A 115,343-nucleotide genomic window follows, 5' to 3' on the forward strand; every position below is an offset into this window, starting at 1 on the left:
TGGGTCATGTGTCGTCTCTTTTTGCATAGGATAAAGAAATGACACAGAATTCTGAACACTACCACTGTCACTGGAAGGTGATTCTGAGAGTAATAGCATATCTTTGAAAGTGGGTGAAGAATACTTTATCGAAGCTGATATCAATAAGGTTAAACGTGATGAGTTGATGACCTTTGTTGAGCTAAGTCAGGCGTTATCATTGAATCTATCGGTTGATGCATGGCGGATCGCTCAAACAGGATTTGATCATGATATTAATAAGAGTTACTTTGTTCGCTATACATCCTGTGAGTATCCACTGGCTGATGTCGCAAGAACGATTGCATGGTACGAAGACGAATATCTTTGTCGTTGGTGATGGTTTAGGTCTTTAGCCATGTAAGGGATATATCGATTCCTAATACTCCCTCCATTGGCTGGCTTGCATGGCTGATACCGGTGTTTGGCATGGGAGATGAACTAAGCGATGAGCAAGATTTTATAAATAAAGGTCGGATTTTCTGAAAGGTTTTTCTATTTAGTTGGTTTTCTATGATATTAACTCATATTAAAATAATAGCAGTAATATTTGCTCTGAGTGCCTCAGTACTCAGTGCTGCCAGTAATGATGTTGTGTATAACAAAGGTACTCAGTACTGGTTTGGCAATGGAGTTCAGCTTGATCGTTCTAAGGCTTGTGATTACTTCGAGCAGTCAGCGAAGTCGGGCAACCCGTTAGCACAGTTTAATCTGGGTAATTGCTATCGCATGGGGGAGGGACGTAAACAAAATTTAGACCTTGCCATCAAGTGGTATGGAAAAGCCGCGGAGCAAAATAATTCCGAGGCCATGACGTCTTTGGCGAGTATGTACTTACTGAATCGACCTCACCCTGTTGATGAAAAGCGAGTGTTCGATCTGCTCGCCAAGTCTGCAGAAAGTAATAATAAGTACGCCTATTTTATGCTGGGCTATGTCTATCACCATGGCATTTATGTCGATCAAGATGATGGCCAAGCAATTGAGTTTTATCAGCGGGCAGCCAATCTGGGGCAGGTGCTGGGCCAAGTGCTGCTGTCTGTTGCATACCAGCGAGGGCTTTACGGGCTAACAGTGGATGTAGATAAGTCTAACCACTGGCGTGAGCTGTTTGACTTCACAAGGGAGGTAAAGTCGGAGGCTTTAACTTATGAAGAGGCGGTTGAATTTCTTACGGACAATAGCTTTATCTGGTGAAAAGTTTTAGGATGATGAAGCCTTTTTGTACTTGGCAAGTGCTATTTCATGGCGCCTGTTAGGCTGCTAGGAAGGTTGAGTTTCTTGTCGGCTATCAGTCAAGTAAACAGAAGAGTGGATGTACTACTGTGGATGTAGAGTTTAGGCCAATCAATTTGGCAAAAAATTATGATTTTTGCTTTGCTGCTCGCAAAGATGCGTATTACTCTAGTTTCGAAACTTACGCTGGTTTCGATGATTTTGTTAATGGTTATCGCGAGCGTATTGAAGCAAGACAGGCGCAAACCGATTGGTTTTATATTCACGTTTGGCAAAACGATAAGCTTATCGGTCAGCTGGAATTTCGCTCGTTCTCAACTGAACCAGACACGGGCTATGTACACTTGTTCTACCTAGTCCCAGAAGTGCGTGGCTCTTGTGCCAGTCGTCGTTTACAGGCCTATGTCGAGGCTGAATTAATTCGCGCCGGCTGCCGGCGAGCAGTGTTGTCTGTTAGCCGCACCAATGTAAGAGCGTTAAGATTCTATCAGCGCCATGGCTGGGAATATTATCGCGCTAACCCTAAGCACGAACAAACCGATTTTTATCAGCTGCAGCTATGCCCAAGTGAGCCTCCAGAGGCTATTTAAATTCTGATAGCTAGAGGCTTGGCTTTTAGTGGTGTGAGTCGGATCTGCTCTTGGCTACGCCACAGATGGGGCTGGCTACGTCACAAGTGGTGCACACATTTGCGCAAACTGGCGTAATCCAGTAGCGTTGCCGCGAATCATAGATAGGATCTAAAACATGGCGAAAAAATCTTCTTCTGGTGGCTTGGTGTACTCCACTGAATTTGGTCGCGCCTGCCCTGGTTGTCAGCAGCCGGTAGATCAGTGTCGCTGTAGCACAGATGAAGCCCCACAGGGCGATGGCATTGTGCGCATCAGTCGTGAGAGCAAAGGTCGGGGTGGCAAAGTGATGACGCTGGTGAAGGGTGTGCCGCTCGCCGGTGCCGAGCTAAAGACGCTGGCCAAAGAGTTGAAAAAGAAGTGCGGTGTGGGCGGTGCGCTAAAAGACGGTGTGATCGAAATTCAAGGTGATCAACGTGACTTGCTGCTGGCCGAGCTGACGAAACGTGGCTTTACCGCCAAAAAAGCCGGGGGCTAAGCCCCGGCATTGCAGTGTTACTCTGGCTTTAAATGCTGTTCTAACTGAGTACGAATCTCTTGCGGTAGGGCTTTAGAGGCTTTTTGGTCATGGTCGAAGTGCACCATCACTGCATGGCCTCGTGCGCCTAAGGTATCGCCCTGCCAAGCTTCGTGATAAATCACAAAAGAAGTATTGCCTACTTTTTCTATCCAAGTGCGAATTTCAATTTCGCTGCCATAAAAAAGCTCGCCTACAAACTCGACATCGATTTTGGCAATGATTAAATGCCAATCTTTGGGATTTAAGTCCGGCGTAAAAAATCGAAAAATTGGCGTGCGTGCTTGCTCAAACCAAACGGGCAATACGGTGTTGTTGATATGCCCCAAAGCGTCTGTCTCAGCAAAACGCGGTTCAATTGTTAGGCTCCACATAGATTATCTCACCAGTTGAAAAGATCGCTATGATGGCACAAGGTGGCTAACAGGCAAGTGCCTTAGTGGCCAATAACAGCGTCAAGTCTGTCACCAGATTGCCACGCAACTGCCACCAGAGTGCCAAAAAAGCGCCCTAATCTGGCTTCAATGGGGCTGAGGAGTTGGCATATGGAGGCAGTGATAACCTTTATTGAGCGTGGCGGGGATCTCGTTTATCCAATAGGGCTAGTGATCTTTCTTATTTGGCTGCATGTGTTGTTGCGCTTGTTCTATTTGTACTGGACCTTTCCCCGCCAAGCCAATGCCGCCGTACGGGAATGGCAGCAAAGGTCAGACAAAGTTTCTTGGACGGCACAGCAAATTCATCGCGAAGTGAGCGCGCGCTTTCGCATGGGGCTGCAGCGGGATTTGCCGACCATCAAAATGCTGATCGTTATCTGTCCCTTATTAGGTCTGCTCGGTACTGTCACCGGTATGATAGAGGTCTTTGACGTTATGATGCAGCTTGGTGCGGGTAGCCCGAAAGCGATGGCGTCGGGTATTTCCAAAGCCATATTATCTACCGTGGCCGGCATGGTAGCCGCCATTACCGGATTAATGGCACAAACCATCTTGTTGCGTGTGGCGGTGCGCAAAGAGCGTGAGTTGCAACGATCACTGGCGTGGTAAACTGCCCACAGATGTATGGGGCAGAGTATATGCAAGACGTTACCGCAGCCGTTGCAGGCACTAATGACAATGATCAAACCTATATGCGTGCCGCATTGGCACAGGCACGCTTGGCGTTTGACGCTGGTGAAGTGCCGGTGGGCGCCGTGGTGGTGCAAGATGGCGCCATTATTGGTCGTGGCTATAACCAACCCATTACCACCATGGATCCAAGTGCTCATGCTGAAATGCAAGCCTTGCGCGATGCCGCCAGCAATATTGGCAATTATCGCCTGCCTGGTGCCACTCTCTATGTCACCGTCGAGCCCTGCACCATGTGCACCGGTCTTTTGGTTCACAGCCGCATAAACCGCTTGGTGTATGGCACTCGTGAGCCCAAAGCCGGTGCGGTAGAGAGTGCCCTGCAGTTGCTGCAACAGCCTTTTTACAATCATCAGATTGAGGTACAGGGTGGAGTGTTGGCCGATGAATGCTCAACCATCATGAGCGATTTTTTTCAACTACGGCGGGAAGCGAAGAAGCGATTAAAACAGCGCTAAGCGCTGCCGGCTGATTTTTAACTGGGCAATCCCGTGAGCATCGGGGTTTTTTCAAGCTCATCGTCCCATTGTGCTTTGTCTGCCATTGATATGTGGAATGATGGTTTGATTTCTATGTCGGTATCTAGGCTGCCTGCCGGAACGACGAGTAACTTGCCACTCATTTGCACGCTCGGGAGTGCGGAACCACAAGTGATGCAAAAGCTTCTTGAGTGCCGTGTTTCTGGCAGGGTAAAGATTTTTACTGCTTCCGCCCCCGTATGCCAGTTAAGTGTTGCTGACATGGAAAAAAGATTGGATGCATGTGCACTGCCAGTATCTTTGCGGCAGCGGCTGCAATGGCATAAATAAAAGCTTTCAAAATCGCCCGTGATTTCAAACACTACTTTCCCGCATAAGCAAGAACCAGAGTGCTTAGTCATAACCATTACCTTTTAATTGATGTGATCTGTAGGCCAGCCAATACTTAGTGGCCTTAGTTACAGACCTTAAGACGAACTAGCCTGCCACAAATGGCAGCGGCAGGCCATTTTCTATATTGCTCCGTTTTTACGCTGTCATTCGACCAACCAAGCGCCGTACCCATGGAGCGACAACGGCCACCGTTGGAAAAGCAATGGGCCAGGTAGTAATACAGCTTTTGAGCCACTGAGCGGCAAAGTTAGGTTGAAAGCCTTGTGACAGTATCAATACAAACGCCGATACAATACTGACCATAATGGCCGACAGCAAAGCACTGAATAAAATGGGGGCAAAGCGTGCAGGCATACGCATATTTTTCTCCTTACTATTGTTAGTTCAAATGAGCGAGCTGTTATCACAGGCCAGATAGCACCAGCCCAGAGAGGTATAACCCCAGCCCGAACACACTGTGGGTGATCAGGCTTTGCACTCGGGCAGAAGCCGGTTTTTTTGTTTTTGAGGCTGCAATGCCGGCGCCCATGCCCGGCTGCATCAAAAAAAACGGGGCGACAACGGTGGCAACGCCGACGGCGATTGCGGGCGCAATACTGGGTGCCAGCATCCATGAGCGGCCAGCTACCGCGACTAACAGGGCAGCGAAGGCAATGCCAATCAAATAGTGTGCGGCCCAGCCAATGACGTGCTCGCCATTGACGCGAGGCGCTGCGGCAATGGCTTCATGCTGGAACTGCCCATGAAGCATATGGCCGATCCAGCGGCCGACCATGCCGTAGTTTGCCGGGGCGATGCCGAGTAGCCGTTGGCGCAGTAGCCCCCAAATATCCATGATGAGCGTGGCGCCTATGCCAATTAACACGACGCTGAGTAGATCGTTCATAACCTTCTCCTTTGCTTGTTTTGGTGTGCAACAGCAGATAGCCTATTACTTCAAGTCGACTTTAAGTCAAGGAGGGTTGATGGATATTTCTGAAGTAGCCAAGCGCTCGGGTGTGCCGGCATCGACCTTGCGTTATTACGAGGAAAAAGGGCTGATTCACTCAGTCGGGCGGCAGGGAATGCGCCGAGTATTTGCTGCCGATATATTAGAACGACTGGCGTTGATCGCGCTGGGGCGTGCTGCCGGGCTTTCTCTGGATGAAATCGCCCCCATGTTGGGCGATAGCGACGGCCCAGACATTGATCGCACCTTGCTGGAAAATAAAGCCGATGAACTGGAGCGCTCCATTCAAAAACTCAAAAAAATGCGCGATGGCCTTAGGCATGCCGCTGTGTGCTCGGCGCCGAGTCATATGGATTGCCCGAAATTTAGGCGTTTGCTCGGCCTGGCTGCCAGCGGTGCCATTCATAGTGATGATGCGGCGGGGGTGGTGAAAAAACAGCGTCGAAACCTAAAAAAGAAGTCATCGAAAAAGTAGCCGAGAAGTATTTGGGGGCTGACTAGATAGGATTTTTACGCAAAGTCCCACGCCCTCCTTGAGGTTATCCCTCACGCCGGGCGGGCGAGCGATTGAAAGCGTTCATCTAGGCAGTTTCTCCCTTCCCGACAAGCCCTATGCCCTTCTTGAGGTTATCCCTCATGCCGGGCGGGCGAGCGCCTGAAAGCGTATATCGAGGCAGTTTCTGCCAGGCAAAAAGTGAGCGGAAGCATCCTCGACAAGCGCAGCTTACAAACTGTAAGCGAGGATTGCGAGTCGGACTCGCGCACGAGCGCTTTTTAACGCAGCAGAAACAACGTAGATAGCTTTCAGCCTGCTTTGCGCTGCGCAGGCCGTTTCTCCTTCGTTACCAACGCTGTGGTCGCCGCAACGCCAGCAGCCTGTAGCCCAGCAGGATGTTGGCTGGTGCTGCCGTCCGGGCAGCACCTTCGGGCACAGCCATTGCCCACTCAGGCGGCCTACTAAGGCGCGGAAAACCTGAGCGCAAGACCGCGCTTAGAGTAGGGAGTGGTGGTTCGTTTGTGTTCATAAGCGACAAATAATGACGTTCTTTTCCAACCGGCTTGTCTGTATCTCTGTAGGGTGATAGCTTCAATAAAAATAAACAAATCAGTAGCAGTCAGGCGTCCGATCTTAGATGCTAATGATTGTTTTGATATTACTAGCGTGCACTTTGCCAGAGAGGATGTGAGAGAAAAAAGCCAGTATTGAACCAAAAACTTGGCGTGAATTTATCGATTAATTCTATCCGGAAAAACAGGTATGTTCACTAATGATTCGCTAAAAAAAGTCACTGCGGAGATATTACATGCGCGAAACTCTTGAGAAAAAGATAGATCGATTCGTTGAGTTCAATAAAGATATGATCACTTCCGCAGTGTCCGGAAGCAATCTCGAAAGCCAAGGTGTCAATGCAAAGATCCTACTTTGCTCAATCATTGACTCGTTAGCAAAAAGCCGCTTTCCAGGTGAGGCTAATGGTGCTCGATTCCAGAAGACTGTTAAGACTTCCGCGAACTGGTCGAATTGTGATCGCATTAGTTTGCTCCATTTAAAGCGAGCAATTGAGGTTGAGCAAAAAGACGAGCAATTCGCGGACCTAAATGCCTGGGCGGAGGATGCCGTACGCCGTGATTTCCCAAATAGCGATAGTGCTCTTTCGGATCAAATTGATATCGAAAAAGATCCAATGCCTGAAGAGGTTTTGCTTCGGTGGCCACGCGATGATAAGGGTCGCCCGATCAAGCTAGGCTCAATATCGTTGGATAAGCTTACGCACAAAAGTCTGCTTTGGCAGTATAGGAACTCCCTCATGCATGAGTGCCGTATCCCGGGGAGAGCGGTGGAGTGGAGTGTGAAAGAAAGTATCCCATTCTATCAGAAGGTATCGCAGTTTGATGACTATTGCCCAGATGCGGGACTTACCTTCACTAGTAGATGGGAGTTGCTCTATCCGACCGGTTTCTTCCAAGTTGTTGCAGAGAATATCTTGGCGGATGTTGCGGATTATCATAGGTCAGCGCAAACAAGTCCGTTCGCCGCATACTCCGAGGGAAGTTTCTGGATTCCAAGGTTTAACGACGAATGCTAACAAAACGCTTCAGCCGATGCGCCTAAGTACACAGCTGAGTTTCACGCTAACTAGCTCAAACAACACACGCAATACAAACCCTGAGCAGTCTAATCTGCTTGCCAGGTTCTAGGTTTAGCGCCCAGGTTTTCCGCGCCTTAGCAGGCCGCCTGAGTTGGCAATGGCTGTGCCCGCAGGGGCTGCCCGGATGGCAGCACCAGCCAACATCCTGCCGGGATGCAGGCTGTTGGCGTTGCGGCGACCACAGCATTGGCAACTCAGGGTTCACGGCCTGCGCAGCGCAAAGCAGGGAGCTCGCCCGCCCGGCGTGAGGTAAGATCCCTCAAGGAGGGCATAGGGCTTGTCGGAAAAATGCAGGGGCGCATCAAAAAACGCTCGTGCGCGAGTCACACTTACAATTTGTAAGCTGCGCTTTTTTGTTACTTTTCGCCTGACAGAAACTGCCTCGATGTACGCTTTCAGTCGCTCGCCGGCCCGGCGTGAGGGATAACCTCAAGGAGGGCATAGGGCCTAAGCAAGTTCGAATGCAACCTGCGTGGATTAAAAGCACTTGTAGCTTGCTCAGGCTGTTAAGCCACGTGAGTCGCCACCTTTGCCATCACTCCCCACCGCCAGTAAAGTAAGCCCCCACACTTTGGGGAAATAACAATAATGACATCTCCTAGCATGACCACGCAGGCTTTAAAAACGCTATTGGCTTTCAGTTTGGTGCTCATCGCTGGCTGTGCGCCGGTGAAAGAGCAGTTGTTCGATTGGGGGTTGCAAGCGGAACGCTCGATGTCGGATTTAAATCTGCATTATGTGGAAGCCGGGCCGCATCGCTGGGCCTATTTGGATTCTGGCCACTCAAATGACTCGCGCCCCGTATTGCTGCTATTGCACGGTTTTGCCGTGGATAAAGACAATTGGCTGCGGTTTGCGCGGCATTTATCCGATTACCGCATTATTGCGCCGGATTTTCCTGGCCACGGCGATAGCAGTTATTTGCCGGAGTTGACCTATGGCTTTTCTCAGCAAAGCCAGTGGTTGTGGCAGTTTATGCAGCAGTTAGAGCTGTCCTCGGTAAATGTGTTGGGCAACTCCATGGGCGGTGGCGTGGCTTTATTGTTGGCACAGCAGCAGCCACAAGCGGTTAACAGTTTGATCTTGATGGATGCGGCGGGGGTGTTTCCACCGCAGCAAAGCGAGTTTCAGCAGCGCTTGGCAGCGACGGGCGATAATCCCTTGGTGGTGAACTCCAAACAAGACTTTAAAGAGTTGCAGGCGTTTGCGTTGGAGCAACCGCCGTTTTTGCCGTGGCCAGCCACGGATGTGCTAGCGCAGCGAGCGATGGCGCGCAGTGCTATTAATCGTAAGATTTTTGCCGACATCATGGCCGAGACGGAGCAGCTGCGAGTGAGTGAAGAAAACTTGCAATGGCTGGCGCAAATCACTGCACCCGTGCTGATTATTTGGGGTGAGCAAGACAGGGTATTGGATGTCAGCAGTGTCGAAATATTTCGCCAACATCTGAGCAACACCGAGAGTTATATTTTGCCCAACGTCGGGCATGCGCCAATGTTAGAAGTGCCGCAGTTAAGCGCGCAGTTGGTGCAGGCCTTTTTAGGCCAACACAACTGAAGCTTTTACAGTAGTGGTGGTACTTCTTTGGTCAGCAATGACAGCATTTGCTCGTCGGTGGTAACGGTTTGCGGCTGCTGGTCGTTCCATACCAGTACGTCATAGTAGCGGCGAATATTTTGCACATACTCCACGGGCTCGTGGCCGCGTGCATAGCCATGACGAGTGTGGCGGTAGTAACGCTTTTGCGTCAGCAAGGGTAAGGCTTCTTTAACGTCCATCCAGCTATTGGGGTTGCCACCCATTTCACGGGCTATTTTGCGCGCATCGCTTAAATGCCCATAGCCAACGTTGTATGCGGCCAGCGCCATCCAGGTGCGGTCTGGTTCGTTGACACCTTTTAAGCGCTTGCGTAATTGCGCCAAATAGCGGCTGCCGCCTTCAATGCTTTGCAATGGATCTAGGCGATTGCGCACACCCAGCTCTTTGGCGGTGGTGCGGGTGAGCATCATCAGGCCACGCACACCGGTAAAGCTACGCGCATTGGCGCGCCAGTGGCTTTCTTGGTAGCCGACGGCAGCCAACAAGCGCCAGTCAAACTCGTGTTTGTCAGCGGCTTTTTTAAAGTGCTCTTGATACTTGTGCAGCTTGCGATCGGCCTGATTCAAAAAGTGAATGGCACCTACGTAATCCAGAGATTCCAAGTGGCCATAATAGCGCTCTGCTAGCCAAGCTAAGCGCACTTGGGTTGGGTGCTGGGCAAAAAAATCATTGGCCGCTTTGTGGAGGCTATCATCGCGGCTATGTGGAAAAGCCCAGGCGATCGGTTGTGGCGACACCAGCTCAAATGCTACCGCCAAGTTGGGGAAGTAGGCTTGCAGCAGGTCAAACTCGTTAGAATCGACAATGGTGTAATCGACTTGGTCGGCTTCTACTAGGTGCAATAAATCAGTCACGCCAAGATCGTCGGTTTCGCGCCAGGTGAGGGCTGGCTCTTGCTCGCGCTGAATTTGGCGCAAGCGCTGCGCGTGGCTAGAACCGGCACTGACGACTAAGTTGCCTGCAGCCAAATCGGCGATGGAGCTCGGTTTGCCGCGGCCACGGCGATAGACCACCTGCTCGGTGACATACATATAAGGTTCGGCAAAACGCACCCAGCGCTGGCGCTCAGCGGTGATGGTCAGGCCGGCGGCGGCAAAGGCTGCTTGGTTACTATCCAGTAGGGTGAAAACCTCAGTGAGACTGTCTGCCACCACGACGCGCAGCTCGACGCCCAAGTTGTTGGCAAAAGCTTTGGCCAGCTCATATTCGTAGCCAACATCGCCACTGCGGTCTTGGTAATAGGTGGTGGGGCTGTTGCGAGTGACCATCACCAGCTCGCCGCGCGCCTGGATCGTTTCCAGCTGCGTTGGACGAATGCTGCCGGTCAGTGCCAGCAAGCACAGCATTGCCACCAATGTTTTAGCAGTTAGACCAAATAAGCCGCGTAGCATGAAAACCCTAATATTTTGCACTATTTTGGTGCACAACAGACAACGGGCGACCATTCTAGCGTGGCGTTTGCCTAAAAAACAATCATGACCGCTGTAAATCTGACCAGTGGTTGCTAGTAGGCTCTTAGCAGTGTGAGCTAAGTCATTGAATTAGAATGTTTTTTCCTGCAGCAAACTTTATGTTGCTGTGGCAGCAACAAAACCAGGCTCGACAGGTATGACTGATCCGTCATTACTGACAGTTAAGGCGGTTTTGGTCGGGTTGTGGTGCTGTTATTTATAAAAGGGTTAATCAGGATCGGTGCATCGATAAGCAAGGTTTCACCGGCGCCTGAATCCTGACCAAATGGTTAGCTCGAATCACTGATCAGCCCAGCAATGACGGTGCTTGCAGCTGTCTAGGCGGCTGCCAAGCGTCGGCAAAGCGGCTGGAGAAAACAGGGTCAATCCAGTATGATTCGCGTCTTTCCGAACCACCGCTCCCAACCCTCTGGAGTTCATACCATGCTGACACTGCGTGGCGCGCCGGCGCTTTCCGACTTTCGTCAAAACAAGATTCTGAGCAAGTTGCAGCAGGCCGATGCCGCTGTTACCTCGGTTTATGCTGAGTTTGTTCATTTTGCCGATCTCTCTGCTGCGCTGGCAGATAATGAGCTGCAGGTATTGGAGCGTATTTTGCGCTACGGCCCTAAAGCCGAGGTGCAGCAGGGGCAAGGTGAAGCCTTTTTGGTGGTGCCGCGCTTTGGCACCATTTCTCCTTGGTCGTCAAAAGCCACCGACATTGCTCATAACTGTGGCTTGGAAAAAGTCCTGCGTTTAGAGCGCGGTATCCTTTATTACGTAGAGGGTGTGACGCCTGGCAACCGCGACGCCATTGCCAGCGCCCTGCATGATCGCATGGTGGAAGTGGTGTTGGCCGAAGCCGGCGAAGCTGAAGCGCTGTTTTCCCACGCTGAGCCTGCGCCGCTGGAAAGCATCGACATTTTAGTGGGTGGCCGTGATGCCTTGGTGGCCGCCGATCAGCACTTGGGCCTGGCACTGGCCGATGATGAAATCGACTATTTAGTCGAGAGTTTTATCAAGCTCGATCGCAACCCCACCGATGTTGAGCTGATGATGTTTGCCCAAGCAAACTCAGAGCACTGTCGCCATAAAATCTTTAACGCCAGTTGGACCATCGATGGCGAACAGCAAGATAAATCGCTGTTCCAGATGATTAAAAACACCTACGAGTGCTACAGCGACAATATTTTATCGGCCTATAAAGATAATGCCTCTGTGATCAGCGGCCATAAAGCCGGGCGCTTTTTCCCTAATCCAGATAATAGAGGCTATGCGTATCACCAAGAAGATATGCATATTTTGATGAAGGTCGAAACCCACAACCACCCGACCGCCATTGCCCCACACTCGGGTGCCGCCACTGGCAGCGGTGGTGAAATTCGTGACGAAGGTGCCACCGGCCGTGGTTCTAAACCAAAAGCAGGTTTGACCGGCTTTACCGTCTCCGACCTTAAAATTCCAGGTTTTGAACAGCCGTGGGAAAGCCAGTACGGTAAACCCGAGCGCATCGCATCGGCCCTCGATATTATGCTGGAAGGCCCGATTGGTGGTGCTGCTTTTAATAACGAATTTGGCCGTCCGAATTTGAACGGCTATTTCCGCACCTTTGAACTGCAGCATGACGGCGAAGTTCGTGGTTATCACAAGCCGATTATGATTGCCGGTGGCTATGGCAATATTCGCGGCGAGCATGTGCAAAAAGGTGACATTCCCGTTGGTGCACGCCTAATTGCCCTTGGCGGCCCTGCCATGCAAATCGGCCTCGGTGGCGGTGCGGCATCCAGTATGTCGTCGGGTCAATCCAATGCCGATTTGGATTTTGCTTCGGTACAGCGCGAAAACCCAGAGATGGAGCGCCGCTGCCAGGAAGTGATCGACCGCTGCTGGCAGTTGGGCGATGACAACCCCATTGCCTTTATTCACGACGTCGGCGCCGGTGGTTTGTCCAATGCCTTTCCTGAGCTGGTCTCCGACGGCGGTCGCGGTGGTAACTTCGAGCTGCGCAATGTGCCTAACGACGAGCCGGGCATGAGCCCGCTGGCGATTTGGTGTAACGAATCCCAGGAACGCTATGTGATGGCCGTGGCCGAAGCCGATATGGAGCGCTTCGATGCCATTTGCGCGCGCGAGCGTTGCCCTTATGCGGTGGTGGGTATTGCTACGGAAGAAGAGCATTTAACCGTTAGCGACAGCCACTTCGGTAACAAGCCTGTTGATATGCCGTTGCAAGTATTGCTGGGCAAGCCACCACGTATGCACCGTGAGGCCACTTCACGTGAGGTCAAAGCGGAAGCCTTTGATAGCAGCAGTATTGATTTGGCCGAAGCCGCCAAGCGTGTATTAACCTTGCCGACCGTGGCGTCGAAAAGCTTCCTGATTACCATTGGCGACCGTTCTATTACCGGTACCGTGGCGCGCGATCAATTTGTTGGCCCTTGGCAGGTGCCGGTGGCCGATGTGGCGGTGACAACCTCCTCTTATGACACCTACGCCGGTGAAGCCATGGCCATGGGTGAACGTACTCCGGTGGCACTGCTGGATTCACCGGCATCGGGCCGTTTGGCGGTGGCTGAAGCCATTACCAACTTGGCGGCAGCGCCGATTGCGAAATTGGCGGACATTAAAATGTCGGCTAACTGGATGTGCGCCGCTGGCCACGACGGTGAAGACCAAAAATTGTACGACACGGTCAAGGCTGTGGGCATGGAGCTGTGCCCTGAATTGCAGGTGACCATTCCCGTGGGTAAAGACTCGATGTCGATGAAAACCCGTTGGCAGGAAGCTGGTGAAAAAGGTGAGATCGAAAAAGCGGTTACTGCGCCAATGTCGCTGATTATTACCGGTTTTGCGCCCGTCACCGATGCACGCAAAGTGTTAACGCCACAATTGCGCGCTGACCAGGGCGAAACTGACCTGTTGTTAATTGATTTGGGCCGTGGCCAAAATCGTTTGGGCGCTTCTTGTTTGGCTCAGGTATATGGCCAAGTGGGCAGTGTGCCGGCCGATTTAGACGACGCCGAAGATTTAAAAGCCTTTTTTGCCGTTATGCAGGGGCTCAACCTAGATGGCAAGCTGCTGGCCTATCACGATCGCTCCGACGGTGGTTTGTTTGCCACCCTAACGGAAATGGCCTTTGCCGGTCACTTAGGGTTGGACATTAAGATGGACCTGCTGGCCGACAGCGAAGACGAGCTGGCAGCGGCGCTATTTGCCGAAGAACTGGGCGGTGTGATTCAAGTACGCCGCGACGATCTAGAAGAAGTGTTAGCGCAATTTGAAGCGGCCGGTCTGGGCGATTGCACTCAGGTGATTGGTAGCATTAATGACGACGACCAAATTACCTTTAGCTTCCAGGACGAAGAATTCCTTAGTGAATCGCGCGTTAACTGGCAGCGTTTATGGTCGCAAACCAGCTATGAAATGCAGGCCCTGCGTGATAACGCTGATTGTGCCAAGCAAGAGTTTGATGCGCTGTTAGATGCCGATGATCCAGGTTTAACGGCGGAATTATCTTTCGATATTAACGAAGACCCGGTGAAAGAATTATTAGCCTCTAATTCTTCTTCGGAGGCGCCAAAAGTAGCGATTCTGCGTGAGCAGGGTGTGAACGGCCAAATCGAAATGGCCGCAGCTTTTGATCGTGCCGGCTTTACCGCCATCGACGTGCATATGAGTGATATTCTCTCAGGTAGCGTTACCTTAGATCAGTTCCGTGGCTTAGTGGCCTGTGGCGGCTTCTCTTACGGTGACGTATTAGGTGCGGGTGAAGGCTGGGCCAAGTCGATTCTGTTTAACGACCAGGCGCGTGAGCAATTTAAAGCCTTTTTTGAACGCGGCGATACCTTTGCTCTCGGGGTGTGCAACGGCTGTCAGATGCTGTCGAACTTGCATGAGCTGATTCCAGGTGCTGAGCACTGGCCGCATTTTGTGCGCAATATGAGCGAGCAATTTGAAGCCCGTGTGGCCATGGTGGAAGTGCAAGAATCCGACTCTGTCTTCCTGGCAGGCATGGCCGGTTCGCATATCCCGATTGCCGTTGCCCATGGCGAAGGTCGAGCTGAATTTGCTAACGAGTCAGATATTGACGAACTGGCAGGTCAAATCGCTCTGCGCTACGTCAATAATTATGGTGAAGTGACCGAGCAATACCCAGCCAACCCAAATGGCTCACCGCAGGGCATTACCGGCCTTACCGCTAACGATGGCCGCGTTACTATTATGATGCCGCACCCAGAGCGGGTATTCCGCACCATTCAAAATAGCTGGGCACCCGATCATTGGGGTGAAGACGGCGCCTGGATGCGTATGTTCCGTAACGCCCGAGTGTGGTGTGAGGAAAACTAAACATCAAGGTCCTCTGATCTAGCCTTAAGCCCGCTGCTCTAGTGATAGACAGCGGGTTTTTTATATACGTTGATATGAATCGGTTTCTAAAAAACGTAAAGACAGTTTTCTCTAAGTTACAATGAGAAAAGAGTTTTTGCTCGCTGTTGCCCTAGGGTGATAGGCTAGCGTCTTGATATTAAGTGCTTCTGTGATTCAAACTAGGTGACGAGTTCTTTACGAGCACCTCAAATAATCCTCATCGACGCTATAAGCCAGTTGATGAATTATTCAAATACTTGGCATAAGAAAAGGCTGCTATGACTGGCCATTATTTCGTCATATCTTGTCACTGATTATGAATGATGAAAGCAATTTTTTGGCACTTTATAAAACATAGCAAGCTAGACATTCCCCTCCATAAGCGTTTAACTCATAAGCATGTGATGTACGTTTTCACAAACATATGGCCCGGCCGGAAATAACCTTCCGACCTCATAACTGTCGATGATCGCCACAAGCGAACGTCACCGACTTTACAAGAAATGTCTGTAGCTCTGATCGGCTGATTGCTCGGATGGTAGGTCAGGTTACAGACGCATAATATAGTCAAGGACGCATAGGGTTTACCCATCCTGAGCGTTGAGGGTGTTAACTATGGGCAGCACTGCACACGATATCGTTATCGAAGCCGTTCCCGGCTCCAAATACACGGCCAAAGAGCCGGATGCCAACGGCCTGATCCACTACACAGCTGAAGAAGACGCGGTCTGGAAAGACCTGATTGAACGCCAGCAAATCGCCATTCAGGGCGTTGCTTGCCAGGAATTTGTCCATGGCATGGAGCTTCTTAAATTACCGCAAGAGCGTATTCCTCAGTTAACTGAGGTGTCAGAGCCACTTGCTTATGCCACGGGCTGGAGTGCAGCGGCGGTGCCTGCACTGATTCCCTTTATTACCTTCTGTCATTTGCTCGCCAATAAGCGCTTTCCCTGCGCGACCTTTATTCGTGCGCGCGAAGAGCTGGATTATCTAGAAGAGCCGGATATTTTTCACGAAGTGTTTGGTCATTGTGCCATGCTCACCAACCCCAGTTTCGCGGCGTTTACCGAGGCCTACGGTAAGCTTGGGCTGGAAGCCAATGACGCACAAAGAAAGTTCCTAGAACGACTGTACTGGTTTACCGTCGAGTTTGGGCTGTTAAAAACTCCAGAGGGCATGCGCGTTTATGGTGGCGGCATTTTGTCATCCATCGGCGAAACCCAGTACGCCTGCAGTGACACACCGGACTTGCGCCCCTTCAATGTTTTGGATGTGTTAAGAACGCCTTATCGCATCGATATTATGCAACCCATTTATTATGTGCTGGAAAGCATCGATGATTTGTTCAAAGTTGCGCACATGGACCTGTTCACAGAAATGAAAAAAGCCGAACAGCTGGGCATGTTTGAGCCGGAGTTTCCTCCTAAAGCCTGAACTGCCTTGGTAAGTTGAGTGTTTGAAAGCGTTTTCGAGAACCGCTACAAGCACTCTTCAGCCTTCAAACTGCTGAAATGCCTTGCCCACCAGGTCTGCAATAATGCCGCCGGCTTTGCCCAGCGGTGGCTCATTGCGATACACCAACATGGGGGTAAAGGACACCCGTGAACCGGCGTGATAATCAAGCTCGATCAGGCTGCCTTCGGCCAGCTCTTTTGACACTTGGAATACCGGCATCCAGCCAAATCCAAGACCCATTTCAATGGCGGTTTTCTTGGCTGAAAAGCTGTGCATATAAAACACACGGTCGCCACCAAATTGCATGGAATCCGATCGGGAAGGCGCGTGCTCACTGGTGTCGTTAATGGTCAACTCGACATGGTCGTGCAGCTGATCCAGCGCGATGTTCTGCACACCGGCCAGAGGGTGATGGCTGGCCGCGACCAGCACCAGGCTAACAGGCGTTAGTGGCAGCGCCGTGAGGGAAGGGTGCGGGGTATAGTCCTTGGCCAGCATGATGTCGGCGTTGTCTTTTTCAAAGCGCATCTGCACGCCGCCCAAAGCCTCCACCTTGACTTGAATGCGTGTCGGAATGTCACGGTCCGCCAAAGACTTAAGCGCGCCCATAATGGGCACCATGGGCAATGCGCCGTCGATCACCAGCTCCAGTCGCGGCTCCCAGCCTTCGGTATAGCGCTCGGCAAGATTCTCGATGCGTTCGGCCAGCTGCAGCATGCGTTGCGCCTCGGCCCAAAGTGCCTGCCCCTTGGGCGTAAGGGTGGCACGGTAGCGGCTGCGGTCAAAGATCTCGATGTTCAGTTGCTGTTCCAGCTTGCGGATCTGGTAGCTCACCGCTGACTGGGCTTTATGCAGCTTGCTGGCGGCTTTGGCGAAGCTGCCTTGCTGAATGATGGTGTCCAAGACCCTCAGCGCTTCCATATCCACTTTCATCGGCGTACCTGTCAATCTCCATGAGTATCGAACTATATCTAACGAATAGATAGAGATGATGCAAATATTATTCTTTTTTTAGTTCGTGAACGCCACACAATGAAGGCATCGATCAGTTTACGGACGAGGCTGTACGCATGCCGTTTTATGTCAAACAAGGTGATTTGCCTGCCAAGCACCACGTTACGTTTTATAAGGATGCCCACCACCCAGGTGTTCAGGCGGGACAGGAGGAGGAGTTATACCGCGAAGAGCTGGTATCGACTCATGGCTTTGCCAGTCTGTACAGCACCAAGTATCACCACAACATGCCCACCAAAAGCCCCGCGGTTGAGCGGCTGCATATTGAGCACGGTGCCTTGTGGCAAGACAGTTTGGTACAAAACTATAAACTGGACAGTCGCAAAGCGGACCGCCAAGGCAACTTTTATAACGCCCGCAATCGCTTATTTTTCAATCAAGACCTGTCGATTCACACGGCGCGAGTAACGGAGCCTACCGATCAGTTTTACCGTAACGCCTACGCCGATGAAATTATTTTTGTCCACGAGGGCGAAGGTGAATTGCTGTCGGAATACGGTCGCCTTGAAGTGCGGCAGTGGGATTATTTAGTGATTCCACGCGGCACCATATATCAGCTCCACTTTAATAATTACGACAATGTTCGTCTGTTTATTGTCGAAGCGAACTCCATGGTGGAGATTCCCAAGCATTATCGCAATGAATACGGCCAGCTGCTGGAAACCGCGCCTTACTGTGAGCGCGATATTCGAGCGCCACAATTGACGGACCCCATCGTAGAGCAGGGCAATTTCCAGGTTATCAGTAAATACCGCGATCAATACCAGGCGCATCAGCTGCAATGGCACCCGTTCGACTTGGTGGGTTGGGACGGCTATCTCTATCCTTGGGCATTTAATATTCAGGACTTTCAGCCCATTGTTGGCAAAATTCATTTGCCGCCGAGCATTCATCAGGTATTTGGCGGCCGGGGATTTGTGCTGTGTAACTTTGTGCCCCGTCTGTACGACTTCCACCCTGAAGCCATACCGGCGCCTTATTATCACTCCAATGTTGATAGTGATGAGGTGCTGTATTACGTCGACGGCGACTTTATGAGCCGCACCGGCATCGATGCTGGCTACATCACATTGCACCAGGGCGGTGTTCCACACGGGCCTCAGCCCGGCAAAACAGAAGCGTCCATCGGCGCCAAAGAAACGCATGAATATGCCGTAATGGTGGATACCTTTGCACCGTTACAGCTGACTGAGCACGTTAAAAACACCATGGCTGGCGACTATCACCAGTCTTGGCTCGAATCTGAATAACTTAAATAAATAACACAGCTAAAAATAACAAAGACAGCAAGCGAGGTAGCACCATGAATACTCAGTTTACACCAGAAAACCAGGCTGAAGATGCACAGAGCAACCCACTGGGGCTGCGTGGTATTGAATTTACCGAATTTGCCACACCCGACAGTGATTTTATGGAAAAAGTATTTTTGGACTTTGGCTTTTCCAAGCTGAAGACATTCAAAAACAAGGATATCCTGTACTTCAATCAAAACGATATTCACTTTCTGATGAATAACGAGCGCAAGGGCTTTTCTAAAAGCTTTGCTGAACGCCATGGTCCGGCGATTTGTTCGATGGGCTGGCGCGTTGATGACGCCAAATACGCCTATGAACAAGCAGTCAAGCGCGGTGCCAAACCGGCGGATGACGCCGACAAAGATTTACCCTATCCGGCCATCTATGGCATTGGCGACAGTCTTATTTACTTTATTGACCTGTTTGGTGACAAGGGCTCCATCTACGAGACGGATTTTGAAGACCTAGAGCAGCCGGTTAAGGTGGCTGAAAAAGGCTTTATGAACGTCGATCATCTGACCAATAACGTTTATAAAGGCACCATGGACAAATGGGCCAATTTCTACCGAGACGTTTTTGGCTTTACCGACGTTCGCTACTTTGACATTCGTGGCAAAAAAACGGCGTTGATCTCCAATGCTCTGAAGTCGCCTGATGGCAGCTTCTGCATTCCGATTAACGAAGGCAAGGACGATAAAAACAACCAGATTGATGAATACTTGGATGAATACCAAGGACCTGGTGTTCAGCATTTGGCGTTTGCCTCCAGAGACCTGTTGGCCTCATTGGATGCTATGGAAGGAACCAGCATTCAGACACTGGATATTAATGATGATTATTATGAGCAGGTGTTCGACCGTGTGCCGAATGTGACCGAAGACCCTGCCCGCATTAAAAAGCACCAAGTATTGGTGGATGGCGACGAGGAAGGTTACCTGCTGCAGATTTTCACTAAAAACCTGTTTGGGCCCATTTTTATCGAGTTGATTCAGCGCAAAGAGCACCTTGGCTTTGGCGAAGGCAACTTCCAAGCATTGTTTGAATCCATTGAGCGGGATCAGCAGGCCCGTGGTGTTATTTAAGAGGTCTGTATGAAACTTGCCAGTCTTAAACAAGGGCGCGACGGTCGGTTGATTGTTGTGTCCCGTGATCTTAAATCTGCTGTTGAGGTGCCGCATATTGCCGGTACCCTGCAGCAAGCACTGGACTTGTGGGCAGAAACAGAGCCCAAGCTGCAAGAGGTATATCAGCAGCTTAATCAAAAATCCTCTGAGTTAGCGGGCGTATTTGAATTTCGCGCACAGGACTGTGCCTCGCCGCTGCCGCGGGCTTATCAGTGGGCGGATGGCAGTGCTTACGTCAATCACGTCGAGCTGGTGCGCAAGGCTCGCAACAGTGAAATGCCCGACAGCTTCTGGACGGATCCGCTCATGTATCAAGGCGGGTCAGACAGCTTTATTGGCCCCTGTGATGATATTCCTTTGGCTTCAGAAAAGTGGGGCATCGATTTTGAAGCGGAAATCGCTGTCGTAACCGATGATGTGCCAATGGGGGTGCCCGAACAGCAAGCAGAAAAGCATATTAAACTACTGATGCTGGTGAATGACGTTTCTCTGCGGGGGTTGATTCCCGCCGAGCTGGCCAAAGGCTTTGGCTTTTTCCAGTCGAAACCGTCTAGCAGTTTTTCTCCCGTTGCCGTCACCCCTGATGAGTTAGGCCCTGCTTGGGAAAACAGCAAGGTGCATTTGCCCCTCAATGTTGACTATAACCGTCAGCCCTTTGGTCGTGCTAATGCCGGTCAAGACATGACCTTTAATTTTGCTCGTTTAATTTCTCATGCGGCCAGCACACGCCCGCTGTCAGCCGGTGCCATTATTGGCTCAGGAACTGTTTCGAATAAGCAAAATACCGAGCACGGTTCGGCCATTAGTGATGGCGGTGTTGGTTATTCCTGCATTGCCGAAGTGAGGATGATTGAAACCATCAATACCGGGGCTGCAAAAACCAGTTTTATGCACTTTGGCGATCAGGTGCGCATTGAAATGCTGGACAGCGATGGCCAGTCCATTTTTGGTGCCATTGATCAAACCGTCGTTGAGTACAAAGGCCAGCAGTCATGATGGTTCTTTATGACTATTGGCGCTCGTCGGCCGCCTATCGGGTGCGCATTGCGCTCAACCTGAAAGGCATTGCCTACGGGCAAATCCCGGTTGATCTGCGACTCGGTGAGCAACGTCAGCAAGCTCACCTCAGTCGCCAGCCTCAAGGGCTGGTTCCAGCTTTGCAAGTTAATGATGATGAGTGCTTGATCCAGTCCCTTGCGATTATGGAGTGGCTGGAGGAAGAGTATCCTGAGCCAGCTTTGTTACCAAAAGATGCGATCATGCGTGCCAAAACTCGCAGCCTGATGAATCAAATTGCGGCAGATATTCATCCTTTAAATAATTTAAGGGTGCTGAAATATCTGGTGGATGATCTGGGCGTATCGGAAGAGAAGAAAGCCCAGTGGTATCACCACTGGGTCAGCGTTGGTTTTTCAGCTCTGGAGAAGCAGCTGGGCGACGGCCCTTATTGTATGGGAGATAAGCTGACGTATGCCGACGTTTGCTTGATTCCTCAAGTGTATAACGCCCACCGCTTTGATGTGCCCATGGAAGCGTTTCCGAAAATCCAGGCGGTATATGAGCATTGCTTAACGCTGTCCGCATTTGCCGATGCCGCTCCTGAGCGCCCAGGCGACCAATGAGGCCTAATGACGATGCGGTTCAGTGAGGCTCCTCTGAACACTTCAGTGCCTCACTGAATCGCACCGCTTTAGCGACCGTAGATATTTTCAATGCTGCGGAACGATCCATCTTCCATCAGTTTGCGTGCGGCTTTTTGTAGGGCTTCGACAATTTTTTTATCAGTATCTTTGTTGATGGCTAAATACAAAGGCACTGTTTTGAAGGTCAGTACGTTCTCAACGTCAATGTCACCAGCGTCCGAGGCGGTGTAAGGGCCTACTAGCTCATCAGAAATCCACAGATCAATTTGCCCTAGCTCCAAACGACGAGGATTGAGCGCATCCTCCGTAATGACTGAAACATTAAAGCCATTGTCTTGTAGGTACTTAGTGCGAACATCATCTTTGTAGCCGCCAATCTCGTATTGCTTGGCATCGGCCAATGAGTCCAGTTTGATGCCGGAGCCAGGTTTGGCAAATAACGCCCAGCCGGTGTTGGTTAAAGGGCCGACCCATTCAAACCAGTTTTCACGCTCTTCGTTGCGCACAGTGCAGAAAATACCGTGATTGGCTTTGCGCTTAACGCGATCTAGGCCAGAGCTCCAGTTACGCAGTTTAATCTTAACTTCATAGGGCACCTCTTGAGCGAGGCGCTTGACCATCTGTGTGCATAGGCCAGTAATGTCTTCGGCATTATGCGCAAAGAGACTGCCGTCTAAAGTCATGTGGTAGGGCGGGAACTGCTCCGTAAAGAAGTAGAGCTTTTCTGCTGCTTGAACATGGCAGGCCAGAAACATGACTGTGATGGCGAACAGTTTTTTCATACTAGGAACGTCTCCGCTGTGTTGATGCTGATTATGCCAGCCAAGTCGGTGGTGAATGCTAGGCAGGCTCACGGTAGTTTGAATAATTTGCGGCGCGGATTGTACTCGCTGCATCGTAACTCGTCAGCGGTTATTGAGAGGATATTACGGAGTTTAATGTAACTGTGCAGGCAGCTCTCGCTATTGGTGTTTAAACTACTTAAGTTGAATTTACTGGATGTTTTTACTGTATTGTTTTTGTTGGGTGTTTTTACTTATTTTTATAGGTATTTATGTGGGCGTACTTTTCGATTTTTTGGTTGTTTCTCGACCGGCTCGGCTCGGCTCGGCGCGTAGGAATGGCTGTGCGTTTTGCTTGTTTGATGCAAAATTCTTACGTTTAATTATCCTAGAAAAAACAATAGTAACGATTTGGGCGGGCGTCTTAAAAATGCTGAAACCCTGCGCATTCGATATCAAGCGGCTGGCCATTTTTTATCAATGTCACTGTGGGCGTTCCCTCTGCCGTTTGAACCTTGCCAATGCAATGCACAGCGTTAAATCGCTGTTGCAGTGACTGCATGGCATTTGCATGCTGTTGGCCGACACTGAATAACAATTGATAATCATCGCCGCCACTAAAACATAACGGCCAGCGTGGGTCGCTATGGTTTACCGCAGTATGCACTTTATCGGCGTTGATCATGATATTGACACCCGAGGCACGGGCGATATGACCGGCGTCTTGCACTAATCCATCGCTGATATCCAAACAGGATGTAGCGACATCGCGCAGTGCCATGCCAAGCTCGGTGTGCACGGTCGGAAAATAATAGCCACTGGCCCAGCCGTCACAGTTGGCTGGCGTTTTTAGCACGTCGGGCAGGGCCAATGCGGCGGCGCCGATGGGGCCAGACAACCATAATTGGTCGCCGGCTTGGGCACCGTCGCGGCGTAAAGCAGTGCCGCTAGTTACCCAGCCTTGCACACTGATGCTGATCACCAATTGCTGGCCGCGGGTGGTATCACCGCCCAGCAGTTGTAAGTTCAGTTGATGGGCATGCTGGCGCAACCCGGTGGAAAAATCTTGCAGCCACTCTGTATGAGCGTCGGGCAAGGTCAGGGCGAGATGAAAGCCTTGCGGTTTGGCGCCCATGGCGGCCAAGTCACTGGCGGCGCAGCGCAAGGCGCGAGCGGCAATAAGGTGAGCGGGTGCGGCGGCCGGAAAGTGCACATCGGCGACCTGGGTATCGATGCTTTGCACTAATTCTGCTCCGGCCGGTGGGGCGACGATGGAGGCATCGTCGCCCACGGCCAGCACAGTGTCGGCCGAGAGTGGATAGCCCTCGGCAAAATAACGGCGAATCAGCGCAAATTCGTTGGCGCTCATGGCGCTTTAGCGACGTGGGCCGCGCAGTTCAACGGTGCGCACGCGCTGTGCCAGGCGGTCGAGCACGCCATTGACGAACTTGTGCGCGTCGGTGGCGCCGAAGGTTTTGGTCAGCTCAACGGATTCGTTGATCACCACCTTATAAGGCACATCCAGGCGATGCAGCATTTCAAATGCGGCCAGGCGCAGAATCGACAGTTCGACCGGCGTCATTTCGCTCAGCTCGCGATCGAGCAGTGGCGCCAGCTGTTGGTCCAACTCGGCCTTATGGCGCGGCACGCCAAACAAAATCTCGTGGAAGTACTCCAGGTCGACCTTGCTCATATCGTTATCGGTGCGAAACTCGGCTTCGATCTGGGCCAGATCGGCCGACGCCAGGTGCCATTGATAAATGGCCTGTACCGCGTAGCGACGAGCTTTGCGGCGGGCGGCGGCACTGGGTTTGTTATTGCCTGAGGTGCGTGACATGCAGATCAGGCCTCCATGGCTTGCAGCAAGGACACCATTTCAAACGCCGACATGGCGGCTTCTTCGCCTTTGTTACCTGCCTTGGTACCACTGCGCTCGATGGCTTGCTCAATGCTGTCGACGGTTAATACGCCAAACGATACTGGAATACCGGCTTCCATGGAAACCGATGCCAAGCCTTTGGTGCACTCGCCGGCCACGTATTCAAAGTGCGGCGTGCCGCCACGAATGACGGCGCCTAAAGCAATGATGGCGTCGAATTTTTGCATTTGTGCGGCTTTTTGCACCACCAGTGGAATTTCAAACGCGCCTGGTGCGCGAATAATGGTGATGTTTTCTTCTTCAACGCCGTGGCGCAGCAAAGAGTCGACCGCGCCTTCCAGCAAGCTTTCGACAACAAAGGCGTTCCAGCGGCCAACAACAATGGCATAACGACCGTCGTTGGGCGTCAGGTTTCCTTCGATGGTTTGAATATGTTTCATAAAAGTTCCAGTAGCAGTTATTCGCTGAAAGGGATGTATTCGGTGATTTCCAGATCAAAGCCGGAAATACCACTGTATTTGGTTTCTGAGCTGAGCAAACGCATATTTTTAACGTTTAGCGCGCGCAAAATCTGTGAGCCGGTGCCGATGGTTAAAAAGGCGCCAGAGCTGTCGGTGTTCGGGCTGCGGGTGGGGCGAGCGCGACCAAAATGTTGATCCAGGCTGTCATCGATCCACTCGCCTTGGCCGGCGGAAAGCAGCACCAATGCACCTTTGCCCTCGGCGGCAATGCGTGCCAGCGCTTTGGTTGATGACCAGCTTTCAGAATCTGATTTACGCACGCCTAATACGTCACGCAGCACTTGCGTGTTTTGCACGCGCACCATGGTGGGCTCTTCTGGATTGATATCGCCCAAAGTTAGCGCTAGATGCGTTTCCTTTTGAATGGTGTCGCAAAAAGTGTGCAGAATAAATTCACCAAACTCGGTGTGTACCGGCTCTTGGCTGACCAATTCGACGGTCTTTTCATTGGCCATGCGGTAGTGAATTAAATCGGCGATGGTGCCGATTTTAATGTTGTGTTTGTCGGCAAATTTTTCCAAATCTGGGCGGCGCGCCATGGTGCCATCGGCGTTCATGATTTCAACGATCGCAGACGATGGCGTTAGCCCTGCTAGGCGTGCCAAATCACAGCCGGCTTCGGTGTGCCCGGCACGGCTCAAGACACCGCCGGGGCGAGCGCGCAGTGGGAAAATATGGCCAGGCTGGACAATGTCTTGTGGCTGGCTGGTGGGGTTAACCGCCACCTGAATGGTGTGCGCTCGGTCGGCCGCCGAGATGCCGGTGGTCACGCCTTCGGCGGCTTCAATCGACACGGTAAAAGGCGTTGAGAACTTAGCGCCGTTGCCACTGACCATGGCCGGTAAGCCTAAATAATCACAGCGCTCGCCGGTTAACGTCAGGCACACCAGGCCGCGCGCTTCGGTGACCATAAAGTTGATGATTTCCGGCGTAACTTTTTCCGCTGCGACAATGATGTCGCCTTCGTTTTCACGGTCTTCGTCATCCATCAGGATGACCATTTTGCCGTCGCGGATGTCTTCAATGATGTCTTCGATCTTGTTCAGTGGCATAACACTCACTTCCAGAATCCATGTTCGGCCAAAAAGGCCGGTGACAAACGGCTGCCGGCGTCATGGCTGTTTCCGCCTGAGAGCAGCTGCTCGAGATAGCGGGCAATGATATCAACTTCAAGGTGTACTTGCTGGCCCACACGGGCATGGAACAAAGTTGTTTGCTCCGCCGTATGGGGCACGATGTTCAGCTCAAAGCCGCGCTCGTGCACGGCGTTGGCGGTCAAGCTAATGCCATCGACAGTAATTGAGCCTTTGCCGGCGATGTATTTGCACAGCTCCGCCGGTGGCTCGACCGTCAGGCGAATCGAGCGGGCATCGGCTTGGCGCTCGCGCACCGTGCCCACACCATCGACGTGGCCGGTGACAATATGGCCGCCCATGCGTGTGCTGGGGGTCAGTGCTTTTTCTAGGTTAACGGTGTCGCCGCTTTGCCATTGGCCAATCAAAGTGTGCTGCAGCGATTCGCGCGACACGTCGGCGACAAAGCCATTGCCGGGCAGCTCGACCACGGTCAAGCACACGCCGTTGGTGGCAATGGAATCGCCCAGACGCACATCGGCTAAATCTAGCGCGCCGCTGTCGATGCGCAAGCGCACATCGCCTTGGCGCGGTTCAACACTGGCCACCTGACCGATGGCTTCAATAATTCCGGTAAACATGACGCTCCCGTCAAATGCTCGGGCCGTTGTCGGGCCGTAAAATAAAGCGAATATCGCCGCCGATTTGGCGCACGTCGTGCCAATGCCAGCGCAGTTGTTGCTGCATATGGTCGAACGGCAAGGATAGCAGTGGCCGTGCTTGGCTACCGAGCAGGGTCGGCGCTTGGTACAGCACCAGCTCATCGACCAAACCGGCGTTGACAAAGGCACCGGCCAAGCGAGCGCCGCTTTCTACCAGCACTTCATTGCAGCCTTGTTGGGCTAAGTGCTTAAGCAGTGCGGTTAAATCCACATGGCCATTCAAGCTGGGGGCTTGCCACTGCTGCAACTTACCCAGCTTAGGCTCGCGGTTGGTGCTTAAGGGCGCTTGAGTCGACGCCCACAGTACGTCTCCGGGCTGTTGCAGTAAGCGACACTCCAGTGGCAGGCGCTGTTGGCTATCGACCACCACGCGCAGCGGTTGGCGCCATAAGTGCTCATCTTGCTCTATGTGGCTGTCTTGCGGGCGCACCGTCATCGCGGGGTTGTCGATCAAAACCGAATCTACGCCGGTGATCACTGCGCATGAACGGGCACGCCAGTTTTGCACGTCCGCGCGTGCGGCGGCGCCGGTAATCCACTGGCTTTCACCACTGGCCATGGCGGTGCGACCGTCCAGGCTGCTGGCAAGCTTGACGCGTACCCAAGGCAAGCCCCTAGCCATGCGCTTTAAAAAGCCGGCATTCAATTCGCGCGCTTCGCCTTGCAGAACGTTTTCGATGACCTCGATGCCAGCTGCGCGCAGTTTGTCGTACCCTTGGCCAGCCACTTGCGGGTTGGCATCGCCACAGGCGCCGACCACGCGGGCAATGCCGGCATCAATTAAGGCATCGGCACAGGGCGGTGTGCGGCCATGGTGGCTGCATGGCTCCAAGGTAACGTAAGCGGTGGCGCCACGGGCGCTGTCGCCGGCTTGGCGCAAGGCATGAATCTCGGCATGAGGGCCGCCTGCTTGCTGGTGCCAACCCTGACCGATGAGCTGGTTATCTTTGACGATCACGCAGCCCACACGCGGGTTTGGGCTGGTTGAGTACAAACCTAAATGCGCCAGCTGCAGCGCTTTTGCCATCCAGCGTTCATGCGTCATAAGGCTGACCTTGCGGGCACTCGTCGGCCGGCTCGTGGTCGGAGATGCGCTCGATTTCGGCGCGGAATTCTTCAAGGTCTTGGAAGCTGCGATAAACAGACGCGAAGCGCACATAAGCCACTTGATCGAGCTGGCGCAGTTCGATCATCACCCATTCACCCACCACACGGCTGTGTACTTCGCGCTCGCCGGTGCTGCGCAGCTGGTGACGAATACGGCTGAGCGCCGCTTCGATGGCTTCGACACTGACCGGGCGTTTTTCCAGCGCGCGCTGAATGCCACTGCGCAGTTTGTCTTCGTTGAAAGGTTCGCGGGTGCCGTCGGTTTTGACGATGCGTGGCATCACCAATTCAGCGGTCTCGAAGGTGGTGAAGCGTTCGCCACAAGCATTGCAGGCGCGACGGCGGCGGATTTGTCCGCCAGCGGCCACCAAACGCGAGTCAATCACCTTGGTTTCCGGATGGGCGCAGAATGGGCAATGCATGGTAAAGAGCGACTTCTTCTGAGTTGAGCAAAAGTTGCGCGATTCTAGGGCAGTTGGCGCCAAAAAACAAACGAAAATGCCAGCGTTATGCTGGCATTGAGCGGGTTAACGCGGTAGTGGCAATGCGCTGCTTATCAACCTTTGCCGGCCAACATGCCTTGGCGGTTAAACAAGCGCTGACGCCAGTCTTCCAGCAGCTGCACTGTGTCGTGATCGTTGGGGTGAAAGCCTGGGCGGAAAAAATCTAAGTATTGCGGCAATAAGCGTGGGAATAAGCCCCGTGGCGACCATAAAAACCACAGCCCTTTGAGGTTGCCTTTAATGTCCAGCAATTTGCCGTCGGCTTTCAGCAGTTGGGCATGACCAATGGCCACCATGGCAAAGAAAAACAGCGTCACCACCAACATGGTCAGGGTGCGCAGCCAGTAGCCGCCGCCGACCAGGTTGTAGACATCGTAAGCCACGATCTTATGCTCGTTTTCTTCCAGCGCATGCCACATCCACAGCTTGCGCGCCTCATCGTCTTCAATATTTTGCTGGTGTGAAGGTTCGCGTAACAGCTGCTCGGCCAAGATGGCGGTGTAATGCTCCAAACAAACGGTCACTGCCAGTTGAAATTTTTTCGGTGTAAAACGTCTGGCAATCTTTAATAACCAGCCAACATTGCGATCCAACTTGCCCGTCGGAAAGCCGTGCTTTTCTGCCAGCTCATTAAAGGCTTGGTGCTCTTTGCTGTGCATCGCCTCTTGACCAATAAAACCGGCTACTTGGGCTTTTAGGGTGGGGTCTTGGATGCGCTGGCGATAGTTTTTTACTGAGTCACAAAAGAAGGTTTCTCCTTCTGGGAACATGGCCGATAGCGTTGTCCAAAACGTGGTTAAAAAGGCGCTGCCTTTATACCAATAGCGCTGAGTGTTGTCGGCAAAGGTGAAATCCATGCGCCGCGGTGGAATGCCAACTTTAGCACCAGCGGTTTGGCGTTTGGCTGTGGTGGCCTCATTGGTTTGAGTCGTTGTGTTCATACCCATGCCTTGTGCTTGTTATTTGAGTTGCTGATGACGATTACCGTAGCAACGCTAAGGCATGGTTATGAGGTAGGAATCGGACAGAATATTAATGCACCTCTGTAAAATTCTGCACAACTCTGCGCGCGTGCAGCAGGCGTTCAGAACGAGGCGGTGATGGTAGGAAATGGCCAGCCCTTTCAACATCGCCAACGAGGTTATGGAAGCCTGCCGTCCGCGCACAGCCGGCACCGAATTACTCAGAGGTGCCTTCGTGCCATAGGGCGACAATATTATTGGCGTGGATTTATGTCGATAAAAGTGAATGCCAGATGGCTGACAAATAATCACCAGAGCGGTGTGAAAATGGCGGGAGTGGTGCGAGGGTAGAAAGGTGTCGCATGGCAAAGCCATGCGACGAGCCACCGGCTCAGGAGATTCGGTGGCCAGGGGGAGACGGCTTATTTCACTTGCGCGAAAGTGTCGGTAATTTTGCTTTCAGGCGCTGGCGTTGCCAGGCTGACGGCAATAATGGCGACGGTGGCGGCGATAAAGCCAGGTACGATTTCGTACAGGTCGAACAGGCCACCGCTCAACTGCTTCCATACCACCACGGTGATACCACCTACCACAATGCCTGCTAAGCAGCCGAACTTGTTCATACGGCTCCAGAACAGTGACAGAATCACCGCCGGGCCAAATGCCGCGCCAAAGCCAGCCCATGCATAAGACACCAGGCCTAATACGGTGCTGTCTGGGTTTAAGGCTAGCGCCCAAGCAATGATGGCGATGCCGGCTACTGCAAAGCGGCCGATTTTCATCAAGGTGGCTTGGTCCGCGTTTTGGTTGATCAATGACTTATAGAAGTCTTCGGTCAGGGCAGATGATGACACCAGCAACTGGGAATCCGCCGTTGACATGATGGCTGCCAGAATAGCGGCCAACAATACGCCGGCTACCAATGGGTGGAACAGCGCTTGCACCAGATCCATAAACACGGTTTCAGAGTCTGCCTGCGGCGTATCGAAGTAACCGATACCGGCCACACCGACAAAGAACGCACCCATCAGACCAAGGAAAGTCCAGCTCACCGCGATGCGGCGTGCGGTTTTGACTTCGTCGCGGCTCTTGATGCCTTTAAAGCGCTGCAGAATGTGTGGCTGGCCAAAGTAACCCAAGCCCCAAGCGGCCAAGGAAATGATACCCATCCAGCCAAGGGCATTGCCGTCGACATCGGTAAAGGCATTGAGCATTTCTGGGTTCTTGGCTTCCAGCAGCTCGCTTGGACCTGAGCCCACCGACATAAAGGCCGCCACCGGCACAATGATCAGTGCGGCTGCCATCAGCAGGCCTTGCACCAAGTCGGTCCAAGATACCGCCAGGTAACCACCGAAGAAGGTGTAAGACACCACGGCGATGGTGCCAACAGTAACGGCAATGGTGTAGTCCAAACCGAACACGGTTTCGAACAACTTACCGCCCGCCACCAAGCCGGAGCTGGTGTAGAACAGGAAGAACAGCAGGATGAAAAAGGCAGAAATCACGCGAATCGCGGCCTGATCATCAAAGCGGTTGCTGAAGTACTCGGGCAGCGTCAGGCTGTTATTGGCCAGCTCTGAGTACTCACGCAAGCGTGGTGCCACGATCAGCCAGTTGAGGTAAGTACCCAACAACAGACCCATGCCCAGCCAAGAGGCTTCCCAGCCCGCCGCGTAGGCGTAACCTGGCATGCCCAATAGCAGCCAGCCAGACATATCCGATGCGCCAGCAGACAAAGCCGATGGCCAGGCGCCTAACGAGCGTCCACCGAGGATATAGTCAGATAGATCATTGGTTTTCCGGTAGGCCCAGACACCAATCCATAACATCACCCCGAGGTAGGCGATAAAGGTTATTAAAATCGAAAAGCTCGTACTCATACTGCGCTCCTGTTCTTCATTGTTATAGTTCGCTTCGCACCAATGGCCCCGCTGCTGAAGGCACAAGACGGGCGGGCGAGGGTGCAGCCAGCGAGAAGCCCCGCTGGCTGGTTGTCAGGCTGACGCTGGGAGGTCAGTCGTCGGCCTGTAACGACAGCAGTGAAGCGTTGCCGCCCACCGCTGTAGTATTGATGGTGCGCACTCGCTCAGTGGCGAAGCGCTTGAGATAGTTCGGGCCACCGGCTTTCGGACCTGTGCCCGATAAGCCACGACCACCAAATGGCTGCACACCCACCACGGCACCGATCTGGTTGCGGTTAATGTAGCAGTTGCCCACGCGCACACGGGATTCAATGTAAGCGGCGGTGGCTTCATTGCGGCTGTGAATGCCCAGTGTCAGGCCATAGCCGGTAGCATTGATGTCGTTGATGACCTGATCCAGCTCATTGGCTTTGTAGCGGTAAATGTGCAGGATCGGACCAAACTGCTCGCGGCCTAAATCAGACAAGGACGAAATATTGATCGCCACTGGAGCGATAAAGTGGCCATGGGCACACTGCTCTGGCAACTGAGCTTCGGCGGCGATGCGGCCAGCGGCGCGCCAGCGCTCAACGTATGAGCTCAGATTGGTCTTGGCTTTTTCGTCGATCACTGGGCCACAGTCGGTGCTGTAGTGCTGTGGATCGCCGATTTCGATGCGCTGCAGAGCGCCGTCGATCAACTCAACGATGCGGTCGGCAATGTCATCCTGTACGCACAAGACGCGCAGCGCCGAGCAGCGCTGACCGGCACTGGCAAAGGCGGACTGCATGACGTCTGCCACCACTTGCTCCGGCAGAGCCGTGGAGTCGACGATCATGGCGTTTTGGCCGCCGGTTTCGGCGATAAAGGTCGCCAAGGCGCCTTCACGCTCTGCCAGGGTGCGGTTGATCAGCTGGGCGGTTTCGGTCGAGCCGGTAAAGGCAATGCCGGTCACACGGCTGTCTGGCACCAAAGCGTTACCGATGGTCGCGCCTGAGCCTGGCAGGTAATGCAGGGCGTTTTTCGGAATGCCGGCTTCGTACAGCATTTCAATCGCACGGCCGGCGATCAGTGAGGTCGATTCCGCTGGCTTGGCCAGTACGGTGTTACCGGCAACCAATGCAGCAACGATTTGGCCCATAAAGATCGCCAGCGGGAAGTTCCACGGGCTGATGCACAAGAACACACCACGGCCTTCGTAGTAGTGCTCGTTGCTTTCACCCGTTGGCCCTGGCAAGGTTGTTGGCAACGCCATGTTTTGGCGTGCTTGCTGGGCGTAGTAGCGGCAGAAGTCGACCGCTTCGCGAATTTCGTCGATGCTGTCTTGCAGGCTCTTACCGGCTTCACGGGCACATAATGCCATCAGCTCATCGGTGTGCTTTTCCATCAGATCGCCCATGCGATCCAAGCAAGCAGCACGCTCAACCACGGGGGTGCGGTTCCAGCTAAACCAAGCAGCATCGGCGGCATTCAGCGCTTCAATCGCTTGCTCGGCCGTTGCCCAAGTCACTTCGCCCACCACTTGACGCTGGTCAAATGGACTCAGTACCGGATGTTTGTCACCACCGTCGACCACTTTGCCATTGATGATGGGCTTTAAGGTCCACTGTTTTTCGTCAAATGCACGAATGCTGCTGAGCAGTGGTTCACGTTCGAAAGCGACAGACAAGTTATACCCCTGAGAATTCGAGCGCTCGGTGCCAAACATTTCACTGGCACGCGGAATGCGCGGGTTACGGAAGACAGCGTGGCGCGTGGCCATAGCAACGGGAGATTGCACCAGATCAGAGACCGGTGTTTCGGCGTCTACCAAGCGGTGCACAAACGATGAGTTGGCGCCGTTTTCCAGTAGGCGGCGTACCAAGTAAGGCAGCAGGTCTTTGTGAGCACCGACCGGTGCGTAAATACGCACATTGATGCGTTCTTGGCTCAGCAGGTTGTCATACAGCGCATCGCCCATGCCGTGCAGGCGCTGGAACTCAAACGCTCGACCTGGGTTGAGTTCGGCCATTTCGGCCACCGCCGCAACGGTGTGCGCATTGTGTGTGGCGAACTGCGGGTACAGGTTACCGGCGGTGTTCTCAGACAACAGGTAGCGGGCGCAGACCATGTAAGACACATCGGAGTTTTCTTTGCGGGTAAATACCGGATAGTCGGCCAAGCCCAGCTGCTGCGAGTGCTTGATTTCGCTGTCCCAGTAAGCGCCTTTTACCAAGCGAATGGGGATTTCATCGCCTTGCTCACGGGCCAATGCGTTGAGGAAGCCCAACACCGCAGTGGCGCGCTTGGAGTAGGCTTGTACCACCAGGCCGAACTTATCCCAGCCTTTGGCGACGGGGCTGTTATAGACCTTTTGGAACAAACGCATCGACAGCTCTAAGCGATCGGCTTCTTCGGCGTCGATGGTCAGCGCGATGTCATTTTTACGCGCTTCTGCCACCAGCTCGCTCACACGAGCGGCCAGCTCTTCCATCACAGCGCTTTCGTGCGATTCTTCATAGCGCGGATGCAGCGCAGAAAGTTTGATGGAGATGCTCGGTGCCGGGCGATCTTCGCGCCATTGGCCCTTGCTGTCGGCCAGCGCTTTGACGGCATCCATGTAGGAGTTGAAGTAGCGCTCGGCGTCGTGGTCGGTAAAGGCGGCTTCACCCAGCATATCGAACGAGTAGGTGTAGCCTTTAGCGCGGTACGACTTACTGTTTTTGATCGCTTCGGTAATGCTGCGGCCCAAAACGAACTGCTTGCCCATGATTTTCATGGCTTGGTTCATGGCCGCGCGAATGACTGGCTCGCCGGCGCGCTGGATCAGGCCAGACAGCAAATTGCCCGGTGAGGTTTCACGGTTAGAAATCCCCGTGACTTTGCCGGTCAGCATCAGGCCCCAAGTGGAGGCATTCACCAACAAGGAATCTGAGCGACCCATGTGCTCATCCCAGGCGGCGGCAGATAACTTATCGCGAATCAGCGCATCGGCTGTTTCGGCATCGGGTACCCGCATCAAGGCTTCCGCCAGACACATCAAGATCACGCCTTCTTCGTTGTCGAGGCTGTACTCTTGTAACAGCTTGTCGACGGCGTGTGCGACATCACCCTCGGCTCGAATCGCTTCAACAATTCGACGGGCTCGTACTTCGGTTTGATGACGAATATCGTCATTGGGCTCAGCCAGCTCTACCAGCTGGGCCATGTAGCTGTCTTCATCAACCGCATATTGCTGCTCAATGGCTTGGTACCATTCAGCTGAGCTTTTGCTGGCGGTATCAAACAGCGTGGAGACATCAAAACCGCTCATCGCGCACTCCTGTTCGTTGTTATGGCGGCACACAGCCGCACTTGTTGCACAGTTAACGATCAAAGGTACGCGCGCAAGCGCGTCAAGACTTGTCAGAATGTCCGGCAGTTTTGTCAAAAACTCCGATAATCGACCGATTGGTCGCGATTTATACTACTTTCGTCGCAGTTGACCGGGCGATAAACCAAACCGTGCCTTGATGGCGTGATTGAGCGCACTTTGATTGGCAAAGCCGGTTTCGGCGGCAATGGCACTGATGCTCATGGAGGAATTTTGCAGCAGCCAAGCGGCCTGTTGCACTCGCTGCTGTAGCACATATTGATAGGGTGTCATGCCCGTGAGCTGGCGAAAACGCAGGTGAAATTGGCTGCTGCTCATATGACAGGCGCTGGCCAACTCGTCGACACCGATTTTGTCGGTTAAGCGTTCGGCAATCAGCTGGTCCAACATCGCCATATCAATGCGGCCACCACGGGTATGGCTGGGGTGGCGGTAAGGAGCGATGCGGTGAAACAAACTGTGCAGCAGCAAGCCGCTGATGTGCTGCTGTAGCGGTAAATCGTGTGGGCGGCTTTCTAGCTCTTGCGCCAAGCTGGCAATCAAATTGCGCAGGTTGTCATCCAGGTCGACAAAGCGCGGCTCGGCAAACAGTTGCTGGAACAAGTCGGCGTCTATTAATAAGGGGGATTCATCTTTGACGCTGACGTCAATGATGACCACGGCATTGTCACCGTCACCGTGAAAGGAATGCTCGCAGTCGCTGGGCAATAGACACCCGTGCTCGGGGCCAAAGTGGCGCTGCTGCGCTGGCGGCAGTTCAAACCAGACCTGACCATGCAGGCCGAGCACCACCTGGTGGTGTGGGTGTTGATGGCGATGTGGCTCATGAGCCAGAGGTTGTACGCGGCAAGCGCCGATGCTCCACATTCATAGATCCGTCAGCAACAGGAATAGAAGGCTGCTTGCGCAGCCACCGATAACCTTAAGCGGCGACGGCCATGATTACCAGCGTCAGCTGACCTTGCTGCGGTCAGTGAGCAGCGTTAACCAGCTTTGCAATTGCTGTGGCAGCGGTTGGCCATCGGGGTCGAAGTGGTCAATTTGCCCCCAGCGCTCAAAACTGCTTTGACAGAAATGACCGCTGAGATCGTTGTAATACAAGCAGCGCTTGCCCGCCACGGCCACCACCCAAAACCCACAGCCTTCGTCTCCCCACGGATGCTGCTGCCATAACTCAGGCCAAGGCAAACGCACCAAATGCCATAGCTGGCGCAGGCTTTCAGGCAGCTGCTCGATTGGCTGCAAAACGGCGTGCAGTTCGGTGTCTGTGATGGGCGTCCAGCGATCCGTTCTAGGCAGGTCCGTCATAGGCAGGCTCCGAGAAGTGTGGAAAAAGCCTACTCGCAAGCTGTGACGATTATGTGACAGGGAACAACAAAAGGGGAAAGCGGTGCCGATGGCACCGCCTTTGCGCTTACTTATAAACCGGGAAGCGCTCGCATAAGGCCACGACCTTATTTTTCACTTCGGCTTCGACTTGCTCTGAAGTGCCGTTTTCTAGGGCATCCAGTACGTCGCAGATCCAACCGGTCAGCTCGATGGCCTCGGCTTCACCAAAGCCACGGCTGGTGATGGCCGGAGTGCCTATACGCAAACCAGAGGTGACAAACGGCGAGCGTGGGTCGTTAGGCACGGCGTTTTTGTTCACCGTGATGTTGGCACGGCCCAAGGCCGCATCGGCATCTTTACCTGTGTATTCTTTGCCGATTAAGTCGACCAAGAACAGGTGGTCATCGGTACCGCCAGAGACGATGTTAATGCCGCGCTCAATAAAGGCTTTGGCCATGGCCTGGGCGTTTTTCACCACTTGTGCTTGGTAAGCCTTGTAGTCATCGGACATGGCTTCTTTAAAGCACACCGCTTTTGCCGCGATCACGTGCATCAAAGGACCGCCCTGAGACTCTGGGAAAACAGCGAAGTTGAGCTTTTTGTTCAGCTCTTCGTCTTCTTTCGCCAGAATCAAACCGCCGCGAGGACCACGCAGGGTTTTGTGGGTAGTGGTGGTAACGACATCGGCAATGCCAACCGGAGAGGGGTACACGCCTGCGGCGACCAAGCCAGCAATGTGTGCCATATCGACGAACAGGTAAGCGCCCACTGCATCCGCGATGTCGCGGAAGCGCTGCCAGTCAACCACGCGGCTATAAGCCGAGAAGCCAGCGATGATCATCTTTGGCTTATGTTCTTTGGCCAGACGCTCAGCTTCGTCGTAGTCGATTTCGCCCGTTTCTGGGTTCAGACCATATTGCACGGCTTTGTAGATGCGGCCGGAGAAGGATACAGGGGCACCGTGGGTCAGGTGACCGCCGTGGGCCAGGCTCATGCCAAGAATGGTGTCACCTGGCTCACACAACGCCATGTAAACAGCGGCGTTGGCCTGAGAGCCAGAGTGCGGCTGCACGTTGGCGTAACCGGCGCCAAACAGTTCTTTGGCGCGGGCGATGGCCAGTTCTTCGACCACGTCAACGTGCTCGCAGCCACCGTAGTAGCGCTTGCCTGGGTAGCCTTCGGCATACTTGTTGGTCAATTGTGAGCCCTGCGCTTCCATTACCCGGGGGCTGGTGTAGTTCTCAGAAGCGATCAGCTCTATGTGGTGTTCCTGGCGGGCATCTTCGGCCTGCATGGCTGACCACAGATCCGGGTCAAACTCAGCAATGTTCATGTCACGGCTAAACATCAGGGCGTCCTCATGTTATCGGGGGAGAATTTTCGGGCGCCCATTCTAACGCAAAGCATGGCCGCTGGCACTTGAGATGCGGTCATGTTGGCGTGATCTGCACTCATGTTGGTCGGGTATGTCTGAACCCATTGGCACCTTGGTTTGAAGCCTACCCACCAAAGCGCTACAGAATGATTCAGGCTTCGGCTCTTGCTGTTCTTGCCTGAGGTCAGTGTTGGCTGCTAACTGATACATTAATCTAATAATAATTTTAACTGTAGTTGAGCGGGGCAGGCGATGAGCTGGCTGAATAATCTCAGTGTGAAGCAAAAGTTATGGTTGCTGGTGGCAGCCGCATTAACCGGGGCTTTGCTATTACAGTTGGTTTCGGCTTGGCAAACCCGAGGTTACCTTTTAGATGGCCGCAAACAAGAGATTCGCGCCATGGTTGAGAATGCGGCCAGTCTAGTTGAACATTATTATCAACAACGCCAAGCCCTCGGGGAGCAGCAAGCTCAACGCCAGGCTTTTGCCGCTTTGCGTGCTTTGAGATACGACGACGGCAAGGGCTACTTTTGGGTCAACGACATGCGTCTGAACCTATTAATGCATCCGATGAAGCCCGCCAAAGAAGGCAACAACATGCGCCAAGTTACAGATGCCAGCGGCCAATATCATTGGCAGAGCATGGCGCAGGTAGTGAGCCAGCAAGGTGGCGGCTTTGTTCATTATACGTATCAAGGACCGCAGTTTGACTCACCTCGCGACAAGGTGTCGTATGTGCAGGCCTTTTCGCCTTGGGGCTGGGTCATTGGCACGGGGGTTTATACCCAAGATGTGCAACAGCGTTTTATGCAACTTGCTTGGCAATCGGCCCTGACACTGCTGGTGGTGCTGGTGTTTATTGTCGTGGCTGCAGGCAGTGTAGCCAGCAGCATCACTCGGCCCTTGGAGCAAATGGTAGCAACCATGACCGAAGTAGCCGCTGGTGATTTACAGCGACCAGTGCACGCAGATCAGCGCCGCGATGAGTTGGGCGTGGCTCAACGAGCGTTTGCTAGTTTGACGGCCACCTTTAGGCAACTGATTCAGCACAGTCAGGGAGGGAATCAGGAAATTACCCGAGTTATAGAAAGCTCTGCGGTGGTATCCGAGCAAACCACTGCGGGTATGAATCGCCAATACGCCGAAACAGACTCCTTAGCCGCAGCCATGGATGAGTTGGCGGCGACGCTACAGGAAATGTCAGGCAATACCTCAGATACCAGCCAGTTAACCCAGCAAGTGCATCAGCAAATTGACGACTCAAACCAGCGCATGCAACACACAGTAGAAGCTGTTGATGGTGTCGCGATAGCAGTCCGGCATGCCAGTGATGTCGTGACTAAGCTGGAGCAGGATGTGAAACAGATTGATACTATTTTGGCTGTTATTCGTAATATCTCCGAACAAACCAATTTGCTGGCATTGAATGCTGCGATTGAAGCCGCGCGCGCTGGTGAATCAGGGCGTGGTTTTGCCGTGGTAGCGGATGAAGTTCGCTCGCTGGCACAGCGCACCCATGAGTCGACAGAGCAAATTCGTAGCATGACTGAGGGGTTACAAGCAGAGGCGCAGTCTGCAGTTGAGGTGATGAGCCAGAGTGTTGAGCAGGCCGAGCAGGGCGCTGATTTTGCCCGTCAAACTGGAGGCAGCCTAGAGCATGCGACAAGTAACGTTAATGCGGTGGCGAGCAGGGTGGTGCAAATTGCCGAAGCGGTGGCCCAGCAAGGCCAAGTGGTGGAGGAAATTCGTGGTAATGTTAACTCAATACGAGATATTGCACAGGATACGCGCGCTAGTGGTGAGTTGATGGAAGAGAATCGCCGCCGCTTGAGCGGCCTAATTCAATCAACGGCAGAGCTATTGCAGTTTTACCAAGTATGAAGCTAGAAGTGCGTGTGCTTTCAGTGTGCCAAACAAGTTCTTTGGCGTTGCCGTCAAGGCTAGGGAGGCAGGCCTTCATAGCGTCTAGCGATGTTGAAAAATCTACCATCACCGTCTTGCTCTGAAAGCCTGCTGCACTCGCGCAGAGCTGTGCAGAATTGTTCATAGGGGCTTTAACGATCGCCCCGTGTGTAAGTCAAATCAATATGCATATTTGCTACATTAAAGTTGACTTTGATTTGCACTCACTCAACGCCGTATTTTTTCATGATGGCATCGAAGGTGCCGTTGGCTTTGATCTCAGCCAACCCTTTATTAAAGGCATTGATGAGTTCTTCACTGCGGGCGTTGGCGATGCCTGACGTTACGTGCAGTTTGTTTTCTGATAGTGCGTTTTCAGTAAAGCGAAAATCACTGGCGTTTAAACCGGCTTTTTTCATTTGCGACAGCGCGACGATTTCATCCTCTAAGGTCATGTCGATGCGCCCGGCTTTTAGCTTGCGTAGGTTGTTGGCGATGTCGTTGGCTTCTGGGCGAGAAAAGTGGGTGGCGGTTAAAAACTCATCGCCGTAGCCATAGCCGCGTACGATGCCCACGGATTTGCCGGTGAGGCTGTCCATGCCTGTGTATTCAAAGGTGTCGCTGGCGTTGGTGATGAACTTGACTTGGTTAATGGCGTAATGGTCGCTGTAGCGCAAGTAGGCTGAGCGCTCCTCTGTGTACCAGGTGCCGATGAGCAAGTCGGTATTGCCGTTTTTAACGTCGTCTATAGAGCGCGCCCAGGGCATGATTTTCATTTGAAAATCGTAGCCTTGGGTTTTCATGGCTTCGGTCACCACTTCCACCGAAATACCCGGTGGGTTGCCCTCTTGCACAAAAGGTGGCCAAGGGTCTTGAGCGCCGGTCACGGTTTGGGCATGGCTGGCCAGAGGCAAGAGCATCAGACTTATTAATGAGAGAAGTATACGCATCGGTTTATCTCCTTAAGATTCGACCTTAAAGCGTTGCAGCTGGCGCAGTACTGAGTCGGCCAGTTGGCTGACCTGCTCTGCATTGGCTGACGAATCGGCAGCGAGTTGGTGCATGGAAGAGGCGCTGCCAGAAACCTCTTCGATGATGTTGCTCATGTCTGTCACCGCAGATGTCTGCTCGCCAGTCGCTTGGCCGATTTGACGATTGCAGTCGGCGGTTTCAGCGCTGACGCGGCGAATATCACTCATGGCATTGTCGGCGTCTTGGCACAGGGTTACGGTGCTGCGTGTTTCTTCACTGAGGGTGCGCAAGCCTGTTTCTAGTTTTTGGCTGACTTGGCGCATGGTGCCAATGTGCTGATCAATCTCATCGGTCGATTGCTCAGTGCGTACGGATAGGTTGCGAACTTCGTCTGCGACGACGGCAAAGCCACGGCCAGCCTCGCCAGCGCGGGCGGCTTCAATGGCGGCATTGAGCGCTAGCAGGTTGGTTTGCTCAGCGATAGAACGAATTACACCCAATATGTCACTGATTTGCTGCCCCTCTGCAATTAGCTGGTTGGCACTTGCGCTGACGGTTGTAATTTGCGCCACCAGTTCATCCACGCGTTGAACCAGTTGTTCGATAACTTCGACGCCTTTGTCTGACGCCTGTTCTGTGGCTGAAATTTTATCTAGGGCGGATTGAGCCTGTTCATCAATGGTCAAAATAGACTGGCGAAAGTGCTCACTGGTGGAGCGCATATTGGCCAAGGTATGTTGCTGCTGTTCGCTGTAATGGTTGGTCTCCGCCGCTTGCTGGCGTGCACTGTTGGCTTGCGCTTCTAGAGCACGGGCATCTTGGGTGGTTTGCTGCACAATGGTTTGTACTGAGCCAATGAAGCGATTGATACCATCACTGAGCGGCTTCAGCTCGCGAGCACGTGGCTCGGGCAGGCGCCGAGTTAGGTCACCGTCACCGCGGTCGATGGCTTCCACTTCAGCGGCGATACGCTGCAAAGGGCGCATCAAAGTGCGTTGCAATAGCAGCACTAACAGTAATGCGATCACCAAGTTGAGTGCGACCACCAGCGCTATCTGGCGCCACAACAGTGCCTGCAGCTGTGGCTCAATGATGCTGGGGTCTACATAGTAACGCGCACTGCCGACTTCATTGCTATCGCCATACTCTTCGTGCACCAGTGGAAACTCGCGTACGTCAAAGCCGACGGGAGGGTCTTCGAGGGTAGTTAATGGTTGTTCCTCATTGGAGGGGTCGAGGGTCAACAGCTCGCGACGATCCCCATCGGTATTGAGCAGTTCGATGGCGATGATGCCTTCGTAGGCTAGTTCAGACTGTATTACCGAGCGCACCATGTCGTCATCAAAGTTCCACATCGGTGCCGGTAGACTCAACTGTGCCCGTTGGCTAGAGGCCACTAATTGCCGCTCGAAGTTGCTCAATAATGCTGAGCGCGATTGTTGATAGCTATAAAAGCCAAATCCGGCTAACAGCAGGGTAACGGCCAGCATGAGTTGTAAGGCAAGGCGTAAGCGAACGCTGTACATACGCGATCTCAGAGAATACTAATAATGTCAGAGTAGGTTAGCCGTGGAGTAATTCCAGTGCTGGATGTGCTTGCACGAGAGCGCCCATATCAGCACAGCGCTACTGCAATACCCACACGAAACCCATTGTCGCTATTGGGTGTATAAGTATTGTATAGTGTTTGCTTTCTACGTTTGCTGAGGAGCACGCTATGTTTTCTTTGTTCAAAACCGATCCGGTCAAAAAGCTGCGCAAACAGTACGAGCAAAAGCTAGAGCAAGCCATGCATGCGCAGCGCAATGGTGACATTCGTAGCTATTCCGAAATCACCACTGAGGCAGAAGCCATTTACAAAGAAATTCAAAAACTCGAAGGGCAGTCATAGGCGAGCTCAAGGCGCGGAGCGCCTCTTAACCTACCTTGGCCCACCTTCTGATCAAAACGGCCGCGCTATGGCGGCTGTTTTTCCTAGGGCACCCCTGAATAAGCTTGCACAGCTATGCGCGAGTGCAGCAGGCTTTCAAAACAAGGCGTGTATGACAGGAAATTTCCAGAACTTTTCAATATTAGCAGCGCCGGTATGGCGGCCGGAGACTGTACCCGATTATTCTGAGGCACTCTAAGCCTTCGCTTCCCGGCAGTCGCAATACTTTTCTCATTTAGTAGTTGACGTTACTTGTCATTTCTTGGTGAACGCTCACATATACATACTTTTCCGATATTTGCGGTCACGGCTCTGACATATTGGTCGCTTAGCTTTTTTGCCAGCAATAACAATATGTGTGAGAGAGGCAGGCCATGAGTGACAGCGAGCAGCAGTTGCGCCAGCAAGAAGGCGCTAATTACGAACCAGAAATGAACCGGTCGGGCAATACGCCGATGGCGCAAGTCATTGAGACCCGTTTATCTCGGCGCTCGGTATTGCAAAGCTTAGTAGGGGCGACCGCCGCAAGCTTTATGGGGGTTGGTCTAGCTGGTTGTGGCAGTGATGATGACAGCGGCAGTGATGAAAGCAACAGCCATGCTGATGCGCCACGTATCGGTTTTAATGCCATTGCTACCTCGCGGGCAGATACCGTGACTTTGCCAGAGGGTTATCAATGGGCACCGCTGATTCCCTGGGGCACACCGATTACCGGCAGCTACCCGGATTACCGCAGCGATGGCAGCAACAGCGGCGAGGAGGCGTTGCAACAGATTGGCTCTAACCATGACGGTATGCACTACTTCCCGCTGAATGGCTCGTCTGAGCATGGTTTGCTGGTGGTGAATCACGAATACATCGACCATAACGTTTTACACGCCAACCCAGCGACCAGTTTGCCACTGCCCCAAGATCACGTATTAAAAGAAATGGCATCCCATGGGGTGTCGGTAGTGGAGGTACAGCGCTCAGCGGCCGGTGGCTCCCATTGGGAGGTGGTGCGCGGTGCTTACAATCGTCGTATTACCGCCTTGACCGAAATGGAAATGACGGGTCCGGTGCGCGGTAACGATAAGTTAAAAACGGCCTACAGCCCAGACGGTACTCGCACACGCGGCACCATTAATAATTGTTCGCATGGCTTTACCCCTTGGGGGACTTATCTGACCTGCGAAGAAAACTTTCGTGGCTATTTTCACAACACCTCGCAGAATGTTGCTGCACAACCGCGCGAGCAGTCGCGCTACGGCATTGCCAACGCCGATGATGCGGGCAGCTGGTACAACTGGGATAAAATCGACAGCCATTTGCCTCGAGGCATGAGTGAGCGCTTTGATGTTAGCCCCAGTGGTGATGGCGCCAATGCGGACTACCGCAACGAGTGCAACAACTTTGGCTGGATTGTAGAGATTGATCCATTTGACCCGTATTCGACGCCGAAAAAACGCACGGCATTGGGACGCTTTGCCCATGAGGGCATTGTCTTTGCCCAGCCCAAAGTCGGTGAGCCGGTGGTGTTTTATTCCGGTGACGATGCACGCTTTGAATACATTTATAAGTTCGTCAGTAAAGCGCTGTACCGCGAGGGCATTAGCGGCGATGAAGTGATGAACGAAGGTACCTTATATGCCGCTAAGTTTAATGGCGATGGCAACGGCGAGTGGCTGCCGCTGGATATTAATGACCCAGGTTTTCAGGCTAAAGCCAGTGCCGCCAACGTTCGTTTTTCGAACCAAGGCGATGTGTTAATCAATGCCCGCACGGCGGCGGATGTTGCTGGTGCAACGCCGATGGATCGCCCAGAGTGGGGGGCTGTGTGTCCGCGCACTGGCATGGTGTATTTCACCTTGACTAATAACACGCGGCGTGAAGACAGCCAGACCGATGCGCCCAACCCTCGTGCCAATAACAGCACGGGCCACATTATTCGCTGGTCCGAGGGGGAAGGCACAGGCTTCAGTTGGGATATCTTCCTGCTGGGTGGTCACAAAGGTGAAGGCAAGGTGCTGCCCAATACTGCGCAACAAGCGGCATTGGACGACAGTAACTTACTCTCGTGCCCAGATGGCTTATGGTTTGACGACAGCGGCCTGATGTGGATTCAAACGGATATGTCTGGCTCCATGCTGGCGGGCAGCAATGCCGCCGGTGACTTTGGCAATAATCAGATGTTGGCGGCAGAGCCTGATACAGGGATCATCAAACGCTTCTTGACCGGCCCTAACAACTGTGAAGTTAGCGGTGTGGTCATGACGCCTGACCGGCGCACCATGTTTGTTAACCTGCAGCATCCGGGCGGTGATTCTGAGCCTGGCGCCTTTACCAGCCATTTCCCAGCCAACGATGGCTTTAGCCGGCCACGCTCAACCACGGTGGTCATTACGCGCAAAGACGGCGGCCTTATCGGTAGTTAAATAGGGCGCATAAAAAAACCGGGCGGCTACGCCCGGTTTTTTGTTGGCGGCTTAAGAGAACTTCAGCCCTTGCACTTTTAACCAAGGCAGCTGGTGTGAGCCGTAATCGGTGACATCGCGGCTGATGGCGACAATGTCTTGCAGCATTTGCGCTACGTTACCCGTGATCATGGTTTCTGACAGCGCAGTGCTGCGCTCGCCATTTTCCAGCAGGAAGCTGTTTTTAATCACACCGGAGAAATCGCCGTTAGCGGCAGGGCTACCCATCGACAAGCGACCCACCAAGGCGCCTTTTTTCACGCCGGCGACCATTTCTGTGCGGCTGATATCGCCGCCTTCAATGGCCCAAGCCGAGCTGACGGGCGTGTGCGGCAAGTCCAGTTTGCGGCTGCCGTAGTAGCTCGGCAGCAGCGAGGTTAACTTACCGTTTTCTACCAAGGTGATCGGCTCGGCGACAAAGCCTTCGCCATTAAACGGATTCACGCCTGAGCCTTGCAGGTGCTGACGAACGGTGAGCAGCGAGCTGGCAATGTTGCTACCAACACTGTTTTGATACACCGAGGTGCCACTGATCAGCGAGTAGTCGCTGACTTGGTCCAGCAGCCATTCGAGTAAATCCATGACCGCCATGGGCGTCAAAATGACATCGCCGACAAACTTTTCACCCAGTAAGCGGTTTTGTGTTTCTTGAACGCTGTTTTCGATCAGATTTTCCAGCTCAAAATGCTCAATTAATTGCTCTGGCAAGGCATCCATAGAGCCGCCGGTGTAATTAAATGAGCTGGTGCCGTGTTCATCTTTACTCGACCCCATCAGCGATACATCGTAACTGCCGATGCTGGACTTCAGCTCGGTGTTTTTCGAGGTTACCAGCACGGTGGTGTCCAAGCTGTGCTTAACGGCCGCCTCTTCGACCTGGAAGGTCGGGTAGCGCTCGCTGCGCAAAGCCAAAAAGTTTTGCACGACCGCGGCCATGGCTTCGCGGTCGACCGTGGTTGGGCCTTTGCTGAATTCACCTGTTTGTTCAGGGGCAACGGCATTGGCTTCATCTTGCGGCGCGGTGGCGACATCGCGAATCATGTTGGCGATCACGTCGCTAATGGCACCGTCGGTCAGGTTAGAAACGCTGGCCGTGACTTTGCGCTGATCTTTAATACCCAGCAGCGCCATGGTTTGGTTGCTGGTGCTGCGCATCAGGCTGGCGTGATTGTGCGCCACGTTGAGCTCATGGCTGTCACTTTCGGTAATGGTCACTCGGGCGTCATCAAAGCCGGCTTGCAGCAGTTGCGCCAGCGTATCTTTTGCCAAGGCTTTCATTATTCACCTCCCAGTTGTGCTTTGGCGCGCAGGGCAGGGCCGCCCATGGAAACCACCATGGGTTGTTTTTTGCCGCAATAGCCTGAGCATTCCCAGTGCATATCGTCAGAGACGGCGTCCACGGTTTGCAGCATTTTAATCGCCGAGCCAGACAGGGTGGTGTCTTTGATGGCGCGGCCCAACTTACCATTTTTGATTTCGTAACCAAGGCTAATGCCAAACATAAACTCGGTGGTGGTGTCAGCTTGGCCATTGCCGGTTTTCAGCAAGTAATAGCCATCTTCCACCTCGGCCAGCATGTTTTCCAGCTTGCTGGTGCCCGGCATAATGGCGGTGTTGCGCATGCGAATGAGTGGCTCGTCATCCGGAGCGTAGGCACGAGCATTACCGGTGGCGCGGTTATCAAATTGAGCGGCGGTTTCGCGGCTGTGCATAAAGTCGGTGAGAATACCGTCTTTAATGAGCGTGACATCTTCGGCTGGTGTGCCTTCGTCGTCGGCATACACTGGCACCAGCAGCTCTTCACCACGGAAGCTGTGGGCCAGATCCATCATGGTGACCAAATCGCTGGCGATGCGCTGGCCACGCAAATCACCGGTAACGGCGCCGCCGAGGACTAGGTCTGCTTCACATGGATGCCCCATGGCCTCGTGCGCCAGCATACCGGCCAGATCGGCGGCCAGAACGATGGTTTGCAAACCGCCTTTGGCGTGCACCGCTTCACGCTTGGCCATCAGGTGCTGATACAGCTGGTCGAGCTGCTCTTCTATGCGTTGCAGCGACATATCCAGGTCGCCAAAGCTGCCTTTGCCACTGAGCACTTCCATCAATTCGACGGGTTTGTCGTCTTTGTCTTTAACCGTCAGGCTGATGTAGCACTGGGCGCGGGCAATTTCGTTGTAGGCGCGTGCGCCCTGGCTGTTTTGCACGTATTTATCATGGTGCTCATCCATCGACGCCACGGTGACGGAGGCAATGTCTTTATAGCGGCTGTGCACCAGCTCATTAACGGCTTGTTGCCATTCGATAATTTGCTCGCTGCTCCAGCTCGGCTGGCCGTTAAAACGGTGCTCGCCTTGGTAAGCTGCGGTCGGCAGGCGTTGCTGTTTGCCGCCAAATACTTGCATGGCTTTGGCATTGGCCAGAGCAATGTTACTCAGATCGTTGCTGGCGGCAGCTTGGGTAGACGAGGCAAAGCCCCAATACCCTTGTTGGAAAACACGAGCACTGTGGCCTACCAGATGGGTGCTGTCGTTGGCGACCAAACTGCCATCGACCATCACCAGGCGGCGCTTGCGCAGCTCGTGGTAGCGGGTTTCGTTGTAATCGCCCGCATTGGAAAAGTCAGTGAAAGACATAAAGGATTCCTTGCACTTATGCATAAAAGGCATCGGCAGCGGGCAAGCTAGCCAGCCGCGAGTGCCTGTTTCGTGACGCGGCTATTAAACCAGAAAGCAGGGGGGGAATGTCAGGGCCTGGCGGGCCGAGCGGCAAGGGTCGCTAGCCGCTTGCCCAAACCTGTTTGCCCGCTTTCGCTGGTGGTGAGTTGCGCAACGCGTCACGAAGGCGCTTGCCGCGTAATGGCGATACTCGCATCCGCTGCCAAGTTATTGCACACTGAGGGCCGCGGCGTGGCCGCATTTCTGGCCGCCTGGTGCGGCACCATGACTGCGAGAATGGAGAAGCAGAATGAACGACGTAGTAGAACAGAAAGTAACCGAGCAACCGGCACCCGAGCCGCAAGGCAATGTGCCATCGAAAGACTCAGACAAAATTCAGATTGTATATATTTTATACTTAGTCGGTTTGGTCATCGGCATTACCGGTATTGTTGGCGTCATTATGGCGTACATATACAAAGGCGATGCGCCAGAGTGGGAGCAAAGCCACTACCGCTTCCAAATTCGTACCTTTTGGATCGGCCTGTTATTTATGGTGCTAGGTGCCATTCTTGCGCTAGTGGTAGTTGGTTATTTAATATTCCTGTTTTGGATGGTATGGCTGATCATTCGCTGCGTGAAAGGTATGAAATACTACAACAACAAAGAAGCCGTGCCTGAGCCAGGTACCTGGATGTTTTAATGTCTTCTGGCTGCTGGTAGCAATCAGCGGCCAGGTTCTTTTCGTCATAAAGTAAGGCTGCTGGGGCCATGTTGGCGGCTCATACAACAAACTATTTACCCTAAAATCTTAAGCTTCTTTATAAGAGACGACTTTCTTGGCTGTCATCTGAGCAGCTCTTGTGGACACTCCCTTGCTAACGCATCCTTGGTGATGCATCTTCGACGCTTGCTGGCTTTCTTCCGTTTTCTCACAAGGCTGTAAAAATAATATGGAAACGCTTAAAGAGGCAGCAAGCGGCGATTAATACGAAGGCGTATATGGCCTTTCTATCATGCTGTTAGAAACAGCGATATTCTAACCATGGCTTTATAGGTCAAAATCTTCAGTGATTCTTAGGTTATATCGGCTGGAAAAAAAGCGCGCCGCTGCTTTTATATTCTTGGATTGCGTTTGATATATTTGCGAGTTCGGTTGCACGCTATTGGTTTTTAATGCTTTTTCAAAGCTATTGGTGACTCGAATAAGCTCATCATTTACAGCAATTCCGTAGAATGATTCCATATAAGCTCCTATGTGGTGTTTCTAAAAGGCCGTACATCGGCCTGAAGAGGCTAGTATACTCGCAAACTTGAGCAGAGCCAGCATTACCGGTGGCCGTCTGTTGCTGCAGGATGTTCGCGGGTACTGTTATCGTCTTTTGGTTTTGCTCTACTTCTTGCCAATGGCGCCACCCTTGTCTGTGAGACATGCTTCGCCTGAGAGCTGGCATGCCCCGCTGAAAGCATGCGCCCCAGACCTACGACCCTATATCCCAGTGAATCGAGCGCAAGGCGTCCATATCCGGTGCTTGCTGCAGTTGACGAGCGGACCAGGGGATGACCCCACCCTAGGCGTTTGCTGAAGGCTGGCTCACACAATAGTCATTGCTTGTCTTTTCCTGGGGCAAGACGTGGCCGGCAAAAACTGGATAATAGCGCCCCAATGGGCTGGCGATGTCAGCAAACTGTTCTGCAAATCTGGGTGTTAGCATGCAAATCAAGGTCAACTTTCTCGACAATCTTCGACTGGAAGCCAAGTTTGACGACTTTACCGTCGTTACCGACCAGCCGATTCGATACAAGGGAGACGGCACGGCGCCCAGTCCGTTTGACTACTTTCTGGCATCGTCAGCCTTGTGCGCGGCTTACTTTGTGAAGGTGTATTGCGTTGCCCGTGATATCCCCACTGAAAACATTCGGTTATCGCAAAACAATATTGTTGACCCTGAAGACCGTTACAACCAGATTTTTAAAATCCAAGTTGAGCTGCCCGATGATATCTCAGATAAAGACCGACAGGGCATCTTACGCTCAATCGAGCGCTGCACGGTTAAAAAAGTAGTGCAAACCGGCCCTGAGTTCGTCATCGAAGTGGTCGATAACCTGGATGAAGATGCGCAAGCCTTGTTGATGGACGCGCCGGATGCGCAGCAGCAAACCTTTATTGCCGGTAAAGACAAACCGCTGGAGCAAACCATTGCCCAAATGACCTCCTTGCTGGCGGATCTTGGCATGAAAATCGAGATCGGCTCCTGGCGCAATATTGTGCCCAATGTGTGGTCGTTGCATATTCGTGATGCCGACTCGCAAATGTGCTTTACCAATGGCAAAGGTGCCAGCAAAGAAAGTGCATTGGCGTCGGCTTTGGGCGAGTTTATGGAGCGCCTTAGCTGTAACTTCTTTTATAACGATCAGTATTTTGGTGAAGAAATTGCCAATGCTGAGTTTGTGCATTACCCCAATGAACGTTGGTTTAAACTGCCAGAAGACGACTCACTGCCTGCGGGGTTATTAGATGACCACTGCCTAGCAATTTATAACCCAGACGGTGAGTTGCAAGCGTCTCATTTAATCGACACTAACTCAGGTAACGTTGAGCGTGGCATTTGCGCGCTGCCTTATCAGCGTCAGTCCGATGGCGAAACGGTTTATATTCCGTCCAACCTGATTGAAAACCTGTTTTTAAGCAACGGCATGAGCGCTGGCAATACCTTGGCGGAAGCTCAGGTGCAGTGCTTGTCTGAGATTTTTGAACGCGCCGTTAAACGCCAGATTCTAGAGCAAGAGTTGGCCTTGCCGGATGTGCCTGAGTCTGTGCTAGAGCGTTATCCGCATATTGTTGAAGGCATTCAGGGGCTGGAGCAGCAAGGTTTTCCGGTGCTGGTAAAAGATGCATCGCTGGGCGGTCAGTTCCCGGTGATGTGTGTGACCTTGATGAATCCGCGCACCGGCGGTGTATTTGCCTCTTTTGGTGCTCACCCTAGTTTTGAAGTCGCACTAGAGCGCAGCTTGACGGAATTATTGCAAGGTCGCAGCTTTGAAGGCTTAAACGATATTCCGGCGCCGACCTTTGAAAGCCTGGCGGTGACCGAGCCCAATAATTTTGTCGAGCATTTTATTGATTCGACCGGCGTGGTGTCGTGGCGCTTTTTCAGCAGTCAGGCTGATGTCGACTTTGTCGATTGGGATTTCACCAACGGCGGCACTGCCACTAATGAGCAAGAGGCGAGCGCGCTGTTCGCTATTTTGGCGGACATGGGCAAGGAAGTGTATATGGCCACTTACCATGAGTTAGGTGTGCCGGCGTGTCGAATCTTGGTGCCCGATTATTCAGAAGTGTACCCAGTGGATGATTTGATTTGGGATAACACCAACAAGGCGCTGTACTTCCGTGACGATATTCTAAATTTGCATCGGCTCGATAATGATCAGCTACAAGCTTTGGTGGAACGCTTAGAGGACAGCGAGCTGGATGATTACACCGACATTATCACCTTAATTGGCGTTGAGTTTGATGACAACACGGTATGGGGCGAGCTGACGGTATTAGAGCTGAAATTGCTGATTTATCTGGCACTGGGCCAGCTCGATTTAGCCCTAGAATGCGTCGAAGCCTATTTGCAATACAACGACAATACCGTTGAGCGCCAATTGTTTTATCAAGCGATGCAGGCGGCGCTTACCGTCGAGCTGGATGACGAGTTAGAGCGTGAGCACTACCAGCACAACTTTACTCGCATGTACGGCGAGTCGCGCATGCAAGCGGTGTTCGGCAGTATTGATGGCGATGTGCGCTTCCATGGCTTAACGCCGACCAACAATCAGCTTGAAGGCATCGACAAGCATCAGCGTTTATTGGCCAGCTACAAAAAGCTGCATGCAGCTCGGGCTCGCTGCCAATAAATGGTTAGTTTACCGCTGCTGAAAAGGCTGTTTCATACATGGATTGTGCGAAATGTATAAGTTTTGCCGTGCCTTTTGTATAGTGGTCAGACATTGTTAGTGCGCCCGTCTCTTTCAGACCCTGTTGCCAGGCCTCGCTGTCAGGCTCTGAGGTCTGACTGGGCGGGCTCCAAGCCGGAGCTTTTATGTCTGATCTAATACGGTTGGTCTACGCCAGCCGCTCCAACTCTGATGTTCCAATCGGGGCCGTCGACCCTGCGGTGGGCTCCATTTTGGCGCAGTCGCGACGCAATAACCAACAGCAGGCCATTGGTGGTGTGCTGTTTTTTGGTGATGGTTATTTTTTTCAATGCCTAGAAGGCGAAGCCAGTGCCGTGCAGGCTACCTACGAGCGTATTTTGCTGGATGAGCGTCATTGTGATGCACGCATCTTGCTGCAAGAGACGGTGGCAACGCGTTTGTTTGCCCGGTGGTCGATGAAGTTTGTGCCCACCGCCGAGGCGGTACAAGCATTGCTGCAGCAACACGGTCATCGCCAGTTTTCGCCGTTTGAGTTTTCTTCCGATTTTACTCGACTGCTGCTGCAGCAGTTGCAACAAGCCCAAGCGCAGCAGGGGCCAACGACCAACAGCACTGGCTCTACGCCTTGGTGGAAGCGGCTTAAATCGGCCATCGGTTCTTAAGGTCGGCACAGCCTGACGGCTACCTAGGCGATCACGTTGTATGCACGGCGATTGTCGCTGATACTCAGGTGACTCCCACAGCCAATTTTTAAGTCATGTTGATAACCTCCATGCTCGTGCAAGACGGTAACGACGGCAGTGATCGCTTATTTCGTAAGTTGATGAAGCAAGTGGCCGTGGTGGCTGGCATCACCCACGTTGCGTTTGGTTTGCTGTTTTATTGGCATCAGGTGCCTTGGCTGAGCTGGGTAAACGTGTTCAGTGTGCTGTTGTACGTGCTGGTCTTCTGGCTGATGCGCACGGATCGCAATACTTTCTTTGCCTGGTTGTTGGTGGTGGGGGAGATCGTCGCTCACGCCGTGTTGGCCGTGACCTTCGTCGGCTGGGACAGCGGCTTTCACTTTTACATCATGCTGATACCGCCGGTGGTGATGGTCAGTCCGTTGCAGAACGCCGTCGCCAAAATGCCGGCAGTGATTGCGGTGGTGGCGGTTTATGTGGCTTTGGATTACAGCCTACGAGAGGCCAACGCCACCTATGCGATGCCGCCTGCAGTGCAAGACAGCTTGTATTATTTCAACTTGGTGGCAGTGCTGGCGATCATGGTGTTTTTGGCCGGGCTGTATTACCGCTTGGTGGTGCGCAATGAGCGCAAATTGCAGCGTTTAGCGACCACCGACGCCCTCACCGGGTTGCACAATCGCCGCAGTTTAACCTTGTATGCGACGGATCTTCTGAGTCAGACGCAACCACTGACCGCTATTTTGTGTGATTTAGACAACTTCAAACGCACCAATGACGAGCATGGCCACTTGGCGGGTGATCAGGTGTTGATTACCGTTGCGCGCTTGCTGCGTCAATCGGTGCGCAGCCGCGACTTGGCCGCACGCTGGGGTGGCGAGGAGTTTTTGCTGTTGCTGCCCGAGACGTCGGCGGCAGAAGCCGCAGTCGTGGCAGAGCGCATTCGCCAACGCATTGATGCCGCGGTGATAGAGATGGGGGGTACCACGCTTCCCGTCAGTGCAACCCTAGGGGTGGCGGAGCGCAAAGGCCAGGAAACCCTGGATCAACTGCTGGCGCGGGCCGACGAGGCTTTGTATCAAGGCAAGCATGCAGGGCGTAATCGCATCGTCTGTATGGATTAGCCCTGCTGAAAATAGAAGAACTTCTGATTCAAGGCGCTAGCGCGGACGACCGAAGTTTTGCACCCAATAAGTGGGGTAGTCGGCTGTGGTGGTACGGGTTAATGCCGCGCCGACTTCGGTAAAGTTGGCATTCATAATATTGCTGCAATGGCCTGGGCTATTGATCCAGCCTTGCATGACGCTGCTGACATTGGCGTACCCTGCGGCAATGTTCTCGCCGATGCGCGACCATTGATAGCCGGTGGCATCAATACGGTTGCGCATGCTTAGGCCATCACTGCCGGTATGCGAAAAGAAGTTGTTGCTTGCCATATCGTCGGCATGTGCCTGTGAACTGGTGGTGAGTTGGCACTGCCAAGTGAGCGGTTCGACAGCGGGCATAAAGTCATCGCCACACTGGCGGGCTTGGCTGCGATATTGATTGATGCTGTCGAGCATTTCCTGCCCCCACTCTGGCAGGCAGGCCAAGGTCGGGTCGTCGCTGTTGCTGTCATCGCCGGCAGAGTCGTCAGAATCCGAACCGCTGCCGTTGTCACCTGCATCTGTATTATCGCCAGAGCCGGCACTGTCATCAGCACCTGAGTTATCGTCAGAGCCTGAGTTATCGTCAGAGCCTGAGTTATCGTCAGAGCCTGAGTTATCGTCAGAGCCTGAGTTATCGTCAGAGCCTGAGTTATCGTCAGAGCCTGAGTTATCGTCAGAGCCTGAGTTGTCGTCAGAGCCTGAGTTGTCGTCAGAGCCTGAGTTGTCATCAGAGCCGCCAGTATTGCTATCTGAATCGTCTGAACCAGTATTGTCGTCAGAGCCGGTGTTGTTATCCGAGTTGCCAGAATCTGAGTTGTCGTCAGAGCCTGAGTTATCATCAGAGCCGGTATTGTCGTCAGAATCCTCAGAGCCTGAGTTATCGTCAGAGCCCGAGCTGTCATCGCTATCGTCTGAGTCGTTGTTAGTGCCGCCCTCGGTATTGCCACCTATGCCCGAATCTGCATCGCCTGAGCCCGTATCGTTGTCGGCGTCATCAGTGTTGCCAGCATCGGGATTATCAGTCGAGTCATCATCGCTGTTCGAATCGTTGGCATCTGACGTAGAATCGCCGTCACTTGGCTCGCTGCCGTCCTTCGTACTGGGCGCACCATCGGCGGTGCGTTCACTATCGCCGGAGTCACTGCCGCAGGCAGTTAATAGAAAGCTGAGCAAGGCCAGTTGGGTCATCGCTGCGATTTTCATAAGTCGTCACTGATTCATAATAATTTCGTATCTTGAGGATAGGCCAGCCACCATGGTGGCGCTGGTATCCGGGTCACAGTTTGCACAGGGAGTTTTATGTCTCTTTCATCCACCCGCTTGTCCACCAGACAGCGCTACGCCTTGCTGTCGGTGGCGGTTATACAAGGCATATTGTTGTACGTGTTGCATGAGTCCAATGATTGGGCGCTGCCATTTCTTTACTGCGCCTACGCCGTCGTTGTGACTGGTCCTTTGCTGCTGTCGCTGCTCGTTGGTGTTTTATCGACGCGGCGTCTGCTCGCTTGGTGCTTGACCTTTTTGGCATCGGTGGTGGTCATGAGTGTGTTTACCGCCACGCAACTTTTGCCAGATGATCAGGTAAGGGATGGCGGTGCCACCGTGCAACTGATCTTGACGGTGATGATACTGGGCTTTTTGGTATTAACGCTGGCGCCATCTGGCTGGAAGACGGCCCTCGAAAGCAATCAGCAGCGCATGAGTTTGGGCTGGCACTACGCTTTGCTGCTTGCCTGTGCCGGCTTGTTTGCCTTGGCGGTGATGGCTCTGCTGATGCTATGGGCGGCCTTGTTTGAGGCCATTGGCATCGACTTCTTCGAAGATTTATTTACTTCTGTCTGGTTCTTGTACCCAGCGTCGACGTTGGCGGCCACTGTGGCCATTTTGTTGCTGCGCGAGCGTGAATCTGTGTTTGTGGCGCTGGGTAACTTGCACACCTCACTGATGCGCCTGTTACTTATTTTGGTGGCTTTGATCACGGTGGTCTTTGCCATGGCGCTGCCGTTTACCGGTTTGCATGCCTTATGGGGAAGCGGCGGTAGCACCCTGCTGTTGTGCTTGCAGGCCTTGATGTTGTTTTTGCTCAACAGTGTCTATTTGAGCCATTTATCGCGCCCTTATGGTTCTAAGTTTCAATGGCTGGTGACAACTGCCCTGCTGATTTTGCCAGTGTTCAGTGCCATCAGTCTGTACGGTTTGACAGAGCGCATCGCTCAGCACGGCTTTAGCGTTTCGCGTTATTGGGGGGTGATTATTTGGGCGCTGCTGGCGTTATTAGCAGTGGGGTACAGCCTGTGTTGGCTGCGTTGGCGTCAGCAGTGGGTGGCGCATATTGGTCGCCTTAACATCGTTGTTTCGCTAATGCTGATGGCGACCTTAGTGCTGGTCAATACGCCGCTGGCGGATTTACGCCAGTGGACGGTCGATCATCAACTGGCGCGTTGGCAGCAAGGGGAAGTTGCGGCGGCTGACTTGGATATTGATTATTTTCACGATCATCTGGCCAGGCCGGGTTTTCTCGCCTTGCAGCAATTGCAGACTGAGCTACAAAACAGCCACCCAAAGGTGGTGGTGGCCATTCAGCAAAGCCTAGGTGGCAGTGAGGATAAAAAGGTCGATTTACCCTTGCTGAGTCAGATTATCATTGGGTTTGATCAGGCACCTGAAACCTTACAGCAGCAGCTGCAGCATGACATCTTCGATCAGAGCTGGAACCGAAATATTCAACAGCGTTGGCTACGCCGAGTAGATGCCAATGCCGATGGCCAAACAGAGTATGTGCTGGTGGAGCAGCGCCGGCACTATCGAGATTTAAGCCTGTATTACTGGCAGCAGGACCAGTGGCAGCGCTTGTCTTTAAGGCAGCGTCGTGATGACTCCGATAAGGCCAAGCCAGTTGAGATAGATGACGACGTAACCGCCATCGAACCGCCCTGGCTAGATATTCAAATCGGTGAGCAGCGCTTTGCGGTAGAAAGGTAAGTTATAAAAAATAAAGGCTCCCGAGGGAGCCTTGTCTTTAAGCCGCTTTTTTCAGCTTTTTCTTCAGTTTTTTCAGCTTGCCTTCGTGCTTAGCGATCTTCTCTTTACGAGCTTTGATCTCTTTTTTCAGGCTTACAACTTTTTTCTCTGCTTTTTTCTTAGACATACTTGTCTCCTTCCGTTTTGTCGGTGTGGGCGTACTGCAGGTGGCCGTGTAAGCACGGGAGACCAATCACCCCATTTATTGATCAGCAGCGAGCTGATGTTGCCGGATAAAGTCGCGAATAAAACGCCGAACTTCCCGGGCGGCACTGGTGTCGAGCTGGTCGCACAACGCCAGAAACTGATCGCGCTCAGTTCGATTGATGCGAACAAGTAATTGTGCATCGTGTTTGGCGGCTTTCTTTTTTTCCGCTTTTTTCGGCTTGTCGCTTTTGTCTTTGGCCACGGTGATGAACGCGAGGTTTATTGAAAGTGATATACAACGTATATCATAAAGATAGCTCCTGCAAGGTCGGTGCGGGTTAAATCAGCTCAATCGTAGATTCACAATAAACTGGCTTTATGGTGCGATTTATAGACAATAATCGCCACTTTTATGGAGCTGGATGCTCTGCTAAATAAGGGGTTTTTTATGTTAGCGCTCAAAAAGTGGCGTGGTAGTGTGGCCACGCTATTGACGCTGGTAGCTGCTCAAGTTTGCGCTGCAGACGACTATCAGCAAGGCCAGCTGTGGCTGCAGCAGCGCATGGCGCACTCGCCAGCCCAGCAGCCTGCGCGGAATATCATTTTCTTTCTGGGTGATGGCATGAGCATTACCACCCTGACTGCCGGCCGTATTTTTCAGGGCCAGCAGCGCGGTGAGCCGGGCGAAGAAAACTTTCTTGCTTTTGAGCGCTTTGAGCACAGCGCGCTGATTCAAACCTACAACAGCAATCAGCAGACGCCAGATTCCGCCGGCACCATGACCGCCTTGATGACGGGAGTTAAAACTCGGGCAGGCATGATTAACATCGGCCCTGAGCAGCCACGTGCTGTGTGTCAGGGCAGCGAGCAGTATGCATTGCGCTCTTTATTGCAGTGGGCCCAAGCTGAAGGCTATGCCACCGGTGTGGTGACTAACGCTCGTATTACTCACGCCACGCCCGCCGCCACTTATGCCCACAGCCCAGAGCGCAACTGGGAGGGCGAGCAGGATTTGCCCGCCGAAGCACGCCAGCACGGGTGTGAGGACATCGCCACTCAGCTGATTCGTCAGGCCTTTCCCGCCGGCCTAGATGTCGCCTTAGGGGGAGGGCGGCGCAACTTTAGTGACGCTTTACTGGCCCAGTTCGACGGTCAGCTGGTAACGGCGCGCCAGCAGCTACTCACCGCTCAAATAGAGAATGATACGCCGCTACTGGGCCTGTTCGCTGACAGCCATATGGCTTATGCCCATGACCGTCTGCAAAGTGATGCGTTAACGGCCGACCAGCCATCGCTGCCAGAAATGACGCGCTTTGCGCTGCAGCGCTTGCAGCACCTGAGCCACGGCCAGCCGCGTGGTTTTGTTTTGGTGGTTGAGGGCGCGCGCATCGATCACGCGCATCATTTAGGCAATGCTTACCGGGCGCTGGTGGAAACCAACCAGTTATCTGACAGCGTGGCCCTGGCGCAGCAACTCGCCCATGACGATACCTTGCTCGTGGTGACCGCCGATCACAGCCATACCCTATCTATGGCTGGCTATCCACAGCGCGGTAACCCCATTCTTGGACTGGTGCAACAGCAAGACGACAGCGGCCAGCTACAGCCAACACTGGCCTCTGACCAGCAACCCTACACCACGTTGGGCTATGCCAACGGCTTAGGCTCCCAGCTTCGCCACCCAGATCACCTGCATGCGCCTGAGTTAGCCAGTAATCAGCGTCGGGTAGGGCGCTTGCCCTGGTTGCAAAACAGCGAGCTGATCGCCGATCCATTGCATGCCGACTACTGCCAAACCGCCCTGTTGCCAACCGGCTCTGAAACTCACGGCAGTGACGATGTGGCTTTGCATGCCCGTGGGCCTGGTGCCCAGTGGTTTCATGGGTTGTTAGAGCAACATTCGGTTTATCACATTTTACGGCGCGCGCTGGCGGCCCCGACTCAGCCACAGGAGTTTTAATCATGCGAGCATGGCGTTTAAGAACGTTTTTCGGTGCATTACTGGGCGGTTTGTGGCTGTCAGGCTGTGCCCATCAAGGGGCTATGAGCCCCGCGGCCAGCCCGAGCCAGTCAGCCACCGGCACAACTACAGTTCCGGCCACCAGCCCAGTCACCAGCCCAGCGACCAGTCAGGAATGGGCGGCGCTGGGTCGCCAGCAAGCGCTTAGGACACGGCCAGAACAACGCGGTCCGGCGCGCAATCTGATTTTGGTGGTGGGCGATGGCATGGGCATCACCACTTTGACTGCGGCGCGGATTTTTGCCGGCCAGCAGCAAGGCTTGGCGGGTGAGGAGTTTCGCCTCAGCTTTGAGCAACTGCCTTACAGTGCGCTGGTGAAAACTTACAACACCGACCGCCAAACCCCAGACTCTGCCGGCACCATGACGGCCTTGGTGACAGGCCATAAAACCGATGCTGGGGTGCTGTCGGTGGGAGCCGGGGTGGAGCGTGGCAACTGCTCCTCACTTAACGATCCGGCGACGCAAAGCGATCAAGCCTTGCCGACGCTGTTTGATCTGGCGCGGCGGCTCAATAAACGCACGGCCATTGTGACCACCACCCGCATTACTCATGCCACGCCGGCGGCTTTGTATGCCCACAGCGTGGAGCGTAACTGGGAAAGCGACGATGCCATGACGGCAGCAGCGCGCCGGCAGGGCTGCCATGATATCGCCAGCCAGCTGTTGCAAGCGCATCAGCTAGGTCAGGGGCCGGATATCATTGTTGGTGGCGGCCGTCGGCATTTTGTCCCAGAGGCTCAAGGGGGGCGACGTCAGGACGGTCAAGACTTGATCGCCCAGTGGCAAGCCTTGCCAAACGCGGGCGTGTTGCAAACACGGGCCCAGTTGCAACACGCCAATCTGGCCCGCGGTCGTTGGTTGGGGCTGTTTGCCGATTCACATTTGCCCTACATAGATCAACGGCCAGCCTCTGTGCCAAGCCTGCAGGACATGGTGCAGCAGGTATACGCCGGCGTAAAAGACCAGCCCGATGGTTATGTGCTGGTGATTGAGGCCGGGCGCATCGATCATGCCCACCATGACGGCAATGCCCAGCGGGCTTTGCGTGAAACCTATGAGCTGCACCAAACCATGCAATGGCTGCTGGCACAGGTTAACTTCGACGACACCCTGGTGATGGTGACCGCTGACCACAGCCACACTTTGACGCTGCAAGGCTATCCTACGCGCGGCAATCCGATTTTGGGTTTGGTGCACAGCAACGATGAGCACGGTGAAGCCATGGCCGAGCCCTGGCTACTGGACGATGGCAAGCCCTACACCTCACTGTCTTACCGCAATGGTCCGGGTGCGGTGGATAGCCAGCAACGGCCAAAGCTACAGCCGTCGCAGGTGGCTGACATCGACTTTCGCCAACCAGCGTTGGTGCCGCTGGAGAGCGAAACCCACGGCGGTGAAGACGTGGCCGTGTATGCCGCTGGCCCCTGGGCGCATCTTGTGGGCGGCACGCTGGAGCAGCATTGGCTCTATCATGTGATGCAGCACGCGCTGACGGCCAATCCTGAGTAGGCCCTTGCTTAGCGTTTACTTGTGTGGCGTTTGCGCATACAATTCGCCACCCTTTTTAGGCCTTTCTCCTGGCAATGCCGTGTTCAGCGGTTTGAAAGCGAGAAAGATGTTGAACGGTGGGCGATTTTAAAACCCGCCACCGGGATGTTCGGACGCCGCCTGAATGCTTCAGCTGCGCCTGATGTTCCCGCTTGATAAAACGATCGGAGTAGATCTTTTTTATGGTAGTTATTCGTTTGGCCCGTGGTGGCTCTAAAAAACGCCCTTTTTACAGCATCAATGTTGCTGACTCTCGCAACCCTCGCGACGGTCGCTTTATCGAGCGTGTGGGTTTCTTCAACCCTGTTGCTCGTGGCCAGGAAGAGCGTTTGCGTGTCGATCTGGAGCGCGTTGAATACTGGATGGGCAAAGGCGCTCAGCCAACTGATCGCGTCGCTAAGCTGCTTAAAGACGCTAAGAAAGCTCAGGCATAAGTCAACGCTTTCGCGATAGAGGTACACCATGTCGACACAGCATGCGGCGGAGCAAGACATTACCGTTCTGGGTAAAGTAACCACCGCATTTGGGGTGAAAGGTTGGGTAAAGGTGTATTCGTACACTGATCCAATGACCAGCATTTTTGACTACCCCAGCTGGCTGTTGAACATCGACGGCCAGTGGCGCAGTTATAAAGTTCGAGATGGCAAACCTCAGGGCAAAGGCTTGGTGGCGGCGCTGGAAGGCGTGAACGATCGTGATGCCGCAGTAGCGTTATCACAGATTGAGATCGCAGTTCCTACCTCCGAACTGCCGGAGCTCGATGAAGATGAACATTATTGGTTTCAGTTGCAGGGCTTAAAGGTGTTTCACACCGATGGTCAGCTGCTGGGCCAGGTAAAAGAACTGTTTGATTCCGGCGGCGGTAACCAAGTCATGGTTATCAGCAGCTGTGCTGGCAGCATTGATAGTCGCCAGCGCATGGTGCCCTTCGTCGGAGCCATTGTTCTGTCGGTTGACTTGGATGAAGGTCAAATCCAGGTGGACTGGGAGCCGGATTTTTAACGGTGTGGTTTGGTGTTGTTAGCCTGTTTCCGGAGATGTTTCGCGCCCTGACCGAACACGGTGTCAGTGGCCGAGCGGTGAAGCAAGGCAAGGTCAGCGTAGATTGCTGGAATCCCAGAGACTATGCCTACGACAACTATCAAACCGTCGATGATCGACCCTATGGCGGTGGCCCCGGCATGCTGATGAAAATTCAGCCGCTGGAAGAAGCCATTCAAGCCGCGCGAGCGGTGGCCGAGCAGCAGCCTGGCAAGCCTGCCAAGGTGATTTATTTATCACCTCAAGGGCGCAAGCTGGATCAGCAAGGTGCTTTGCAATTGGCACAGCAAGATAACCTGATCTTAGTGGCGGGCCGCTATGAAGGCATTGATGAGCGTTTAATTGAGCGCGAAGTCGATGAAGAATGGTCGATTGGCGATTTTGTGTTAAGTGGCGGAGAAATGGCAGCCATGACGTTAATGGATGCCGTGATTCGATTGGTACCTGGCGTGTTAGGCCATAACCAGTCGGCCGAGCAGGACTCCTTTATGGAAGGTCTGCTCGATTGCCCACATTACACCCGTCCTGAGGAGTATCAGGGGCGTGTGGTGCCGGAGGTATTGCTCAGCGGCAACCATGAAAAAATTCGGCGCTGGCGGTTAAAGCAATCGCTGGGGCGTACCTGGGAGCGGCGACCCGATTTACTCGACGCACTGGAACTGAACAACGAGCAACAAACGTTATTGACAGAGTATCTGAATGAGCGCGAGCAGGCCTCTTCAGACTGTTAAGGAGCATACAAATGAGCAACAAGAACTCAATCATTCAGCAGATTGAAAATGCACAGCTGAAAAGCGACGTGCCAGCGTTCGGCCCGGGTGACACCGTTGTCGTACAAGTAAAAGTTAAAGAAGGTACTCGTGAGCGTCTGCAGGCGTTCGAAGGCGTGGTGATCGGTAAGCGTAACCGTGGCCTGAACTCAGCCTTCACCGTGCGTAAGATCTCTCACGGTGTTGGCGTTGAGCGTACTTTCCAGACTCACAGCCCACTGGTTGACAGCATTGCTGTTAAGCGTCGTGGTGACGTGCGTCAGGCGAAACTGTACTACCTGCGTGAGCGTAGCGGTAAGTCTGCACGTATCAAAGAAAAGGTATAAACCTTTTTGGCAAAAAAAGAGCGGATCAGTTGATCCGCTTTTTTTATGCCTGCAATATTTGTCCGGTATAGTCACAGGCCGCGATCGTAACTACTGGCGGCGGGATAATGACGGAACTAAATCTGCCACTGTCTCTCCAAGCGTCTCGCGAGCGGTAGTCAGTGCGGCACAATGGCGATGGAGCCAGCGCCGGTAACAAAGGTAAAAGGTAATTCATGAAGAAAACAATTCTGGCAGCCATGTTAGGGCTGACCGTAAGCACTGCCTCCGTTGCGGCAGAGACAGTTAATACCCAGGAGCAGCAGCGCGCTGCGGTTGAGCAACGCTTGGTGGATGCCTTTGGTCCACGCTTACAGGTAAAAGACGTCACTGCGGTGGCGGCAAAGCAAATGCTGGAGGTTATCCTGGTCGACGGCTCCGTCGTGCACATGACGCCGGATATGGGTTATTTCATCTACCGTGATGAATTGTATCAGCTAGCCGCGGATGGCCCGGTGAACGTTACCCAAAGCCGTTTGAACCCGCGCCGCGCTGAGCAGTTGGCTGCCATCGACAACAGCCAAACGGTCATGTTCCCTGCTAAGGGTGAGCAAAAAGGTCTGATCAATGTCTTCACCGACATAGACTGCGGATACTGCCAGAAGCTGCATCTAGAAATACCACGCTTAAATGAACTGGGCATCAGTGTGCGCTACTTGGCGTATCCGCGTGCAGGGGTGAAGAACCCACAAACCGGAGCACTGACAGATTCCTATCGCAAAATCAATTACGTCTGGTGTCAGGATGACCGTAAAGAGGCGATGACGGTGATGAAAAATACCCAGCGTGAGCTGGGTAGGCTGGCGCAGCGTATGCGTGGCGGTGATGCTCGCGCCCAAGATAAGTTCGAAGATGTGCGCGAGCAAATGCAAACTATGCTGGCGGACAGCAAGGATTGCGGCGCGCCAGTGGCGGCTCAGTTTGAACTGGGTCAGGGCTTGGGCGTGACTGGTACACCGGCCATTATTGTTGATGATGGTCGCTTATTCCCGGGCTATATGCCGGCCGATGCTCTGGCGGAACGGGTGCTGAACTAACATCGCCGCACAATGCTGTATCAATCAACGGGCCTGCGGGCCCGTTTTTTGTGCCCGCAGTTTAGTTGCTGATGTGAGTAGAGCGAAAAAGCATCATTCTGACACTAAGCCCGTCATGACGGGGCTTGTAGACAGTTACCAAATAATCGCCAACAGCTTTATCCACAGAAATTGTGGATCAGTTAACGTAAGCGTCATGGTCGAATGCTGGCAAACGGGGCATAAAAGTCTCCTCTGGCGTCACAAAATGCTTGACCATGGCATTTTTATGCACATTGACTTTTAATCTGTTGTGTTGGTCCTCTATTGTATAGAAATATCTGGAGTTGCCTGCTTGACTTATCTAACCCATTGAAAAATATGCATTTTTATAGGTGGTTAAAAAATAAACAATCTGTCTTCGGGCCTGATTTTATCTGGCTTTGCGGCATATGCCGACAGATTATCCATAGAATTATCCACAGAATCTGTGGGAAACTGTCAGTCTTTGAAGTGGGTACGTAAGGTCAAGCGCAGGTCAAGATTCAGGCTGGTCAAAGTGCGCCTTTTTGTCCTCTTTGTTGGGCGTTATGCACAAGTGATCTATTGCAGAGATCTAATAGTTTGAACTTTGGCGTCTGGCACGACAGTGTCTGTCGTCGCTGCAACTGAATGATTTTTAAGCATTTTTTTAAAGTGGCCTAAATGAATAAACAGGCCCTAGGCGCAGGCATAGTGCGCCCTAGCGGTGATTGAGCAATATCCGTCCACGGAATTGTCCACAAGCGTATCGCTATCCTGCCCCGTGTGTGGCGGACTGAGGTGTCAGTAATTGCGGCGTCGGCAGTTGCGCTTGCCAGTCAAAGCGTGCGATCAGCTGCTGCCAAGTTTGATCCAGAGGCGCTTCAATGGTGATGGTTTCAGCGCTGAGCGGATGTTGAAAACTGAGCTGCCAGGCATGTAGAAGCAGCCGGCCGGCGTCAAAATGATCGCGAAAATAGCGACTGTGCCTGCCTTTGCCATAACGCGCGTCGCCAATGATGGGATGGCTTAGATGCTTGAGATGACGGCGAATCTGATGTTTACGGCCGGTGTGTGGCAAAGCTTCTACCAGCGAATAGCGCGATTGTGGGTATTTATCAATGGCGATGGGTAACTCTACTTGGGCCAAGCAACGAAAATCCGTGCGTGCCTCTTGTGCCGGTTTGATGCGTTCATGGCGGGCGTACTTGTCTACCGGTGGCACCAGGGGTTTATCTAGCTCGGTCCACTCTGGCATGTAACCGCGCACGATCGCCAAATAGCGTTTGCTGACTTGTTGCTGGCGCCATTGCTCGACCACCAAGCTGGCGATGTCAGGCGTTAAAGCGAACATCAAAACGCCAGACGTGGGTTTATCCAAGCGATGTACCGGATAAACTCGCTGGCCGACATGATCGCGCACCAGTTGCAGGGCAAAACGGGTTTCGTGGCGATCAATCTCGCTACGATGTACCAGCAAACCACTGGGTTTGTTGATCGCAATTAAGTGATCATCTTGAAAAAGAACGTCGACGGACATGCCTATTACCTGTGATAAAAACAGGCGCCATCATAGTCATGGCAGCGCGCGGAGCAAGTTGGTCAGCACATGGTTGCCAGCGGGTGGTAAGTAGGGCTGTAGTTGTAGATATAGCAGCTCTGGCATTTCTAAATGAGGCCAGTGGCCAGCAGCACATTTCACATGCTGTGCCTGCATAAAGGCTCGTTGCAGCCACAAAGCATGGCGCTGTTGGCCGCTAATGAGTTGAACCGGGCCACTATAGCCAGCGGGTGGGTGCAACCACTCCCACGGCTCATGACGATAAGCCAGTAACGCAGATAACACTCGCAAGCCGCCATGAGCCTGCAACAGCTCAAAAGCATCTTGGCAGTAATGGCGTGGCAATGGCAGGCGGGCGCAGGCTTGATAGTAACGCTGCAAGCCTGCAGCGCTAAGGCCGCGGCACCACCAGTTACCACTGGCGCTGGCCCATAATCGCTCACGCCAATGCCAGTTAAAACGCGGGTGGCGAGGATTAAGCCAGTGCATGGAAAGCGGCTTGATGCTGTGGTGACGGTTAACTGCGATTAGCTTGTGCGCAATGAGCGCACCGCTGTCATGGGCAATGATGTGACAGTGTTGAGTGCCCAAGCGCTTTAGTAAAGCGCGTATCAGCTCGGCTTGGCTACCAAGGCTGTAGTAATAGGGCCAGGGCTTGTCGGAATCGCCGCAGCCAAGTAAGTCGGGCGCTACCACAGTGCCGTGCTGGGCTAATGCTGGCCATAGTGCGTGCCAGTCCCAGCTGCTGCCGGGAAAGCTGTGCAACAATAAAATGACCGCTCCTTGGCCTGCCTGCTGATAGCTAATTGCATGGCCGTGCCAATGAAATATCTGCTGCTTGGCACGCCACGTCAGCGGTGATGGTGTCTCCATTTGGACTTTCCTTGCTTGGCTTTCCTTATTTTTTGCGCGCTACATCTCGGCGATTAATCCAAAGGAGCGTGCAGCAAGTCTGGCTCGATAGTAGGCTGGCCCAGCTGCTGCAATACTGCGCTAATTTGCCCGCGATAGTGGGTGTGATGGTTAAACAAATGCTGCAGTATTCGATCTAGGCCAACGCTGAGCTCGTCGTCATCGCCGTACACCAACACAGCGCGAGCATCGTCTTGGCGCAGTAAATCGCACCAACGTTGCAATACATCGTCTATGCGCTCACGTACTGGCTGCAGCTCTTTTAGCTGTGGATAGCACAGTTGGCGATCATTCTTAACTGGCGGCAGGTCATTCAGTTCTTCCAGCATCGGATAAATCGGCTGTAGACGCCTAAGCCACAGCAAATCGGTGGCGAGCAGATGATTCCAGCAGCCGCAGAGCGAGCCGTGTGCCAAGCCGACATCTTGTTGTTGCTGTTCGCTGGGCAAACTCAGGCTGGCATTGAGAAGTTGCGCGTTCATCCAGCGGTTGTAACGCGCTGAGCGTCGATAGTGATCGGACCAGGGCATGGCGGCCTCCGCGCGGTTGGTTTTGACGTTCACTTATTGTAGGCCTGACTCAGGACACCAGTGCAGACAAGCCGCCTGACAGCCCTTATGATTCGCTGCTGTGCTGTTGAGCGGATAAGGACAATGCGCGTTTTATTATTGTTGATCATGTTAGCGAGTACTTTGGCGAGTGCTCAGTCCGTTGCCTGGAATGAAACGGACAAGCGCTGGCGTACCAGCACTTCTGAGCACTTTCAGGTGCATTACCTTGAACCGCATCAGGCCATGGCAGAGCGCTCGCTGGCCATTGCCGAGCAGGTGCACCAACAATTGCTGCCGTTTTTTGGTCAGGCGCCCGAGGCGCGCACGCACATGGTGTTGGTGGATGACTTCGATTTTTCCAATGGCTGGGCCACGCCCTTGCCCTTTGCTCAAATTCGTTTGTTTGCCTCGCCACCGCAACAGGTATCGTCACTTGAGCATAATGACGATTGGCTGCAAAGCCTGATTCGCCACGAGTATGTGCATGTGCTGCACATGGAAATGCAGAGTGGCAATGTCGAGCAAGCGCGCAATGTGTTTGGTCGAGTAGGGTTGTGGCCTTTTCCACCCTTGTCGGCCTTTCCCCACGCCTTTACCCCATCCATGTTACTGGAAGGTTTGGCGGTCTATTTAGAGACCAACGCCGAGCAGGGCTTTGGCCGCCTGCAAGGCAGCTATTACCGCATGCAGATGCGTAGCGAAGTGTTGGCCGGTGAGCTGGATGATATGAATTCGGTGATCGTGGCGCGGCGCGAATGGCCCAGCAACCGCGCTTATTTATACGGTGCTTATTTTATCGAGTTCTTGATCGAGGAGCATGGCGAGGCGCGGGTGCAGTCCTTCTTGAATCTTTATTCCGCTCAGCTATTGCAGTACGTGCTGCTCGACAGCACGTTTCGCAGCAGTTTTCGCCGCTCCCTTGATGACCTTTGGCGGGAGTTTCAACCCTGGCTAGAGCAGCGCTTTGCCGCTGAAATTGCGGCGCTGCAACAGCACAGTACGGCGTCAAAGCGCTGGTCGTTTGCCAGCCGCAATCGCCAGCCAATGGCCAGTGATGGTCAGCGTTTGTGGTATGTCGAGGACAACGGTGAAGATCGCCGCCAAGTGGTGCTACGCCAAGGCGAGCAGCCCCCTCAGCCTGTGGCGAGCGCTAAAGGTGTGCGTGCATTGGCGCACAACGAACATGGCGAGTTGGCTGCTTTACGGCTGATACATTATGCCAGTGGCCGCAGTTGGAATGACTTGTTTGTGTTGCAACAAGGGCACTGGCAGCGTTTGACGGACGGGCAACGTCTGCGTGATCTGGCCTGGGATGCCAGTCAACAGCGCTGGCTGGCCACACGCTCCATTGCCGGTCTGAGTGAACTGGTGAGCATCGATCGCCAAGGCCAGCTGGTTCGGCTATGGCAAGGTCAAGCGGGAGAGGTGCTGGGCGAGCTGGCAGTGAGCGCCGCTGGCGTGGTCGTGGCAGCGCATAAACCGCGCGGCCAAGGCTGGGATTTAGCCCGCTATCAGGGGCAACAATGGGTGCCGCTGACGCAATCGCTGGCGGTCGAAAACAGCCCTGCGTTTTTGCCCGATGGGCGGCTGGTGTTCAGTGCCGACTACCAAGGCGTGTTTGATCTGTGGGCGCTATCGCTGACGGACGAAGCGCTCCCCCTGCAGCGTCTGACTCGCGGCGTAAGCGGCGCATTTAAGCCCCTTGGCTGGCGTGGCGAGCTGGTTTGGCAGCAGTATGAGGCCCAAGGCTTTCAACTGCATTCGGCGCCATTGCAGGAGCTTGAGGCCTACCGTCTCGACCATTGGCAGGGGCAATACGACTACGCCTGGATCGACGCGCAATCCTACCCCAGTCAGGAGTATGTGCCCTGGAGCACCTTGCGGCCACGCTACTGGCTGCCCATTTGGCAGTTTGGCAATGATGAGAGCTTTTTAGGCTTGCAGACCAGCGGCCAAGATGCGCTGGCACGCCATAGCTACAGCGCTCAGCTGCGCTTTAACACCAGCCAACAGCAGGCCGAGTGGGCGCTGAGTTATGGCTATGATAAGCGCTGGACATTGGCTTGGCTGCGCCAGCATCAAGTCGACGACGTTGGCATTGCCGAGCTGACTCGGCGTGAAGACCAGTTTGTGTTGGCGCGCTACAACTTATGGCCAGCGCTGGAAGATCAATGGCGCTGGAGCCTCGGCCTTAGCCATGAATACGAGCGCTGGATCAGTGCCGAGGGGCCGGTCATCTTTGATCGCGGCGGTATTCGCGAGAGCCTGGTGGGCGTTGCCACGCGCTTTGATAATCGCGAAAGCTTTATCAATGTGCCCGGTGTGGGGTGGGGCAGTTATGTCAGTTTGGTGGCGGAAACCAACGAGGCACTGCCCAGTGACTACGACGGCGAGCGCTACCAGCTGGAGCTGCGTCACACCCTAGATTTACCCGGCCGCCAAACCTTGACCATGGCCGCCATCGCCGCCGGTGCTGATCCGCTCGCCCAGCCATTTAGCATCGGTGGTAGCGAACTGGGAGCAGAGCAAGTGCTGTTTGGTCGCGATGAGTTCAGCCTGCGTGGCTACGACAGCAACGCCGCGGTGGGGCGTTACCTGTATCGAGGTCAGTTGCGCTATCAAGGCTGGCTCGGCCGGGTAGAGCGCAACTGGAATACTTGGCCCTTGGGCTTGGGTGACTGGTACGGCAACCTGTTTTTCGAGCAAGGCAGCGCTTGGTCGGATGGCCACAGCCGGCCCGCGTTAGCGTCCGTGGGGGCTGAGCTGAGTGCGGAGCTCATTCTTGGTTATCGCCTGGCGCTACCTGTGACGGCTGGCATGGCCTATGGCTTTAATGACGAGCGCGGTGGTGGTGCCAAAGTGTACCTGCGCTCGTCATTAGCGTTTTAAAACCCAGAGCCTGGCTGGGTTAAAAACTGCCGCTCGTCGTCGCTAGACGGGCGGTTTAACAATGCGTTGCGGTGCGGAAAGCGGCCAAAGCGCTGGATGATTTGCTGGTGGCGGCGGCCAAACTCTAAATAATTCTCCGCCTCACCAGCAAAACTTGCCGGCGCATCAGCACGTAACTGCGCCAGCTTTTCCATGCACAAGTTCTGCATGGCCTCGCTTTCGGCGTGCTCCAATGGCAAGTAGTAAAACAGCCGCTGAATCGGCCTTACTTGTCGGTCAGCTCCTTGGCGAATGCCTTCTAACGCCCATTCAAGCGCCAGCGCGTCTTGGGTAAAGCTCATGGCGTTGTCACGGTACATATTGCGGCTGAACTGATCCAACACGAGGATGGCGGCTAAACGGCCATCCGCACTGGTGAGCCAGTCACGGTGTTCACCGCGCAGCAAGGCTTTGAGTGTCGGCTCAAAGCGCTGGCGAATGGTGTCATCGGTGGCAGCGTCTTTCTGCCACCAAAGCTTGGCTTGGCGTTGACTTATCTCATGGTCAGCGGCGTCTGCGCCAAACCAGAACGCGAGTATGTCGTTTTTATGCATTTCATCTCTGCCGTCTGTCATCTGGCTGAGCTACCATAGCGGGCGTTCTGATGACCTGCAATCTGGGGGATAACAGCGGTAATGGACTTTTTGTGGATTCTGGTGGCATTTGCCGGTGGCTTTATCATGAAGCAAATCGGCATGCCGCCTTTGGTGGGTTTTTTGTTGGCTGGCTTTGGTTTGCATGCCGCTGGGGTCGAGCCTGCCGACAACCTGCAAACGCTGGCTGACTTGGGCATTACTTTAATGCTGTTCACCATTGGCTTAAAGCTGGATGTCAGGGCATTAATCCGGCCAGAAGTGTGGGCCACCACCAGCTTAAACACGGCCATTTGGACGGTGCTGATGGTAGGGCTATTGGTGCTGGCCTCTTGGTTGGGCATCAGTCATTACTACGATGTCAGCTGGACCACCCAAGCGCTGATTGGCTTTGCGCTAAGTTTTTCTTCCACTGTGTGCGTGGTGAAAATGCTGGAGGAGTCCTCCGAGCTAAAGGCCAAACATGGACGCTTAGCCCTGGGCATTCTGATTATTCAGGACATTTTCGCGGTGCTGTTTTTAGTTGCCTCGACGGGTAAAATGCCGTCGGTCTGGGCGCTGGCGTTACTGTTGCTGTGGTTCGCTCGGCCATTGCTGTACCGTCTCGTGCAGGCAGCGGGCCACGGTGAGCTGTTGCCATTGTTGGGCTTCTTTTTGGCCTTGGGCGGTTCAGAGCTGTTTTACGCCGTCGACTTAAAGGGCGATCTGGGCGCGCTGGTGGTCGGTATGCTGTTGGCCCGCCACCCCAAAGGCTCAGAGCTGTATAAAGCCTTGATGGGCTTTAAAGATTTGTTCTTAATCGGCTTTTTCTTGTCGATTGGCTTTACCGCGCTGCCCAGCGCCGATATGGCCGTCAGTGCTGCCATGTTGCTGCTGATTTTGGTGGCCAAGTTTGCTTTGTTCTTCTGGCTTTTGACGCGTTTTAAAGTGTCTGGCCGCTCTTCCTATCTGGCGGCGCTGGCACTGACCAACTACAGCGAGTTTGGCTTGATCGTGGCGCATTTGAGCGTCAAAAATGGCTGGATGTCGGAGGACTGGCTGGTCATCATCGCGCTGGTGATGTCAGTGTCCTTTATTCTCAGCAGCTTTTTATACCGTCGTGCTCACCATATTTATGCGCTGCACAAAGATACCTTTAACCGCTTTGAACGCAGCGGTGTGGCACCCAAGTTTGAGCGTCCGGCCAATGCTGAAATTTTGATTTTGGGCATGGGTCGTGTGGGCAAAGGCGCGTATCAAGCGATTACGCCAGATTACCCAGAGCAGGTATGGGGCATTGAATCAGACAGCGAGCGTGTGGCGCGGCTGCGGCAAGAAGGCATTTGCGTCGCGTTGGGGGATTCCGATGACTTGGAGTTTTGGCAGCAGGCGCTTAAACCGGGTGCCAATGGTCGCGCAGTGAAGTTGGTCATGTTGGCATTGCCATCGCAGGTGGAAATGCTCAGTACCTTGGAAATGCTGCGCTTGGCGGGTTATCAAGGCCGCACGGCGGCGGTGGCACGCTATGAAGACGAGCGCCAACAGCTGTTGTCACTGGGCGTCGATGTGGTGTTCAACTACTACGCCGAAGTAGGTGCCGGTTTTGCGGCTGAAACCCGGCCATTGTTGCAATCAGAGGCTTAACACCTCTGATGCTGTTAGCTGTTTTTCAGCCACTCGGTGACTTGCTGCGGTGAGCTTAAGCGTTGTAGCTCGCCACTGTGATGGGCAAAGCCTTCGTGCTCAAAGTGCTGCAGTAAATCGAACAGTGCCTGCCAGTAGTGGTTGATGTCGTAGCACGCACAAGGTTTGCTGTGATCGCCAAGGCCGGCCCAGCACCAGATTTCGATCAGTTCATCTAAGGTTCCTATGCCGCCGGGCAAGGCCAGAAAACCATCGGCCAGTTCGGCCATTTGGGCTTTGCGCTCGTGCATGCTGGCAACGCGAATCATCTGGCTTAGGCCCGTGTGGCCAACTTCACGTAGCTCTAACGCGTGGGGAATCACGCCAATCACCTCACCACCGGCCGCGAGTGCTGCATCGGCAATGGTGCCCATCAGTCCGGTGTGTCCGCCGCCATACACAATGCCGATGCCCTGCTGGGCAAGGTGGGTCGCTAATTGTGCAGCAGCCTGCTGATATTGTTCGTTATTGCCGAGGCGCGCACCACAATAAATGGCCAGTCGCATGATGGGGGTATCTCTTTGTTGCTTATGGGGGGTTGTCTTTAGGTGGTTGTCTGTGGAGGGTAAGTTATATCACAGGCACCTTGGGCATTTGCAAGAAGGGCAGGGATAGACCAGCGGCATGGCACCGCTGGCCTTACTGGCGTTAGAACAGGTTCAACACCAAGGCGGCGGGCTCGCAGTGGTTGCGTTCTTTTAAGTCATTTTTTTGCCGCGATTGCTCGGATTTGATCCAGGTGTAACTGGAGGCTGAGCCTTTGCAAATGGTGAGGCCCAACACGTTGTTTTTAGAGCGCACAAACAGGTTCATATTGACTTGGCCGCGGGTGCGCGAGCGCAGGTGAATTTTTTTCGGCGAAATGGTGTAGGAGCGCAGCCCATCTTTGGCGGTGATGTTCATGGTTTCACCGGCTGGGGCGTTGACGAACTCGGCGTCGTCACGAATTTCGATGCTGGTCCAGTTGGAGTCGGTTTCAAACTCCAGCTGGTAAATCTTTTCTTCGGCTTGGGCGGCGCCAGCGATTATTAACAGCAGAGCAACCAAGGTTCTCATAGGTGGCCTTCCATGCATTGTTACCGCGGTGAAAAAAACGCCGTGCCGCCTAGGCGACACAGCACATACCCTCAGTTATATAGTCCACGATTTTTATATCGTCAAAGATGGGTTTCAGCGTACTCGGCCAGTACCGAACGCGGAGAACCCTGTAAATGCACGGTTCCGCCGTGGTTGAAGTGCTTAAAGCGTTCGATTAAATAGGTCAGGCCGGAGCTGACGGCATTTAAGTAAGGTGTGTCGATCTGCGCCAGATTGCCCAGACACACCACTTTGCTGCCGGCCCCGGCGCGGGTAATGATGGTTTTCATTTGATGGGGCGTCAGGTTCTGACACTCGTCGATCAAAATCAAACTGTGCTGGAAGCTGCGGCCGCGAATGTAGTTAAGCGACTTAAACTGCAACGGCACTTTTTGCAAAATATAATCGACGCTGCTGTGAGCGTGCTCATCGTCTTTGTGCAAGGCTTCAAGGTTGTCGGTAATGGCGCCCAGCCAAGGCTCCATTTTTTCGGCTTCTGTGCCAGGCAAATAGCCAATGTCTTCATCCAAACCGCGAGTACTGCGGGTGGCAATGATGCGGCGAAATTGATTGCTAGCAACGGTCATTTCAATGGCCGCTGCCAGGGCCAAAATGGTTTTGCCCGAGCCTGCTTGACCGCTCAATGTCACTAGATGCACATCTGGGTCAAGCAGCAAATGCAAGGCAATGGCTTGTGGAATGTCTCTGGGGGTTAACCCCCAAGCGGACTGCTGCAACAGCTGCTCGGCGGGCAAGTCTTGCAGTGTGACTTGCTCTTCATCTATGGCGACAACACGGCCGATGAAGCCTTTGTCGTCAACGATAAAGCGATTGACGTGCAACTCCTCCGGTAAATCGTTGCGAGCCAGACGATGATAGGTGCCGCTTTCATCGTGAAAACTGTGCACTTGTTGCTGGCTATCCCAAAACGAGCCTTCATAGGCGTGGTAGCCGGTTTCCAGTAAGGCAACGTCTGATACCAGTTGATCGTTTTGGTAGTCCTGGGCGCCAAGGCCGCAACCACGCGCTTTTAGGCGCATATTGATGTCTTTGGTAATCAAGATTACATCGCGGCGCGGATGCTTCTCTTGCAACGCTACTAAGCTGTTGATGATTTTGTTGTCGTTGAGGTCTTGCGGCAGTACCCGATTGGGTTGGTTAAAGCTATCGAGCAAAATCGAAAAACTGCCCTGGAAACTGTCATCGGCCCGACGAATCGGCACCCCCTTAGCAATTTCGGTCGGGCTGGCATCGCCAATGATGCGATCAATTTGGCGAATGGCCTCGCGGCAGTCGGTAGCAATGGCGGCTTTGCCCATCTTCAGCTTGTCGAGTTCCTCCAGAACAGTCATGGGAATCACCACCTGATGCTCTTCAAAGTTGAGCATAGCGACCGGGTCGTGGATCAGTACGTTGGTGTCCAGAACATACAACTTGGTGTCGGACTTGCGTGCTGCCATATCAGCAATCTCCTGTGCATCCAAAGCGGGGGGTAGAGCGTTTTCTGCCTGCGGCAGTCACAGACGAGGTCGGGTGAGCTAGCAGTGGCTGCCAGCGGGGAAGGGAATGGGCAGGATCAATACGGATCGTCAATGACCTCTCCTGTAATCAGGACGACGACACAGCGTCGTGTAATGCCTCTGACTTTCATCATGCAGGGTTATGGTTGGGTTGCCAAGGGGCGAGTGTTGCTCGGTTTTAAAGAGGCCATTTCATGTTGTGGGCGCGGTTTTGGCAGGGAAGAACCTTTTGGGACTCTGCCATTGACTTTAAGGTCAATGGCGGCTGTGGCTCGGGTCAATGGCACTGGTATCTGTTGCGATACACTGGCAAGGTACCTGTCAACCACTGGCCTCAGGCCGTGATAATAACAATAAATAAGCATTCTCTTGGGGGCACCATGTCTTTGCTTTCTCCTTCGTTGGCGCGCGTCGCTGCGCTGACTGCTGCGCTGACGCTGTCGGGTTGTAGCGCCGTCTATAAAACCACCGGCTGGTTTGCCTACGACTACGCCGAGAGCCATGCCATTCCCTTTACCATGCGCAGCGATGACCCGACCCTGGTGTGCAATCAATCGCAGGCGCTGGCAGAAACCTTGCTGTCATTTTCGGACGTCACCTACGAGGCGCATTTACCGGCCACCACCTTGTATATGATGGCGGGTAGTTGTGCTGAAGCCGAGGCGCACGAACACGCGTTAGCCTATTTGCGGGCCTTTGACAGCCAGCAAGTGGCGGCCGCCAAAGATGCTCGTATTTTGGAAAAGCGCGGCTATGCCTTGGCAGCACAGCGCCAATACAAGGCCTACCAGCACATGGTGGCGGAGTTCACGGAGCCGGGTGCTGAATGCCCGGATCTAGACCGGGATGAAGAAATCTACTGGGTGTTAGGTATTTTAGCTGGGGTGCAGTCGGTGATGAGTGACTTGCGCGCCGAGGGAGCCGTAGGCGTGCCCAAGGACATCGCCATGAAATCAGTGCGTGGCATGCAATGCGTCGACAACCAGCGCTGGTGGGGCTTGCCGCAAGCTGTGCAGGCATCAGTGTGGGTCATGTTGCCAGACAACGCCCCAGTGGGCACCGATCCTTGGCAGCAGCTGCAACAAGCCAGCGCCATGGCCAGTGATGCGGGTGTACGTATGGCACATGCTATTGAAGTGACCATTGCCGACAGCAGTGGCGATCAGCAGCGCTTAAAAGACGCCATTCGTCGTCATGCGCAATCGCTGGAGCAAACACCAGCCGCGCCAGACTATCGTCTGTTAGATATTATGGCGCATCGGCAAATTGTGGCGGTATCGGACCGCATGTGGACGGAAGCCACCGGCTCGCGTACGCCTTACGATCAGTTGGGTACCTTCTGGGATGACAAACCCGCTGCCATGCCCGCTTTTGACATCGATGACTTACTGGGAGGCGAATAATGCGATTGTTGCTGCTGAGTTTGCTATTGCTGACCTCGCTGGCTCAGGCTGAGGTGGTTAAGCGCACCCTGTGTGTGTTTGATCCTTTAGGTGCCAACGGTGGGCTTTACAGTGTGGCTAAGGATTACCGCACCCTAGCGCTTGAGTGGGGGGTAGATTTTCATTTGCGGGCCTACACGGATGAAAAAATCGCCTCCGATGATTTTAAAGCCCAGCAATGCGATGCCGTGGTGCTTACCGGTGCTCGCGCGCGGCCGTTTAACACCTTCACGGCCACCGTCGAGGCCATCGGTGCGGTGCCTTCTGAGAACATCATGCAGCAATTGGTGCAGCTGATTTCATCGCCCAAAGCCGAGCGCTACATGGTGGAAGGACGCTACGAGGTGATGGGCGTTTTACCAGCTGGGCCGATCTATTTATTTGTGCGCGACCGTTCCGTCGACTCGGTGGAGGAGTTGTCTGGCAAGCGCATTGCCACCATTGACTATGATGAGCCTTCCAAGCGCTTGGTCAATCACGTGGGTGCCTCGGTGGTGCCGGCGAACTCGGCCAATTTTTCCGGCATGTTCAATAATGGCAGCGTGGATGCTGCCTATGCGCCGGCATTGGCTTACAAGCCGCTGGAGCTTTACAAAGGCTTGGGCGAAAGTGGCGGGATTATTCGCTTTAATCTGGCCTATCTGGATTTTCAACTGGTGGCGCATCGGGAGCGCTTTCCGGCAGGATTTGGCGCTCAGTCACGTCAGGCATTGGCGCAGCAGTTTGAGCGTGTGGCGCAAAGCATTGCCGCCGATACCGCCGCCATTGAATCGCATTACTGGGTGGATTTAACTGCTGAAGCGCGCGCAGAATATAACCAGATGCTGCGCGACATTCGCATACAACTGCGCGATGAAGGCGTGTATCACGCCAGTATGTTAACACTGCTGCGCAAGCTGCGCTGTCGCGATAACCCGACGGCAGCTGAGTGTGTTGATAAACTCGAATAGTCTCGTTGAAAACTCACCCTCTCTAATAATAACAACAGGGCGCCGCCAGAGCGCCATTTGAGGTATTTCCATGGAACAGGCTGCGCGCTTTGCCAATCGCAGTGCTTATGAATGGCTGGCGGCCTTGCCGGCTTTTCTGGTGCTGGTGTTTGTTGTCGTTCTCAATACCAGCCATACCCTGCATGCTCAGCTATTAAAACTGGGTGAAAGCACTTGGGATGGCTATTTTAAGCTGCGTCATGATCCGGCCGCACCTGCGTGCAACCCCAATATGGACATTGATGCACGCTTGCAGCAACTGGTGGCGGAGAGCCAGGCCGTTGATGATGAATGGGATTTACTCGCCCCTGATCCTGTTGACCCAGCTGTGATGCGTCAGTCGTTGCTGGCGGCAAAAGCGCAATGTGCGCAGCAACATCAGCAGTATCAGCAAACGCTGGAGCGAATTACTCCGGCGGTACAGGTATTTCGCAGCATTGAGTTAGGCGTTGCTGGCTTTGGCGAGCTGGGCATGCAGGCGCAGCGCATTATGTTGGCGGTGTTGGTGTTGATCTGTGGCTTGACCGCCGTGTTCCGACGTCATCACATTGCCCTGCGGCCGATGGAAACCGTGATGGACTACCGCGTTGCCGCCGGCGCCCAGCTGATTTCCAGCAGCATTTTATTTTATTCGGTGTACAGCTTTCGCGAAGTGGCGGTGGGCGCAGGCGTTAGCGTCAGCCAGGAACATTTGATTCTGCATCATCTGTGGATTTATGGCTTTGCCTTTATTTTATTGCTCAGCCTGTATCAGTTTTTATTTATTCCAGAAGACGCCAAACCCGGCGGCAACTTCTTTAAGGCGCAGCTATCGATTCCACTGTATTCGACTATGTGCATTATTTCCGGCAGCTTTTTTATTATGTCGGGGCACAGTGCTGGCATTGGCATTTATCTCAACCAAATGATGGAGCTGTCACAGCTGTTTTTAAACGTCGGCTTATACGTTTGGATCGGCATGTTGTTTAAACGTACCTTGCTGGCACAGCGCGTATTTGACGTGTTTCGGCCATTTAACCTGCCACCGGAAATGCTGGCGGTGGCGGTGGTCGCGTTAGCCGCCATTCCTACGGCTTATACCGGCGCTTCTGGGATTTTTGTGATTGCTGTAGGCGGTTTGATTTACAGCGAGCTGCGCCGTGCTGGAGCGCGGCGACAACTGGCCTTGGCAGCCACGGCTATGTCGGGGTCGATGGGGGTGGTGCTGCGGCCCTGTTTGTTGGTGGTGATCATTGCCGCGCTGAATAACGAAGTGACCACGGACCAGCTGTTTGGCTGGGGGGTAAAAGTCTTCTTTTTGACCGCGCTGCTGTTTGCTGCCATGGCGCTGCTGACGCGCCAGGAAAAAGCCCCATTAACACTGCCAGACGATGTGTGGCCGCAGTTTTTACGCTCGCTTAAACCTTTGCTGCCTTATGTGGTGCTGATCAGTGTGATTTTGCTGCTGTACGCACTGCTGTTGGATGCCTACTTAGATGAGTTTTCAGCCCCCGTGATTTTGCCGGTGTTGCTGTTGGCGATTTTAATGTATGAACGCGTCAGTGAAGAAAAAGCCCTATTAAAGCGTGAAAATCTCAATGTTAATTACGTCGAGCAGCGGGTGGAGGAATCTTGGCATGACCTGCGCGACGGTCAGGATTCGCTAGAGAAAAAAATCCGTGAAGCGACCACCGAAACCACAGGTCATATCGGTGCCTTGCTGATGCTGATGGGGTTATCTGTGAGCATTGGCGGTGTGGTCGAGCGCGCCGAGTTAATGGCATTGGTGCCCACCAGTTTTGATTCCATTTGGCTGGCGATGGCGTTAATGGTGGTGCTTTTGGTGTTGATCGGTATGGTGATCGACCCTTACGGTGCGGTGATATTGGTCAGTGCCACCATTGCCAGCATTGCTTACCAAAGTGGCATTGATCCAGTGCATTTTTGGATGGTGACCTTGGTGGCGTTTGAACTGGGCTATTTAACACCGCCGGTGGCGCTCAATCATTTGTTAACGCGGCAAGTAGTGGGCGAAGAAGAGGTGCGTTTATCCAAGCTGGAAGGCGACACCTTCTGGTACCGGCATGAAAAAATCCTCCTGCCCTTAGTGACCATGGCCATTGCTCTGGCGTTGGTGGCCTTTGTGCCTTTGGCCATCGGCTACTGAGCAATAAAAAAGGCTCCTGGGTAGGAGCCTTCTTTCTCGCGGGCAAGGTCAAGGCCGCAAGCTGATGTTTACTGTGGTGCCGGCGCCAAAAGAAAGGTTGCGAATGGTCACATCGCCCAGGTGGCTGTCTTGCATGCCTTGTACACGCACATTGCGAAATGACACTTCCTCAATGTTGGTTGGCAGTTTGACCTCCAGCGAGCCGTCGGTATTCATGACCGTGCGAGGCCCGTCGGCGTATTCAATGCCACGAATTTCCATTTCCGCATCAAACAAGTTGGAGATGGGCAGTGAGGTATTGAGCAGGGTTTCTAAGGTGGTGGTAGCAATGTCCTCATCGCTGGCATCCGGGTTGGCCGCAATGTCTTGCAGTCGGTCAATGTTGGCGAGAATGTCCGTCGCACCTTGTGCGGTCACGCCACCCATTTCAGCTTCGGACAACGCTTGCATGCCGCCTTGTTGAAACGGCGAGCGTTTCACCTGCTGCTCGGCCACGGCCGGGCCTTCGTCTATCGCGGCATTGGCGCTGCTGATAAAGGGCTGGAATGGCCCCAGCAACATGGCAGAAACGGCGGCTACTAAGCGATAGTTCGACTGCCGGCGCAAAGCGCGCTTCAGTTGGCGCTCGGTTAATACGCCCTGTGTGACCAGAATTTCACCCAGCCGGCCGCCGCCAGAGGCCTGGCGAGTCAGCGCATCATCCAGTTGCTGGCGGCTGATCAGGCCTTTGTGAATCAGCAGCGTGCCGAGACGCGAGCGCTGTTCAATCTGTTGACGTTTTTGCATGGCGTGACCTTTATCTATCGCTTGTTGTTGTTATCTGTGGTGAGCATTGACTGTTCCCATACCGATGGTGCCGCATTCGACCTATTACGACAATGTGGTGTTATTGACACATTTGCCATCCTGATTCATTAGGATCGCTAAGCTATTGAAAAACATAGATTATGCTGAAATGGGCCAATGCAGACACACTTTTCAGCTTAGCAGGTCATCGGCTGTTTGCGTCACGGTTAGCAGGTTAGCCCTGCCACCATAGCTAGCCTCGATAAACAGATAAGTAATATTCATTTAACACCTTGGCTGGTTTGGCGATAAGCTACGCGCTTTCAACCTGACCACTGTTGTGTGCTTCAACGCACAGTGGGTGGATACGAATCAAACCCCGCGCCTGACCCTGGTCAGTGCCGGGCGCTAGTGGAGAACAAAATGAGCGAACCTCGTCACGTAAAACTGTTGATTCTGGGCTCTGGCCCGGCCGGCTACACCGCCGCCGTTTATGCCGCCCGTGCCAACCTCAACCCAGTGATGGTGACTGGTATGCAGATGGGTGGTCAGTTGACCACCACCACCGACGTTGATAACTGGCCTGGTGATGCTGAGGGTGTGCAAGGCCCTGAGCTGATGGAGCGCATGAAAGCCCACGCTGAGCGCTTTGATACTGAGGTGATTTTTGATCACGTCAACAGTGTGAACCTAGAACAACGTCCATTCCGTCTGAAAGGCGACAGCGGTGAGTACACCTGTGACGCGCTGATCATTGCGACCGGCGCCAGCGCCAAATACTTAGGTTTGGAAAGTGAAGAAGCCTTCAAGGGCAAGGGTGTGTCGGCTTGTGCCACCTGTGATGGCTTCTTTTACCGCAACAAGCGCGTGGCGGTGATTGGTGGTGGCAACACCGCGGTTGAAGAAGCTTTGTACCTGTCGAACATCGCCAAAGAAGTGGTGGTCGTGCACCGCCGCGATAGCTTCCGCAGTGAAAAAATTCTGGCCGATAAGCTGCTCGACAAAGCCGCGAATGGCAATGTGACCATCAAGTGGAACAACGAGCTGGATGAAGTGTTGGGCGATGAGATGGGCGTCACCGGCATGCGCATCAAAAATCGTGAAACCGGTGCCACAGAAGAAATCGAGCTGGAAGGCATCTTTATCGCCATTGGCCATCAGCCAAACACTGGCATCTTCGAAGGCCAATTAGCGATGGAAAACGGCTACATCAAGGTGCAAAGCGGCCTAGAAGGCAACGCCACCCAAACCAGTGTGCCAGGCGTGTACGCTGCAGGCGATGTAATGGACCACGTTTATCGTCAGGCCATTACCTCCGCGGGTACGGGGTGTATGGCGGCGCTGGATGCCGAGCGCTACCTCGATGATTTAGATAGCCAAGGCTGAGGCCATTAGGCCCACGCTGAAGCCCTTGCATCGCAAGGGCTTTTTTAATTGAGCTGCAGCGTTTTGCTCAACGGCGTTAACTCGCCATTGCCTGGTTGGCTTTCAATATGCGCCAGACGCTCGCTGGTCAGTGGGTGGGTCTGCATAAACTGCTGCCAGTGGCTTTCGTCTTCTTCCAATACATGCCGGAAAAACTCCTCTGCCCCACGGCTGTGGCCATACACGGCTTGCAGGCGTTGCAGGGCGTAGCCGTCGGCTGCGCGCTCCATATCGCGGTTAAACGACAGCAGCGTCAGCATGGAGGAGTGTTGGCCCACCCAGCTGCCAACGTCATTGGCGCCTAACAGTCCAAAGATGACGCCAAAGGATAATTGCTCTAACAGCAAGGTCATGGGGTGGCGCAGTTGTACATGGGCATATTCGTGCGCCAACACCATGGCCAGGCCATTTTCTGATTGCACTGCCTCTAATAGGCCTTGGGTCACGAAGATGTGTCCGCCTAAGGTGGCGAAGGCATTGGGAGCCGCTTCGTCTGCCAAATAATGCACTTGAACGGGCAGGGCGCTCTCTGGCAACAGCTTGCTCATCAGCTGTTGCAGCTCCACTTCGATAGCATCATCGCTCTGCTGGGCGTCGACCCAGCCGCTTTCCCAGCTGTAGGGAATGCGTGGTGCCAGCCAGGTGGCGCTGGCGGCTAACAGCCAGGTCAGTAGCGCCATGATGGCAGCCACGCCCAGCACCAGAATAAAGAAGTCTTTTAGCGGATGCTCATGGGCGTTGTTGATGGAATCCGGCAGAATCGGATTCTCCGCTGGGCGCCTATCCATCAGGCTGTGCGCTCGGCATTGGCAATGCGCTCGGCGCGCATATCGGGCGTGGGCAGCAGTGCCGTGCCGTAGGCCAACACCTCTACCGAGCCCAAGGCGTTGCCGGCATTCTGGCTGATGCGTGAGGTTTCAAATTTGAGGTTGTAGATGGCATCGGCACCATGGCGTTTAGCGTCTTCTTGCATACGCAATACGGCTTCACGGCGAGCGCGATCGAGCAGAGTTTCATAAGCACCAACGCGGCCACCAAATAAGGTGCGCAAGCCTGCGGCCACGGTTTTAAAATAGTCGACAGAAATCACCACACTGCCCATGACCAAAGTGCTGTCATGGCGGGCAAAGTCGATGGGCGGTATGCGCTGCGGCATGACCAATAGGCGTCGGTAGGCTTTTTCGCGTTTATGAATACGGCGGTAGTGACGGGATTCGGCCATGCGGCCAAAAAAGTAGCCCAGTGCTAGCAGCACCAGAAAGACGATCAGCTCCATTAGCGATCCTCCACCACCACCGCGGTGCCGTAGACAAAGATTTCCGAGGCGCCGGCGGCAATCGACGAGGTCGAAAAGCGCACATTGATCACGGCATTGGCGCCCAACGCTTCGGCTTGGCGCTGTAAGCGCTCCATCGACTCTTCACGCGAATCGTGCAGCAACTCGGTGTAGCCTTTGAGCTCGCCACCAAAGATGTTTTTTAAGCCCGCCATAATGTCGCGACCTGCGTGCTTAGCACGTACGGTGCTGCCCTGTACCAGGCCCAGATGGCGAACGATTTTTTTGCCCGGCACCACTTCCATATTGCTGATCAGCATGGGGAAACTCTCAAAGAATAAGCACAATAGAAAGTTCAACATACCAGCGCCGGTGCGGCGCGCCAAGCAAGCAAGTCACAAAAAAGCCCCGCAGAGCGGGGCTTTTTCACAGCGCTAGGGCGCCGAGTTATCCAGAGGTGCCCTGGTTTTTACTCATCGGCGGTGGCGGCTGCGCCAGTATCCGCTTTGGGTTTGCGGCTGGTTTTCTTGGTCGCGGTAGCATCATGCTTGATGGCGACTGGACCAAAGTGCTCCAGCGGGAAGTCGTCGACGTTGATCATGTCCAGCACGTCCTTCTCGAACGCCAGCATGAAGTCGGCTTCTTCTTGGCTGAGCACACCCAGCTCAACACCATCGGTGATACGACCTTCGATGGTGAGGTTGGCTTCATCGTATTTGCCGGCCTTCAGGGCATCGCCAATCTTCTTGTAGATAGGCTCTGCCTGATCAGCACGGGCCAACAGTGAATCGTATTTGGCCAATGGATTTTTGCCGTTGTCTCCGCGGTAAATGCCATCGATCAGACGCTCACGGGTGCTGGTCGCGGCGGTGGTGAGCTCAACGATTTTAGCGATGGTTTTATCTGCTGGCTGGCGTGCACGACGACCCAGTGGCAGGGTCAAAGCGCGCAGCGCCCAGCCCACTGGGCGCATGGGCAGGTTCTTGGCGACGCCGTCTAGGGCGGCTTCAAACTCAGAGAACAGTTTGGCCATGGCGTACTCCACCAGCACCAAGTCTTCCTGATTGCGACCTTGGTCTTCCCAATGCTTGAGGGTCAATGATGCCAAATACAGCTTCGACAGCATGTCCGCCAGGCGTGCTGAGATCAGCTCGCGGAACTTCAACTCACCGCCCAATGAGAACATGCACATGTCGACCGACAGAGCAAAGCTGGCGGCATAGCGGTTGATCTGCTGGTAGTACTTCTTGGTTGGGCCAGTCGCCGGTACCGAAGTAAAGGCGGCATTGCTCAAACTCAGCAGCAACGAGCGCGACAGGTTAGAGAAGATAAAGCCAAAGTGGCTAAACAGCGCTTTATCAAAGGCTTTTAAGTCGTCGCTGGCCGCGGCTTCCATTTCTGGCAGCACATACGGATGGCAGCGAATCGCACCCTGACCAAAGGTAATCATGGAGCGGGTCAGAATGTTGGCCCCTTCTACGGTGATGGCGACGGGTACCGAGGTGTAACCGCTCTCGATGTAGTTGCCCGGACCTTGGATGATGGCTTTGCCGCCGTGAATGTCCATGCTGTCGAGGGCAATTTGGCGCGCCGCTTCGGTCAGGTTGTACTTCAAGATGGCCGACGGTACCGACGGTTTTTCACCTTGGTCGATGGCGATGGCGGTAATGCGCGAGGCGGCCGCCGAGATGTAAGCGTTGCCAGCGATGCGGGCGATGGAGTCCTGCACGCCTTCGAGCTTGGCAATCGGCACACCGAATTGGCGGCGAATGCGTGCGTATGCACCGGCCGCGGCGATGCCGTATTTGCCACCACCGGCGCCAGAGGAAGGCAGGGTAATGCAGCGTCCTACCGACAAGCACTCAACCAGCATGCGCCAACCTTTACCGGCGTTGTCGGCGCCACCGATGATGAACTCCAACGGAATAAACACGTCTTTACCGACAATGGGGCCGTTCATAAACGGCGAGCCAACCGGCTTGTGACGATTACCGATTTCCATGCCTTTCAGGTGGCGAGGCAGCAGGGCGACGGTGATGCCGATGTCGTAGTCATCGCCGAGCAACTTCTCTGGGTCAAACATGCGAAAGGCCAGGCCTACCACAGTCGCTACCGGCGCTAGGGTAATGTAGCGCTTAGAGAAGTTGAGCTTGATGCCCACCACTTCTTTGCCTTCCCACTCGCCTTTGCACACCACACCGGTGTCTGGCAGCGAGGTCGCATCTGAGCCTGCGCGCGGGCCGGTGAGGCCAAAGCAAGGGATTTCACGGCCATCGGCCAGGCGCGGCAGGTAATGATCTTTTTGCTCTTGGGTGCCGTATTTCAGCAGCAGCTCGCCTGGGCCTAAGGAGTTGGGCACACCGACGGTCGAGAACACGGCGCTCGACAGGCCAGAGATTTTCTGCAGTACCGCCGCTTGTGCTTGAGCCGAAAAGCCCAAACCGCCGTACTCTTTGGGAATAATCATGGAGAAGAAGCGCTCGTTCTTGAGGTAGTCCCACACTTCTTTCGACATATCGCCGTTTTGGCTGATTTCCCACTCGTCGACCATGGAGCATAGAGTTTCTACCTGGTTATCGAGGAACGCCTGCTCTTCGGCTGACAGGGTTGGATTGGGGTGATTGGTCAGCTTGTGCCAATCAGGCTTGCCTGCGAACAGCTCGCCATCCCACCAGACAGTACCGGCTTCGAGGGCGGTTTTTTCTGTGTCCGACATCTGCGGTAGCAGTTTTTTATAAATGGCAAAGATCGGGCGAGTGACTGTGTTGGCGCGGAACTGATCCAAGCTCAGCACGCCAAAACCGGCGGCCAGCAGCACGCTCAACAGTTTAATAACGCCAGGTGCGCCGCCAATAAAGGCCACCACGGTTAAAACCGCCATGCCTATGGCCGCGGTGCGTAAGCCGCTGCGCTTGTAAGCCAGACCCAGCAGGGTGCCTAACAGCACCAAAATCCAGATACCGGTCGACATAAGTGAGTACCTCAAGGTTAGTTAGAATGGGTGTGCGTTCGACAGGCCGATGTTCACTGCCGACATCACTATGGTTGATTGTAAACGCCCGTTTGAAATTGGCGCAAATGCCTTGTGTGGCGGCGCTTCGGCCTATTGAAGCAAAGCTGGAAAGAGTAGGGCGGGTTTGTGGATTCATTGCTGAGTTAGTTTCATGAACATTTGATCTGGAGCCGCTCTCCCTAACAGCGTTGTCTCACTTCCGCACTGCCTTGCTTAGCGCTATTTCGAACTCGTTAGAGCGCCTAAAACGCCAGCCAGTGAGCATTGCTTGATTATCACGGGTTGGGCTACGTATGCTGGCAGTCAGTTGACTTGCCACGCTATATATCAAAAGCAGCGAATGGCATGGGATGAACTAGACTTGTTGGGAATAACTGCGCTGGGAACCCTTTTATGACGGCCCAATTTTCGGCTTGGACCCTCGCCCTGATGGCGTTGATCACAGCGTTAACGCTGTACTTTCACCTCTTTCGCTACTCCACTCGCACTGCGGAAATCGCGCCCAATATTCTCACCAGCATCGGTATTTTCGGTACCTTTCTGGGGGTGGCGCTGGGGTTGTGGCATTTCGACACCGCCGATATTCAAGGCAGTGTGCCGAAATTAATGGACGGTTTGAAAACGGCGTTTTGGTCGTCGATTGTGGGTCTGCTCGGTGCGCTGACGCTGAAAATCCGCCACGCCTTGAGTCAAACCCGCAGTGCTGAGCAGTCCAGTGCACGCCTGGCCAGCATTGATGATCTGGATGCATCTCTCAAACAGTTGAGCCAGCAACTGCACAGTGACACCAGTTTGCCGCAACAGCTCAGTCATCAGCATGACGCCATGTTGGGCCAGTTAGATCGCATTGCCAACAGCCTAGAGACCTACCAAGAGCGCATGGCCGAAGCCAACGCCAAGGCGTTGATTCAGGCCATCGAAACCGTGATGCGCGAATTCAATACCAAGATCAACGAGCAGTATGGCGATAACTTTAAGCGTTTAAATGAATCTGTTATCGCCATGCTGGCCTGGCAAAAGCAATATAAGCAGCAGCTGAGCGAGCTGATTACCGAGCAAGAGCGCACCGCTGCCAGCATGGCCGAGGCCAGCGAAGCATTTGAATACATGGTGCGCCATGCCAATGCCTTTAACGGTATTTCTGAATCCTTGCAGGACTTGCTCAACGGCCTGGAGGCCCAGCGCGAAAACTTGCAGGCGCAACTCGGCTCGCTGGCGGATATGGTCAACAGTGCCACCGACGGCCTGCCGCGCTTAGAAGAGCGAGTGTTGGCGCTCACCCAAGGCATGGCGGATGCCCTGCAGTCGCAGCAGCGTTGGGCGGTGGAAGAGCTGGGCAAATTGCAACGTAATGTTGAAGAGCAATTACAGCAGCAAATGAGCAGCAGTCAGCAGCAACTGGAGGCGCAACAACAGCAAAGTTTGCAGCAATTGCAGCGCCTCGGTGAGCGCGTCGAGCGGCAAATGACGGTATTGGATGAAGGCATGGAAGAAGAACTCAACCGCGCCCTAAAATCCTTTGGTATGCAGCTAACAGCGCTGTCAGAGAAGTTTGTAAGTGATTACACACCGCTCACCAAGCGCTTGCAGAAGTTAGTGAAAATGGCCGAGCACATCGATGAATAGTCACGAGCTGGAGCGTCCACCGGAGCAAGAGGGCCATTGGGTTGCCGTGTCAGACCTGATGGCAGGTTTGATGATGGTGTTTATGCTGATTTCGGTGGTGTTTATGATCAACGTCGAAATTGAGCGCAACAAAGTCCGTGATGTGGCGATTCTGTATGATCGTTTACGTACCCAGCTGTACGAAGATTTAAATACGGAGTTTGCGCCCGATATGGCGCGCTGGGGCGCTGAGTTGGATAAAGACCTGGCCTTTCGCTTTAACAATACCGACGTCTTGTTCGATCGCGGCGAGGCAGAGTTAAAGCCAGAGTTTCAAGCCATTTTGGCGGATTTCTTCCCGCGCTATGTGCGCATCATTACCCAGCCGCAATACCGCGAAGACATACTGGAAGTCCGCATTGAAGGCCATACCTCCAGCGCTTGGTTTGGCGCCGACAGCGCCGAAGAAGCCTACATTCGCAATATGGATTTATCGCAAGAGCGCACTCGCTCGACCTTGGCTTTTTTATTGGGGTTAGAGCCAGTGGCGCAAGATAAGCAGTGGCTGATCTCGCATTTAACCGCCAACGGGCTGTCGTCAGCCAAAGTGGTGCGCAATGACGCGGGTGAAGAAAACGAAGACCGTTCACGACGAGTGGAGTTTCGTGTGCGTACCGATGCCGAAGGGCGCATTGCCACCATTCTTGAAGAGGTCTTGCCATGAAGTTGATCGATTTCTTGCAAGACTCTCAGCTCAATTTATTGCGCCGCCAAATGGGCACCGACGATTATGGCAACTTTCAATTATTCGATCCGCAGCGTCAGTTAACATACGCCGAGCGCGAAGCATTAGAACAGGGCGAGTTGCATATCAGTGCCAGTTTGACCCGTGCGTTGCGTGATAAAACTTTGGCACTGAAAAACTCACGTATTTGGTTATTAAACGACAATGCACTGCATTTGGCGCATTGCCATCAGGTGCAGCACATTCGCAATTTGGGCCAAGCCGTACGCTGCGGCACCCATGACTGGCCGCACGGTGAGCTGTGCCTCGATTGCCTAGCATTGCTAAATTATCGTGGGCTGGATGCACGGCGAGCAAGAAGGGCAGAGTTTTGTGATCCTATTGTTCAGCAGTTCAGCTTGCAGGAATTTCAGCAGCTGTATCCTTTCTATCCGCTTGAAGGTTCCTAAACCGACTTACCGCAGGATGTAACGACGGTTCTCATCGACCAACAGTTTTTCTACTCAGTATTGGCGGTTGCCCACCAGTTAGCATAGTATTTTCGGCCTTTGTAAAAAAACACCGAATATCGCGTTGATTTTACGTATTTTTTCGCATGGTCGTGCGTGTTTTTTCGGGCGTGATAAGAAATAAAAGCGAGGAAAACTATGCCATTAACACATCGCATATTAATTGCCATGGTGCTGGCGGTTGTCTTAGGCAGCTTGGCGCAATGGATGAACACTCAAGCCTTGCCAGAGTGGATAGATTGGACATTAAACAGCTTGCTGGTGGGCGGTGTCTTTGCCTGGGTAGGCAAGGTGTTTGTCGCGGGCTTGAAATTATTGGTCGTGCCGCTGGTCTTTGTGTCTTTGGTGTGTGGCGTTGGCGCGTTACGTGATCAAAGCAGCTTGGGGCGGCTGAGCCTAAAAACCATTTTGCTGTATTTGGCGACCACAGGTATCGCCATCTCCATCGCCTTAACCATGGCGACGTTAATTGCACCGGGTGAAGGCATTAACTTGCCTGCCAGTACCGACTATACCCCGCCACCGGCATCGTCTCTGCTGGATGTGTTTGTCGCTTTGGTGCCGACCAACGGTATTGCCGCCATGGCCAATGCCAACATGCTGCAAGTGATTGTGTTCGCCATTTTGGTGGGTACCGCCATTGGTCGTGCTGGCGAGCCGGGCAAGCGCTTGGCCGCGCACTTTGAAGACTGGAACGAAGCCATGATGAAGCTGGTAGAAATCATCATGCACTTCGCCCCTTACGGCGTATTTGCCTTGCTGTTTAATCTGTTTGCCTCCGAAGGCTTGGGCACCGTTGGACAGTTACTGCTTTACATGCTGACGGTGATTTTGGTGCTGGCGATGCACATGACCCTTGTTTACCCACTGTTACTGCGCGGCTTGACTGGTCTGTCGCCACTGCGTTTTTTGAGCAAAATGCGCGGCGTGCAAATGTTTGCTTTCAGCACCGCCTCCAGTGGCGCCACCATTCCGGTGACGTTGCGCACGGTGGAGGAGCGCTTGGGCGTGGATAACCGCGTCGCTTCGTTTGCCGTCCCCATGGGCGCCACCATCAATATGGACGGTACCGCCATTATGCAGGGGGTGGCGACGGTCTTTATCGCTCAGGCGTTTGCCCAAGACTTAACCATGGTGGATTACCTGCTGGTGGTATTGACGGCCATGTTGGCCTCGATCGGCACCGCCGGTGTGCCGGGTGTGGGCCTGGTGACCTTGGCCATGGTACTGAATCAAGTGGGCCTGCCGGCCGAAGGCATTGCCTTGATTATTGGTGTTGACCGCTTGCTGGATATGCTGCGCACCGCCGTCAACGTGACCGGTGATGCGGCGGTGTCGACCATTGTGGCGCACAGTGAAGGCGCACTGGACGAACGCATCTTTAATGACCCGAAAGCCGGTGAAGTCAAAGACTGATTGCTGGCTTTAATTAAAAAACCCGTCGTATGACGGGTTTTTTATGGCTTAAAACGAAATATCTTTCTTTTCGCTAAAACTAAAAGGCTGCGGCTTCCACGCTGGTAACTGCGGTTGAATGTCCATGTCGCCGAGCAACTCAAAAGTTACCGGGCCTTTGCCGCGCAGCATTTGCACCAAGCTATTGCCCAATTCCGATAGACTCAGCGAAAACGGCACTGTGACCGTTTTGCTCGCGCCAGCGGGCAGAGAGACATTGCTTAAACGGCTGCTGCCAATGGTGTTGCTGGCAGCATTAAGCTGGTAGTTAAACTGGTTTAAATCCAACGCAAAAGCATTGGGGTTGCTGAGGGTCAGTTTGGCCTCCAGCTCGACACCGCTGAAGTTAAACTGCTTGACGTTAACGTCGGCAATATCAACCTTGGGCCATTTGGGAATGGGCAGCTCGCCGGAATATTCCAGTGGCAGCGCGAGCACACCCAGCACGGGCAATTTAAAGCCCAGCTCTCCATTAATGCCATATTGCAGGCTGTCTTGATCGCCTAGGCTGCCAGCCAATTTGCGCAGCTCACCAAAGGTGAGGGTCAGTGGCAGGGTGATTTGACTATTGCCCTTGGCGGCAATGCTGTGGCGGTAATTGGAGCGCTCCAACTTTGCCAAAGAATGCTGGTTAACGCTTAAGTCTAGGGTCAGTGATTCGGTGTTAAGCGCCACCGGATTGGGGTTGTAAACGTCCACTAACACATCCAACGTGACTTGCTTAACCGACAAATCGGCAATGCTCACACCGCTGACTTTTGCCTTGGGTTTTTGCACCACCTCGTTGAGCGTGGCACAAGAAGCCAGCAAAAAACTGGCGAGTATGACGCCGGCAAAAGCCAGCTTTGAGCGGAAGTTCATCATACACAGCTCCTTAAAAAGAAATGATCATAGCAGGCTCGGCTACCAGTCTGGCAGCCAAAATTACCGTTGGGGGTATCCCGCATTGCGATGCTTAAGCGTGCTGCGTACATTGGGCCTTGGCTCGATGGTGAGTCGCAATAGATGCGGGCAACGCAGGTAACACATGACGATGGCAAGAATAGGCGGTTTTACCTTGATCGAACTCATCCTGGTGATTGTGGTGCTGGGGGTGTTGGCTGCTTTTGCTATTCCACGTTTTGCCAACGTTGAGCGCCAGGCAAGGATTGCCGTGATCGAGCAAACCGCCGGCGCCATGCGCTCCACCTCGGCGTTGTTTCATGCTCAGGCCTTGGTAGAGGGAGTAACGACCGGCAGCGTTACTCTGGATGGCCGCAATATTCCTATGGAAAGCGGCTATTTAGAAGGCTTTTGGAACGGCGCTTGGCGCTACGTATTAGACATTGGCAAAACCATCAGCTTTACCCCCGCCGGCAGTGAGTGCACTGCCAACGATTTGTGTGGCGTCGGGCGCCAACGCCCAGCCGCTTACGTGAGCGGCCTGCGCTCCAACGCCAACCGTCTGGTAATGATTTGGCCACAAGGCTATCAGTTGGCAGACGATTGCTTCGCTTATTACTTCAATCCGAACGATGGCCTGCCGCCGCAAATTGGCTCCGTGACAAACGGCTGCTAATGCCTGCTGCTTTATGCCAAGCTTTAACGCCAAACCATATGCTGTCGGGTCCCTGCGGGCCCAGTCATTGCTGACACAGGTAGCCTCGAAGACGCGAACAACCCAAGCGTACAGCGAGGTGAGGATTAAGCAGCAGCTATAAACTCAATGTGAAGGGATACTGTTCGTATGATTGGAATACTTCCTAGAGTGATAAAAAGCTGGAGCGACTTTTCAGCCGTTTTACCTGTTTTCCCGCCGGGTGATAACTTTAGCGATAAATGATCGGTTAAAATTTGAGCGCCTAGACCTTCAGGTCATTTGACTCATGGACAGTAGGTAAGCACGTTTTGTAGGAGGAAATGTGCGAAAAAGTATCCAGCGATACATCAATAGCGTAGGGTGAATCTCTCGATTGGTTCTATCTGGAAAACAGGCGTACATATTAAAAAACTTTTATGTGCTCATATTAAAAAGGTAGTTTTAAAGCCATGGATACACATTTGAAAATAGTTGAAGCTTTAGCAAATGGTATTAACCCAGTTACTGGGGAACTTCTTCCAAGTGAGTCTCCATACAACCACCCTGATGTCATTAGGGCATTGTTCACTATGCTCGATCTGGTAAAAAACCCACCTAAGAATGCTCCTAAGTTGAAAAAGACGCTGGAGCAGAAACAAGCAGAAAACATCGAAAATGGCTTGCCCAAAAACGCAGGGTTACCTTGGACCGACGAGCAGCGGGCTGATTTGGCAAACCAGTTTTCATCAGGGAAAGACACCAAAGCACTAGCAGAAATTCACGCACGTTCTACTGGTGCGATCACTTCTGAACTCAAGAGACAAGGCCTTATAGAGGGTTAAAACCCAGGCAAGACCACTACCGTCAAGAGCTGGAGTCAGAATTGCTACTACGGCAGTGAGCACCACCTCGCTGGAGGTACTGGCGTAGCTTTTCCTGCTGTAGAGCGAGTTCGTCATACTGAGCCGTCATACTACCAAAATACTCCTTATGATCCCTTTCGCCCCAGGCCTCCAAGTCAATATCGATTACCTCTAGGGTAAGACGGCACACCATTTGATAATCACCTTCCATCATGCCTGATGCTAGGTGATTGAATACGCTAGCACTTGTTGATAAATGTGCCAGCGAAATACTTTCCGCAGCATCAAGAGCGTATAAATGATAGTGAGCAACCCCTGCGGCGTAACCAGCAACGCAACCAGCCAACAAACTCAGTATAATTTTCATGGCGGATGCCCTACACAGCTTTAGCCTTACAAAGGAGGAAGGTCGGAATCATAAGTTAGGGACGCTAACTAAAGCACCCGACAAAGCAATCAAAGCAACGGCCGCAAGCGCAAAAATAGCGCTGCTCACGGCCATGGCAAAGTAGCCGCTTAACACATGGCTTTTAACTTGGTCTCGACCAAATCAATGGCCACGGTATTTTTACCGCCCTTGGGAATAATCACATCGGCATATTCTTTAGTTGGCTGAATAAAGCTGACGTAACCCGGGCGCACGGTCTTTTTGTATTGCTCGATCACAGATTCCAGACTACGGCCACGCTCAACGGTATCGCGCTTAATGCGACGCAGCAGGCAAATATCCAGCGGTGTATCGACAAACAGCTTTAAATCAAAGGTATCGCGCAGATTCTTATGGGAGAACAGCATGATGCCTTCGATGATGATGATCGGCGTTGGGTTGATCACCACCGTCTCTGGTTTGCGGGTATGAATGGTGAAGTCGTAACAAGGCGCATTCACGCTGTTGCCCTGCTTTAACTGCTCCAAATGCTGCTGCAGCAAATCATGCTCCATCGAATTGGGATGGTCATAATTGGTATTTTCGCGCTCTTCCATGGTCAGATGAGACTGATCAAAGTAGTAGCTGTCTTCAGAAATAACCTGAATGTGCTCAATTGGCAGACGTTGCTTGATGGTTTTAGCCAGCAGGCTTTTGCCGGACGCCGAAGCGCCAGCAATGCCTACCAATAAAGGGCGTTGAGTGGTTGCTGTCATGTCGTACTTCTTACGTTAACTACCAATGATTACAGGGAAAGACTGATAAACAAGCCAGCGATGGTGGCGCTCATCAGGTTAGCCAAAGTACCGGCGGCCACAGCTTTCAGGCCCAGGCTGGCAATCTCTTTTCTCCGTGATGGCGCGATCACACCTAAGCCACCCAGCAATACCGCGATCGACGCAAAGTTGGCAAAGCCGCACAGCGCGAAGGTGCTGATGGCTTGCGAGATCGGCTGCATCGACTCTCTCACCTGCATAAATTCACTGTAGGCGACAAACTCGTTAAGAATCAGTTTTTGTCCAATCAACGAGCCCACGGCATTGATGTCGGCAGACGGCACACCAATCAGCCAAGCGACAGGTGCAAACACATAGCCCAGCATGGCTTGAATGGTGATATCTGGGTAACCAAACCAGCCACCAATGCCGCCCACGGCGCCGTTCAGCAAGGCAATCAAACTGATAAAGGCAATCAGCATGGCGCCGATATTGACCGCCAACTTCAGGCCATTGCTGGCACCGGTGGCTGCGGCATCGATGGCATTGGCCGGCTGCTCAATCTCAGCCAGCTCCTCGGCGTCTTCGATGTTTTTAGGCTGCTCGGTTTCAGGGATAATAATTTTGGCCATTAACAAGCCACCCGGTGCCGCCATAAAGCTGGCAGCAATCAAGTACTTCAGCTCCACGCCCATAGCGGCGTAACCGGCCATCACTGAGCCTGCAATCGACGCCAAGCCACCGACCATAATGGCGAACAGCTCAGAGCGGGTCATATTCTTAATGTAAGGGCGCACCACTAAAGGCGCTTCGGTTTGGCTAACAAAGATATTGGCGGTGGCCGATAATGACTCTGTCGGGCTGGTGCCCAGCAGCTTGCGCAAACCGCCACCCAACACACGAATGACGGCCTGCATGATGCCAAAGTAATACAGCACCGCCACCAAGGCGGAGAAGAACACCACAATCGGCAGCACCTTAAAGGCAAAAACAAAACCGCCATTAGGGAAGACTTCAAACATCTTGCCGCTCACCAGGCCACCGAACATAAAGCCGATGCCCTCATTGGCGTAAGAGATAACATTGGCCACCGCCGACGTCACCAGATTCAGCGCCGTCTGGCCAGCTGGCACAAACAGCACCAAGGCACCAAAGACAATCTGAATACCAAGAGCACCGAATACGACCCTCTTACTGATGGACTTTTTATGCTCAGACAGCGCAAAGGCCGCTGCCAGCAAAACGAGGATGCCGACCACGCTCATGAGGACGCTCATGCATATGCTCCCAGGAAATACGATAAGGAATTACCCCAACAGATTGGGGCCTTTTGGCTGGGCGCGGATTCTACCAGAACTGCCGGCATGAATAAGCCATTATATGAAGCCGAGATGAATGGCAGGCTCGACAGTAATAAGAAGGTCTTATAACCACTATTTTATCAATAACGACGCCGATGGCGACTTAAGCGCCATGCCTCTATGAGGTTATCCTTCGCGCTGGGTGGGTGACTGAAAGGGGGATATCGAGGCCGTTGTTGCTAAGCATTCGCTTTCGTAGCTGGGGTCAGAGCTTAAGCTCTGACCCCGCAAAACAGCGCAGATTTTTTTAAACGCTAAGCCCTATGCCCTCCTTGAGGTTATCCCTCACGCCGGGCTGGCGACCGACTGAAAGCGCACATCGAGGTAGTTGTCGCTAGGCATTTGCTCTCGTAGCTGGGGTCAGAGCTTAAGCTCTGACCCCGCAAAACAGCGCAGATTTTTTTAAACGCTAAGCCCTATGCCCTCCTTGAGGGATCTTATCCCTCACGCCGGGCGGGCGAACTCCCTGCTTTGCGCTGCACAGGCCGTGATTCCTGAGTTACCAATGCTGTGGTCGCCGCAACGCCAACAGCCTGCATCCCGGCAGGATGTTGGCTGGTGCTGCCGTCCGGGCAGCCCCTGCGGGCACAGCCATTGCCCACTCAGGCGGCCTGCTAAGGCGCGGAAAACCTGGGCGCGATACCGAGAGTTTAGCGAGTTGGTCTGGGAGTTGGGATGGGTGTCTCGTTTGTGTCCCTGCTTGTGGGAGTAAGGAGATGTCGCTGGCTCTGTACCCCACTTCAGCATTTTGAGCGCTGTTTCCCGCGTAAATGGCATAGCTGCCGGAGTGCTCAATTCCATACTAGGTTTCCCGACCTGAAAGGGCATAACGCCGCATTAAGGTGTGAGCAGCGCTTGGCTATACTTGAGCGAAGCGAAACTGCCAAGCGTTGCGAATCACTCTTAAATGCTTTGTTAGTTTTCTTTGAGCCAATTTTCAAGAACTTTGATATATAAGCTGCGATCTTCTTCCGACATGTCTCTTGCTAATATATTGCTCTTCATAATGTAAGTTGCCAAATGCGAATGCTTGGGTTGAAAAGGAGGGTTATCGCCAATATCTATCTTATTCCATGTCGAAGGTAAATGCTTGCATAAGCATAGGAAACAAAGAAATCTTATTGCGTGTTTACGAGTTAAAGACTCTCTATTTATCGTCAAAGACCAATATACTGGGAACCAAACCATATAGAATTTTATAGGAGAAGTGTCAAAATTCTGCGCACCATCGTGAACTAGGGAATCTCTAGTAATCTTTAGGTTATTAAGGGAGTAATTGATATTACTAATTATAGCACTATTATAAGGTTTAATAACCTTAAGAATCTTTGAAATCACTTCATCATCTTTATGGTCATCAACAAATTTATAGATCATTTCCACAAAATCAAAAGCAAATGTTTTTAAATTCTTTTTATTTCCACCATTTAACTTATAAAGAACCTCAAATGTCGTCTTCGCTAAAATAGGCTTATCAAGAAAGCTATTGAATAAAGATTGTTGCTCCCAAACCTTATTATATAAATGAATAACTGAATACAGATCACTCTTGGACTCTAAGATGTCATGTGTACCAACAATGTCGAAACCAAAGTCTTCTTCATGTACACAAATTGAATTAACAGCTTGATTTTTTCTTGATAGAAGAACTTTATCTGCACTATGTGAAAAATCACTCATGCCATTTGAAATTACAATTTTGTGTTCAAACGACTTGTCAACATTATTCTCAATTAAACGAAACATATCAAAGGTTTCTAATGAAACAAATCCATTGATGTCCATACTCTGAGGTACACTCTTTGCAAAATATGAAAACTTCATCAGTTCGGTTATTTTTTGAACAAGCCAATCCGTTTCTTGATCAAACTCATCTACCTCAAGCTTACCATTTACTGCAAAAACACTCCCCCCACAAAATTCAGAGTGCCGAATTTTTAACTCTTCAGATTGTTCTTTAAAAGGTGTTAAAGAGCCAACTGGTAATTTCACTTCTCCATCAACGAACAAATGAGGGAAGTAGTATGAAACTTTCCTATTTTTTCCCACTTTTTTAACCTTCTGTGACATGAAAGAACTCAATGATATCTTGAGCCGTTTCATTTTTAACTTTTTTCCGACTCTACCCACAATACACCTAACCAGTTAAAACTAACGCTCGGCACAGCCGCAGCTGGTATGGAGCGGCTTTTGTGTTATTGTTTGAGCGGCAGCGAGTAACACAAAAGGCGTGTAGTACCAGCTGTCGGACTGGTGCCGCTTGTTAGAGGGATCTATGGATCGTACTACCCGCCCATGTTACGCAATGTAGCGCCTTATCAGCTTGGGAAGCTCGCTGACAGGAACCTCATCCAACTGCGCTCCCCGTCGGACGAAGTACTGATCGCCGTAGCTACTAGGGTCTTCCTGGCCTGCGACCTCAAAAACGAAAATTGTTTTATCGTAGTAGCGCACCGGCTTTATGTTTCTCGAAAGGAAATCCTTCAAGTCATCTGAAAGCTTGGAATGCCTTACCTTATCTACGATGAGCTGAAATAATTGGTCCATACTCTTCCCAAGAGCCTGAGCCTCATGGTCGACACCGGTAATGTAGAAGCTTTCATATACTCTAGGGGCAACGGAAAACATCTCCTTGACCCGTCCTGCCGTAGCCTCATTCTCCGCGACACCTACGAGCACATACCCCTTGGCGCCCTTTTTTTGGTTAGCAATAGCCACACATGTCTGAAGAATCTTTTCAAAGCTGGGTTCATCAAAGTGGCCTTCACCGTCGAGTCTAAAGAACCCTTGCTTGAAGTCGTACGCGCTCTGTTCGGTATAGGATTGGGTAAGGATGTTTTGCAACTGCGTTATCCAGTGCACATGTGCAGGATCGGCGTGTGCTATATGCCCAAAACTGTCTTTGCACATACCCGCAACAGAGTTCACCGTATTCTGGCGATCCTCGCCCCCCCATCGCCCACCTTCTGGGACAGGGATCCGCCGCGCGCTATCGGACAATACATCTGCGAGCTTCGACGGGTCCTTTAGTTCTAGCCCTTCCTTCACGACTAGCTTGTGGAACGCCAGAAAGACCGCCTGAAAATACCTTGGTGCTCGTGCAGGTTTCTCCTTGAATAAAAGCCCCCCAAAACTTGTCCCAGCAGCGGACAACAATAGACGCAGCTGGTCTAAAGTCCGTTGAAAGTCGCTCACAACCAAGTCGGTTCCACGTTTTTGCACAGCAGTCTCTATTTGAGTGTGCCGGCTGATCGACGCATCATCCTCCCCCAAGCCGAAGAAGTCATCAAGGAACTCGGTCCGTGAGGAAGGGGGATCCTCTGACACCATAAACGCCAGCATGTCGGCAACAAGTTCTTCGTCCCGACTTTGTCTTAGCTGATCTTTTGTTAGTATCCCTTGCGAAACCCAGAATACCTCGTCTGCCGCAATCCCGTAGTCTAGGTCTCGGTTGGTTATGCTAATACGTTTCATCCGGTCTAGAAGTAGGATGTCCGAATACGAGTCGTCGCCCCGGACTTTTGCGGATATCTTACGGACTGCCTCTCCAAAATGACCGGTCGATCCGGCCGCCCTTAGCTCCTGTCTTGATAGTTTTTTACCGCCAGAGTTAATTCTTCTGAAAACCTCATCCACGCTATTCGTATCGCTGAATTCATATATCGACAGCGGAAGGTCGTACTTGGCTATTTCAACGCAGTCGCTTCGCGGGAGGGTCGGCGTCTTTTGTTTGAGCCCACCCGAGTCGAGCAGAGCCTTAGTAACAGCCATCGTATTGAGATCAAAATACGCCCCGTTAACGGGGAAGTCATTCTCTATGAAAGACGTGATTGCATTCAATCTTTGCATTCCGTCTATTATTTCAAACGTGTTTCCCTCTGCTCTCTTGTTCTCTGCGAGTAATATTATTGGAATAGGGTACCCTCTGATTATCGAGTCGATGAAGCTGACCTTTTCGGAGAGGGTCCAGATAAGCTTCCTCTGGTATCTTCGGTTAACCAAGTATCTATCTCCTGAATGGTTTCCGTAGACACGTTCGACTGACTCCCCTTTCACGGTTAAATCCTGAACTTGGACTGTATCCCCCATCACTTATATCCCTTTTGTTGGCTGGCTGACGTAATCAAACATTCAATTCGTACTGCATTATTCAGTGGCTTTCGTCGTGAGGTCTACATGGCTACTGAGAACTCCTTCTCTAACAGTTTAATAGTGTGCGTGCCTGTTTTTCCAGCTAGAACCATCTGAGCTATCTCTGCCAACCTATTGATTTGCAACTGGATATCTTCCTTTTTTTCACATTTCCTCCTGGAAAAACGTGCATTCTTACTATCCCTTTAGCGGCTGGCCTCGCAGCTCGTGCCTTTAGGTTTCAAGCTGCTGATATTATTGATGTTAAGCTATCACTGGGCTTGCCTACTGGCAAGGCTGCTGGGCGACAGAATACGTCGGCTGTTTAGCTACAGCGCCGTCGTGACAGTCGCTCTAACTTTTCAACTCGCTCTTGCGCCTAGATTTTCCGCGCCTTAGCAGGCCGCCTGAGTTGGCAATGGCTGTGCCCGCAGGGGCTGCCCAGACGGCAGCGCCAGCCAACATCCTGCCGGGATGCAGGCTGTTGGCGTTGCGGCGACCACAGCATTGGCAACTCAGGGATAACGGACTGCGCAGCGCAAAGCAGGGAGCTCGCCTGCCCGGCGTGAGGAGTAACCTCAAGGAGGGCATAGGGCATAGGGCTTAGCGGAAAAAACAGATACGGGGTCAGAGCTTAAGCTCTGACCCCAGCTACGGAAGCGAATGCCTAGCAAAAGCTACCTCGATGTGTACTGTCGTTCGCCCACCCAGCATAAAGAATAACCGCAAGGAGGGCACTGGGCTTAGCGAAAAAGAAAACGTGAAAACAGTGGTCAGAGCCAAGCTCTGACACTGGCTATTGCAGACGCTTCTCTACCGTATCCCCAACTTCTTCATCCGCGACCTTAACGTCGATTCCGGCAACTCCAATAACGCTGCTGCACCCTGTTTGCCGCCCACCACGCCTTGGCAATAATCCAGCGCTTGCAAAATATGCTGGCGTTCGGCAGCAGCCATTGATAGCGGTCGGCTGCCGCTGCTTACCGGTTGAATATCACTGTTTAAAGCCGGCAAGCGCAGTTCGCTGTGGCCAAGAATAAGGGCGTGCTCCAGCACATTTACCAGCTCGCGCACATTGCCCGGCCAGTGGTATTGCATTAATTGCTGCAGTTGCTTAGGCGGTAAGGTGGGCATGGGTTTATTTAAGCGTTTGGATAAGCGCTGTAAATAATGCTGTATTAAAAGCGGAATATCGCTACGGCGTTCACGCAAGGGCGGCACTTGTAGCGGAAAGACATTGAGACGGAAGTAGAGGTCGGCGCGAAACAGGCCATCGCGCACCATAGCGCTGAGGTCACGGTGGGTGGCGGCCATTACTCGCACGTCGACTTTTAATGTGTTTTCACTGCCTAGGCGTTGTATCTCGCCATTTTGCAGAGCGCGCAATAGCTTCACTTGGGCGGCGGGGGAAAGCTCGGCCACTTCGTCGAGAAACAGGGTGCCGCCATCGGCTTGTTCAAAACGTCCGGCTCGGCGTTGATGGGCGCCGGTAAAGGCGCCGCGCTCATGCCCAAATAATTCACTTTCTAGCAAGGTGTCGCTGAGGGCGCCGCAGTTGACCTTTACCAAGGTGCGTTGATGGCGATGGCTTAAACGATGCACGGCTTCGGCCACCAGTTCTTTGCCGGTACCACTTTCGCCTTGAATCAATACGCAACTGGGCGTTGGGGCGACTTGGCGAATGGCTTCGTCAAGCAGGCGCATGGGCTCGCTTTGACCCAGCAGCTCGGTGCCTTGGCGCTGTTGTTGCAATTCTTCTTGCAGGTAGCGGTTTTCAAACTGCAGGTGCTGCTTTAATTGTTGCACTTCGCGTAGCGCGGCTTTTAATGAGCGCTGTTGCTCTAGACGCTCGGTAATGTCTTTAAACACCACCACGGCACCGGTAATGTCGCCATTTTCAATAATGGCAGTGCTGGAGTATTCAACCGCAAAGCAGCTGCCATCTTTGCGCCAGAACACCTCGTGATCACAGTGAGCTGCCTGACCGCTGATCAACGTTTGATAAATAGGACAGTCGCTATGAGGGTAGTGGCTACCATCGGCATAGCTGTGATGATGAAACTGGTGAATGGTTTGGCCTTGAATTTCACTTTGCATCCAGCCAGTGAGGCGCTCGGCTGCTGGGTTAACAAAGGTGGCATGGCCTTGGGCATCCAGGCCATAAACTCCTTCCGACATAGACTCCAGAATGCGCTGGTAGCGATGGGTCAGTTGCTGGTGTGACAGTGCCATAGAAGCGTCTAATACAGTGCAAAGTCGCCAGTATATCAATTTCGCTTGGCTTCTGGCGGCAGCGATAGCACTTGTCGCTATCGCGCCAGGCCAGTAGGCTTGGCGACATAGTGATAACGAGTTAGGAAGCAAACAGCTATGAGCGGATTAAAAGATCGAATAGCAGACAACAAAGAGCGCTTGCGCGACTGGTGGAGCGATGGCGGCCTGCTGCGCGGTGGCCTGATCACCGTGTTGGTGGTGTATTTGTTGGCTGCTTTGGTCATCGGCATTTACTGGAGCCAAGAGCCAGACTCCTTTTCTGTCAAAGGCATTGCGCAGGAAAAAGCCGATGAGCTGGGCGTAGAGCCGGTGGTGGGCTTTACCACCACGGCCACGCTGATGAAAATTACCGATACTTTGCTGCACAAGCCGGGTGGCTATTTAAATAACGATTTACTGCCACCTGGGCTGTGGCTGGATAACATCCCGCGTTGGGAATATGGCGTGCTGGTGCAGGTTCGGGATTTCTCCCGCGCTTTGCGCAAAGACTTTAGCCGCTCGCAAAGCCAATCGACGGAAGATAAAGATTTGGCCATTGCCGAGCCGCAACTGCACTTTGATGCCAAAAGCTGGGCGATTCCCTCATCTGAAGGTGAATACCAGCGTGGCCTCAATGCGCTGGAGCGCTATTTAGAGCGGTTGGCAGATAAAGAAGCCGGTGATGCGCAGTTTTATGCCCGCGCCGATAACCTGCGCCAATGGTTGCTGGATGTCGAAACCCGCTTGGGCAGTTTGTCACAGCGTTTAAGTGCCTCAACGGGCAAGCGTCAGCTGAATACTAACTTGGCCGGTGACAGTGCTGCAGCGCAGTCAACGCCGACGCCAGACGATGAAGAAATTAAAACGCCGTGGACCGAAATCGACGACGTGTTTTACGAAGCTCGCGGCACCGCTTGGGCGCTGGCGCATATTTTGCGTGCCATTGAAGTGGATTTTCACGACATCTTAGAAAAGAAAAACGCTCTGGTGAGCTTGCGCCAGATCATTCGTGAGCTGGAAGCCACACAAGAGCCACTGTGGTCGCCGGTGGTGTTAAATGGCAGTGGCTTTGGCATGTTTGCCAACCATTCTTTGGTAATGGCGTCGTACATTTCGCGCGCCAATGCCGCCATTTTGGATTTGCGTGAGCTGTTATCGCAGGGCTGATTGGCGAGCTGCAGCGTAAATCAATACCAAAGCCCGGCCTCCAGACCGGGCTTTTTTATAGTGCTACATCGATATTGAGGGTCAGGCTGACGCTGCTTTAGCCATCGTCAAAATTGGTGCACTGATGGTGTGTCGCAGCGCTGGCATTTAACGGAGTAATGCTTGGAGCCGTGATGTCTGGCTGACTGGCCGTTAAGCCGTTGCGACTGTGTTGGCCCTGAAAAAGCCAGTCATCTGACTGGGCTTTTTTATAGTGGCACATCGATATTGAGGGTCAGGCTGACGCTGCTTTTGCCATCGTTCAAATTGGTGCCCTGATAATGCGTTGCAGCGCTGGCATTTAACGGAGTAATGCTTGGAGCTGTGATGTCAGGCTGGCTGGCCGTTAAACCGTTGCGGCTGTTTGTTCCTTGAGTCACGGTGTTGACAACAATATAACCGCTGTCAGCCACGCTGGCAGACAGGGTGGCAGAGCCTTGTTCGCCACTGGCAACCAGCGACAGCGAATGCAGTTGAAGCTCGGCTTGCTGACCGCAGCCTTGGCTGTAGCTGCGCTCCAGCCGACGGGTAAAGCACTGCACTGGCTGATTGAGGTTGAGCTGATTAATTTGCTGCTCTACCTGGCCTAGGCTCGGTAAAACATCACCTAAGCGAATCATGCGCGTTTGCTGGTTGATAAAGTTCACGGGCCGGCGCTGCGGGCCCTCGTCTGCACTGAGCGGGGGCAGACTGATGCCTTCGAGTTGGCTGATGCTGGCTTGTCGAAATTGCGGATGCTGGCCAGCGCCGACAAATAGCGGCAAATCAAACTCCGTTTGCTGAGTGGGCCAATCTTGCCAGCCTCCGTCTAGCCCACAGTTGGCAATTTGATAACCGCCGTTCTGTTCGCGCACTTGCAGCGTGCTGCTGTGCCATACCTGAGTTACTTCGCGGCCGCGCTGGCCCAGGTCAGTAATGGCATCAACGCGATGCACCGCCAGCCATACACCGGCCACCGAGTTACCGCCACGCTCGGTATAGCTGCTGAGATCATAACTCGCGGGTTGCCCCAGCTCGGCTAGCACCTCTGAATTTGCAATGCTTGGCAGCTCGGGCAAATCGCAGTTGGCCTGATCGTCTGGGTTGTCTGGTTCTTCAGGGCTTGGCTCATCTGGCTCAGGCTCGCTCGGGCTTTGATCGCCTTGGTCTTGGTTGTCTTGGTCTTGGTTGTCTTGGTCTTGCTCGTCTTGGCTAGGTGGCTCAGGGGCGTCTGAGCTTGACGAACCGGAGTCGCCGCCGCAGGCGCAGAGTGTGGCGCAGAGCAGAACGCTTAGCCAGAGTGAAGAGCGGGTCATATTGGCTCCCGAGTGGGTGGATTGGTGTTTTTACCAGCGTTGCTGGTGTGTGACTATCGTAACATTCTGTAACTGTTCGAGGGCATTTGTTCTGATCTTTACATGTTGTTGAGGCGTTGATTTTTATACCTTGGGCGGGGTTGCTAGCACAAATTCGGCCATTTTGGCCCGTTTTGAGTCATGTCGACGACGACTGCAAAAGTAGAACTGGTGTACGGCTTCTGATATGTTGCACGGGCGTATCAGCAAAAATAACAACAATAATCAGGGATTTCACCATGCCATCACGTCTTCTCAGCAGCTTGCTGGGTTCGTGCCTGGCGCTGCCAACTCTGGCACTGCAACCGATGGCGGATCAGCAGCTTGCTGCCGTTACCGGACAGGCTCAGGGGTTGCGTCTGACCAGTGAGTACGATGCCCGTATTGATAGCATTAGCTACATCGATGATGACGGTGTTGGCAATGACGGTAGCGTCGGTGCCGTCACCTTAGCGCCGGTACGCTTGTTTACGCCCACCAATCGTCCCATCGAAATTGACATCGAAGTCAAGCAAGTCAATGGCAAAAAAGCCGTGGTGTTTACCAATCGCGATTTACCGGTGGAGCTGCGCGTAGGCTCGGTGGCCATTAATGGTGAATCTTTGGGTGGCATGGGGCAGGGCAACTTTTCGATAGGCAGCGGCGATGCCCTCATTACTCGCATGTATGCCGGTGGTGAGGTAGGCAGTGGTTTTACTTTAGATGTGCTGATTCCGGCCTCCATGAGCCTGGATGCTTACTACGAAGACGACGGTGCTCGACTCACCAATACCCTGAGTTTTTCAGACCCGCGTGACGCCAATGGCGGTGGTCTGCAATTTCGTAACATGACCTTCGATTTAGAAACCGATGGCTTGCGCATCGGTATGCCTGAAGTCAATGATGGCAACTTCAATATTTATAACGCTCGCTTGGGTGCAGACGTTTTAAATTCCTTAGCGTTTCGCAATATTAATATTCCGAGCGGCGGCTATTGGCTGTTAAAAAACGCTGAAAATGCGGGCGAATACGGCATTGAAATGGACAGCCGCTTACCGCAAGGGACGGCACTGCAACTGGTGTACATCGCTGGCGCCGTTGGCGATAACTACCCCAACGCAGAAACCCATGAATTCAGCGCTGATATTGAACTGCTCAGTAACCTGGATGTGCAGGGCTTGCGTATGAACGTCGACGGTGAGCGCGGCTTAGTGCTGGATTTTGATACTAACACCAGCAGCGATGGCATTCGCGGCCAGCTCAGCATGAGCAATATGACGCTGCAACGCAGCGATCAGGTGGGCAGCGGTACCACCGTGGGGCTAGGCACGTTAGATGCGCAAATTAATTTGTCGCGCAATACCTTCCTGCAGATCGAGGGCCACTGATATGAAGCAAACGTCGCTGTGCTCAGTTTTCGCTGTGTTATTGCCCTTCACTTCAAGCCCAGCATTGGCCTTGCAGACACTGTCAGAAAACTCGCTATCTGCGGTAACTGGCCAGGCTGGGTTAACCATTGAAACCCAGATCAATGAAGCCCAAGGCAATGTATTAACCGCCTCTGAGTTTCGCTTTACCGAGGCCGATCGCGCGGGCGACGGCCAAGACGAATATTTAGCGGTAGAGAATATTTTGGTGCGAGCCACCCAAGATGACGGCAGTGGCGGTCGTATTGGTGATCAGTTTGTCACCACACTGGATGTGTCGGCGGAGGGTAATTTAATTATTCGTACCAGTGGTATGGATTATTTAACCGTGCAAACAGGTAAAGTCGTTTTGGGCGGTCGCGCATTGTTTGAATCCATGTCGATCAATGATTGGAACTTTGCTGGCAATAGCTTTTTAGAAACGACGGTACTCAACGAAGCCGACGGTGCTCGGGTGCGCTATCGCACGGTAATGGAAGATGGCAGTGGCTTAGGGTTTGCCTTTGTAGAAGATGGTGTCACCTTTACCTCAGACGTGGTGTTTAAACCCGCCACTGGCAATACGGCTTTTATCAGCGAGCTGTTTTTAAGCGGTGATTTAGACGGCGTTAAATTGGAATTTGGCGAAACTCAGGGCAGCTTCGAAGTGAACAACATCACGTTGCGTGATGGCAATGGCGATAATTTGTTCGGCGCTAACGACTTTGGTGACATCGGCTATGGCGATATTGATGTCGTCAGTGGCTATATGACGTTGCGCGCTAACGATGAATCAGGGCGCGAGGGCATTCGTGGCGAAGTGGCCAGCAATATTACGGTGGGTACGGCGTTTTATCGCACCGGCGATCAGCGGGTGAACTTTCGCAATGCGGCCATTAATACCAATGGCGAGATTCAATATCAGCTCGACTTTATCAACAACGGTTATGCCACGGGTTTAGAAGGCGTGATCGATGAAGTCAGCGATGTCGATTTTGTGGTGGGTGGTCTCACGTTAAGCGACGGCGATGGTAATAATGAGTCGGTCAGCATGGGCGCCTACGGTATCGAAAATCTGAATTTTAATGGCGGTGCTCTTGAGGTCGGTCTTTACACTTTGGGCGGTCAGGGCAGTCAGGGCCTGCGCTTGGATACCACTCTGGCGGGTAAAACCAGCTTTGATCTAACCATTAAAGATTCACCCATTGATGATCCTTTTAATGACAGTGCGCCGGCGTTAACCGCTGAGGTGGTAATGCAAAATGTGTCATTAGCACAAACCGTCGATCAAACTGAAAAAGGTCTGCACATCGGCATCGTCGACGCCAGTATGGATGCCAGCATCAATAGCATTCAAGCCGGTACCGGTGCCAACTATCAAGGCCAGACGGGTCGTTTGGTGGTGAATAACTTCAGTTTGCAGCCCGGCAGTTATCTGCGGGTGCAACCGTTGCAGTAGGGAAAATTGGGCAACATGATGCGTCAGATTTTATTGTTTTTATCATTGTTTGGGCTGTCGTTACATGCCACTGCTGACTGGCAGGGGCCTGGAGCCATTCCTTGGGCCAGCGGTCAACCGGATACCAGTGTTGGTCAATGCGTGGTTGCCCGTGCCAGTGATGGGCTGTGGCAAACCGCCGACTGTGATAGCCGCGCACGCACCTTGTGCAGCGACGGTAATAACTGGGTGCTATCTAACAGCACGCATCAGTTTAGCAATACCGCCATTCCTGCCTGTGTGCGCCAGTTAGGCGAAAGCTACGCCATTGCCGCGCCAGAAACGGCCACCGAGCTGGCCACGGTAAACAGTCTGGTGACGGCCCAGGGCGAACCTGTCTGGCTGAATTTAAAATACCAACAAGACACTGGCTCGTGGCAGTGGAATACTGATTACAGCGAGCCTACGCCTGCGGGTGGTGATCTGAGTTTTAGCGTTTGGTATGACATTTTAGATGACGATTCAGATTTTAAAGGTGGCCCTTGGGCGCGCTATCCCAATGAAAACCCGACACTCAATCTGACCGAAGCGCAAGCAGCTAATAATGCTGTTAATACCTATTTTAATGAAAAAGAGCCCAATAACAGTGGAGATTGTGTACAGCTCTATACCAGCGGTAGTGGCGCTGGCTTATGGGATGATACGCCCTGCCAAAACAGCAAACGGGTGGCCTGCTATAACGGCAGTGATTGGAAAATTTCTCCCAACGCCACTGACCTAGGAAATGATAACCAAAGTGGCGGCGTTGAGACTTTTGATGTCAGCAGAGGGCACGCTGCCTGTGCAGCGGTGATCAACGATAACGGCATAGCAGGCGACTATGTATTTGCTGCCCCTGTCTCGTTTGATCAATCTCAAGAGTTATTAACCGTTGCGCAAGGCGTCTCGGGAAATGTTTGGATTAACGGCAATGATTCTAAATTTGAAGACACCTTTGTCTTCAACCTGGATATGGATGTGCTGGCACCGTTTTGGAATAGCAACGAGCCTAACGGTGACAATGGCGAAAACTGTGCGGTGCAAACTCGTACCGGCGGTTGGCAAGATGTAAGTTGCAACAGCTCGCTGCCGATTGCTTGCTTCGATGCTTTCGATGGCGCCAATGGCAGTTGGCAAATCGCCACTGCTGCGCCTTTTGCCAGTGTCAGTGATTTGTCCGCCGAATGTGAAGGCCAGCACGGTGGTCGCTATCAGTTTTTTGCGCCAATCACCTTGAGTCAGCAAGCGGCGTTGCAGGCGCAAATGTCGACCTCGCAAGTATTTATCAATGCACGTGATGCTGAAACCGAAGGAGTTTGGAAGCTCAACCAGCAAATCAACGCTTGGGATGTGAATCAGCCTGGCAATCATAACTGCGTGATGGTATCGGCGAGCAATGGGCGCTGGAGCACCGCCGATTGCAGCCTAAGCAAACCCGTGGCCTGCACCTCGGGCAGTCAATGGTATTTCACCAATACGACCACTTCGCTGAGCGATTTCGCCAGCGGCCAAGCCCTGTGTGAAAGTGAATTTGGCCAAGGCTATCTATTTAAGGCGTCACGCACATTAGAAGACGCACAAAAACTACTGTACGACGCTCGCATGGCTGGATTAGGCGGCGACTACTGGATTAACGGTAGTCGTTTAACTGGCAGCTGGGTGTGGAATAACAGCGCTGTCACCGTACCCATTTGGTCGGGCGGCGAGCCAGATGGCGGCACGGCAGAAAACTGTGCCACTTTAGCAGCTAACGGTGATTGGTCGGATGAAGTGTGCGCCGATGTGGCGCGCGCGTATTTATGTCGCAATGACAGCAATTGGCAGATTACCGGCAATGGTGTGCTCGACGATTTTCGCAATGGCACCCAGGCCTGCGAAGCTTTGGGCAGCGGCTGGCGCTTTGCCGCACCGGCAACGCTGAACGACAACACTGCCGCGGCGGCTGCCATTACCGCCGCAGGTGGCAACCCGGTGTGGATTAATGCTTCCGATCAGCAAGATGAAGACAACTGGGTCATTAATGCCGCGCCAGTGACTGGATTTCCTGCGTGGGCGGCGACTCAGCCGGATAACGGTGGCGTTGCCCCTGGCAGCGAAACCGACAGCAACCCAGGTGAAGACTGTGTGTATCAAGACAGCGATGGTCGCTGGCAAGACGCCAGTTGCATCGGCAGTGCGACTTATCCATTTGCTTGTACCGATGGCAGCGATTGGAAGGTGACCACCAATGAAAACACTATTCGTCGCTTCGCCGAAGGCCATCACGCCTGCTTCGTGGAATACGGCAGCGATTTTGTATTTGCTAGCCCACAAAACACAGATGAAGTCATCAAACTGGATTTTGCCCGTTTAACGGCGGCACAAAAGCGCGGTGCGGATATTGATAAAGTTTGGCTGAATCTGACCGACGGTGGCAGCGAAGGCGAGTTTCGCAGCAACCTGCCGTTTAGTAACTGGTTAACGCCGGCTTATCCAGGCCAAGAGCCCACACAAAGCTGCGCATATAAAAGCAGTGTCGCCAGTGGCAATAACCCCTGGCGGTTAGCCAATTGCAGCCAAGATGCCGCACATTATGCCTGCTTTAACGGCAGCCGGTGGCGCATTGCCGTGAGCCAGGGCAAGTTGGTGAATGGCCAAGTGCAGATAGTGCCGCAAGTAGGCGAAGATTACTGGTCTTATGAACGTGGCGAGCGCTTGTGTAAACAACAGTTTGGCAGCGAATACTTTTTTGCAGCGCCGGTCACGGCGGCAGAAGAGTCCGCCTTGGACGCGGCGATCCGTGCTACCTCGGCGCAGGTGAAAAACACTTGGTTAAATCTGCGCTATTTAGCTCAAGTGAATAGCAGCAATAATCGTTGGTTTAATAACCGCATTGATACCACTGGGTGGGCGCAACCGGAATTTGCCAATTTTAATAATGCCGATTGCTCGGTATTGCACATGGATGGCTCCATTACCGACAGCGACTGTGGCAGTGTCGATTTATCAGGCTCACCTTTAGGCTTTGCGTGCTTTGATGGCGATTGGCAGGTGCTGAGCAATAACGGCAATGACAGCTGGCAACAGGGTTTTGCCCGTTGCGATGACGAGTTAAGCGCCTTGTTTGCAGTGCCGCGCAGCCCACTTGAATTGCAACAATTACAGGCGCAAATGACAGGGCCAGTGTGGGTGAATATGACCGACACCGCACTGGAGTCACAATGGATCGCTAACCGCGAGCGCCATACCTGGTGGCAGTCAGGAGAGCCAACAAATGGCAGCAACCGTGATTGTGCCTTACTCGACCACCAAAGTGGTGAGTGGCGCGCACAAAAATGTGATATCCAGCAGCACGCCTTTGCTTGCCGTACCTTAGATAACGGCACCATTAACTGGCAGGTTAGCCAAAGCGCCGATATTTGGTCGCGTGGTTTTGCCGTGTGTCAGCGCGAGTTCCCGGGCAGTGAGTTTTATGTGCCGACTGGCTTTGGCAGTGTTTCAGCCAGTCAAAGCCAAATGAATTTGCAAGCGGCGGCCAGCAATGCTGGTCGTGATGTGTGGCTGAATTTCAGTGATCAAGAAGCCGAGGGCAGCTGGCGCAGTTATCAGGTCTACAGCGATTGGGCCGCCACCTCACTGTTTGATGAAAATCGTGATTGTGGTTTTTACGACCGCTTGGCCACCAATGGCGGCACCTGGCAAATGGATGCTTGTCAGTACACTGCGGCCAGTGTATCCGAGCGTGGTTACGCCTGTACTGATGGCTATGAGTGGCGCTTGGCGCCGGCATCGGGCGGCACGCAATTATCTTGGACCGCTGGCTTTACCGCCTGTCAGGCGCTGGGCAGTGACTGGCGCTTTGCCACACCAAGCAATGCCGTTGAAAATGCCAAACTTAAATTGGCAATGGAAATTGCCGACTTTAACCAGGTGTGGATTAACGCCCAAGATCGTATCGAAGAAGGCAACTGGTGGCTCAACGGCGATGAGGTGAATTTCCCACCATTAATTGATACCAGCCTCACGCAACTGACGGTGGCCGAGCAAAGCATGCAAACCTTACATGCTGTGTTAAGCGATGAAGAGGGCGAGGGCATTGCCAGCGCCAATTGGACACTGATTTCCGATAGCCGCTTTGCCAATGTCGCAGATTCTGATGTGGTTATTAGCGGTGAAAACTTGGTTAAAAACGGCGCCAATGCCACCTTGACGGCTAACTATACCGCGCCGACCTTGTTGCAGCAGGATGCGGTGTTGGTATTCCGCATCACCGCGACGGACATTCCAGCTGGCACGGCCACAGCCGCCAGCGGTGAAAAAACCCTAACCGTGCAAGTCAAAGCACCGGCCATTGCCCGTTATACCTTTGATAATTCTGCCGACCCAGGGCGTGATGTCACCGGCAATGGTCATAATGCCGTTAACACGCCGACCATGCCGCTGCCACGAGTTGAGCAGGGCAAACTGGTATTAAACAGCAACGACGTCATGGTGGTACCAGGCTTGGCCAGCGACCCCAGCAATGGCCTGCCCATTCCCGCCAATGCATATACCTTGGCTTTTAGAATCAGCATTGAGCAAAACACCACAGGTAATTGGCGCGGTGTTTTGCAAAAAGGTGATGACGGCTCGCAGCAGAGGCAGCCGGGTATTTTCTTGTACCCTAACAGCCATGTTCTGCACACCAACAGCAGCCGCGATAGCAGTGGTAACGGCAGTTTTGATAGCAATTTAGTGGTGGATTCACCACAGCCATTGCTCGACCGTCAGTGGATTAACGTTATTTACGAAAAAACCAACGCCGGTATTCGCTTATTTATTGATGGCAATGAAGTCGCTCAAGCTGCCTACAGCGGCTCGGCTTTGGCCAACGATGGCAACCTATACGTCGGCAATGTGCCTGGGGCATCGGAGTCTTTTGTCGGTTGGATCGACGACCTGCAGATTTTCCGCCGTGCCTTAACGGCGACAGAGCGTGTAAATGTGTTACCGCCACCACCTGCCGGCGAAGTGAGCTTTACCCAAGTTCAGCAGGAGGTGAACGAAGACGCCGGCAGTGTCACTCTCAGTGTTGAGCGCCGTCGTGGCAGTGTGGCGCCATTGCAAGCCGCCATCAGTTTTGTCGCCGCTGAAGGCACGGCAACAATCGGCAGCGTGAGCGATGTGACCAGCAACAGCGCCGATCTGGCTTTTGATAACAGTGGCTCCAACCAAGTCAATGTGAACTGGGCGGCGGGAGAGCGCGGCAGCAAAAGCGTGACCCTGACTCTGGCCAGCAACGATGATGGCGTGCGTGAAGGCACTGAGACGGCGGTCTTCCGTCTGCCCGTTAATGCCCTCACACCTGCCGATGCCGCAGTGGCCGAACCTGCGACTCAGCGTTTGCGCTTGGCCGACGTTACCCCTAACCCGTTTGGTAATTTCTCTGCTGAGACGACCATTACCGAGCCTGTATATGAAAATAATGCCAGCACCCAACAGCTGTGCATCTGGCGGCGCTCCGGCAGTGATGGCAATGTCACGGTCAACTTTAATCTGCAAGGCAGCGCGGTGGCTGGTGTGGATTATCAAGTGCTGGGTAGCGGTTTGACGGTGAACGCTGGCAGTGGCAGCGCTGTCTTTAATGCGGGCGCAGCGTTACCGCAGTCACAGTGTGTTGATATTCAAGTTGTTAATCGCAGCAGCAACGACAACGATCGCACTTTAACCTTGGTTTTAACAGGGTTAAGCGCCGACAGTGGCAAAGAACCGCTATTAACAGACCAAGACAGTGCGTCGCTAACGATTCGCGACTGGGCGCCCGGTGAGTTTAGTTTTACCGACGACAGTTACAGCTGCAAAGAGCCGAACACCGACGCCACCGTGCCCTCTGAGCTGAGCCCCGACCCCACTGAAATGACCTGTGAAGTAGCAGTGCAACGCAGCAATACCGGTGTGTATGCCCCAGCAGCCACTATTAATATCGTCCTAGATGACAGTAGCAATGCCGACGCCAGCGATGCTTCTTTTGCTGCCAGCTTAAACTGGCCTGAGGTCACACCCAGCTCACCGGCGGATGCCAGTAACGAAATTCAGACGCTGACCGTGAATGTGGTCAATGACAATATTCAGGAGACAAATGAAACGCTGACGCTGGCATTGCAGCCAGCCGGCTCTGAGGTGCTGGGCAGTCAAACGCAGACCGACATAACCTTGGTGGACGTCACCAGCCCAGCATTAGTGGTGCTGGACCCAAGCTTGGCCGAGCAAGCGAGCGTTGCTGAAGGCGCTGACACTGAAATTCGCGTTGAGCGCAGTTTAAACAGTGCCACGCAGTTCAGTGTTGACTATCAAGTAGCCGTTGAAGGTCTGCCGATTGGGCGCAGCATTAATGACTACATCGACTTTAGTAATAGCAGTATCAGTGCAACCACGGGTACCTTAAACTTTATCTCTGGCGGTGCGGATGTGCAGCCCATTAGCTTGCGTACCCGCAATACCATTGACGCCAATAATAATGTCGAAATTCTGTTCGAGTTGTTAAACCCAGCGCCTGCGCGTGTTGTTGGTTTGGGGGCCGTCAGTGAAGCAAATAAAAGCTCGCCAACCGACACCCGGATTAAAATCATAGAAGCCTCTAGGCTTGAAGATCATTTGATTGTGCGCTTAACCGACGGTGCAGATACCACCGAGTTCCCGCCAGGGCCGGCTACCACCATTCCGTCGTATTTGGTAACGGATAAAAACCACAGTCCCAACCGTCGTCGCATTAATTTTGAAATTGAAGTGCCAGCAGGCACGGGCATCGAGCCTGATCAAATTCAATACGAGTGGCGTTTGACCGAGAACAGCTGGTTCGATGGCGTTAACACGCAAACCGATGGTAATGCATTGTTTACCAATCGCAGAGGCAGTGCTGGCTATAACAATGGCAGTAATACCGTCTTTAGTGGCACTGTGCTGATTCCTTTTGTGGTTACGCCGACCACCTTTAACTTAGAGCTGTCTGTGACCGGTTTGGGCGGTTCTATTACCGAAGAGTTCACCAAAAACGTGCCGCTCACCGTAATGCCGCTATGGCGCAAATTACGCCAGGATCGTGATGGCGCTTGCTTAACCAATGGCAGTGAAACGGTGGATTGTGCGCGCAGTGACACCCAATGGACCTGGAACCCAGATAATCAGCGCTTAATTCACCGAGAGTCTTATTTGGCCGGTGGCAATAACTATTGCTTTGAGTTTATTGGAGATTCTAAGGACTCAAATGATCCACGCATGAGTGCTTGTACTGGGAGTAGCAGCAACCTTAATGTGACTTTCCCGCGTGATGGTAACTTTAATGAGTTTAACGTTAGTGGTGAAGCCGTGTGTGGCTACCTTAGCGGCAATGCGTATCAAAAAAATGGAACAGGGTTTTGGTGTTCAGCAGATGACCGCCGTTGGGCTTGGCAGGAGTAAGGCAATGAAAAAAACGAGCTTAGTTCTTTTATTCTTAACGCCTGCTGCCACTGCCATGCAGTCGTTGGATGATGAAGCCTTAGGCCAGGTCACAGGCGAAGGCATTGGCGCCACCTTTGACGACGTGGTGCTGTATTCAGGTGACTATGGCCGCCCAGACGATTTTCAACTGCGTTTGCGCTTAACCGACGAGTCGCCTTTGCAGGCGGATTATTTGGTGTTTAGCGAGCTGCGCTTTAATAAATCCGGTGAGGTGCCGGGCAGCGTCAACGGATCGGGCTATTTTGGCAGTTATACCGACCCCTTTGTGGTGGCGGATATTCGCACCTTAACCGAGCAGCATGTCGTGAACAGTGGCCCGCTGGCCGGTCAGAGCCGTGAGCAAACTGCGTTATATACCGCATTTCCAGCGGCAGATTTACAACAAACAGAGCGCAGTTTTTATCGTTTTAGCGATGCGCAGCTAGGGGTTGAAAATGAGATCGTGCGTTACAACACCATTAATATCGGCCGTGGCGATCAAGAAAAATACTACACAGGTATTCCCGTCGGATTCTTTGATGGCAACGTCAGCAACGTAAATTTGGGCAACCTTGATAACTTGAATGACAGCTACAAAGCTGTGCAGCTAGGCCAGCAGCAGCGTTTGGATGCTGCTGCCTCCAAGTTTGATTTGCACATGCGCGTCGATGCTCTGGTGACAGAGGCTGACCGCATGGATGCAAATGAGTCATTTTTAAGCTATGTCGATGTGCAAGGTGCGCGCCTGTATGGCACCGAGTTTTACTTGTGGGGGCATGATAATCAGGGCGAGGTCTTAACATCCGATCCATTTAATAACAATGGTGGTCCTGTGTATGCCGATCGTGGCTTGGCATTGTCGTTGTCGATGGGCTTGCAAGCCGATGCCATACGGCTCACTACAGATGCCGATAATTCACTGGCCAGCACCTTGGCACTCAATAATGTGGATATGTACATTCCTCTTGGCAGTGTTGACCAACCGGTCACCATCAGCACAGTTAAATACGATCAGTATGTGCGTGGTCAATGGGCACAAGGCACCCGCGAGGGCATAGAAAAAACACAACTGCGCTTAGAAATCGCTGGCTTGCCACAAGACGTAGCGCAAGCGCCGCAAGGCAATATCTTTATTGAGTCCATGTCGTTTGGTGACCCTAACGATGAAGAAATCATCACCGGCAGACAAGATATTTTCTTGCGTGATGCCAACGGCAATATTGTTGAAACGGTACCGGATGTGATTCATCGGGCGTTTGTGCCCAAAACCGTCACTTATAACGAGCAGGTCAATCGTTACAACGCCGCTAACCCAGGTAACGAAATCCCCAATATTCCTAACCAGAATGTGGTGGAAATTCGCGGTTTAGAAATTCAGCGTTTGGTGATTACCACACAGGATTTATAACGATGAAATGGATAGCACTCACCCCGTTGCTCTACTCATCTTTGTGTCTGGCAGACCTAACGCCATTAAATGAGCATCAGTTGCAACGAGTCGATGGGCAAGCTGGCATTACGCTAAGCGGTCGTATGGAGTTTGAACAGGGCACGCGCTTTAGCTACCAGAACGAAGACGCGGAATATATAGATAATACCGCCTACTGGCTGGTGATGAACGAAGTCACAGGCGGCATCGGCTTTAGTGATATGAAGCTGGATCTCATCGACGGCATTGGCCCCAATGGTGATAAAACCGCTTTACAAATTACCCTACCAGAAGAGCTGGAGTTTGAGCAGTTGCAAACCGAGGGATTTTATCTGGGGGATAACCGCGAGGTGAATCAAATGAGTGACCCACGTTTTTTGTTTGCTGTAGAGCTGGATGGCAAGTTACAGGCACCTGCGCAAACCAAAGTGAATATCTTCCCGGTGAACTGATATGACTCGACTGATCTTCCTACTGATGTTATCTGCGCCTGTGTGGGCGAGCTTGGAGCCACTGACAGAAGAAGAGCTGGCGGCCAGTTATGGCCAGGCTATTTTTGAGCTAAACGAGCAGCTGGTAAACCAAGGTGATGGCTCGCAACTAAACATGACGCGGTTAACCATGGGCGCGCGCGTTGAAATTAACGCCAACGTTGAAGAACTGTCGTTAGGGCGTTATTGGCGTCCCGAAGGCACCAACTGCACGGGTGGACCAGGCGGTGACAAGGTATGTTACAACAACATTGTGCCAGAAAGTTATGATGACAATATCAACTGGGCTTGTACCGCCAAGCCATGTGGCTCTGTAGGTTTACCGGATGAAAACTATTTGTCTTCAGCCTTAACTCACGATACTGGTGGCGAAAAGAGCTTTTTTACTTTTCCAGGTGGTTACCAGCCAGATGGCGGTGTCGATATAAAACTGCGTGACGTTACCTTGGGTCAAGTGCGTGATAAAGGCAATGGTCAGTATGAGTTACTGCCTTTTGTACAGGA

96 protein-coding genes (1 of these 96 running past the window's edge) are annotated in these 115,343 nt (G+C 53.1%); 49 read left to right on the plus strand and 47 right to left on the minus strand.

The window, feature by feature from the left end; translation table 11 throughout:
* Window positions 1-103: 103 nt before the first annotated feature.
* The 4 genes from IE090_RS14570 (at window position 104) to IE090_RS14585 (ending at window position 2,361) form a co-directional block, all read left to right on the plus strand.
* A complete protein-coding gene (locus IE090_RS14570; protein WP_189389429.1) occupies window positions 104-358 on the plus strand; it encodes a hypothetical protein in 255 nt (84 codons plus the stop codon).
* A gap of 173 nt (window positions 359-531) precedes the next feature.
* Window positions 532-1,215, plus strand: a complete 684-nt coding sequence (locus IE090_RS14575; RefSeq protein WP_189389430.1) for a tetratricopeptide repeat protein — start codon at window positions 532-534, stop codon at window positions 1,213-1,215.
* A 128-nt stretch (window positions 1,216-1,343) separates the two neighbouring features.
* Entirely contained in the window at window positions 1,344-1,844 is a 501-nt protein-coding gene (locus IE090_RS14580; RefSeq protein WP_189389431.1) for a GNAT family N-acetyltransferase, read from the plus strand.
* Between the two features lie 157 nt (window positions 1,845-2,001).
* Entirely contained in the window at window positions 2,002-2,361 is a 360-nt protein-coding gene (locus tag IE090_RS14585; protein WP_189389432.1) for a translation initiation factor Sui1, read from the plus strand.
* Window positions 2,362-2,378: 17 nt separating this feature from the next.
* Here IE090_RS14585 and IE090_RS14590 read toward each other — a convergent pair whose 3' ends face one another.
* Window positions 2,379-2,774 carry an acyl-CoA thioesterase gene (locus tag IE090_RS14590; RefSeq protein WP_189389433.1) on the minus strand — a complete coding sequence of 132 codons (396 nt, stop codon included), beginning with the start codon at window positions 2,772-2,774 and terminating at the stop codon, window positions 2,379-2,381.
* Between the two features lie 171 nt (window positions 2,775-2,945).
* Between IE090_RS14590 and IE090_RS14595 the strand changes: the two genes are divergently transcribed.
* A complete protein-coding gene (locus IE090_RS14595; RefSeq protein ID WP_189389434.1) occupies window positions 2,946-3,446 on the plus strand; it encodes a MotA/TolQ/ExbB proton channel family protein in 501 nt (166 codons plus the stop codon).
* Between the two features lie 29 nt (window positions 3,447-3,475).
* Window positions 3,476-3,985, plus strand: coding sequence for a tRNA adenosine(34) deaminase TadA (gene tadA / locus IE090_RS14600; protein WP_189389436.1), 510 nt, complete (start codon window positions 3,476-3,478; stop codon window positions 3,983-3,985).
* 17 nt (window positions 3,986-4,002) lie between these two features.
* Here the strand turns inward: tadA and IE090_RS14605 are convergent, their stop codons facing one another.
* The 3 genes from IE090_RS14605 to IE090_RS14615 all read right to left on the minus strand — a co-directional run bounded on the left by IE090_RS14605 (window position 4,003) and on the right by IE090_RS14615 (window position 5,285).
* Window positions 4,003-4,407: a GFA family protein gene (locus tag IE090_RS14605; protein WP_189389438.1), complete on the minus strand. Its 405-nt coding sequence runs from the start codon at window positions 4,405-4,407 to the stop codon at window positions 4,003-4,005.
* 127 nt (window positions 4,408-4,534) lie between these two features.
* Window positions 4,535-4,759 carry a DUF2798 domain-containing protein gene (locus tag IE090_RS14610; protein ID WP_229815786.1) on the minus strand — a complete coding sequence of 75 codons (225 nt, stop codon included), beginning with the start codon at window positions 4,757-4,759 and terminating at the stop codon, window positions 4,535-4,537.
* A 43-nt stretch (window positions 4,760-4,802) separates the two neighbouring features.
* Entirely contained in the window at window positions 4,803-5,285 is a 483-nt protein-coding gene (locus tag IE090_RS14615; RefSeq protein ID WP_189389440.1) for a DUF2938 domain-containing protein, read from the minus strand.
* A 79-nt stretch (window positions 5,286-5,364) separates the two neighbouring features.
* Here IE090_RS14615 and IE090_RS14620 point away from each other — a divergent pair, with 79 nt between their 5' ends.
* The 3 genes from IE090_RS14620 (at window position 5,365) to IE090_RS14630 (ending at window position 9,055) form a co-directional block, all read left to right on the plus strand.
* Window positions 5,365-5,823, plus strand: coding sequence for a helix-turn-helix domain-containing protein (locus IE090_RS14620; RefSeq protein ID WP_189389442.1), 459 nt, complete (start codon window positions 5,365-5,367; stop codon window positions 5,821-5,823).
* A gap of 829 nt (window positions 5,824-6,652) precedes the next feature.
* Entirely contained in the window at window positions 6,653-7,435 is a 783-nt protein-coding gene (locus tag IE090_RS14625) for a hypothetical protein (protein WP_189389444.1), read from the plus strand.
* A gap of 666 nt (window positions 7,436-8,101) precedes the next feature.
* The gene (locus tag IE090_RS14630; RefSeq protein ID WP_189389446.1) at window positions 8,102-9,055 is read left to right on the plus strand and encodes an alpha/beta fold hydrolase; all 954 of its coding nucleotides are present in this window, start codon (window positions 8,102-8,104) and stop codon (window positions 9,053-9,055) included.
* A gap of 5 nt (window positions 9,056-9,060) precedes the next feature.
* On the opposite strand, the gene mltF is transcribed toward IE090_RS14630, so the two are convergent.
* On the minus strand, window positions 9,061-10,488 hold the full coding sequence (gene mltF / locus IE090_RS14635; protein WP_189389447.1) for a membrane-bound lytic murein transglycosylase MltF: 1,428 nt from the start codon (window positions 10,486-10,488) through the stop codon (window positions 9,061-9,063).
* Between the two features lie 504 nt (window positions 10,489-10,992).
* On the opposite strand from mltF, the gene purL reads away from it, so the two are divergent.
* Together purL and phhA are read left to right on the plus strand one after the other, a co-directional pair.
* Window positions 10,993-14,895, plus strand: coding sequence for a phosphoribosylformylglycinamidine synthase (gene purL, locus IE090_RS14640; RefSeq protein ID WP_189389448.1), 3,903 nt, complete (start codon window positions 10,993-10,995; stop codon window positions 14,893-14,895).
* Window positions 14,896-15,531: 636 nt separating this feature from the next.
* The gene (gene phhA / locus IE090_RS14645) at window positions 15,532-16,350 is read left to right on the plus strand and encodes a phenylalanine 4-monooxygenase (protein WP_189389449.1); all 819 of its coding nucleotides are present in this window, start codon (window positions 15,532-15,534) and stop codon (window positions 16,348-16,350) included.
* Between the two features lie 57 nt (window positions 16,351-16,407).
* Here phhA and IE090_RS14650 read toward each other — a convergent pair whose 3' ends face one another.
* On the minus strand, window positions 16,408-17,304 hold the full coding sequence (locus tag IE090_RS14650) for a LysR family transcriptional regulator (RefSeq protein ID WP_189389450.1): 897 nt from the start codon (window positions 17,302-17,304) through the stop codon (window positions 16,408-16,410).
* 137 nt (window positions 17,305-17,441) lie between these two features.
* Here IE090_RS14650 and IE090_RS14655 point away from each other — a divergent pair, with 137 nt between their 5' ends.
* Genes IE090_RS14655 through maiA form a run of 4 tightly spaced genes read left to right on the plus strand, consistent with a single transcriptional unit; the run spans window position 17,442 to window position 21,426 of the window.
* On the plus strand, window positions 17,442-18,635 hold the full coding sequence (locus IE090_RS14655; RefSeq protein ID WP_189389451.1) for a homogentisate 1,2-dioxygenase: 1,194 nt from the start codon (window positions 17,442-17,444) through the stop codon (window positions 18,633-18,635).
* A gap of 53 nt (window positions 18,636-18,688) precedes the next feature.
* Window positions 18,689-19,762 carry a 4-hydroxyphenylpyruvate dioxygenase gene (gene hppD, locus IE090_RS14660; protein WP_189389452.1) on the plus strand — a complete coding sequence of 358 codons (1,074 nt, stop codon included), beginning with the start codon at window positions 18,689-18,691 and terminating at the stop codon, window positions 19,760-19,762.
* Between the two features lie 9 nt (window positions 19,763-19,771).
* Window positions 19,772-20,800, plus strand: coding sequence for a fumarylacetoacetate hydrolase family protein (locus tag IE090_RS14665; RefSeq protein WP_189389453.1), 1,029 nt, complete (start codon window positions 19,772-19,774; stop codon window positions 20,798-20,800).
* Complete coding sequence (gene maiA, locus IE090_RS14670) at window positions 20,797-21,426, plus strand: maleylacetoacetate isomerase (RefSeq protein ID WP_229815787.1); 630 nt, start codon at window positions 20,797-20,799, stop codon at window positions 21,424-21,426. Before IE090_RS14665 ends, maiA begins: the two co-directional genes overlap by 4 nt.
* Window positions 21,427-21,494: 68 nt before the next feature.
* Here maiA and IE090_RS14675 read toward each other — a convergent pair whose 3' ends face one another.
* The 14 genes from IE090_RS14675 to glyA form a co-directional block, all read right to left on the minus strand.
* Window positions 21,495-22,229 (minus strand): substrate-binding periplasmic protein, encoded by a 735-nt coding sequence (locus IE090_RS14675; RefSeq protein WP_229815788.1) that lies wholly within the window; start codon window positions 22,227-22,229, stop codon window positions 21,495-21,497.
* Between the two features lie 424 nt (window positions 22,230-22,653).
* Complete coding sequence (gene thiL, locus IE090_RS14680; RefSeq protein WP_189389454.1) at window positions 22,654-23,598, minus strand: thiamine-phosphate kinase; 945 nt, start codon at window positions 23,596-23,598, stop codon at window positions 22,654-22,656.
* A gap of 6 nt (window positions 23,599-23,604) precedes the next feature.
* Window positions 23,605-24,066: a transcription antitermination factor NusB gene (gene nusB, locus IE090_RS14685; RefSeq protein WP_189389456.1), complete on the minus strand. Its 462-nt coding sequence runs from the start codon at window positions 24,064-24,066 to the stop codon at window positions 23,605-23,607.
* Between the two features lie 5 nt (window positions 24,067-24,071).
* Window positions 24,072-24,548, minus strand: a complete 477-nt coding sequence (gene ribH / locus IE090_RS14690; protein WP_189389457.1) for a 6,7-dimethyl-8-ribityllumazine synthase — start codon at window positions 24,546-24,548, stop codon at window positions 24,072-24,074.
* Window positions 24,549-24,565: 17 nt separating this feature from the next.
* Entirely contained in the window at window positions 24,566-25,681 is a 1,116-nt protein-coding gene (gene ribBA / locus IE090_RS14695) for a bifunctional 3,4-dihydroxy-2-butanone-4-phosphate synthase/GTP cyclohydrolase II (protein ID WP_189389459.1), read from the minus strand.
* A 5-nt stretch (window positions 25,682-25,686) separates the two neighbouring features.
* A complete protein-coding gene (locus IE090_RS14700; protein WP_189389461.1) occupies window positions 25,687-26,343 on the minus strand; it encodes a riboflavin synthase in 657 nt (218 codons plus the stop codon).
* Between the two features lie 10 nt (window positions 26,344-26,353).
* Complete coding sequence (gene ribD, locus IE090_RS14705; protein WP_189389463.1) at window positions 26,354-27,469, minus strand: bifunctional diaminohydroxyphosphoribosylaminopyrimidine deaminase/5-amino-6-(5-phosphoribosylamino)uracil reductase RibD; 1,116 nt, start codon at window positions 27,467-27,469, stop codon at window positions 26,354-26,356.
* A complete protein-coding gene (gene nrdR, locus IE090_RS14710; RefSeq protein ID WP_189389465.1) occupies window positions 27,459-27,953 on the minus strand; it encodes a transcriptional regulator NrdR in 495 nt (164 codons plus the stop codon). Before nrdR ends, ribD begins: the two co-directional genes overlap by 11 nt.
* Before the next feature lie 134 nt (window positions 27,954-28,087).
* Window positions 28,088-28,975 carry a metal-dependent hydrolase gene (locus IE090_RS14715; protein ID WP_189389467.1) on the minus strand — a complete coding sequence of 296 codons (888 nt, stop codon included), beginning with the start codon at window positions 28,973-28,975 and terminating at the stop codon, window positions 28,088-28,090.
* A gap of 443 nt (window positions 28,976-29,418) precedes the next feature.
* Window positions 29,419-30,876, minus strand: coding sequence for a sodium/proline symporter PutP (putP, locus tag IE090_RS14720; RefSeq protein WP_189389468.1), 1,458 nt, complete (start codon window positions 30,874-30,876; stop codon window positions 29,419-29,421).
* Between the two features lie 133 nt (window positions 30,877-31,009).
* Window positions 31,010-34,189: a bifunctional proline dehydrogenase/L-glutamate gamma-semialdehyde dehydrogenase PutA gene (putA, locus tag IE090_RS14725; protein ID WP_189389470.1), complete on the minus strand. Its 3,180-nt coding sequence runs from the start codon at window positions 34,187-34,189 to the stop codon at window positions 31,010-31,012.
* Window positions 34,190-34,342: 153 nt separating this feature from the next.
* Window positions 34,343-35,116: an AraC family transcriptional regulator gene (locus IE090_RS14730; protein ID WP_189389472.1), complete on the minus strand. Its 774-nt coding sequence runs from the start codon at window positions 35,114-35,116 to the stop codon at window positions 34,343-34,345.
* Between the two features lie 84 nt (window positions 35,117-35,200).
* The gene (locus tag IE090_RS14735; protein ID WP_189389474.1) at window positions 35,201-35,557 is read right to left on the minus strand and encodes a hypothetical protein; all 357 of its coding nucleotides are present in this window, start codon (window positions 35,555-35,557) and stop codon (window positions 35,201-35,203) included.
* A gap of 106 nt (window positions 35,558-35,663) precedes the next feature.
* Window positions 35,664-36,926 carry a serine hydroxymethyltransferase gene (gene glyA, locus IE090_RS14740; RefSeq protein WP_189389476.1) on the minus strand — a complete coding sequence of 421 codons (1,263 nt, stop codon included), beginning with the start codon at window positions 36,924-36,926 and terminating at the stop codon, window positions 35,664-35,666.
* A gap of 279 nt (window positions 36,927-37,205) precedes the next feature.
* On the opposite strand from glyA, the gene IE090_RS14745 reads away from it, so the two are divergent.
* Window positions 37,206-38,834, plus strand: a complete 1,629-nt coding sequence (locus IE090_RS14745; protein WP_189389478.1) for a methyl-accepting chemotaxis protein — start codon at window positions 37,206-37,208, stop codon at window positions 38,832-38,834.
* A 245-nt stretch (window positions 38,835-39,079) separates the two neighbouring features.
* Here the strand turns inward: IE090_RS14745 and IE090_RS14750 are convergent, their stop codons facing one another.
* Window positions 39,080-39,805 carry a transporter substrate-binding domain-containing protein gene (locus IE090_RS14750; RefSeq protein WP_189389480.1) on the minus strand — a complete coding sequence of 242 codons (726 nt, stop codon included), beginning with the start codon at window positions 39,803-39,805 and terminating at the stop codon, window positions 39,080-39,082.
* Window positions 39,806-39,817: 12 nt separating this feature from the next.
* Window positions 39,818-41,353, minus strand: a complete 1,536-nt coding sequence (locus IE090_RS14755; RefSeq protein WP_189389483.1) for a methyl-accepting chemotaxis protein — start codon at window positions 41,351-41,353, stop codon at window positions 39,818-39,820.
* Between the two features lie 191 nt (window positions 41,354-41,544).
* On the opposite strand from IE090_RS14755, the gene IE090_RS14760 reads away from it, so the two are divergent.
* Together IE090_RS14760 and IE090_RS14765 are read left to right on the plus strand one after the other, a co-directional pair.
* Complete coding sequence (locus IE090_RS14760; RefSeq protein WP_189389485.1) at window positions 41,545-41,718, plus strand: DUF6435 family protein; 174 nt, start codon at window positions 41,545-41,547, stop codon at window positions 41,716-41,718.
* 413 nt (window positions 41,719-42,131) lie between these two features.
* Window positions 42,132-44,171 carry a PhoX family protein gene (locus tag IE090_RS14765; RefSeq protein WP_189389488.1) on the plus strand — a complete coding sequence of 680 codons (2,040 nt, stop codon included), beginning with the start codon at window positions 42,132-42,134 and terminating at the stop codon, window positions 44,169-44,171.
* A gap of 51 nt (window positions 44,172-44,222) precedes the next feature.
* Here IE090_RS14765 and IE090_RS14770 read toward each other — a convergent pair whose 3' ends face one another.
* Both IE090_RS14770 and IE090_RS14775 read right to left on the minus strand, forming a co-directional pair.
* Entirely contained in the window at window positions 44,223-45,488 is a 1,266-nt protein-coding gene (locus IE090_RS14770) for a TldD/PmbA family protein (RefSeq protein ID WP_189389490.1), read from the minus strand.
* Window positions 45,488-46,846 carry a TldD/PmbA family protein gene (locus IE090_RS14775; RefSeq protein ID WP_189389492.1) on the minus strand — a complete coding sequence of 453 codons (1,359 nt, stop codon included), beginning with the start codon at window positions 46,844-46,846 and terminating at the stop codon, window positions 45,488-45,490. The genes IE090_RS14770 and IE090_RS14775 overlap by 1 nt, the downstream gene beginning before the upstream one ends.
* A 331-nt stretch (window positions 46,847-47,177) precedes the next feature.
* On the opposite strand from IE090_RS14775, the gene IE090_RS14780 reads away from it, so the two are divergent.
* Window positions 47,178-47,570, plus strand: a complete 393-nt coding sequence (locus tag IE090_RS14780) for a DUF4870 family protein (RefSeq protein WP_229815789.1) — start codon at window positions 47,178-47,180, stop codon at window positions 47,568-47,570.
* 348 nt (window positions 47,571-47,918) lie between these two features.
* Here IE090_RS14780 and IE090_RS14785 read toward each other — a convergent pair whose 3' ends face one another.
* Entirely contained in the window at window positions 47,919-48,113 is a 195-nt protein-coding gene (locus tag IE090_RS14785) for a hypothetical protein (protein ID WP_189389494.1), read from the minus strand.
* 467 nt (window positions 48,114-48,580) lie between these two features.
* Here IE090_RS14785 and IE090_RS14790 point away from each other — a divergent pair, with 467 nt between their 5' ends.
* The 3 genes from IE090_RS14790 (at window position 48,581) to IE090_RS14800 (ending at window position 52,601) form a co-directional block, all read left to right on the plus strand.
* Window positions 48,581-50,773 carry an OsmC domain/YcaO domain-containing protein gene (locus tag IE090_RS14790; protein ID WP_189389496.1) on the plus strand — a complete coding sequence of 731 codons (2,193 nt, stop codon included), beginning with the start codon at window positions 48,581-48,583 and terminating at the stop codon, window positions 50,771-50,773.
* Window positions 50,774-50,958: 185 nt separating this feature from the next.
* On the plus strand, window positions 50,959-51,456 hold the full coding sequence (locus IE090_RS14795; RefSeq protein ID WP_189389497.1) for a BLUF domain-containing protein: 498 nt from the start codon (window positions 50,959-50,961) through the stop codon (window positions 51,454-51,456).
* A gap of 110 nt (window positions 51,457-51,566) precedes the next feature.
* Window positions 51,567-52,601 carry a GGDEF domain-containing protein gene (locus tag IE090_RS14800; protein ID WP_189389499.1) on the plus strand — a complete coding sequence of 345 codons (1,035 nt, stop codon included), beginning with the start codon at window positions 51,567-51,569 and terminating at the stop codon, window positions 52,599-52,601.
* Window positions 52,602-52,637: 36 nt separating this feature from the next.
* Here the strand turns inward: IE090_RS14800 and IE090_RS14805 are convergent, their stop codons facing one another.
* Window positions 52,638-53,828: a CAP domain-containing protein gene (locus IE090_RS14805; protein ID WP_189389501.1), complete on the minus strand. Its 1,191-nt coding sequence runs from the start codon at window positions 53,826-53,828 to the stop codon at window positions 52,638-52,640.
* A gap of 96 nt (window positions 53,829-53,924) precedes the next feature.
* Between IE090_RS14805 and IE090_RS14810 the strand changes: the two genes are divergently transcribed.
* The gene (locus IE090_RS14810; protein ID WP_189389503.1) at window positions 53,925-55,607 is read left to right on the plus strand and encodes a DUF4153 domain-containing protein; all 1,683 of its coding nucleotides are present in this window, start codon (window positions 53,925-53,927) and stop codon (window positions 55,605-55,607) included.
* 37 nt (window positions 55,608-55,644) lie between these two features.
* Here the strand turns inward: IE090_RS14810 and IE090_RS17955 are convergent, their stop codons facing one another.
* Window positions 55,645-55,773 (minus strand): hypothetical protein, encoded by a 129-nt coding sequence (locus IE090_RS17955; RefSeq protein ID WP_268247125.1) that lies wholly within the window; start codon window positions 55,771-55,773, stop codon window positions 55,645-55,647.
* 468 nt (window positions 55,774-56,241) lie between these two features.
* Between IE090_RS17955 and IE090_RS14820 the strand changes: the two genes are divergently transcribed.
* The 7 genes from IE090_RS14820 to IE090_RS14850 all read left to right on the plus strand — a co-directional run bounded on the left by IE090_RS14820 (window position 56,242) and on the right by IE090_RS14850 (window position 62,576).
* Window positions 56,242-57,753 (plus strand): alkaline phosphatase, encoded by a 1,512-nt coding sequence (locus IE090_RS14820; protein ID WP_189389506.1) that lies wholly within the window; start codon window positions 56,242-56,244, stop codon window positions 57,751-57,753.
* 2 nt (window positions 57,754-57,755) lie between these two features.
* Window positions 57,756-59,324 carry an alkaline phosphatase gene (locus tag IE090_RS14825; protein ID WP_189389508.1) on the plus strand — a complete coding sequence of 523 codons (1,569 nt, stop codon included), beginning with the start codon at window positions 57,756-57,758 and terminating at the stop codon, window positions 59,322-59,324.
* A gap of 221 nt (window positions 59,325-59,545) precedes the next feature.
* Entirely contained in the window at window positions 59,546-59,797 is a 252-nt protein-coding gene (gene rpsP, locus IE090_RS14830) for a 30S ribosomal protein S16 (RefSeq protein ID WP_094060205.1), read from the plus strand.
* 28 nt (window positions 59,798-59,825) lie between these two features.
* Window positions 59,826-60,365, plus strand: coding sequence for a ribosome maturation factor RimM (gene rimM / locus IE090_RS14835; protein WP_189389510.1), 540 nt, complete (start codon window positions 59,826-59,828; stop codon window positions 60,363-60,365).
* Window positions 60,366-60,367: 2 nt separating this feature from the next.
* Complete coding sequence (trmD, locus tag IE090_RS14840) at window positions 60,368-61,135, plus strand: tRNA (guanosine(37)-N1)-methyltransferase TrmD (protein ID WP_189389512.1); 768 nt, start codon at window positions 60,368-60,370, stop codon at window positions 61,133-61,135.
* 11 nt (window positions 61,136-61,146) lie between these two features.
* Window positions 61,147-61,500 carry a 50S ribosomal protein L19 gene (rplS, locus tag IE090_RS14845; RefSeq protein WP_189389514.1) on the plus strand — a complete coding sequence of 118 codons (354 nt, stop codon included), beginning with the start codon at window positions 61,147-61,149 and terminating at the stop codon, window positions 61,498-61,500.
* A gap of 215 nt (window positions 61,501-61,715) precedes the next feature.
* Window positions 61,716-62,576 (plus strand): DsbC family protein, encoded by an 861-nt coding sequence (locus IE090_RS14850; RefSeq protein WP_189389516.1) that lies wholly within the window; start codon window positions 61,716-61,718, stop codon window positions 62,574-62,576.
* A gap of 772 nt (window positions 62,577-63,348) precedes the next feature.
* Here IE090_RS14850 and truC read toward each other — a convergent pair.
* The 3 genes from truC to IE090_RS14865 are packed head-to-tail and all read right to left on the minus strand — an operon-like array spanning window position 63,349 to window position 65,579.
* Window positions 63,349-64,116, minus strand: a complete 768-nt coding sequence (gene truC / locus IE090_RS14855) for a tRNA pseudouridine(65) synthase TruC (RefSeq protein WP_189389518.1) — start codon at window positions 64,114-64,116, stop codon at window positions 63,349-63,351.
* Between the two features lie 36 nt (window positions 64,117-64,152).
* Complete coding sequence (locus IE090_RS14860) at window positions 64,153-65,010, minus strand: alpha/beta fold hydrolase (protein WP_189389520.1); 858 nt, start codon at window positions 65,008-65,010, stop codon at window positions 64,153-64,155.
* A 53-nt stretch (window positions 65,011-65,063) separates the two neighbouring features.
* Entirely contained in the window at window positions 65,064-65,579 is a 516-nt protein-coding gene (locus IE090_RS14865) for a DinB family protein (RefSeq protein ID WP_189389522.1), read from the minus strand.
* 123 nt (window positions 65,580-65,702) lie between these two features.
* Between IE090_RS14865 and IE090_RS14870 the strand changes: the two genes are divergently transcribed.
* Window positions 65,703-68,489 carry a hypothetical protein gene (locus IE090_RS14870; RefSeq protein ID WP_189389524.1) on the plus strand — a complete coding sequence of 929 codons (2,787 nt, stop codon included), beginning with the start codon at window positions 65,703-65,705 and terminating at the stop codon, window positions 68,487-68,489.
* On the opposite strand, the gene IE090_RS14875 is transcribed toward IE090_RS14870, so the two are convergent.
* Window positions 68,486-69,103, minus strand: coding sequence for a DUF924 family protein (locus tag IE090_RS14875; RefSeq protein ID WP_229815790.1), 618 nt, complete (start codon window positions 69,101-69,103; stop codon window positions 68,486-68,488). The genes IE090_RS14870 and IE090_RS14875 overlap by 4 nt on opposite strands.
* Before the next feature lie 60 nt (window positions 69,104-69,163).
* On the opposite strand from IE090_RS14875, the gene IE090_RS14880 reads away from it, so the two are divergent.
* Entirely contained in the window at window positions 69,164-70,744 is a 1,581-nt protein-coding gene (locus IE090_RS14880) for a cation:proton antiporter domain-containing protein (RefSeq protein WP_189389528.1), read from the plus strand.
* A 14-nt stretch (window positions 70,745-70,758) separates the two neighbouring features.
* Here the strand turns inward: IE090_RS14880 and IE090_RS14885 are convergent, their stop codons facing one another.
* The 3 genes from IE090_RS14885 to IE090_RS14895 all read right to left on the minus strand — a co-directional run bounded on the left by IE090_RS14885 (window position 70,759) and on the right by IE090_RS14895 (window position 73,320).
* On the minus strand, window positions 70,759-71,289 hold the full coding sequence (locus IE090_RS14885) for an LOG family protein (RefSeq protein ID WP_189389530.1): 531 nt from the start codon (window positions 71,287-71,289) through the stop codon (window positions 70,759-70,761).
* Between the two features lie 142 nt (window positions 71,290-71,431).
* Window positions 71,432-71,839 carry a hypothetical protein gene (locus IE090_RS14890; protein WP_189389532.1) on the minus strand — a complete coding sequence of 136 codons (408 nt, stop codon included), beginning with the start codon at window positions 71,837-71,839 and terminating at the stop codon, window positions 71,432-71,434.
* Between the two features lie 101 nt (window positions 71,840-71,940).
* Window positions 71,941-73,320, minus strand: coding sequence for a PhoH family protein (locus tag IE090_RS14895; protein WP_189389535.1), 1,380 nt, complete (start codon window positions 73,318-73,320; stop codon window positions 71,941-71,943).
* 440 nt (window positions 73,321-73,760) lie between these two features.
* Between IE090_RS14895 and IE090_RS14900 the strand changes: the two genes are divergently transcribed.
* The 3 genes from IE090_RS14900 to IE090_RS14910 all read left to right on the plus strand — a co-directional run bounded on the left by IE090_RS14900 (window position 73,761) and on the right by IE090_RS14910 (window position 77,957).
* Window positions 73,761-74,783, plus strand: coding sequence for a hypothetical protein (locus tag IE090_RS14900; protein WP_189389537.1), 1,023 nt, complete (start codon window positions 73,761-73,763; stop codon window positions 74,781-74,783).
* Window positions 74,783-75,772, plus strand: a complete 990-nt coding sequence (locus tag IE090_RS14905; RefSeq protein WP_189389539.1) for a putative solute-binding protein — start codon at window positions 74,783-74,785, stop codon at window positions 75,770-75,772. The genes IE090_RS14900 and IE090_RS14905 overlap by 1 nt, the downstream gene beginning before the upstream one ends.
* Before the next feature lie 70 nt (window positions 75,773-75,842).
* On the plus strand, window positions 75,843-77,957 hold the full coding sequence (locus IE090_RS14910; RefSeq protein ID WP_189389540.1) for a TRAP transporter large permease subunit: 2,115 nt from the start codon (window positions 75,843-75,845) through the stop codon (window positions 77,955-77,957).
* Window positions 77,958-78,005: 48 nt separating this feature from the next.
* On the opposite strand, the gene IE090_RS14915 is transcribed toward IE090_RS14910, so the two are convergent.
* Window positions 78,006-78,743 (minus strand): cyclic di-GMP-binding domain-containing protein, MshE-related, encoded by a 738-nt coding sequence (locus IE090_RS14915; protein ID WP_189389542.1) that lies wholly within the window; start codon window positions 78,741-78,743, stop codon window positions 78,006-78,008.
* Window positions 78,744-79,166: 423 nt separating this feature from the next.
* Here IE090_RS14915 and trxB point away from each other — a divergent pair, with 423 nt between their 5' ends.
* Complete coding sequence (gene trxB / locus IE090_RS14920) at window positions 79,167-80,129, plus strand: thioredoxin-disulfide reductase (RefSeq protein WP_189389543.1); 963 nt, start codon at window positions 79,167-79,169, stop codon at window positions 80,127-80,129.
* A gap of 44 nt (window positions 80,130-80,173) precedes the next feature.
* Here the strand turns inward: trxB and IE090_RS14925 are convergent, their stop codons facing one another.
* The 4 genes from IE090_RS14925 to IE090_RS14940 all read right to left on the minus strand — a co-directional run bounded on the left by IE090_RS14925 (window position 80,174) and on the right by IE090_RS14940 (window position 84,415).
* Window positions 80,174-80,956 carry a M48 family metallopeptidase gene (locus tag IE090_RS14925; RefSeq protein ID WP_189389545.1) on the minus strand — a complete coding sequence of 261 codons (783 nt, stop codon included), beginning with the start codon at window positions 80,954-80,956 and terminating at the stop codon, window positions 80,174-80,176.
* Window positions 80,956-81,444 carry a YbjQ family protein gene (locus IE090_RS14930; protein ID WP_189389546.1) on the minus strand — a complete coding sequence of 163 codons (489 nt, stop codon included), beginning with the start codon at window positions 81,442-81,444 and terminating at the stop codon, window positions 80,956-80,958. The genes IE090_RS14925 and IE090_RS14930 overlap by 1 nt, the downstream gene beginning before the upstream one ends.
* The gene (locus IE090_RS14935) at window positions 81,444-81,806 is read right to left on the minus strand and encodes a YbjQ family protein (RefSeq protein ID WP_373296424.1); all 363 of its coding nucleotides are present in this window, start codon (window positions 81,804-81,806) and stop codon (window positions 81,444-81,446) included. The genes IE090_RS14930 and IE090_RS14935 overlap by 1 nt, the downstream gene beginning before the upstream one ends.
* Window positions 81,807-81,913: 107 nt before the next feature.
* The gene (locus IE090_RS14940) at window positions 81,914-84,415 is read right to left on the minus strand and encodes an acyl-CoA dehydrogenase (RefSeq protein WP_189389548.1); all 2,502 of its coding nucleotides are present in this window, start codon (window positions 84,413-84,415) and stop codon (window positions 81,914-81,916) included.
* Between the two features lie 435 nt (window positions 84,416-84,850).
* Between IE090_RS14940 and IE090_RS14945 the strand changes: the two genes are divergently transcribed.
* The 4 genes from IE090_RS14945 to IE090_RS14960 all read left to right on the plus strand — a co-directional run bounded on the left by IE090_RS14945 (window position 84,851) and on the right by IE090_RS14960 (window position 88,732).
* Window positions 84,851-86,083 carry a hypothetical protein gene (locus IE090_RS14945; protein WP_189389550.1) on the plus strand — a complete coding sequence of 411 codons (1,233 nt, stop codon included), beginning with the start codon at window positions 84,851-84,853 and terminating at the stop codon, window positions 86,081-86,083.
* On the plus strand, window positions 86,076-86,786 hold the full coding sequence (locus tag IE090_RS14950) for an OmpA/MotB family protein (RefSeq protein ID WP_189389551.1): 711 nt from the start codon (window positions 86,076-86,078) through the stop codon (window positions 86,784-86,786). Before IE090_RS14945 ends, IE090_RS14950 begins: the two co-directional genes overlap by 8 nt.
* Window positions 86,783-87,256 (plus strand): hypothetical protein, encoded by a 474-nt coding sequence (locus IE090_RS14955; RefSeq protein ID WP_189389552.1) that lies wholly within the window; start codon window positions 86,783-86,785, stop codon window positions 87,254-87,256. Before IE090_RS14950 ends, IE090_RS14955 begins: the two co-directional genes overlap by 4 nt.
* A gap of 198 nt (window positions 87,257-87,454) precedes the next feature.
* On the plus strand, window positions 87,455-88,732 hold the full coding sequence (locus IE090_RS14960; RefSeq protein WP_229815791.1) for a dicarboxylate/amino acid:cation symporter: 1,278 nt from the start codon (window positions 87,455-87,457) through the stop codon (window positions 88,730-88,732).
* Between the two features lie 48 nt (window positions 88,733-88,780).
* On the opposite strand, the gene IE090_RS14965 is transcribed toward IE090_RS14960, so the two are convergent.
* Window positions 88,781-89,635, minus strand: coding sequence for an LEA/WHy family protein (locus tag IE090_RS14965; RefSeq protein ID WP_189389554.1), 855 nt, complete (start codon window positions 89,633-89,635; stop codon window positions 88,781-88,783).
* Window positions 89,636-89,798: 163 nt separating this feature from the next.
* On the opposite strand from IE090_RS14965, the gene IE090_RS17960 reads away from it, so the two are divergent.
* Complete coding sequence (locus IE090_RS17960) at window positions 89,799-90,329, plus strand: type II secretion system protein (RefSeq protein WP_189389555.1); 531 nt, start codon at window positions 89,799-89,801, stop codon at window positions 90,327-90,329.
* Window positions 90,330-90,799: 470 nt separating this feature from the next.
* Window positions 90,800-91,171, plus strand: coding sequence for a hypothetical protein (locus IE090_RS14975; protein WP_189389556.1), 372 nt, complete (start codon window positions 90,800-90,802; stop codon window positions 91,169-91,171).
* A 22-nt stretch (window positions 91,172-91,193) separates the two neighbouring features.
* On the opposite strand, the gene IE090_RS14980 is transcribed toward IE090_RS14975, so the two are convergent.
* The 6 genes from IE090_RS14980 to IE090_RS15005 all read right to left on the minus strand — a co-directional run bounded on the left by IE090_RS14980 (window position 91,194) and on the right by IE090_RS15005 (window position 100,059).
* On the minus strand, window positions 91,194-91,559 hold the full coding sequence (locus IE090_RS14980) for a hypothetical protein (protein ID WP_189389557.1): 366 nt from the start codon (window positions 91,557-91,559) through the stop codon (window positions 91,194-91,196).
* A 149-nt stretch (window positions 91,560-91,708) separates the two neighbouring features.
* Window positions 91,709-92,335 carry a uridine kinase gene (gene udk / locus IE090_RS14985; protein ID WP_189389558.1) on the minus strand — a complete coding sequence of 209 codons (627 nt, stop codon included), beginning with the start codon at window positions 92,333-92,335 and terminating at the stop codon, window positions 91,709-91,711.
* Between the two features lie 29 nt (window positions 92,336-92,364).
* Entirely contained in the window at window positions 92,365-93,612 is a 1,248-nt protein-coding gene (locus IE090_RS14990; protein ID WP_189389559.1) for a NupC/NupG family nucleoside CNT transporter, read from the minus strand.
* 999 nt (window positions 93,613-94,611) lie between these two features.
* Complete coding sequence (locus IE090_RS14995; RefSeq protein WP_189389560.1) at window positions 94,612-95,766, minus strand: hypothetical protein; 1,155 nt, start codon at window positions 95,764-95,766, stop codon at window positions 94,612-94,614.
* Between the two features lie 228 nt (window positions 95,767-95,994).
* Entirely contained in the window at window positions 95,995-97,785 is a 1,791-nt protein-coding gene (locus tag IE090_RS15000) for a DUF262 domain-containing protein (RefSeq protein WP_189389561.1), read from the minus strand.
* A gap of 855 nt (window positions 97,786-98,640) precedes the next feature.
* Window positions 98,641-100,059: a sigma-54 interaction domain-containing protein gene (locus IE090_RS15005; RefSeq protein WP_189389562.1), complete on the minus strand. Its 1,419-nt coding sequence runs from the start codon at window positions 100,057-100,059 to the stop codon at window positions 98,641-98,643.
* Between the two features lie 138 nt (window positions 100,060-100,197).
* Between IE090_RS15005 and IE090_RS15010 the strand changes: the two genes are divergently transcribed.
* Window positions 100,198-101,247 carry a DUF2333 family protein gene (locus tag IE090_RS15010; protein ID WP_189389563.1) on the plus strand — a complete coding sequence of 350 codons (1,050 nt, stop codon included), beginning with the start codon at window positions 100,198-100,200 and terminating at the stop codon, window positions 101,245-101,247.
* A 248-nt stretch (window positions 101,248-101,495) separates the two neighbouring features.
* Here IE090_RS15010 and IE090_RS15015 read toward each other — a convergent pair whose 3' ends face one another.
* Window positions 101,496-102,581, minus strand: coding sequence for a hypothetical protein (locus IE090_RS15015; RefSeq protein ID WP_189389565.1), 1,086 nt, complete (start codon window positions 102,579-102,581; stop codon window positions 101,496-101,498).
* A 278-nt stretch (window positions 102,582-102,859) separates the two neighbouring features.
* Here IE090_RS15015 and IE090_RS15020 point away from each other — a divergent pair, with 278 nt between their 5' ends.
* The 6 genes in view from IE090_RS15020 to IE090_RS15045 are tightly spaced (at most 15 nt apart) and all read left to right on the plus strand, a layout consistent with a single transcriptional unit that may run on beyond the window.
* Window positions 102,860-103,987, plus strand: coding sequence for a DUF6160 family protein (locus IE090_RS15020; protein ID WP_189389567.1), 1,128 nt, complete (start codon window positions 102,860-102,862; stop codon window positions 103,985-103,987).
* A gap of 1 nt (window position 103,988) precedes the next feature.
* A complete protein-coding gene (locus IE090_RS15025) occupies window positions 103,989-105,464 on the plus strand; it encodes a DUF6160 family protein (RefSeq protein ID WP_189389569.1) in 1,476 nt (491 codons plus the stop codon).
* Window positions 105,465-105,479: 15 nt separating this feature from the next.
* The gene (locus IE090_RS15030) at window positions 105,480-112,898 is read left to right on the plus strand and encodes a lectin-like protein (RefSeq protein ID WP_189389571.1); all 7,419 of its coding nucleotides are present in this window, start codon (window positions 105,480-105,482) and stop codon (window positions 112,896-112,898) included.
* 4 nt (window positions 112,899-112,902) lie between these two features.
* A complete protein-coding gene (locus IE090_RS15035; RefSeq protein WP_189389573.1) occupies window positions 112,903-114,327 on the plus strand; it encodes a hypothetical protein in 1,425 nt (474 codons plus the stop codon).
* Between the two features lie 2 nt (window positions 114,328-114,329).
* Window positions 114,330-114,800, plus strand: coding sequence for a DUF6160 family protein (locus IE090_RS15040; RefSeq protein ID WP_189389575.1), 471 nt, complete (start codon window positions 114,330-114,332; stop codon window positions 114,798-114,800).
* A 1-nt stretch (window position 114,801) separates the two neighbouring features.
* Window positions 114,802-115,343, plus strand: partial view of a hypothetical protein gene (locus IE090_RS15045; RefSeq protein WP_189389577.1) — the beginning only. 622 nt of this gene lie beyond the right edge of the window; only the first 542 of its 1,164 coding nucleotides appear in the window; the start codon lies at window positions 114,802-114,804; its stop codon lies off the right edge, out of view.

It is taken from the genome of Bacterioplanes sanyensis, from assembly GCF_014652515.1.
GTDB classification, from domain to species: Bacteria; Pseudomonadota; Gammaproteobacteria; order Pseudomonadales; family Oceanobacteraceae; genus Bacterioplanes; species Bacterioplanes sanyensis.

What these genes read in the sequence shown, in the direction of transcription:
- IE090_RS14745 (WP_189389478.1), top strand. Translation starts at nt 37,206, where the DNA reads ATGAGCTGGCTGAATAATCTCAGTGTGAAGCAAAAGTTATGGTTGCTG.
- IE090_RS14780 (WP_229815789.1), top strand. Translation starts at nt 47,178, where the DNA reads ATGAACGACGTAGTAGAACAGAAAGTAACCGAGCAACCGGCACCCGAG.
- putA (WP_189389470.1), bottom strand. Translation starts at nt 34,189, where the DNA reads ATGAGCGGTTTTGATGTCTCCACGCTGTTTGATACCGCCAGCAAAAGC.
- IE090_RS15020 (WP_189389567.1), top strand. Translation starts at nt 102,860, where the DNA reads ATGCCATCACGTCTTCTCAGCAGCTTGCTGGGTTCGTGCCTGGCGCTG.
- IE090_RS14965 (WP_189389554.1), bottom strand. Translation starts at nt 89,635, where the DNA reads ATGATGAACTTCCGCTCAAAGCTGGCTTTTGCCGGCGTCATACTCGCC.
- IE090_RS14915 (WP_189389542.1), bottom strand. Translation starts at nt 78,743, where the DNA reads ATGCAAAAACGTCAACAGATTGAACAGCGCTCGCGTCTCGGCACGCTG.
- IE090_RS14775 (WP_189389492.1), bottom strand. Translation starts at nt 46,846, where the DNA reads ATGTCTTTCACTGACTTTTCCAATGCGGGCGATTACAACGAAACCCGC.
- IE090_RS14605 (WP_189389438.1), bottom strand. Translation starts at nt 4,407, where the DNA reads ATGACTAAGCACTCTGGTTCTTGCTTATGCGGGAAAGTAGTGTTTGAA.
- IE090_RS14760 (WP_189389485.1), top strand. Translation starts at nt 41,545, where the DNA reads ATGTTTTCTTTGTTCAAAACCGATCCGGTCAAAAAGCTGCGCAAACAG.
- tadA (WP_189389436.1), top strand. Translation starts at nt 3,476, where the DNA reads ATGCAAGACGTTACCGCAGCCGTTGCAGGCACTAATGACAATGATCAA.
- IE090_RS15005 (WP_189389562.1), bottom strand. Translation starts at nt 100,059, where the DNA reads ATGGCACTGTCACACCAGCAACTGACCCATCGCTACCAGCGCATTCTG.
- IE090_RS14770 (WP_189389490.1), bottom strand. Translation starts at nt 45,488, where the DNA reads ATGAAAGCCTTGGCAAAAGATACGCTGGCGCAACTGCTGCAAGCCGGC.
- udk (WP_189389558.1), bottom strand. Translation starts at nt 92,335, where the DNA reads ATGACAGCAACCACTCAACGCCCTTTATTGGTAGGCATTGCTGGCGCT.
- IE090_RS14940 (WP_189389548.1), bottom strand. Translation starts at nt 84,415, where the DNA reads ATGTCGACCGGTATCTGGATTTTGGTGCTGTTAGGCACCCTGCTGGGT.
- IE090_RS14875 (WP_229815790.1), bottom strand. Translation starts at nt 69,103, where the DNA reads ATGACAGACGGCAGAGATGAAATGCATAAAAACGACATACTCGCGTTC.
- nrdR (WP_189389465.1), bottom strand. Translation starts at nt 27,953, where the DNA reads ATGCATTGCCCATTCTGCGCCCATCCGGAAACCAAGGTGATTGACTCG.
- IE090_RS14880 (WP_189389528.1), top strand. Translation starts at nt 69,164, where the DNA reads ATGGACTTTTTGTGGATTCTGGTGGCATTTGCCGGTGGCTTTATCATG.
- IE090_RS14700 (WP_189389461.1), bottom strand. Translation starts at nt 26,343, where the DNA reads ATGTTTACCGGAATTATTGAAGCCATCGGTCAGGTGGCCAGTGTTGAA.
- thiL (WP_189389454.1), bottom strand. Translation starts at nt 23,598, where the DNA reads ATGAGCGCCAACGAATTTGCGCTGATTCGCCGTTATTTTGCCGAGGGC.
- IE090_RS14575 (WP_189389430.1), top strand. Translation starts at nt 532, where the DNA reads ATGATATTAACTCATATTAAAATAATAGCAGTAATATTTGCTCTGAGT.
- IE090_RS14795 (WP_189389497.1), top strand. Translation starts at nt 50,959, where the DNA reads ATGTCTGATCTAATACGGTTGGTCTACGCCAGCCGCTCCAACTCTGAT.
- IE090_RS14735 (WP_189389474.1), bottom strand. Translation starts at nt 35,557, where the DNA reads ATGACGGACCTGCCTAGAACGGATCGCTGGACGCCCATCACAGACACC.
- IE090_RS15000 (WP_189389561.1), bottom strand. Translation starts at nt 97,785, where the DNA reads ATGGGGGATACAGTCCAAGTTCAGGATTTAACCGTGAAAGGGGAGTCA.
- IE090_RS14610 (WP_229815786.1), bottom strand. Translation starts at nt 4,759, where the DNA reads ATGCGTATGCCTGCACGCTTTGCCCCCATTTTATTCAGTGCTTTGCTG.
- putP (WP_189389468.1), bottom strand. Translation starts at nt 30,876, where the DNA reads ATGAGTACGAGCTTTTCGATTTTAATAACCTTTATCGCCTACCTCGGG.
- IE090_RS14930 (WP_189389546.1), bottom strand. Translation starts at nt 81,444, where the DNA reads ATGGAGCTGATCGTCTTTCTGGTGCTGCTAGCACTGGGCTACTTTTTT.
- ribBA (WP_189389459.1), bottom strand. Translation starts at nt 25,681, where the DNA reads ATGCCACTGAACAAGATCGAAGACATCATTGAAGACATCCGCGACGGC.
- hppD (WP_189389452.1), top strand. Translation starts at nt 18,689, where the DNA reads ATGAATACTCAGTTTACACCAGAAAACCAGGCTGAAGATGCACAGAGC.
- IE090_RS14820 (WP_189389506.1), top strand. Translation starts at nt 56,242, where the DNA reads ATGTTAGCGCTCAAAAAGTGGCGTGGTAGTGTGGCCACGCTATTGACG.
- glyA (WP_189389476.1), bottom strand. Translation starts at nt 36,926, where the DNA reads ATGTTTAGCCGTGACATGAACATTGCTGAGTTTGACCCGGATCTGTGG.
- IE090_RS14765 (WP_189389488.1), top strand. Translation starts at nt 42,132, where the DNA reads ATGAGTGACAGCGAGCAGCAGTTGCGCCAGCAAGAAGGCGCTAATTAC.
- IE090_RS14885 (WP_189389530.1), bottom strand. Translation starts at nt 71,289, where the DNA reads ATGCGACTGGCCATTTATTGTGGTGCGCGCCTCGGCAATAACGAACAA.
- IE090_RS15040 (WP_189389575.1), top strand. Translation starts at nt 114,330, where the DNA reads ATGAAATGGATAGCACTCACCCCGTTGCTCTACTCATCTTTGTGTCTG.
- IE090_RS14910 (WP_189389540.1), top strand. Translation starts at nt 75,843, where the DNA reads ATGGAACAGGCTGCGCGCTTTGCCAATCGCAGTGCTTATGAATGGCTG.
- IE090_RS14850 (WP_189389516.1), top strand. Translation starts at nt 61,716, where the DNA reads ATGAAGAAAACAATTCTGGCAGCCATGTTAGGGCTGACCGTAAGCACT.
- IE090_RS15025 (WP_189389569.1), top strand. Translation starts at nt 103,989, where the DNA reads ATGAAGCAAACGTCGCTGTGCTCAGTTTTCGCTGTGTTATTGCCCTTC.
- IE090_RS14665 (WP_189389453.1), top strand. Translation starts at nt 19,772, where the DNA reads ATGAAACTTGCCAGTCTTAAACAAGGGCGCGACGGTCGGTTGATTGTT.
- IE090_RS15015 (WP_189389565.1), bottom strand. Translation starts at nt 102,581, where the DNA reads ATGACCCGCTCTTCACTCTGGCTAAGCGTTCTGCTCTGCGCCACACTC.
- IE090_RS14630 (WP_189389446.1), top strand. Translation starts at nt 8,102, where the DNA reads ATGACCACGCAGGCTTTAAAAACGCTATTGGCTTTCAGTTTGGTGCTC.
- IE090_RS14595 (WP_189389434.1), top strand. Translation starts at nt 2,946, where the DNA reads ATGGAGGCAGTGATAACCTTTATTGAGCGTGGCGGGGATCTCGTTTAT.
- IE090_RS14860 (WP_189389520.1), bottom strand. Translation starts at nt 65,010, where the DNA reads ATGGAGACACCATCACCGCTGACGTGGCGTGCCAAGCAGCAGATATTT.
- phhA (WP_189389449.1), top strand. Translation starts at nt 15,532, where the DNA reads ATGGGCAGCACTGCACACGATATCGTTATCGAAGCCGTTCCCGGCTCC.
- IE090_RS14935 (WP_373296424.1), bottom strand. Translation starts at nt 81,806, where the DNA reads ATGTTGAACTTTCTATTGTGCTTATTCTTTGAGAGTTTCCCCATGCTG.
- nusB (WP_189389456.1), bottom strand. Translation starts at nt 24,066, where the DNA reads ATGTCACGCACCTCAGGCAATAACAAACCCAGTGCCGCCGCCCGCCGC.
- IE090_RS15030 (WP_189389571.1), top strand. Translation starts at nt 105,480, where the DNA reads ATGATGCGTCAGATTTTATTGTTTTTATCATTGTTTGGGCTGTCGTTA.
- IE090_RS14955 (WP_189389552.1), top strand. Translation starts at nt 86,783, where the DNA reads ATGAAGTTGATCGATTTCTTGCAAGACTCTCAGCTCAATTTATTGCGC.
- IE090_RS15035 (WP_189389573.1), top strand. Translation starts at nt 112,903, where the DNA reads ATGAAAAAAACGAGCTTAGTTCTTTTATTCTTAACGCCTGCTGCCACT.
- IE090_RS14825 (WP_189389508.1), top strand. Translation starts at nt 57,756, where the DNA reads ATGCGAGCATGGCGTTTAAGAACGTTTTTCGGTGCATTACTGGGCGGT.
- IE090_RS14650 (WP_189389450.1), bottom strand. Translation starts at nt 17,304, where the DNA reads ATGAAAGTGGATATGGAAGCGCTGAGGGTCTTGGACACCATCATTCAG.
- IE090_RS14625 (WP_189389444.1), top strand. Translation starts at nt 6,653, where the DNA reads ATGCGCGAAACTCTTGAGAAAAAGATAGATCGATTCGTTGAGTTCAAT.
- IE090_RS14810 (WP_189389503.1), top strand. Translation starts at nt 53,925, where the DNA reads ATGTCTCTTTCATCCACCCGCTTGTCCACCAGACAGCGCTACGCCTTG.
- IE090_RS14590 (WP_189389433.1), bottom strand. Translation starts at nt 2,774, where the DNA reads ATGTGGAGCCTAACAATTGAACCGCGTTTTGCTGAGACAGACGCTTTG.
- IE090_RS14895 (WP_189389535.1), bottom strand. Translation starts at nt 73,320, where the DNA reads ATGGCAGCACGCAAGTCCGACACCAAGTTGTATGTTCTGGACACCAAC.
- IE090_RS14800 (WP_189389499.1), top strand. Translation starts at nt 51,567, where the DNA reads ATGCTCGTGCAAGACGGTAACGACGGCAGTGATCGCTTATTTCGTAAG.
- IE090_RS14980 (WP_189389557.1), bottom strand. Translation starts at nt 91,559, where the DNA reads ATGAAAATTATACTGAGTTTGTTGGCTGGTTGCGTTGCTGGTTACGCC.
- rimM (WP_189389510.1), top strand. Translation starts at nt 59,826, where the DNA reads ATGTCGACACAGCATGCGGCGGAGCAAGACATTACCGTTCTGGGTAAA.
- IE090_RS14620 (WP_189389442.1), top strand. Translation starts at nt 5,365, where the DNA reads ATGGATATTTCTGAAGTAGCCAAGCGCTCGGGTGTGCCGGCATCGACC.
- IE090_RS14675 (WP_229815788.1), bottom strand. Translation starts at nt 22,229, where the DNA reads ATGAAAAAACTGTTCGCCATCACAGTCATGTTTCTGGCCTGCCATGTT.
- IE090_RS14960 (WP_229815791.1), top strand. Translation starts at nt 87,455, where the DNA reads ATGCCATTAACACATCGCATATTAATTGCCATGGTGCTGGCGGTTGTC.
- IE090_RS15010 (WP_189389563.1), top strand. Translation starts at nt 100,198, where the DNA reads ATGAGCGGATTAAAAGATCGAATAGCAGACAACAAAGAGCGCTTGCGC.
- IE090_RS14615 (WP_189389440.1), bottom strand. Translation starts at nt 5,285, where the DNA reads ATGAACGATCTACTCAGCGTCGTGTTAATTGGCATAGGCGCCACGCTC.
- IE090_RS14790 (WP_189389496.1), top strand. Translation starts at nt 48,581, where the DNA reads ATGCAAATCAAGGTCAACTTTCTCGACAATCTTCGACTGGAAGCCAAG.
- IE090_RS14870 (WP_189389524.1), top strand. Translation starts at nt 65,703, where the DNA reads ATGCGCGTTTTATTATTGTTGATCATGTTAGCGAGTACTTTGGCGAGT.
- IE090_RS14715 (WP_189389467.1), bottom strand. Translation starts at nt 28,975, where the DNA reads ATGAACACAACGACTCAAACCAATGAGGCCACCACAGCCAAACGCCAA.
- IE090_RS17960 (WP_189389555.1), top strand. Translation starts at nt 89,799, where the DNA reads ATGACGATGGCAAGAATAGGCGGTTTTACCTTGATCGAACTCATCCTG.
- IE090_RS14805 (WP_189389501.1), bottom strand. Translation starts at nt 53,828, where the DNA reads ATGAAAATCGCAGCGATGACCCAACTGGCCTTGCTCAGCTTTCTATTA.
- IE090_RS14995 (WP_189389560.1), bottom strand. Translation starts at nt 95,766, where the DNA reads ATGTCACAGAAGGTTAAAAAAGTGGGAAAAAATAGGAAAGTTTCATAC.
- IE090_RS14655 (WP_189389451.1), top strand. Translation starts at nt 17,442, where the DNA reads ATGCCGTTTTATGTCAAACAAGGTGATTTGCCTGCCAAGCACCACGTT.
- rplS (WP_189389514.1), top strand. Translation starts at nt 61,147, where the DNA reads ATGAGCAACAAGAACTCAATCATTCAGCAGATTGAAAATGCACAGCTG.
- IE090_RS14945 (WP_189389550.1), top strand. Translation starts at nt 84,851, where the DNA reads ATGACGGCCCAATTTTCGGCTTGGACCCTCGCCCTGATGGCGTTGATC.
- IE090_RS14750 (WP_189389480.1), bottom strand. Translation starts at nt 39,805, where the DNA reads ATGCGTATACTTCTCTCATTAATAAGTCTGATGCTCTTGCCTCTGGCC.
- ribD (WP_189389463.1), bottom strand. Translation starts at nt 27,469, where the DNA reads ATGACGCATGAACGCTGGATGGCAAAAGCGCTGCAGCTGGCGCATTTA.
- rpsP (WP_094060205.1), top strand. Translation starts at nt 59,546, where the DNA reads ATGGTAGTTATTCGTTTGGCCCGTGGTGGCTCTAAAAAACGCCCTTTT.
- IE090_RS14585 (WP_189389432.1), top strand. Translation starts at nt 2,002, where the DNA reads ATGGCGAAAAAATCTTCTTCTGGTGGCTTGGTGTACTCCACTGAATTT.
- IE090_RS14950 (WP_189389551.1), top strand. Translation starts at nt 86,076, where the DNA reads ATGAATAGTCACGAGCTGGAGCGTCCACCGGAGCAAGAGGGCCATTGG.
- mltF (WP_189389447.1), bottom strand. Translation starts at nt 10,488, where the DNA reads ATGCTACGCGGCTTATTTGGTCTAACTGCTAAAACATTGGTGGCAATG.
- IE090_RS14925 (WP_189389545.1), bottom strand. Translation starts at nt 80,956, where the DNA reads ATGGATAGGCGCCCAGCGGAGAATCCGATTCTGCCGGATTCCATCAAC.
- IE090_RS14900 (WP_189389537.1), top strand. Translation starts at nt 73,761, where the DNA reads ATGTCTTTGCTTTCTCCTTCGTTGGCGCGCGTCGCTGCGCTGACTGCT.
- IE090_RS14975 (WP_189389556.1), top strand. Translation starts at nt 90,800, where the DNA reads ATGGATACACATTTGAAAATAGTTGAAGCTTTAGCAAATGGTATTAAC.
- purL (WP_189389448.1), top strand. Translation starts at nt 10,993, where the DNA reads ATGCTGACACTGCGTGGCGCGCCGGCGCTTTCCGACTTTCGTCAAAAC.
- IE090_RS14890 (WP_189389532.1), bottom strand. Translation starts at nt 71,839, where the DNA reads ATGAGAACCTTGGTTGCTCTGCTGTTAATAATCGCTGGCGCCGCCCAA.
- IE090_RS14730 (WP_189389472.1), bottom strand. Translation starts at nt 35,116, where the DNA reads ATGTGGAGCATCGGCGCTTGCCGCGTACAACCTCTGGCTCATGAGCCA.
- ribH (WP_189389457.1), bottom strand. Translation starts at nt 24,548, where the DNA reads ATGAAACATATTCAAACCATCGAAGGAAACCTGACGCCCAACGACGGT.
- truC (WP_189389518.1), bottom strand. Translation starts at nt 64,116, where the DNA reads ATGTCCGTCGACGTTCTTTTTCAAGATGATCACTTAATTGCGATCAAC.
- IE090_RS14905 (WP_189389539.1), top strand. Translation starts at nt 74,783, where the DNA reads ATGCGATTGTTGCTGCTGAGTTTGCTATTGCTGACCTCGCTGGCTCAG.
- trxB (WP_189389543.1), top strand. Translation starts at nt 79,167, where the DNA reads ATGAGCGAACCTCGTCACGTAAAACTGTTGATTCTGGGCTCTGGCCCG.
- IE090_RS14990 (WP_189389559.1), bottom strand. Translation starts at nt 93,612, where the DNA reads ATGAGCGTCCTCATGAGCGTGGTCGGCATCCTCGTTTTGCTGGCAGCG.
- IE090_RS17955 (WP_268247125.1), bottom strand. Translation starts at nt 55,773, where the DNA reads ATGTCTAAGAAAAAAGCAGAGAAAAAAGTTGTAAGCCTGAAAAAAGAG.
- IE090_RS14865 (WP_189389522.1), bottom strand. Translation starts at nt 65,579, where the DNA reads ATGCCCTGGTCCGATCACTATCGACGCTCAGCGCGTTACAACCGCTGG.
- IE090_RS14755 (WP_189389483.1), bottom strand. Translation starts at nt 41,353, where the DNA reads ATGTACAGCGTTCGCTTACGCCTTGCCTTACAACTCATGCTGGCCGTT.
- IE090_RS14785 (WP_189389494.1), bottom strand. Translation starts at nt 48,113, where the DNA reads ATGGAATCATTCTACGGAATTGCTGTAAATGATGAGCTTATTCGAGTC.
- maiA (WP_229815787.1), top strand. Translation starts at nt 20,797, where the DNA reads ATGATGGTTCTTTATGACTATTGGCGCTCGTCGGCCGCCTATCGGGTG.